Source organism: Nocardia elegans NBRC 108235 (assembly GCF_001612845.1).
GTDB classification, from domain to species: Bacteria; Actinomycetota; Actinomycetes; order Mycobacteriales; family Mycobacteriaceae; genus Nocardia; species Nocardia nova.
On sequence record NZ_BDBF01000015.1, the window covers coordinates 1 to 113,757 of the forward strand.

Annotated in this window: 108 protein-coding genes and 3 pseudogenes (1 of these 111 only partly in view); 61 read left to right on the top strand and 50 right to left on the bottom strand. The window is 67.7% G+C overall.

Annotated features, from left to right (window positions below):
* From narI to NE2_RS35650, 7 genes and pseudogenes are all read right to left on the bottom strand, one after another.
* On the bottom strand, positions 1 to 482 hold a 482-nt coding region (gene narI / locus NE2_RS12385; RefSeq protein ID WP_063909375.1), incomplete at its 3' end, for a respiratory nitrate reductase subunit gamma.
* Positions 479 to 1,198 (bottom strand): nitrate reductase molybdenum cofactor assembly chaperone, encoded by a 720-nt coding sequence (narJ, locus tag NE2_RS12390; RefSeq protein WP_063026067.1) that lies wholly within the window; start codon positions 1,196 to 1,198, stop codon positions 479 to 481. The genes narJ and narI, both read right to left, overlap by 4 nt.
* The gene (gene narH, locus NE2_RS12395; protein ID WP_063026068.1) at positions 1,195 to 2,823 is read right to left on the bottom strand and encodes a nitrate reductase subunit beta; all 1,629 of its coding nucleotides are present in this window, start codon (positions 2,821 to 2,823) and stop codon (positions 1,195 to 1,197) included. Before narH ends, narJ begins: the two co-directional genes overlap by 4 nt.
* Before the next feature lie 38 nt (positions 2,824 to 2,861).
* Positions 2,862 to 6,584, bottom strand: a complete 3,723-nt coding sequence (locus NE2_RS12400; protein ID WP_063026069.1) for a nitrate reductase subunit alpha — start codon at positions 6,582 to 6,584, stop codon at positions 2,862 to 2,864.
* A 195-nt stretch (positions 6,585 to 6,779) separates the two neighbouring features.
* The gene (locus tag NE2_RS12405; protein ID WP_063026070.1) at positions 6,780 to 7,184 is read right to left on the bottom strand and encodes a VOC family protein; all 405 of its coding nucleotides are present in this window, start codon (positions 7,182 to 7,184) and stop codon (positions 6,780 to 6,782) included.
* 69 nt (positions 7,185 to 7,253) lie between these two features.
* Positions 7,254 to 7,460: pseudogene (locus NE2_RS37045) on the bottom strand (cytochrome ubiquinol oxidase subunit I); the annotation flags it as partial.
* Positions 7,412 to 7,573 carry a hypothetical protein gene (locus tag NE2_RS35650; protein ID WP_157110934.1) on the bottom strand — a complete coding sequence of 54 codons (162 nt, stop codon included), beginning with the start codon at positions 7,571 to 7,573 and terminating at the stop codon, positions 7,412 to 7,414. The gene NE2_RS35650 and the pseudogene NE2_RS37045, both read right to left, overlap by 49 nt.
* A 225-nt stretch (positions 7,574 to 7,798) precedes the next feature.
* On the opposite strand from NE2_RS35650, the gene fdxA reads away from it, so the two are divergent.
* The 12 genes and pseudogenes from fdxA (at position 7,799) to NE2_RS12460 (ending at position 19,987) form a co-directional block, all read left to right on the top strand.
* Positions 7,799 to 8,149, top strand: a complete 351-nt coding sequence (gene fdxA / locus NE2_RS12410; protein WP_063026071.1) for a ferredoxin — start codon at positions 7,799 to 7,801, stop codon at positions 8,147 to 8,149.
* Positions 8,146 to 8,883 carry a helix-turn-helix transcriptional regulator gene (locus NE2_RS12415; protein ID WP_084493992.1) on the top strand — a complete coding sequence of 246 codons (738 nt, stop codon included), beginning with the start codon at positions 8,146 to 8,148 and terminating at the stop codon, positions 8,881 to 8,883. Before fdxA ends, NE2_RS12415 begins: the two co-directional genes overlap by 4 nt.
* Before the next feature lie 496 nt (positions 8,884 to 9,379).
* Entirely contained in the window at positions 9,380 to 10,396 is a 1,017-nt protein-coding gene (locus tag NE2_RS12420) for an LLM class flavin-dependent oxidoreductase (RefSeq protein ID WP_063026073.1), read from the top strand.
* A gap of 877 nt (positions 10,397 to 11,273) precedes the next feature.
* A complete protein-coding gene (locus NE2_RS12425; RefSeq protein WP_063026074.1) occupies positions 11,274 to 12,419 on the top strand; it encodes a hypothetical protein in 1,146 nt (381 codons plus the stop codon).
* 574 nt (positions 12,420 to 12,993) lie between these two features.
* Positions 12,994 to 14,037, top strand: coding sequence for a YdcF family protein (locus NE2_RS12430; RefSeq protein ID WP_063026075.1), 1,044 nt, complete (start codon positions 12,994 to 12,996; stop codon positions 14,035 to 14,037).
* Between the two features lie 254 nt (positions 14,038 to 14,291).
* Positions 14,292 to 14,503: pseudogene (locus NE2_RS37050) on the top strand (IS3-like element ISAar24 family transposase); the annotation flags it as partial.
* Between the two features lie 266 nt (positions 14,504 to 14,769).
* Entirely contained in the window at positions 14,770 to 16,098 is a 1,329-nt protein-coding gene (locus NE2_RS12435) for a lipase family protein (RefSeq protein ID WP_063026076.1), read from the top strand.
* Between the two features lie 3 nt (positions 16,099 to 16,101).
* A pseudogene (locus tag NE2_RS37660) lies at positions 16,102 to 16,290 on the top strand (alkane 1-monooxygenase); the annotation flags it as partial.
* A 47-nt stretch (positions 16,291 to 16,337) separates the two neighbouring features.
* The gene (locus tag NE2_RS12440; protein WP_063026077.1) at positions 16,338 to 16,952 is read left to right on the top strand and encodes a hypothetical protein; all 615 of its coding nucleotides are present in this window, start codon (positions 16,338 to 16,340) and stop codon (positions 16,950 to 16,952) included.
* A gap of 259 nt (positions 16,953 to 17,211) precedes the next feature.
* Entirely contained in the window at positions 17,212 to 18,483 is a 1,272-nt protein-coding gene (locus tag NE2_RS12445; protein WP_063026078.1) for a PucR family transcriptional regulator, read from the top strand.
* A gap of 442 nt (positions 18,484 to 18,925) precedes the next feature.
* A complete protein-coding gene (locus NE2_RS12455) occupies positions 18,926 to 19,396 on the top strand; it encodes a hypothetical protein (protein WP_063026080.1) in 471 nt (156 codons plus the stop codon).
* A 300-nt stretch (positions 19,397 to 19,696) separates the two neighbouring features.
* Entirely contained in the window at positions 19,697 to 19,987 is a 291-nt protein-coding gene (locus tag NE2_RS12460) for a DUF427 domain-containing protein (protein WP_063026081.1), read from the top strand.
* 135 nt (positions 19,988 to 20,122) lie between these two features.
* Here the strand turns inward: NE2_RS12460 and NE2_RS12465 are convergent, their stop codons facing one another.
* Both NE2_RS12465 and NE2_RS36240 read right to left on the bottom strand, forming a co-directional pair.
* Entirely contained in the window at positions 20,123 to 20,914 is a 792-nt protein-coding gene (locus NE2_RS12465; RefSeq protein ID WP_167356731.1) for an alpha/beta fold hydrolase, read from the bottom strand.
* A 10-nt stretch (positions 20,915 to 20,924) separates the two neighbouring features.
* A complete protein-coding gene (locus NE2_RS36240; protein WP_167356732.1) occupies positions 20,925 to 21,092 on the bottom strand; it encodes a hypothetical protein in 168 nt (55 codons plus the stop codon).
* A gap of 180 nt (positions 21,093 to 21,272) precedes the next feature.
* On the opposite strand from NE2_RS36240, the gene NE2_RS12470 reads away from it, so the two are divergent.
* The 7 genes from NE2_RS12470 to NE2_RS35660 all read left to right on the top strand — a co-directional run bounded on the left by NE2_RS12470 (position 21,273) and on the right by NE2_RS35660 (position 29,438).
* Positions 21,273 to 22,166, top strand: coding sequence for a family 43 glycosylhydrolase (locus tag NE2_RS12470; RefSeq protein WP_106958408.1), 894 nt, complete (start codon positions 21,273 to 21,275; stop codon positions 22,164 to 22,166).
* A gap of 138 nt (positions 22,167 to 22,304) precedes the next feature.
* The gene (locus NE2_RS12475; protein ID WP_063026083.1) at positions 22,305 to 23,717 is read left to right on the top strand and encodes an L-fucose/L-arabinose isomerase family protein; all 1,413 of its coding nucleotides are present in this window, start codon (positions 22,305 to 22,307) and stop codon (positions 23,715 to 23,717) included.
* A gap of 2 nt (positions 23,718 to 23,719) precedes the next feature.
* A complete protein-coding gene (locus tag NE2_RS12480; RefSeq protein WP_063026084.1) occupies positions 23,720 to 25,198 on the top strand; it encodes an FGGY-family carbohydrate kinase in 1,479 nt (492 codons plus the stop codon).
* Positions 25,191 to 26,198 (top strand): glycoside hydrolase family 172 protein, encoded by a 1,008-nt coding sequence (locus NE2_RS12485; protein WP_063026085.1) that lies wholly within the window; start codon positions 25,191 to 25,193, stop codon positions 26,196 to 26,198. The genes NE2_RS12480 and NE2_RS12485 overlap by 8 nt, the downstream gene beginning before the upstream one ends.
* A complete protein-coding gene (locus tag NE2_RS12490; RefSeq protein ID WP_063026086.1) occupies positions 26,199 to 27,179 on the top strand; it encodes a zinc-dependent alcohol dehydrogenase family protein in 981 nt (326 codons plus the stop codon).
* The gene (gene xylB / locus NE2_RS12495) at positions 27,180 to 28,574 is read left to right on the top strand and encodes a xylulokinase (RefSeq protein ID WP_063026087.1); all 1,395 of its coding nucleotides are present in this window, start codon (positions 27,180 to 27,182) and stop codon (positions 28,572 to 28,574) included.
* 546 nt (positions 28,575 to 29,120) lie between these two features.
* On the top strand, positions 29,121 to 29,438 hold the full coding sequence (locus tag NE2_RS35660) for a hypothetical protein (protein ID WP_146165174.1): 318 nt from the start codon (positions 29,121 to 29,123) through the stop codon (positions 29,436 to 29,438).
* 74 nt (positions 29,439 to 29,512) lie between these two features.
* Here the strand turns inward: NE2_RS35660 and NE2_RS12505 are convergent, their stop codons facing one another.
* The 3 genes from NE2_RS12505 to NE2_RS12515 all read right to left on the bottom strand — a co-directional run bounded on the left by NE2_RS12505 (position 29,513) and on the right by NE2_RS12515 (position 31,795).
* Positions 29,513 to 29,749 (bottom strand): hypothetical protein, encoded by a 237-nt coding sequence (locus NE2_RS12505; protein WP_146165173.1) that lies wholly within the window; start codon positions 29,747 to 29,749, stop codon positions 29,513 to 29,515.
* 119 nt (positions 29,750 to 29,868) lie between these two features.
* Positions 29,869 to 31,386, bottom strand: coding sequence for an MDR family MFS transporter (locus NE2_RS12510; RefSeq protein ID WP_063026090.1), 1,518 nt, complete (start codon positions 31,384 to 31,386; stop codon positions 29,869 to 29,871).
* 22 nt (positions 31,387 to 31,408) lie between these two features.
* Positions 31,409 to 31,795 carry a winged helix-turn-helix transcriptional regulator gene (locus NE2_RS12515; RefSeq protein WP_063026091.1) on the bottom strand — a complete coding sequence of 129 codons (387 nt, stop codon included), beginning with the start codon at positions 31,793 to 31,795 and terminating at the stop codon, positions 31,409 to 31,411.
* 85 nt (positions 31,796 to 31,880) lie between these two features.
* Here NE2_RS12515 and NE2_RS12520 point away from each other — a divergent pair, with 85 nt between their 5' ends.
* Positions 31,881 to 32,861, top strand: coding sequence for a zinc-dependent alcohol dehydrogenase family protein (locus tag NE2_RS12520; RefSeq protein ID WP_063026092.1), 981 nt, complete (start codon positions 31,881 to 31,883; stop codon positions 32,859 to 32,861).
* A gap of 148 nt (positions 32,862 to 33,009) precedes the next feature.
* Here NE2_RS12520 and NE2_RS12525 read toward each other — a convergent pair whose 3' ends face one another.
* Positions 33,010 to 33,897 (bottom strand): alpha/beta fold hydrolase, encoded by an 888-nt coding sequence (locus tag NE2_RS12525; protein ID WP_084493996.1) that lies wholly within the window; start codon positions 33,895 to 33,897, stop codon positions 33,010 to 33,012.
* Positions 33,898 to 34,127: 230 nt separating this feature from the next.
* Between NE2_RS12525 and arfB the strand changes: the two genes are divergently transcribed.
* On the top strand, positions 34,128 to 34,556 hold the full coding sequence (gene arfB / locus NE2_RS12530) for an alternative ribosome rescue aminoacyl-tRNA hydrolase ArfB (RefSeq protein WP_063026094.1): 429 nt from the start codon (positions 34,128 to 34,130) through the stop codon (positions 34,554 to 34,556).
* Between the two features lie 173 nt (positions 34,557 to 34,729).
* Here arfB and dhaL read toward each other — a convergent pair whose 3' ends face one another.
* From dhaL to NE2_RS12555, 5 genes are all read right to left on the bottom strand, one after another.
* Entirely contained in the window at positions 34,730 to 35,401 is a 672-nt protein-coding gene (gene dhaL, locus NE2_RS12535) for a dihydroxyacetone kinase subunit DhaL (RefSeq protein ID WP_063909376.1), read from the bottom strand.
* The gene (locus tag NE2_RS12540; RefSeq protein ID WP_063026095.1) at positions 35,398 to 36,402 is read right to left on the bottom strand and encodes a dihydroxyacetone kinase subunit DhaK; all 1,005 of its coding nucleotides are present in this window, start codon (positions 36,400 to 36,402) and stop codon (positions 35,398 to 35,400) included. Before NE2_RS12540 ends, dhaL begins: the two co-directional genes overlap by 4 nt.
* Positions 36,403 to 36,803: 401 nt before the next feature.
* On the bottom strand, positions 36,804 to 37,907 hold the full coding sequence (locus NE2_RS12545) for a CHAP domain-containing protein (RefSeq protein ID WP_063026096.1): 1,104 nt from the start codon (positions 37,905 to 37,907) through the stop codon (positions 36,804 to 36,806).
* Positions 37,908 to 37,926: 19 nt separating this feature from the next.
* Positions 37,927 to 38,418, bottom strand: a complete 492-nt coding sequence (locus NE2_RS12550) for a hypothetical protein (protein WP_063026097.1) — start codon at positions 38,416 to 38,418, stop codon at positions 37,927 to 37,929.
* 25 nt (positions 38,419 to 38,443) lie between these two features.
* Positions 38,444 to 39,856 (bottom strand): amino acid permease, encoded by a 1,413-nt coding sequence (locus NE2_RS12555; RefSeq protein WP_218018598.1) that lies wholly within the window; start codon positions 39,854 to 39,856, stop codon positions 38,444 to 38,446.
* Positions 39,857 to 40,037: 181 nt separating this feature from the next.
* Between NE2_RS12555 and NE2_RS12560 the strand changes: the two genes are divergently transcribed.
* The 4 genes from NE2_RS12560 to NE2_RS12575 all read left to right on the top strand — a co-directional run bounded on the left by NE2_RS12560 (position 40,038) and on the right by NE2_RS12575 (position 45,252).
* The gene (locus NE2_RS12560; RefSeq protein ID WP_218018599.1) at positions 40,038 to 40,802 is read left to right on the top strand and encodes an enoyl-CoA hydratase/isomerase family protein; all 765 of its coding nucleotides are present in this window, start codon (positions 40,038 to 40,040) and stop codon (positions 40,800 to 40,802) included.
* Between the two features lie 9 nt (positions 40,803 to 40,811).
* Positions 40,812 to 42,989: an acetate--CoA ligase family protein gene (locus NE2_RS12565; RefSeq protein WP_063026100.1), complete on the top strand. Its 2,178-nt coding sequence runs from the start codon at positions 40,812 to 40,814 to the stop codon at positions 42,987 to 42,989.
* The gene (locus NE2_RS12570) at positions 42,986 to 43,786 is read left to right on the top strand and encodes a crotonase/enoyl-CoA hydratase family protein (protein WP_063026101.1); all 801 of its coding nucleotides are present in this window, start codon (positions 42,986 to 42,988) and stop codon (positions 43,784 to 43,786) included. The genes NE2_RS12565 and NE2_RS12570 overlap by 4 nt, the downstream gene beginning before the upstream one ends.
* A gap of 95 nt (positions 43,787 to 43,881) precedes the next feature.
* Positions 43,882 to 45,252 carry an FAD-binding oxidoreductase gene (locus NE2_RS12575; RefSeq protein WP_063026102.1) on the top strand — a complete coding sequence of 457 codons (1,371 nt, stop codon included), beginning with the start codon at positions 43,882 to 43,884 and terminating at the stop codon, positions 45,250 to 45,252.
* A 24-nt stretch (positions 45,253 to 45,276) separates the two neighbouring features.
* Here NE2_RS12575 and NE2_RS12580 read toward each other — a convergent pair whose 3' ends face one another.
* Together NE2_RS12580 and NE2_RS12585 are read right to left on the bottom strand one after the other, a co-directional pair.
* The gene (locus tag NE2_RS12580; protein ID WP_063026103.1) at positions 45,277 to 46,191 is read right to left on the bottom strand and encodes a MurR/RpiR family transcriptional regulator; all 915 of its coding nucleotides are present in this window, start codon (positions 46,189 to 46,191) and stop codon (positions 45,277 to 45,279) included.
* A gap of 302 nt (positions 46,192 to 46,493) precedes the next feature.
* Positions 46,494 to 46,793, bottom strand: a complete 300-nt coding sequence (locus NE2_RS12585; RefSeq protein WP_063026104.1) for a hypothetical protein — start codon at positions 46,791 to 46,793, stop codon at positions 46,494 to 46,496.
* Between the two features lie 307 nt (positions 46,794 to 47,100).
* Between NE2_RS12585 and NE2_RS12590 the strand changes: the two genes are divergently transcribed.
* Positions 47,101 to 47,355, top strand: a complete 255-nt coding sequence (locus NE2_RS12590) for a nickel-binding protein (RefSeq protein ID WP_063026105.1) — start codon at positions 47,101 to 47,103, stop codon at positions 47,353 to 47,355.
* 115 nt (positions 47,356 to 47,470) lie between these two features.
* Here NE2_RS12590 and NE2_RS12595 read toward each other — a convergent pair whose 3' ends face one another.
* Positions 47,471 to 48,124: a hypothetical protein gene (locus NE2_RS12595; RefSeq protein WP_174553933.1), complete on the bottom strand. Its 654-nt coding sequence runs from the start codon at positions 48,122 to 48,124 to the stop codon at positions 47,471 to 47,473.
* A 19-nt stretch (positions 48,125 to 48,143) separates the two neighbouring features.
* Here NE2_RS12595 and NE2_RS36245 point away from each other — a divergent pair, with 19 nt between their 5' ends.
* Complete coding sequence (locus NE2_RS36245; protein WP_167356733.1) at positions 48,144 to 48,317, top strand: hypothetical protein; 174 nt, start codon at positions 48,144 to 48,146, stop codon at positions 48,315 to 48,317.
* Between the two features lie 84 nt (positions 48,318 to 48,401).
* Here the strand turns inward: NE2_RS36245 and NE2_RS12600 are convergent, their stop codons facing one another.
* From NE2_RS12600 to NE2_RS12610, 3 genes are all read right to left on the bottom strand, one after another.
* Positions 48,402 to 49,253: a carbohydrate ABC transporter permease gene (locus NE2_RS12600; protein WP_233429760.1), complete on the bottom strand. Its 852-nt coding sequence runs from the start codon at positions 49,251 to 49,253 to the stop codon at positions 48,402 to 48,404.
* Positions 49,254 to 50,108, bottom strand: a complete 855-nt coding sequence (locus NE2_RS12605) for a carbohydrate ABC transporter permease (protein ID WP_063026106.1) — start codon at positions 50,106 to 50,108, stop codon at positions 49,254 to 49,256.
* 116 nt (positions 50,109 to 50,224) lie between these two features.
* Positions 50,225 to 51,583 (bottom strand): ABC transporter substrate-binding protein, encoded by a 1,359-nt coding sequence (locus NE2_RS12610; RefSeq protein ID WP_063026107.1) that lies wholly within the window; start codon positions 51,581 to 51,583, stop codon positions 50,225 to 50,227.
* A 217-nt stretch (positions 51,584 to 51,800) separates the two neighbouring features.
* On the opposite strand from NE2_RS12610, the gene NE2_RS12615 reads away from it, so the two are divergent.
* Positions 51,801 to 52,184 (top strand): Rv0313 family protein, encoded by a 384-nt coding sequence (locus tag NE2_RS12615; protein WP_063026108.1) that lies wholly within the window; start codon positions 51,801 to 51,803, stop codon positions 52,182 to 52,184.
* Between the two features lie 51 nt (positions 52,185 to 52,235).
* Here the strand turns inward: NE2_RS12615 and NE2_RS12620 are convergent, their stop codons facing one another.
* The gene (locus tag NE2_RS12620; RefSeq protein ID WP_063026109.1) at positions 52,236 to 52,727 is read right to left on the bottom strand and encodes an SRPBCC family protein; all 492 of its coding nucleotides are present in this window, start codon (positions 52,725 to 52,727) and stop codon (positions 52,236 to 52,238) included.
* A gap of 89 nt (positions 52,728 to 52,816) precedes the next feature.
* On the opposite strand from NE2_RS12620, the gene NE2_RS12625 reads away from it, so the two are divergent.
* The 4 genes from NE2_RS12625 (at position 52,817) to NE2_RS12640 (ending at position 55,368) form a co-directional block, all read left to right on the top strand.
* Positions 52,817 to 53,158 carry an ArsR/SmtB family transcription factor gene (locus NE2_RS12625; protein ID WP_063011805.1) on the top strand — a complete coding sequence of 114 codons (342 nt, stop codon included), beginning with the start codon at positions 52,817 to 52,819 and terminating at the stop codon, positions 53,156 to 53,158.
* On the top strand, positions 53,151 to 53,684 hold the full coding sequence (locus NE2_RS12630; RefSeq protein ID WP_063026110.1) for an SRPBCC family protein: 534 nt from the start codon (positions 53,151 to 53,153) through the stop codon (positions 53,682 to 53,684). Before NE2_RS12625 ends, NE2_RS12630 begins: the two co-directional genes overlap by 8 nt.
* A 142-nt stretch (positions 53,685 to 53,826) precedes the next feature.
* Positions 53,827 to 54,423 (top strand): GNAT family N-acetyltransferase, encoded by a 597-nt coding sequence (locus tag NE2_RS12635; RefSeq protein WP_167356734.1) that lies wholly within the window; start codon positions 53,827 to 53,829, stop codon positions 54,421 to 54,423.
* 195 nt (positions 54,424 to 54,618) lie between these two features.
* Positions 54,619 to 55,368 carry a 2-phosphosulfolactate phosphatase gene (locus NE2_RS12640; protein WP_063026112.1) on the top strand — a complete coding sequence of 250 codons (750 nt, stop codon included), beginning with the start codon at positions 54,619 to 54,621 and terminating at the stop codon, positions 55,366 to 55,368.
* 18 nt (positions 55,369 to 55,386) lie between these two features.
* Here the strand turns inward: NE2_RS12640 and NE2_RS12645 are convergent, their stop codons facing one another.
* Entirely contained in the window at positions 55,387 to 55,653 is a 267-nt protein-coding gene (locus NE2_RS12645; RefSeq protein ID WP_106958407.1) for a hypothetical protein, read from the bottom strand.
* Positions 55,654 to 55,716: 63 nt separating this feature from the next.
* Between NE2_RS12645 and NE2_RS35665 the strand changes: the two genes are divergently transcribed.
* Positions 55,717 to 55,857: an Rv1535 domain-containing protein gene (locus NE2_RS35665; RefSeq protein ID WP_156511260.1), complete on the top strand. Its 141-nt coding sequence runs from the start codon at positions 55,717 to 55,719 to the stop codon at positions 55,855 to 55,857.
* 121 nt (positions 55,858 to 55,978) lie between these two features.
* Here NE2_RS35665 and NE2_RS12650 read toward each other — a convergent pair whose 3' ends face one another.
* Positions 55,979 to 56,410, bottom strand: a complete 432-nt coding sequence (locus NE2_RS12650; protein WP_063026114.1) for a hypothetical protein — start codon at positions 56,408 to 56,410, stop codon at positions 55,979 to 55,981.
* 166 nt (positions 56,411 to 56,576) lie between these two features.
* Between NE2_RS12650 and NE2_RS12655 the strand changes: the two genes are divergently transcribed.
* Genes NE2_RS12655 through NE2_RS12665 form a run of 3 tightly spaced genes read left to right on the top strand, consistent with a single transcriptional unit; the run spans position 56,577 to position 59,716 of the window.
* Positions 56,577 to 57,605 (top strand): AraC family transcriptional regulator, encoded by a 1,029-nt coding sequence (locus NE2_RS12655; RefSeq protein ID WP_063026115.1) that lies wholly within the window; start codon positions 56,577 to 56,579, stop codon positions 57,603 to 57,605.
* Between the two features lie 57 nt (positions 57,606 to 57,662).
* Complete coding sequence (locus NE2_RS12660) at positions 57,663 to 58,130, top strand: hypothetical protein (protein ID WP_146165172.1); 468 nt, start codon at positions 57,663 to 57,665, stop codon at positions 58,128 to 58,130.
* The gene (locus NE2_RS12665; RefSeq protein ID WP_063026117.1) at positions 58,130 to 59,716 is read left to right on the top strand and encodes an FAD-dependent oxidoreductase; all 1,587 of its coding nucleotides are present in this window, start codon (positions 58,130 to 58,132) and stop codon (positions 59,714 to 59,716) included. The genes NE2_RS12660 and NE2_RS12665 overlap by 1 nt, the downstream gene beginning before the upstream one ends.
* Positions 59,717 to 59,804: 88 nt before the next feature.
* On the opposite strand, the gene NE2_RS34950 is transcribed toward NE2_RS12665, so the two are convergent.
* Complete coding sequence (locus NE2_RS34950) at positions 59,805 to 60,332, bottom strand: TetR/AcrR family transcriptional regulator (protein WP_167356735.1); 528 nt, start codon at positions 60,330 to 60,332, stop codon at positions 59,805 to 59,807.
* On the opposite strand from NE2_RS34950, the gene NE2_RS36250 reads away from it, so the two are divergent.
* Positions 60,315 to 60,683: an alpha/beta fold hydrolase gene (locus NE2_RS36250; protein ID WP_063026119.1), complete on the top strand. Its 369-nt coding sequence runs from the start codon at positions 60,315 to 60,317 to the stop codon at positions 60,681 to 60,683. The genes NE2_RS34950 and NE2_RS36250 overlap by 18 nt on opposite strands.
* A gap of 6 nt (positions 60,684 to 60,689) precedes the next feature.
* Here NE2_RS36250 and NE2_RS12680 read toward each other — a convergent pair whose 3' ends face one another.
* A complete protein-coding gene (locus NE2_RS12680; RefSeq protein ID WP_063909381.1) occupies positions 60,690 to 61,700 on the bottom strand; it encodes an AraC family transcriptional regulator in 1,011 nt (336 codons plus the stop codon).
* Between the two features lie 122 nt (positions 61,701 to 61,822).
* On the opposite strand from NE2_RS12680, the gene NE2_RS12685 reads away from it, so the two are divergent.
* Entirely contained in the window at positions 61,823 to 62,668 is an 846-nt protein-coding gene (locus NE2_RS12685; RefSeq protein WP_063026121.1) for an SDR family NAD(P)-dependent oxidoreductase, read from the top strand.
* A 51-nt stretch (positions 62,669 to 62,719) separates the two neighbouring features.
* Positions 62,720 to 64,363, top strand: a complete 1,644-nt coding sequence (locus tag NE2_RS12690) for an acyl-CoA synthetase (RefSeq protein ID WP_063026122.1) — start codon at positions 62,720 to 62,722, stop codon at positions 64,361 to 64,363.
* A 6-nt stretch (positions 64,364 to 64,369) separates the two neighbouring features.
* On the opposite strand, the gene NE2_RS12695 is transcribed toward NE2_RS12690, so the two are convergent.
* Both NE2_RS12695 and NE2_RS12700 read right to left on the bottom strand, forming a co-directional pair.
* Positions 64,370 to 65,530, bottom strand: coding sequence for an acyl-CoA dehydrogenase family protein (locus tag NE2_RS12695; RefSeq protein ID WP_063026175.1), 1,161 nt, complete (start codon positions 65,528 to 65,530; stop codon positions 64,370 to 64,372).
* Between the two features lie 136 nt (positions 65,531 to 65,666).
* Positions 65,667 to 66,317: a TetR/AcrR family transcriptional regulator gene (locus NE2_RS12700; RefSeq protein ID WP_063026123.1), complete on the bottom strand. Its 651-nt coding sequence runs from the start codon at positions 66,315 to 66,317 to the stop codon at positions 65,667 to 65,669.
* Positions 66,318 to 66,410: 93 nt separating this feature from the next.
* Here NE2_RS12700 and NE2_RS12705 point away from each other — a divergent pair, with 93 nt between their 5' ends.
* A complete protein-coding gene (locus NE2_RS12705) occupies positions 66,411 to 69,380 on the top strand; it encodes a type II toxin-antitoxin system Rv0910 family toxin (protein ID WP_233429762.1) in 2,970 nt (989 codons plus the stop codon).
* Between the two features lie 122 nt (positions 69,381 to 69,502).
* On the opposite strand, the gene NE2_RS12710 is transcribed toward NE2_RS12705, so the two are convergent.
* From NE2_RS12710 to NE2_RS12730, 4 genes are all read right to left on the bottom strand, one after another.
* Positions 69,503 to 70,939, bottom strand: a complete 1,437-nt coding sequence (locus NE2_RS12710; RefSeq protein ID WP_063909382.1) for an FAD-binding oxidoreductase — start codon at positions 70,937 to 70,939, stop codon at positions 69,503 to 69,505.
* A gap of 62 nt (positions 70,940 to 71,001) precedes the next feature.
* A complete protein-coding gene (locus tag NE2_RS12715) occupies positions 71,002 to 73,887 on the bottom strand; it encodes an AfsR/SARP family transcriptional regulator (RefSeq protein ID WP_233429763.1) in 2,886 nt (961 codons plus the stop codon).
* 475 nt (positions 73,888 to 74,362) lie between these two features.
* Complete coding sequence (locus NE2_RS12725; protein WP_063026178.1) at positions 74,363 to 75,121, bottom strand: Mut7-C RNAse domain-containing protein; 759 nt, start codon at positions 75,119 to 75,121, stop codon at positions 74,363 to 74,365.
* A 96-nt stretch (positions 75,122 to 75,217) separates the two neighbouring features.
* Positions 75,218 to 78,490 (bottom strand): arabinosyltransferase domain-containing protein, encoded by a 3,273-nt coding sequence (locus NE2_RS12730; RefSeq protein ID WP_233429764.1) that lies wholly within the window; start codon positions 78,488 to 78,490, stop codon positions 75,218 to 75,220.
* 401 nt (positions 78,491 to 78,891) lie between these two features.
* Here NE2_RS12730 and NE2_RS12735 point away from each other — a divergent pair, with 401 nt between their 5' ends.
* Together NE2_RS12735 and NE2_RS12740 are read left to right on the top strand one after the other, a co-directional pair.
* A complete protein-coding gene (locus tag NE2_RS12735; RefSeq protein WP_063026180.1) occupies positions 78,892 to 79,848 on the top strand; it encodes a TIGR03564 family F420-dependent LLM class oxidoreductase in 957 nt (318 codons plus the stop codon).
* A complete protein-coding gene (locus NE2_RS12740) occupies positions 79,845 to 80,969 on the top strand; it encodes a CaiB/BaiF CoA transferase family protein (RefSeq protein WP_084494000.1) in 1,125 nt (374 codons plus the stop codon). The genes NE2_RS12735 and NE2_RS12740 overlap by 4 nt, the downstream gene beginning before the upstream one ends.
* Before the next feature lie 66 nt (positions 80,970 to 81,035).
* On the opposite strand, the gene NE2_RS12745 is transcribed toward NE2_RS12740, so the two are convergent.
* The gene (locus NE2_RS12745; protein ID WP_063026125.1) at positions 81,036 to 82,082 is read right to left on the bottom strand and encodes a ferredoxin--NADP reductase; all 1,047 of its coding nucleotides are present in this window, start codon (positions 82,080 to 82,082) and stop codon (positions 81,036 to 81,038) included.
* A 73-nt stretch (positions 82,083 to 82,155) separates the two neighbouring features.
* Between NE2_RS12745 and NE2_RS12750 the strand changes: the two genes are divergently transcribed.
* The 5 genes from NE2_RS12750 to NE2_RS12770 all read left to right on the top strand — a co-directional run bounded on the left by NE2_RS12750 (position 82,156) and on the right by NE2_RS12770 (position 87,200).
* Positions 82,156 to 83,559, top strand: coding sequence for a class I adenylate-forming enzyme family protein (locus tag NE2_RS12750; RefSeq protein WP_063026126.1), 1,404 nt, complete (start codon positions 82,156 to 82,158; stop codon positions 83,557 to 83,559).
* A complete protein-coding gene (locus NE2_RS12755) occupies positions 83,537 to 84,442 on the top strand; it encodes an acyl-CoA dehydrogenase family protein (protein ID WP_063026182.1) in 906 nt (301 codons plus the stop codon). Before NE2_RS12750 ends, NE2_RS12755 begins: the two co-directional genes overlap by 23 nt.
* The gene (locus NE2_RS12760) at positions 84,429 to 85,517 is read left to right on the top strand and encodes an acyl-CoA dehydrogenase family protein (RefSeq protein ID WP_063026127.1); all 1,089 of its coding nucleotides are present in this window, start codon (positions 84,429 to 84,431) and stop codon (positions 85,515 to 85,517) included. Before NE2_RS12755 ends, NE2_RS12760 begins: the two co-directional genes overlap by 14 nt.
* A gap of 1 nt (position 85,518) precedes the next feature.
* Positions 85,519 to 86,298, top strand: coding sequence for an enoyl-CoA hydratase/isomerase family protein (locus NE2_RS12765; RefSeq protein WP_063026128.1), 780 nt, complete (start codon positions 85,519 to 85,521; stop codon positions 86,296 to 86,298).
* A gap of 89 nt (positions 86,299 to 86,387) precedes the next feature.
* On the top strand, positions 86,388 to 87,200 hold the full coding sequence (locus NE2_RS12770) for an LLM class flavin-dependent oxidoreductase (protein ID WP_063026183.1): 813 nt from the start codon (positions 86,388 to 86,390) through the stop codon (positions 87,198 to 87,200).
* 35 nt (positions 87,201 to 87,235) lie between these two features.
* Here NE2_RS12770 and NE2_RS12775 read toward each other — a convergent pair whose 3' ends face one another.
* Positions 87,236 to 87,985 carry an SDR family NAD(P)-dependent oxidoreductase gene (locus NE2_RS12775; RefSeq protein WP_063026129.1) on the bottom strand — a complete coding sequence of 250 codons (750 nt, stop codon included), beginning with the start codon at positions 87,983 to 87,985 and terminating at the stop codon, positions 87,236 to 87,238.
* A complete protein-coding gene (locus NE2_RS12780) occupies positions 87,982 to 88,746 on the bottom strand; it encodes an SDR family NAD(P)-dependent oxidoreductase (protein WP_063026130.1) in 765 nt (254 codons plus the stop codon). The genes NE2_RS12775 and NE2_RS12780 overlap by 4 nt, the downstream gene beginning before the upstream one ends.
* A 53-nt stretch (positions 88,747 to 88,799) precedes the next feature.
* On the opposite strand from NE2_RS12780, the gene NE2_RS12785 reads away from it, so the two are divergent.
* Genes NE2_RS12785 through NE2_RS12795 form a run of 3 tightly spaced genes read left to right on the top strand, consistent with a single transcriptional unit; the run spans position 88,800 to position 92,282 of the window.
* Positions 88,800 to 90,236 (top strand): class I adenylate-forming enzyme family protein, encoded by a 1,437-nt coding sequence (locus NE2_RS12785; protein WP_063026131.1) that lies wholly within the window; start codon positions 88,800 to 88,802, stop codon positions 90,234 to 90,236.
* Entirely contained in the window at positions 90,229 to 91,374 is a 1,146-nt protein-coding gene (locus NE2_RS12790; RefSeq protein ID WP_063026132.1) for a thiolase family protein, read from the top strand. Before NE2_RS12785 ends, NE2_RS12790 begins: the two co-directional genes overlap by 8 nt.
* On the top strand, positions 91,371 to 92,282 hold the full coding sequence (locus NE2_RS12795) for an ArgK/MeaB family GTPase (RefSeq protein WP_063026133.1): 912 nt from the start codon (positions 91,371 to 91,373) through the stop codon (positions 92,280 to 92,282). Before NE2_RS12790 ends, NE2_RS12795 begins: the two co-directional genes overlap by 4 nt.
* Before the next feature lie 19 nt (positions 92,283 to 92,301).
* On the opposite strand, the gene NE2_RS12800 is transcribed toward NE2_RS12795, so the two are convergent.
* Entirely contained in the window at positions 92,302 to 92,976 is a 675-nt protein-coding gene (locus tag NE2_RS12800; protein WP_063026134.1) for a hemerythrin domain-containing protein, read from the bottom strand.
* Between the two features lie 102 nt (positions 92,977 to 93,078).
* On the opposite strand from NE2_RS12800, the gene NE2_RS12805 reads away from it, so the two are divergent.
* A complete protein-coding gene (locus NE2_RS12805) occupies positions 93,079 to 96,354 on the top strand; it encodes an ATP-binding protein (RefSeq protein WP_063026184.1) in 3,276 nt (1,091 codons plus the stop codon).
* 71 nt (positions 96,355 to 96,425) lie between these two features.
* A complete protein-coding gene (locus NE2_RS12810; protein ID WP_307617684.1) occupies positions 96,426 to 96,878 on the top strand; it encodes a nitroreductase/quinone reductase family protein in 453 nt (150 codons plus the stop codon).
* 63 nt (positions 96,879 to 96,941) lie between these two features.
* Here NE2_RS12810 and NE2_RS12815 read toward each other — a convergent pair whose 3' ends face one another.
* A complete protein-coding gene (locus NE2_RS12815) occupies positions 96,942 to 97,754 on the bottom strand; it encodes an acyl-CoA thioesterase (protein ID WP_063026135.1) in 813 nt (270 codons plus the stop codon).
* A 44-nt stretch (positions 97,755 to 97,798) separates the two neighbouring features.
* Positions 97,799 to 98,452 carry a TetR/AcrR family transcriptional regulator gene (locus NE2_RS12820; RefSeq protein WP_063011759.1) on the bottom strand — a complete coding sequence of 218 codons (654 nt, stop codon included), beginning with the start codon at positions 98,450 to 98,452 and terminating at the stop codon, positions 97,799 to 97,801.
* 178 nt (positions 98,453 to 98,630) lie between these two features.
* On the opposite strand from NE2_RS12820, the gene NE2_RS12825 reads away from it, so the two are divergent.
* The 5 genes from NE2_RS12825 to NE2_RS12845 all read left to right on the top strand — a co-directional run bounded on the left by NE2_RS12825 (position 98,631) and on the right by NE2_RS12845 (position 103,026).
* A complete protein-coding gene (locus NE2_RS12825; RefSeq protein ID WP_063026186.1) occupies positions 98,631 to 99,629 on the top strand; it encodes an acyl-CoA dehydrogenase family protein in 999 nt (332 codons plus the stop codon).
* On the top strand, positions 99,613 to 100,791 hold the full coding sequence (locus NE2_RS12830) for an acyl-CoA dehydrogenase family protein (RefSeq protein ID WP_063026136.1): 1,179 nt from the start codon (positions 99,613 to 99,615) through the stop codon (positions 100,789 to 100,791). Before NE2_RS12825 ends, NE2_RS12830 begins: the two co-directional genes overlap by 17 nt.
* Before the next feature lie 9 nt (positions 100,792 to 100,800).
* Entirely contained in the window at positions 100,801 to 101,589 is a 789-nt protein-coding gene (locus NE2_RS12835) for an enoyl-CoA hydratase (RefSeq protein WP_063026137.1), read from the top strand.
* Between the two features lie 11 nt (positions 101,590 to 101,600).
* Positions 101,601 to 102,119, top strand: coding sequence for an MTB12 C-terminal domain-containing protein (locus NE2_RS12840; protein WP_063026138.1), 519 nt, complete (start codon positions 101,601 to 101,603; stop codon positions 102,117 to 102,119).
* Between the two features lie 187 nt (positions 102,120 to 102,306).
* Positions 102,307 to 103,026 carry a 3'(2'),5'-bisphosphate nucleotidase CysQ gene (locus tag NE2_RS12845; protein ID WP_063026139.1) on the top strand — a complete coding sequence of 240 codons (720 nt, stop codon included), beginning with the start codon at positions 102,307 to 102,309 and terminating at the stop codon, positions 103,024 to 103,026.
* A gap of 143 nt (positions 103,027 to 103,169) precedes the next feature.
* Here the strand turns inward: NE2_RS12845 and NE2_RS37450 are convergent, their stop codons facing one another.
* The 9 genes from NE2_RS37450 to NE2_RS12885 form a co-directional block, all read right to left on the bottom strand.
* The gene (locus tag NE2_RS37450) at positions 103,170 to 103,298 is read right to left on the bottom strand and encodes a hypothetical protein (protein WP_267888181.1); all 129 of its coding nucleotides are present in this window, start codon (positions 103,296 to 103,298) and stop codon (positions 103,170 to 103,172) included.
* A 59-nt stretch (positions 103,299 to 103,357) separates the two neighbouring features.
* Positions 103,358 to 104,158 (bottom strand): inositol monophosphatase family protein, encoded by an 801-nt coding sequence (locus tag NE2_RS12850; protein ID WP_063026187.1) that lies wholly within the window; start codon positions 104,156 to 104,158, stop codon positions 103,358 to 103,360.
* A 177-nt stretch (positions 104,159 to 104,335) separates the two neighbouring features.
* The gene (locus tag NE2_RS37060; protein ID WP_373862245.1) at positions 104,336 to 105,256 is read right to left on the bottom strand and encodes an acyl-CoA dehydrogenase family protein; all 921 of its coding nucleotides are present in this window, start codon (positions 105,254 to 105,256) and stop codon (positions 104,336 to 104,338) included.
* Between the two features lie 61 nt (positions 105,257 to 105,317).
* Positions 105,318 to 106,415 carry an acyl-CoA dehydrogenase family protein gene (locus NE2_RS12860; RefSeq protein WP_063026189.1) on the bottom strand — a complete coding sequence of 366 codons (1,098 nt, stop codon included), beginning with the start codon at positions 106,413 to 106,415 and terminating at the stop codon, positions 105,318 to 105,320.
* A 54-nt stretch (positions 106,416 to 106,469) separates the two neighbouring features.
* Positions 106,470 to 106,886, bottom strand: a complete 417-nt coding sequence (locus NE2_RS12865; protein ID WP_063026140.1) for a nuclear transport factor 2 family protein — start codon at positions 106,884 to 106,886, stop codon at positions 106,470 to 106,472.
* Positions 106,873 to 108,084: a metal-dependent hydrolase family protein gene (locus NE2_RS12870; RefSeq protein WP_063026141.1), complete on the bottom strand. Its 1,212-nt coding sequence runs from the start codon at positions 108,082 to 108,084 to the stop codon at positions 106,873 to 106,875. Before NE2_RS12870 ends, NE2_RS12865 begins: the two co-directional genes overlap by 14 nt.
* A 4-nt stretch (positions 108,085 to 108,088) precedes the next feature.
* Positions 108,089 to 108,430, bottom strand: a complete 342-nt coding sequence (locus tag NE2_RS12875) for a hypothetical protein (protein ID WP_063011771.1) — start codon at positions 108,428 to 108,430, stop codon at positions 108,089 to 108,091.
* Positions 108,417 to 109,682, bottom strand: coding sequence for an aromatic ring-hydroxylating oxygenase subunit alpha (locus NE2_RS12880; protein WP_063026142.1), 1,266 nt, complete (start codon positions 109,680 to 109,682; stop codon positions 108,417 to 108,419). The genes NE2_RS12875 and NE2_RS12880 overlap by 14 nt, the downstream gene beginning before the upstream one ends.
* A 4-nt stretch (positions 109,683 to 109,686) precedes the next feature.
* Positions 109,687 to 110,217, bottom strand: coding sequence for a carboxymuconolactone decarboxylase family protein (locus NE2_RS12885; RefSeq protein ID WP_063026143.1), 531 nt, complete (start codon positions 110,215 to 110,217; stop codon positions 109,687 to 109,689).
* Positions 110,218 to 110,511: 294 nt separating this feature from the next.
* Between NE2_RS12885 and NE2_RS12890 the strand changes: the two genes are divergently transcribed.
* The 4 genes in view from NE2_RS12890 to NE2_RS12905 are tightly spaced (at most 31 nt apart) and all read left to right on the top strand, a layout consistent with a single transcriptional unit that may run on beyond the window.
* Positions 110,512 to 110,817, top strand: coding sequence for a hypothetical protein (locus NE2_RS12890; RefSeq protein WP_030516361.1), 306 nt, complete (start codon positions 110,512 to 110,514; stop codon positions 110,815 to 110,817).
* Between the two features lie 31 nt (positions 110,818 to 110,848).
* Positions 110,849 to 112,027, top strand: coding sequence for an acyl-CoA dehydrogenase family protein (locus tag NE2_RS12895; RefSeq protein ID WP_030516362.1), 1,179 nt, complete (start codon positions 110,849 to 110,851; stop codon positions 112,025 to 112,027).
* Positions 112,027 to 112,791: an SDR family NAD(P)-dependent oxidoreductase gene (locus NE2_RS12900; protein WP_063026144.1), complete on the top strand. Its 765-nt coding sequence runs from the start codon at positions 112,027 to 112,029 to the stop codon at positions 112,789 to 112,791. Before NE2_RS12895 ends, NE2_RS12900 begins: the two co-directional genes overlap by 1 nt.
* Positions 112,791 to 113,757, top strand: partial view of a CaiB/BaiF CoA transferase family protein gene (locus NE2_RS12905; RefSeq protein WP_084494001.1) — the 5' portion only. It continues 329 nt past the right edge of the window; only the first 967 of its 1,296 coding nucleotides appear in the window; it begins with the start codon at positions 112,791 to 112,793; its stop codon lies off the right edge, out of view. The genes NE2_RS12900 and NE2_RS12905 overlap by 1 nt, the downstream gene beginning before the upstream one ends.

Genomic DNA, 113,757 nt, shown 5'->3' on the forward strand with positions numbered 1-113,757 from the left:
CGGTAGTCGTATCCCGCGCCGATGAGGTTGACGAAGATCGTCGGAACAACCCCGGTGATCACCACGAGCAGCAGCAGCACCAATGCGACATAGTCGATCGGCGTCGTGGTCGCCCGCACCCGCGGCACCAGCATCCGCCGCCCGGCCAGCACGATGATCCCGCCGATGACCAAAACCGCAGCGACCGTGCCCGCACCAGCGGAGAACCATCGGTAGGCCGGCTCGGGGATGCCGAGCCAGCGGGTGAACGATTCGGGGATCAGGATGCCGATGACGTGACCGGCGATGGCGGCGAACGTGCCGTAGTGGAAGATCGGCGCACCCCATTTGAGCAAGCGCTGCTCCTGCAGCTGGGTCGAGCGGCTGGTCCAGCCGAACTTGTCGTAGCGCCAGCGCCAGATATGCCCGACGACGAAGATTCCGATGGCCAGGTAGGGCAGCCCGACCCACCATATGTAGTCGAATGCGCTGGGATCGTTCACTCGCGGCCCTCCCGAGAGCTGGTCACCGATTCGACGATGGGCAGTGCGGTACGGACTCCGGCTCCGGAATCGCTGCTGCCGCTGAGGTATTCGGGCGGCGCGAACGGCGCGCTGAGTTCGTCGGGCATCGTGGTAGCCAGGCCGACGTCATCTCGTGGCGGGCCGGCCTCCCACGCGCGCCCGACCAGCACGCGTTCGCGGCGACTCAGCGCGGGCAGGCGGGCGGCGACGGCCTCGATGACCTCGACGTAGGGGGTGTCGGTGCTCGCCAGTGCGCGGTGCAGCAATTCCAGGTCGGCGCGATGGCGGCGCAGCAGCGCCTCGCCGCGCGGGTGCAGGTCGGCGAATTCCAGCACCAGCGGCAGATAGTCCGGCAATTCGGTGGTTGCCGGTTCGAATCCCGCTGTGCGGTAAGCGGTTTTGAATTCCAGCAGCGACATACCACGCATGCGGGTGTCGCCATGGCGGTAGTAGGTCAGATACAGCGCGCAGCGACGGCGTAGATCGAATGTGGCGACGTAGTGCTCGGCGACCTCGGTGGGTCGGGTTGAGCGCAACCAGGCCAGGAACCGCTCGAATGGCTCGCGTGAGGCGCGCGGGGTCGCGGCGGCCGCGGCGTCGAGTTCATCCACACCGGCGATCAACGACAAGGTCGGATAGGTCAAAAGGGCCGAAGCCAGCTTGTAGACCCCGACTCGGTCTGCGGGCGGCCTCACGAGGTGCCTCCGTCGGGGAACAGTTGCGGGGCGGGGCCGGTGCCGTTCCAGCCGAGTAGGTTGAAGTGGACTCTGCCGTCGTCGGCGCGGAAGGTTCGTTTGTCGCCGACGTGCTCGGGCGGGTGGAATCCGGCGATGTCGGCCGGCCCGGCGCCGCCCATGCCGGGTCCGCCATCGGTGTCGAGGCTGCAGAACAGCTGCTCGTGCTGGGACTGCAGCCGTCCGGCGTCCTCGGCATGAGCCTGCGGAATCACATAGCGGTCATCGTATTTGGCGATCGCGAGCAGACGGTACAGGTCTTCGAGATCGGCGACCTGAGCGTCGACACTGCCCGCCAGGTTGTCCTCCGGCGGCAGGCCCAACTGAGCGGCCCGCATCAACGCTCGGATCGCGGTGAGTTTGCGCAGCGCCGCCCGCACCGGACCGACAGTGCCCGCGGTGAACAAGTTGGCCAGATATTCGAGCGGGATGCGCAGCGCGTCGATGGTGGCGAACACCCGGTCCGGATCGTGTGCGTCGTATCCCGCGGCGTGGACGACGTCGGCGACCGGGGACAGCGGTGGGATGTACCAAACCATCGGCAGGGTGCGGTATTCCGGATGCAGCGGCAGCGCTACCCGATGCCGCACCGCCAGCGCGTAGACCGGCGAGCGGCGCGCGGCCGCCATCCAGTCGGCCGGAATACCTGCGTCCTCACAGGCGGCGATGACCTCGGGATCGTTCGGGTCCAGGAAAACATCCAGTTGCGCTTCGTACAGATCCTGGGGGTCGGTGGTGGTGGCGGCCGCCAGGACTTTATCGGCGTCGTAGAGGATCAGCCCGAGGTAGCGCAACCGGCCCACGCAGGTTTCCGAACAGATGGTGGGCTGTCCAGCCTCGATGCGCGGGAAACACAGTGTGCATTTCTCGGCCTTGCCGGTGCGATGGTTGAAATACACCTTCTTGTAGGGACAGCCCGACACGCAGAACCGCCAGCCTCGGCAGCGGTCCTGGTCGACGAGCACGATCCCGTCCTCGCTGCGTTTGTACATCGCCCCCGACGGGCACGAGGCCACGCACGATGGGTTCAGGCAGTGTTCGCAGATGCGCGGCAGGTAGAACATGAACACCTGCTCGAACTCCATCTTGACCCGCTCGCCGAGACCGGCCAGGTTGGGGTCGGCGGGAGCGCTCTCCGGTGCTCCGGCCAGATCGTCTTCCCAGTTCGATCCCCACAGCAGGTTCATGTCGCGGCCGGTGAGCGAGGAGATCGAATGTGCGCTGGGGTTCGGTTTGCCGAGTGGGCCGTTGAACGCGGTCCGGTAGTCGTAGGTCCACGGGTCGCCGTAGTCGTCGATGCTGGGCAGGTCCGGGTTGTAGAACATCGTCAGCAGTTTGCGGACTCGTCCACCCGCTGCCAGTCGTAGCCGGCCGCGGCGGTCCAGGCTCCAGCCGCCACGCCACTGCTGCTGGTCCTCATACCGTTTGGGGTAGCCCACACCGGGCTTGGTTTCGACGTTGTTGAAGTACACGTACTCGGTGCCGGGCCGGTTGGTCCAGACTTGTTTGCAGGTCACCGAGCAGGTGTGGCAGCCGATGCATTTGTCCAGGTTCATGACCATCGCCACCTGAGCCATCGGTCGCATCGCGGGCTACCGCCTTTCCTGAAGTCGAAATCTTCGCATCAGTACTGCACCTGTTGGCTGCGGCGCCGGATCACCGCTACCTCGTCGCGCTGATTGCCGGTCGGCCCGTAATAGTTGAACGCGTACGACAATTGGGCGTATCCGCCGATCAGGTGGGTCGGCTTGACCACCAGCCTGGTCAACGAGTTGTCCGAACCGCCCTGCCAGCCCGAGAGCTCCGAGTGCGGTGTCATCACCTGCCGGTCTTTGGCGTGGTACATGAACACCGTGCCCTGCGGCATCCGATGCGTGACGACCGCCCGGCACGTGACGACACCGTTGCGGTTGAACGCCTCGATCCAATCATTGTCGGCCACACCGATTTTCGCGGCGTCGACCGGGCTCATCCAGATCACCGGGCCGCCGCGGAACAACCGCAGCATGTGCAGATTGTCCTGATACTCGGAGTGAATCGACCATTTCGAGTGCGGGGTCAGGTAGCGCACGGTGACCTCGGGGCGGCCCTTCTCGGCCAGGCCCTGCTCGCCGAAATGCCGGGCGTAGTCCAGCGGTGGACGGTAGGTCGGCAGCCCCTCGCCGTATTCGGCGATCCACTCGTGGTCGAGGAAGAAGTGCATACGCCCGGTCAACGTGTGAAAAGGCTTGCGGCGCTCGATATTTACGACGAACGGTGAATACCGCCGCCCGCCGGCCTCGGATCCGGACCATTCCGGGGAGGCGATCACCGCGCGGGGCTGGGTCTGAGTGTCAGCGAAGCTGATGTGGTCTCCCTCGCGTTCCTCGGCGAGGTCGGCCAACCGGAGTCCGGTGCGGGCCTCGAGCGCCCGCCACGCCTGAACCGCCACGGTGCCGTTGGTCGTCCCCGACAAGGCAAGGATCGCCTCGGCCATGTGCACGTCCCGAGCCAGCGACGGCCGCCCGGCACCGACACCGGTACGCACGACACCATTGGCGTGGCGCAGGTACTCCACCGCACGCTCGGGCACCCAGGTGATGCCCTTCACGGTGGTGCCGAGGGTGTCCACCAGCGGACCGAGCGCGCGCATCTTCCCTGCCACGGCGGCGTAGTCGCGCTCGATGGTGATCAGCTTCGGAAAGTTCTTGCCGGGCACCGGCGATGAGCCCGCGGCACGCCAGTCGTTGACGCGGCCGCCGGGCTGAGCGGTCTCATCCGGAGTGTCGTGGGTGAGCGGCGCCGCCAGGACATCGGTGCGCGTGCCGAGATGGGTCGCGGCCAGGCGTGAGAACTCTTCGGCGATGAGGGTGAACGCCTCGAAATCGGTGCGCGTTTGCCAGGGCGGGGCGATCGCCGGGTTGAACGAGTGCACGAACGGGTGCATGTCGGTAGTGGAAATGTCGTACTTCTCGTACCAGGTCGCCGCGGGCAGCACGACATCGGAGAACGTGCATGTACTCGTCATACGAAAGTCGATCGTGGTGAGCAGGTCGAGTTTTCCGCGCGGAGCCTCCTCGCGCCACGCCACGTCGGCCGGGCGGGCGTCCTCGGCGACCTCGGTGGCGCGAACCGCGTCGTCGGACCCGACCAGGTGCCGCTGGAAGTACTCCATCCCCTTGCCCGACGAGCCGAGCAGGTTGGCCCGCCACACCGTGAGCACCCGCGGAAAATTGCGTGGGTCGTCGGGATCCTCGCCGGCGAACCGCAACCGCCCCGCCTCCACCTCGCGAATGACGTAGTCGCGCACCGGCATACCGGCCTCCGCCGCTTCGTCCGCAAGATCGAGAGGGTTGCGATCGAAGGTCGGAAACGAAGGCGTCCACCCAAGCCTGGACGCCTGTGCGATGCAGTCGGCGAAGGTGCGGCCCGCGAAGATGCCGCGGCCGAGCGGACTGGCGAGTTCACCCGCATCGAAGCCCTCGTAACGCCACTGGTCGCTGTGCAGGTAGAAGAACGACGTTCCCGTCATATGCCTGGTCGGGCGCTGCCAGTCCAGCGCGAACGCGACCTGCTGCCACCCGGTCAGCGGCCGTACCTTCTCTTGACCCACGTAGTGGGCCCACCCGCCGCCGTTGACGCCCTGGCAACCACACAACATCGTCAGAGTGAAGAAGCTGCGGTAGGTCTGATCCGAGTGATACCAGTGGTTCGTGCCCGCACCCATCGCGATCATCGACCGGCCCTGCGACAACTCGGCGTTGCGCGCGAATTCCCGAGCCACTCGGATCGCGGCTGCCGCGGGAACCGAGGTGATGTGCTCCTGCCAGGCCGGGGTGTATGGCTCAGCGGCGTCGTCGTATCCGGTCGGCCACCGACCGGGAAGTCCGGTGCGCCGTACTGCATATTGCGCCATCAGCAGATCGAACACGGTCGTCACCACCCGGCCGGCGATACGAGTCACCGGAACCCCGCGGGTGACGACATCTCCGCCCTCGGTGGCGCCGGTATCGAAGCGCGGCAACAGGATCGGCACCGACTCACCGCGCATGTCGTAGAGGGTGAGTGACGGATCGATGTCGCCGAGATCGAGGTTCCACCGGCCTTTTCCGGCCTCCGTGTAGCGAAATCCCAGACTGCCGTTGGGGATACGGGGCTGCCGGGTGGCCGCGTCGAGCACCACCGTTCGATGTGCGGCGCCCTCGGCTTCCGCAGCGTCACCACCCAGGTCGGCCGCAGTGAGGAAACCGTCGGCGACGTAGCCGCCGTCGCCTTCGCGCAGCGTCACGAGAAACGGTAGGTCGGTGTAGGTCTTGACGTAGTCGGTGAAATAGGGAACCTGTCTGTCGCGGAAGAACTCGGACAAGATGACATGCCCCATCGCCATCGCGAGAGCACCGTCCGTTCCGGGCGCTGCGGCCAGCCAGTCGTCGGCGAATTTGGTGTGATCGGAGTAGTCGGGACTGACCACGACGACCTTCTGACCGCGGTATCGCGCCTCGGTCATGAAATGCGCGTCGGGTGTGCGGGTGATGGGCAGGTTGGTGCCCCAGATGATCAGATACGACGAGTTCCACCAGTCACCGGACTCCGGCACATCGGTCTGGTCGCCGAACACCTGCGGCGACGCCGGCGGCAGGTCGGCGTACCAGTCGTAGAACGACAGAATCGTCGCGCCGATCATCGACAGAAACCGAGTACCCGCGGAGTAGGAGACCTGCGACATCGCCGGAATCGGGGAAAAGCCCACGATCCGGTCCGGCCCGTACTCCTTGGTGGTGTGGACGTGCGCGGCGGCGATCAGCTCGCTCACCTCCGACCAGCTCGACCGCACGAAACCACCTTTGCCGCGCATCGACTTGTAGCGCGCGGATTTCGCTGGGTCGCCGATGATTTCGGCCCAGGCGCGCACCGGATCGCCGAGCCGTGCGCGAGCCTCGCGCCACAGTTCCAGCAACGGCGCCCGTACATACGGGTAGCGCACCCGCGCGGGTGAGTAGGTGTACCAGGAAAACGAGGCACCGCGCGGACAGCCCCGCGGCTCGTATTCCGGCGAGTCGGGCCCGACCGACGGATAGTCGGTCTGCTGGGTCTCCCAGGTGATGATGCCGTCTTTGACGTAGATCTTCCACGAGCACGACCCGGTGCAATTCACCCCATGGGTGGAGCGCACCACCTTGTCATGGCGCCAACGCTCCCGATAGAAGTCCTCGGCGGCCCGCCCTCCGGCATGATGCACCTCGCGAAAGTCGTGCGATGGCGTGCCGGCGGTGAAGAACTGCGCGGTGCGCAGCATCGACTCGACCGGTTCACCGGCGGGAAGGAGCGATGCGAGACGCTCGTGATCGTTGGATTCGGGGATTGCCATCCGACCACCACCCTCGGATCTTGCACCTGATCTTGCTGTGCGACGGTCTCGACCCTACAGCTGGTCACCGCGTCAGTGACGTCGAATCTCCGAGATGAAGCGAACGGCGCACTAGTCCACAGGATTTGCCGGCCGCTCCCGGGACAGGTCAACGCGTGAACATCAGGGCCCGTGTGACTTCGGTGATCGCAGGCTTCACCGGAACCGTTCATCGATGACCTCGCGGGGAAGCTGCTTGGGAGTCGGGTGGGTGATCAGCACGCGGATGCCGTCCGGATCGACACTGTCGACAAAGGTGATTCCGTTGCGGGTGTGGGTGTATGTGCTCTTGTAGTGGTCACGCAGCCGGCTCTCGATCCGGTGAAGCTCCGCTTCGCTGTCGGCTGACCAGACGATCTGTTCGACACCGATCCCGCCGATGGGCAGCCCGCCGTGATGGCGGCTCAGACTCAGATACAACTGGAAACCGGAGGGCGTCAGCAGCAGCGCGGCGTCCGGTTCGCGCAGCACTTGCGAGCACTCGAACACCTCGCAGTAGAAGCGTACAGAACGATCCAGGTCCGATACACGCATGACATACGACGTCACGTTTGCTGCCATGTGAACCCACCTCTCATCTCTCCCGCCTCGATGCCCCCGCACCTCGGACGCTCGGCGCAGCGACGGAATTCACGACTCGCCATCGGACTCGCTCCCGGTATCGGATTGCTGGACTGTCCCCGGGGCGCGGCCATCGTGCTCTGCGTGGACTGTGGCCACGGTGACGGGGTGGGAGGTGCGGTTCGCAGACCCCCAGCCGACGTGTGATTCGGCGCGCATACGCTCGATCATGTGTGGGTAATGCAGTTCGAATGCCGGTCGCTCGGATCGTCGGCGGTGACCACCTCGCCGTAGCGCTTCCAGATCGCCGCACCTTTCGGGCCCATTCGCGCCGGGAACGGACGTTCGGCCTCGACAGCGGGCATGGTTCGCGCCGGTGCTGCAGACAACGGTGAATCCCCTCTCGGTTCGACGTCCTCGACGGGTACACATGGCGGGTGGCGAGCCTGGCCGTCACCGCATCGAGATCACCCGGCCCATCGCCGCAGGCGGCGGCGAGTGAGACACCGCGGAGAGACAATCGATCCCCGTGTTGATGGTCGGCACCGAGAGATCCGGTGGGGTGGGTCACCCGTCGCTTAGTTTATACAATATTTCGATGTATAAATAGAGGTATGGCATATGTAATCGGCGAGCCCTGTGTGGACGTGATGGACCGGGCGTGTGTAGAGGAGTGCCCTGTCGATTGCATCTACGAGGGCGGCCGGTCGTTGTATATCCACCCCGACGAGTGTGTCGACTGCGGCGCGTGTGTGCCGGTGTGCCCGGTGGATGCGATCTACTACGAGCAGGACCTTCCCGCCGAACTCGAGCCCTATCTCGACGACAACGCCGCCTTCTTCACCGAAACCCTGCCCGGACGCGACCAGCCGCTCGGATTCCCCGGCGGCGCAGCGAAACTCGGTCCCGTCGGAGTCGATACTCCGCTGGTCGCCGCGCTGCCGACACGGAGTGGTCAGCCATGACACGCCAAAAACCATCCGCCACCACACCGCCCCGCTCCCGTGCCACGCCGGCCCGAGCCGGTGGTGGGCGTCGCGGCGAGGTGCTCGCGGTATTGCGCGGTTCCAGTGATGCGTTGAGCATCGTCGATATCGCCACGCACCTGCGGCTGCACCCGAATACGGTGCGCTTCCATCTCGAGGCGCTGGTCGAGGCCGGGCAAGCCGAGCGGGTCGAACACCCGCGCACCGGGCCGGGCCGTCCGCCACAGATGTTCCGCGCCCATCGTGGGATGGACCCGGCCGGGCCACGTAACTACCGGCTGCTCGCCGATATCCTCACCGCCGAGCTGGCCGCCGACCCCGAGCCGTCGGCCCGCGCCGCCGAGGCCGGGCGCCGCTGGGGCCGCGAGATGGCCCACGACATGGGCGTTGCGACGCCGACCGCCGAGCAGGCGGTGGGGGAGTTGGTGCGGGTGCTCGACGAGGTCGGCTTCGATCCCGAACCCGACACCGCCGATGATCAGCCGCAGATCCGGTTGCGGCACTGCCCGTTCCTGGACCTGGCCGAAACTCGTGCGAGCGTGGTGTGCCCGATCCATCTGGGCCTGATGCAGGGCGTGCTCGAGGGCCGCGCCGCACCGGTCGCCGTTCGGCGGCTCGAGCCGTTCGTCACTCCCGATCTGTGCCTGGCCCATCTCACCACCGACACCACCGGCGCCACACCCGCGCAGGCGCCGTCCGGATCCGCGGCATGACCACCGCCGGGGCCGTTGTCATCGCGCTCGGTTTCTGCTGGCTCGGCATGGTGCTGGCGATCTCGTTCCTCGAGGCGCCGCTGAAATTCCGGGCGCCCGGCGTCACGGACGCGGTTGCGAAATGCTCTGCGCGATGCGGGAATCGACTATCCCGAACCCGACCGCAGCCGGCGCGCGGTCACCGACGGTATCGATGACCACGTGGCCGCGCGCGTCGACATCCGCTCGGTCGTGTCCAGGAAGCGGTCGGCACTGTTTCCCACGCCAGCCAGATCCACACCTGCACGACCGCGAAAGTTCCGGAGGAACTCTGGCCCACCGTCTTCGCCGTGGAAGAGTACATTCGCGCATTCGATGTCACTGGGGCGCCGACACCGGAAGACGATCTCTTCGCAGGGCTCATCTGAGCGCCGAACAAGGAAGCGACACGCTGACCGGGCCGAGGTCAGTCGAGAGTTGTCGAGTTTGCGCGTCGCACGGCGGAAAGGTACTTCTCATGACGAAACGTCGGACCGCGCTTCGGTTTTCGGTCCTGGATACGGCGCCGATCGTGCAAGGCTCGAACGCAAGCCAGGCACTGCGTGAGTGCGTCGAGCTGGCGCAGTTCGTCGACGGTCTCGGCTACCACCGCTTTTGGATACCCGAGCACCACGGAATGCGTGGAGTAGCCAGTGCCGCACCGGCAGTCATCATCGACCGTGTCGCATCGATGACCCACCACATGCGGGTAGGAGCCGGTGGTGTCATGACACCGAACCACTCGCCCATCGTGATCGCAGAACAATTCGGCACGCTGGAAACCTTTCACCCTGCGCGGATAGACCTCGGACTCGGACGGGCCCTGGGTGGGCCGCGCGAGGTCACCGACCGCATCCGCAGCCCCCACGACCGGGCAGCGACGCCCTTCGAAGACCAGATCCGGGAACTGCTGGAGCTGTTCGACGAACAGATCGAGGACCGCGTCACGGCAGTGCCTGCTGAAGGGAACCGGCCCGAAATCTGGCTGCTCGGAAGCAGCGACTACACCGCGCGGGTCGCCGGTGCTCTCGGTCTTCCTTTCGCCGCGGCCCACCACCTTCAACCGCGTAACACGATCGCGGCCACCCACGTCTACCGGCAAGCTTTTCAGCCGTCAACATTGTGCCCGGCGCCGCGGACCATGATCAGCGTGGCAGTGATCGCCGCCGAAAGCGACGAGCGCGCGCAGTGGCTTTCCGGATCACTGAGGATGAAGATCTCACGGCGAAAAGAGGGACAGCCGATACGCTTACCCAGCCCGCAGACCGCCGAACACTACGGGTATGCGACCCGGCGGGCGGCCGCAGACGAACTGGACGGGGTCTTCATCGGGTCGCCGGCGACCGTGTTGACGCGCTTGCAGGACTTGGCAGAGGCCACCGAAGCGGATGAACTTCTGATCAAGACTGACCTCTACGACCCGAGCGACCGACGCGAGTCGTTCAAGCTGCTGGCCGACGACCTTCTCGCGCACAGTCACAGGCAAACCCAGTGACAGGTCCAGCCAGCGGATCGTGTGCGTCCAGTTGACTGCTCCGCGCTCGTTTCCGGTTCCTCGGGTTCGGGCTCTGTGGGATCTTCTTGAAGTCGGCAGGGGAGTAGTAGGCGACCGGTCGGCATTGCAAGTCGAGTCTGGGGCCGAAATACTCGCAGTCGTCTCGTGCGCACGCGGAGACCGTGCTGCGTGGGCGAGGAGATCGCGGAGGGTGACCGCATCGAGTGGTGCCATTTGATGAAACCGCTAGTACGACAGCCGCACTCGCCTCGTCGCCGGGGCGATCTCGTTGGTGGCCACCGGCGGCCGGGCTTTACGGGCCAGCCCGGAACCCCAATAGGCCCGCCTGAGGACCGCTCGTCCGAGCGATTCGCCATTGATGGGAAGGTTCGCCGGACCTGGGCGGCGGTGGTGGGGGATCATCCGTCTTCGGAGCCTGACCTAGATTCCTCGGATGGAAAGAGATCGGACATGGACATTCAAAGCATCATCAGCTTGCTGCTCAGTGCGGGCAGCAGTGTTCTCAGCCTCGGAAGCAGCGTGCTGAGCCTCTGACCACTTTCCGACGCCCGGCGTTTCCGCGTGCCAGGGCCTGGCCGTGGTGTGAAGCGGGCATTACCGGCGCAGTCGCATCACGGTCGCGGTCTCGCTTCTGGTCGTCCTGCTGGCCGTGATGGCCCTGCCCTGAACATCGGGCCGTGCCTCACCCCGGACGGGGTGATCCGATCACGCGGTCTGAGACCTCTGCGATCGAACCACCGCTCGAATCGTCAACCATGAAGTGGCGCAACAAAGCCCAACCTGCGTCGATCCAGATAGGCTTGCCGGTACCGCCGTTCGATCGAAGTCGACGCAGCGGTGGTGATCTACTGGATTCATGATGGCACGGGAGACTCCGGTGACGCTCACCGAGGCACTGCTGGCGGGCCCGCGTGGTCGTCGTCTTCTCCTCGAGTACGCGCGCATCGCCGACGAGCGTGCGCGCCTCGAACACACGCAGGACTCCTTCTGCTCCGGAGTGTTCTACGCCGCTCACCAACTCGATGCGGGAAGCGAGACCACACGCGTCATCTACGGGCCCGGCGCCGACCAACCCCTCCCGAGTGTCCCACCCGAACAAGTGGCGCGACGGCTGGCGGACGTGCCGCTGCCTGATGTGACGAGAGAGGACTTGCGTACCGTCCTCGCGGCGACCACCGACTCGGCCCGGTACTGGCAGGAGCCCGAAGGCGAAGATGTTCTCGCCATGACGGAACCGATGCTTCGAGAACTGCGACGCGTCGCCGAACACATCAGTGCGTCGGAGCACGCTCGGTGGTGGACCACCGGCGTCGTTCGCGACGAGCAGTGGTCATTGCGATGGAGCAAGCAACACAACAGCGTTCGTTCGGTCGGGAAAGTGCTCACCACGTGGCTACACCGGGTTGTTGCGGAGGAGAAACGCGCGGCGCGGGAACGCCCCACCGATCCGAGGGCCGCCTACTCCGGCGTGTGGTGGTCGTCGCCGCTCGGTGTTGCGTCCTCCACGCGGACACTCGATGACGGTTCGCCCGCGTCCCTGTGGTTCGTCGAGGACTCCGCGGGTGAGAATCGTGCCTGGGCTCGGCGACAGGTCATCCCGGGAGACATCGATACGTTCGAAATCGACGCCGCCGCCGCCTGGGCGCATCTGTGTCAGCGGTTCCCGCTCGAGGTCACGGCGCAGAAACGCCACGACTGGTACCGCACCACGGGCCGCGACGGACGGTGGGTTGTGCCCGACTGGCATGCCGTAGCCGAGGAGTACGGGGGAGTGCACCTCACCGTCGCCGGCTATCTCGCGGCTGCGGGCATCGCGATCGATGTCGACGGTGACACGGCGTCGGTGATCGCGGGATGGGCACCCGACGAAGCGTTCTGGCTCACCGGTGACGTCCGCGCCGACGGTGACATCGTCGAATGGGCGCGCGACGACGTCAACGAGACGTGGTCCGTGGCGAGCAACGTCGACTGGAATCGCATGCCCCGTAGCCGGCGGTCGTAGTCCGCGCCTTCCTGCCGGTACATCTGCGAGACATGTCGGTGCGAAAAGGATGAGGGACCGTTCGTCTTCGATCGCCGTCGGCACGTCGTCGGCCCGAATTCGAGTGCGTCGCGTCCAGCCGACAACCATGACGCCTTGGCACGCCCGCCAAGTGCTGTCCCTCGTCCTCGCCCGTCAGGCGTGCGATGCTGGCGATTCACTTGGCCTCGGCTGGTCTGGTCGAATCTCACCCGCCGCAACCATACAGTCGGCTTACGTTCTCGCCGAACGACTCTCGCGACCCGGCGACGGCCGGATCAGGAGGATGCCGGCGTGGGGAACCCGCCTACAGCCTGCTCGAAGGCGTGGGCACCGGTCGTGTTCACGCGGAATCCCGTGGTCTCCGGGCCAACTCGCCCGAATCCCGATGTCGGCGGAGTGGTGGGTAAGTCCGCCCCGCTGATCTGTTTCCGGCGCTCCGAAACGGGAAATCGTCGGTACGTCGACCGGTCGCCGCGGATTTCTCGTCGCGCCGACGACTTCGGAGTGTCTTCGGCGCGGCGGCCCGGCAGGGGCCGGAAGGAGTCTCGGGCGGATGCAGACGGCGACGTACTTGTCGATCGGCGGGCTTCTGGTGGCGAGCGGGGCGGTCCTGGCATTCATCGCGGCGATCCGCGTGGCCTTGGAGCCTCGCCGGCTCTCGACGGGATTCGTCCTGCTGGCGGCGGTCACCCTGCTCGGCGTCGGCGGCGCGACCGCGGTCGTCGGACTCGGTCCCGGCGCGCCTTCGTCGTTCGGGGTGGTCGTAGTACTCACGGCTCCGTTCGCTGTGGCCGGTATCGCGTTGCTGGTCAACGGAATCGAGCTGATGTCACGGGAGGGGTTCGCGGCGACCACCGCGTTGCCGGTCGTGCTCGGGGCCGGCCTGATCGGCGCGGTGGCCGCGGTCGTCACGGTCGCGTCCGGTCCGGCGATGCCGGGCTGGGCCATTCAGTCCATCGTTCTGGTCGCCGCGGTCGCGGTCTATTTCGTGGCGCATCTGATCGCGTTCGGCGGCTACGCACTGATCTACGGCAGCCTGGCGGCTCGTCCCGAAGCCGATGCGGTCGTGATTCTCGGTTGCGGCCTGAATCGCAGATCCGTCACGCCGCTGCTGGCCGCCCGACTGGACCGAGGTATCGACGCCTACCGCACAGCGCTGCGGTCCGGCCGCCGGCCGATCCTGGTCACCTGCGGTGGACAGGGTCCCGACGAGGCGACGACCGAAGCCGACGCGATGGCGCGCTACCTCACCGCCCGCGGCGTCAGCGGACACGCTATCGTCCGAGAACGGCACTCGCGCAATACCGCCGAGAATCTGCGTAATTGCCTGCGCGAGCTGAACCGGCGCGGTATCGATCCGGAGCAGCTGCGGATCACGGTGGTAACCAGTAACTTTCACGTTCTCCGGACGGCCGGGCTGACCCGCCGCCTCGGTATCGATGCCCAGGTCCTGGGGTCTCGGACCGCCGCCTATTTCCTGCCCGCCGCTTTCTTGCGCGAATTCGTCGCGGTATTGGCGACCCATTACCGGCGCAGCCACATCACGGTCGCGGTCTCGCTTCTGGTCGTCCTGCTGGCCGTGATGGCCCTGCCCTGAACATCGGGCCGTGCCTCATGCCCGGCGGGGGATCCGATCACGTGGCCGGGGCAGGGCTCGTGCCGACGCCACCTACTGGGCGATCGCATGAACCCGATGCGACTGATGACCGGCCGGTTCTGTTCGGCGAACCGGTGTGGCCTGTGGGTTTGCTGTTGTTGACTCCTTCGTCGCCGCCCTCGGTTTCGGGTGGCGCAGAGCCGAGGATCAGCCTCGGGAATCGCGGCCGAAGTAGTCGCGCCACCGCGAGTTGGTTCACCTCGTGGGTTTACGGCGAGGAGATCCGCTCTGCGGCATTGTTCGGCACCGTTGGCGACGGTCCGGACAACGCGATGACGGAATCGTTATGGTTTTCGACGCAGATCGAACTGCTCGACCGCCAGAAATGCACGATTCACTTCGATTCGTGAACGCACACCTCGACGACATCGAGATTTTCCACAACCGTCGGCGTCGCCACTCATCAGCGGCCGCCGAGTAGTTCCGTCGCATCGAGTAGTTCCGTCGCACTTCAGTCACTGTTTCCCGCTCAGAGCACTGATATTTGCGCGACCGCGGATTGTGTGTCGATTTCGCAACCCGCTTTCGTGGTCAGGATCGCAGGCGCTTGCTAAAGTCGCTTCGCGCAACCCCCGGCAGGGGAGACTCCCGGCAGTTTCGTCCGAACAAAGGATGTGGCTTGTGAGAGGGTTTCTGGCAGCAGTGGTCACTGTTCTCGTCGCTAGTGCGTGTTTGGGCGAACAGTCGGCTCGGGCGGACGAAGGCCCGCCCATCGGGCCGATCCCGCAGTCGCCCGGAAATCCCCCGCCCTCCCCACTGCAGACCTGGATCGACCAGAACATCAAGCCGCCGCAGTTGACCGCCGGCCCCGAGCAGTCCGCCGGTGATCAGCAGGCGGCGCTGTGGCGGGCGATATTGTCGTCGCCGACCGGGGATCAGACCTTCGATGCCTGGCCTGCGAATCTGGCCGCGCTGGAGCCGGGGCAGATCATCGAGTCGCGTGACGTGACGGCGACGACCGCGCAGCATATGACGGTACCGATCCAGCAGGCGGTGCTGTTGAAGTTTCGCTCCACCTCGGCGACGGGCACGCCCTCCTTCGGCACTGCCACATTGATCGTCCCGGCGGCCTCGTGGAACGGTCCGGGGCCTCGACCGGTAGAGGTGAACGCGATGCCGATCAACGCACTCGGGTTGCACTGCACGCCGGGCTATCAGTTGTCGCACGACATCCTTGATCGGACCAACACGGACCTGGTCTGGTTTCTGCCGGCCATCTGGTCGGCCCTGAACCAAGGTCACGCGGTTCTCCTGCCCGACCATGAGGGCCCGCTGATGGCGTACGGCGAGCCGAATGTGGCCGGGCACATGATGCTCGATTCTATTCGCGCCGTGCGAAATGCCTTGCCGGACTTCGGTAACAGCCGTTATGTGGTCGAGGGCTACTCGGGCGGAGCGATCGCCGCGTATGCCACCGCGATGTTGCAGAGCGAGTACGCGCCGGATCTGTCGGACGTTCTGACGGGTGTGGCCTCGGGTGGGCTGGCCGCCGACCTCCGAAATATCGCCCACCGGTTCAACGGGTGGGTCGCCTCCGGAATTCTGATGTCGGTGTCGACGGCGATCGCGCGCGAACATCCGGAGCTGCTGCAATACATGAATCATCTCGCGCAGTGGGTGACGACGTCGCCGACGCGGGATCTGTGTGGTGACGCCGATGGACCGCTCGGCGTGATCGGGATCCCGATGGACGTGGCGACGAATATCAGCAACTCACTCGACAGTCCGGTCGCCGAACATTTGTATCGCCAACTGGATTTGTCCGACCGGAAGTCGGGCGTGCCACTGTATATCTACCACGGCGCGTGGGATCCCTGGATCCCCCTGGAGGACGCTCAGCGTATGTACGGCGAACAATGCAGCCGCGGCGTTCCGGCCGTTTTCCGCACAGTGCCCGGCGAACACCTGAGCAGTTACGTCACCAGCTATCCGGGACTCAGCGAATGGATCGACGGGCGGTTGCGCGGTGAACCGGCACCGAGTGAATGCCCCGGGAGGTAGCTCCAGACTCTGCGCACCTCCGAAGAGTCCCCGCAGCTGTCGTACGGCTACGCCACCATGATCGAGCCGGCATTGATGCCACCGCCGTGGCGCAAGATGATGGATCGCCGTGTGCTCGCCCATTACGGCGGCGATATGACGCTGGTCAAGTATCTTTGCGTGAGTCCTCTGGGGCGACGTCGTAGATCGCTCTCGGAGCCGGTGGGGGAACGATCGGACAAGCGTGGGAGATGGTTGGCATGTTCGATGACGATCTCGTGCGAGGCTTGGTGGTGTCGGCCGATGCATTCCAACGCGCGCTGGTCGCTACCCTGTGCCTGAATCGGGCGGCCGTTCTCGCCGCCACCGATCAGGCCGACCGCGAGGTCGCCGGACTCTGCCGGCTCATCGACGACTCACTCGAATACTGTCGCGCTCGCGCGGTCGGCGCCCCACCGCGGATCGGCCCGGAGCTCCTGGCCACGCGATTCCGCGACATTCTCGGCGCTGACGATCTGCCTTTCGAGGAGCCCGACGGTGTCGCGGCCTGGTACATCGATGTGGTCTCGATAGCGGATTACGTCGTGAGGACGTGGAACGAGCCGGATGCCGGCGATTCGCGATGCTTCGACGTCCTGGTCGCCTGCTACTCCCTGGCAGGAATGCTGCAAGACGATTCTCGGACCCCCAGCTCCTGGGAGCTCGCCGAGCTCGAGACCGCGAGACAGATCAGCGACCTGCGAGCTGTGGACGGCATTACCGAGCCGATCGCCCCCGACCGCCTCGGCGCCCTGCTGGCGGAGTCGCAGCTGCTTCGCGAAGCGTATGCGAGGCGATTCCAGGATGTCCTGTCCGACCATGAATTCGGGCTGTGATGCCTCTGCTGTGGGAGTTGTGCGGAGATCCGGTCGGATTTCGAGAGTTGCGGCGCAGTCTTCCGGGACGATCGAGTCGCCGGGCCTGGCGTTCGGCGGCAAGGTTGCAGTCCAGCCGACCTGTTTGTGGTTTACCACTATCGCCTGCTGGCTGATGATCCCAAACATCACGTGACGTCGAGTAATCCTTCCTCCCGAATCTTGTGCTGGCTACGCTGGCGCAATAGCACAAGTCGACGGGGAGGGAAGGAGTTCGACCATGTCAGCCACCTCTCCATACCAGCAAGGCCTCACCATATCCGGGCGCCCCATGTCGTTGCCGTTGAAAGACGTGCGGGCCCTGTCACGGCAGATGGTCAGGCACTTCGTCCAAACCGTCGCCCCCTGCGGCACCTTGCCGGGTGACGCGATCCACGGCGACATCACCACCATCACCCGCGTGTGCTTGGAGCTGGCAGTCAGCATGCTGGACGGCAGCAACATCCCGGAGAAGACCGGCCGGCTCGAGAACGCCGCGGGTCAATGGGCTCGCGAGGGCGTGCCCATTGGGACGATTCACCACGCCATCCACGAAGGCTTCAAGATCGGCTTCGACCTGGTGGTGTCCACCGCCTTGGCCAAACAGCGTGCCTCCGGCACGGCCGACATCGATCCGATGCGCGCTCTCAGCACTGCCGACTACGAGAGCATCCTCGATGCCGCCAAACTCGTCGTCGAGATGCTCGACACCATGACCACGGCGGTCTCGGTAGCCTATGTACGCGAACTGCGCGCGGTCGTGTCGGAGCACCACACCGCGGTGCACACGCTCACCTCGGCACTGCTCGGCGGGCACCCCACATCCACGATGGCCCGCGAGTGTGGCATCGACATCGCCGACCGCTATCGCGTATTGGCACTCGCCATTCCTTCCCACCCGGACGAATCCAACCCGATGCTGGACGCGAAGGTCGTCGCGCGCCGCAAACTCCGGCGCCTGCAGGCAGAGTTGGCCCTCCGCTGCGACGACACCGTGCTGTCGTTGCTGTCGATCGACGGCGGCACCCTGCTCATCCCCGCCGATCACATCACCGAGGGCGCCGTAAAGGAACTCGTCGGGCATCTGTCGCGGGCGGCGCGCGTACCCATCACCGCCACCATGGTCACCGCCTCTACCGACACCCTGCCCACGGCGGCGGATCAAGCCCACGAACTGCTCGACGTCGTCTCCCGGCTGGGATCGATGCCGGGCCTGTATCACTTCGAGGACCTGGCTCTGGAATATCAGCTCACCCGCCCCGGCCCCGGCCGCGAACATCTCGGGTCGCTGCTCGATCCACTGGACGAGCATCCCGAACTGCTGGAGACATTGCAGGTCCACATCACGCACAACATGAACCGCCAACGCACCGCGCGGCTACTGAACGTACACATCAACACCGTGGACTACCGGCTCAAGCGGATCGGGCAGCTCACGGGGTTCGATACCACCCAGGCGAGCGGGCTGTGGCACCTGCGTTCGGCATTGGTTGCCCACACTTATCGCACCTGAGCACCGTGGGAACAACAATGGATGACACCCGAAGAACCGAAGCCGACGGATTGCGGGCGACATGGTCGCTGTTCCAGAGCCACCTGATCTCGATCGTGGCCGTGCACGAGGCATCCGGCGCCACGCCGATCGTGTCCTTCGGCCCCGAGGAATTTCCGGATCTCGCGCAAGCGCGAGAACTATTTCCGGAAATGAACACGCTATGGGACGCGGTTCGCCACGATTTCTGGACCAAACTCATTCCGCCACACCCACGGTGCCGACAACGGCGATGGACGTGATCCTGAGAGCCCGCGCCCACGACAGACGGAACATGCCTGCATATCGCCCCGGTCCCCCTCGAATGCCCGTTTCAGGTGTGGTCGATACTCCGCCGTCGGAGGGCCGAAAACTGAATGCATCGATTATGCATCGAAATGAAGTGTGTGGGTACAGCCACTGCATGACCAACGACACACAAGAGGTCGCGGACAGCGACCTGGCCACCGAGGAGCAGCCCGCGGCCCGGCATCGTCGTCCCGGTGATGCCGGCGACGACGCGGTCCGGGCGGCCGGGACCTTGTCCGAAGCGCTGGAGACGATCGAACAGGCGCGTGGGAATTTGTACGCATTTCACCGCCTGACCGGTCGTGCCGATCTGCTGTTGGACAGCGCTGTCGATCAGCTCGTCGCCGCGGGCCGCCCGGACTTGGCGGAGCGGGTGCGAAGCGAGTTGATCGGTCGCAACGTGCTGCCGGGGCGATGGACGTTTCAGATCGTGGAGGAATACGACGACGGGTACTACGCGGCATTCGCCGACATGGAACGCACGGTGCGCGATCAGCTTGTCGAAGGCCGGCGCCACGTCTTCGAAGCGGAGATGAAGGAACAGCGTCGCACCCGCGGACGACCGGACCACACCGCACGACCGTGACCGGCACGGCCCCGGGCAGCTACTCGACCGCGTCGAATCACGATCGCGACATGAGGCGCGACAGGCCGAGCTGCGGTGCCAGTGCGCCGTCCTGGCCGAGGGACGGAAATCGGCCTCCACGGCGTCGACATCGAGGCGGCCCGCGCGCACCGCGCGGTAGCGCAGAAACGACCAGACGAACACGTCGAGGTGGTCGAAGCGGGTGCCGCCCTCGAGGACCTCCTCCTCGTGGAACCACAGTGCCACTTGACCAGCTGTTCGCCGCTGGGACCCGCTCGCCGACCGGGGCAGAATAGAAGCATGGCAAAGGCAACGGTCAACGGTGTCACCATCGCGGAGTCCGACCACTACGAAACAGTGGAGGGCAATATCTACTTTCCGCCGGAATCGATCAAGAAGGAGTACTTCACACCCACCGAGACGCACACCAGCTGCCCGTGGAAGGGTCGTGCGAGCTATTACACCGTGGATGTCGGTGACGGAAATCCCCTCGTCGACGCCGCGTGGTACTACCCCGAGGCGAAACGGGCGGCGGCCAACATAGAAGGTCACGTCGCCTTCTACAAGAACAAGGTCTCCATCCACGAGTGATCCACCTCGTCCGCCGGCACTGATGTTGCGGGGACGCGCAGAGAGTCGCTTCCGGGGCCGGTAGGCGAGGCAGGTCAGCGATCGGCAACGCAACCGGTCGCGCCGGCTGCTGCGCGGGTCCACGGAGGCTCGGGATCACCCGGGTAGCGACTTCGACAGGAATTCCAGCAGGTGCGGTTCCACGGCGTTCGCATCGGTGAGCGAGAGGAAGTGCGCGCCGCCGTCGACGATCACCGGCGGTCCGGCGTTGGGTAATGCCGCGGCCAACTCGACGGCCCGGTCCACCGGATAGGCGGCGTCGGCCGACCCGTGCAGGACCAGGGCGGGGCAGTCGATCTCGGAAGCTCGGTCGAGGATGCTGTCCCGCTCGACCAGTGGGGTCAGGACGCGGTCGATGTGATCTCCGGAAAGCTTGCGCCACTTGGCCTGCCACTCGGTTGCGTCGCGGCGGCCCAGGCAGATGGCGGCGTTCATGTCGAGCAGGTCCTGCGTCGGACCGAGTTCCCGCCATGCGGCAGCGGCCTGCCGGTAGGCGTCGGCGACCTGCGGGTCCTCGGCGGCGCCCGACGTTCCGAGCAACACCAGCGCGGCCACCCGGTCCGGTGCCAGGAGTGCCATTCGCACACCGATGAATCCGCCCTGACTCGTACCCAGCACCGCGCACCGGGCGATTCCGAGGTGGTCGAGCAATCCGAGTGCGTCGCGGGCCACGTCCCAATAGGTGAAGGGGCCGTCGGCGGGCGTTTCGCCGTGGCCGCGCTCATCCATGGCGATCAGCCGGTAGGACTGGCCGAGCGAACGTACCTGCGGGGCGAACATGTCCGCGTCCATCAGGTAGCTGTGCAACAGCAGTACGGCGGGGCCGGAACCGCCGTGGTCGACATAACTCACGACTTGGCCGCTGTCGAGCGTCATCGCTGTCCGCATGCGGCGCAGTCTATTCGGAAGCGGCGATACCGAGATTGTCCCCACCGATGGGGATGGTGTCGCCGATTCCGCCACCCGCACGGATTCGCGACTGACGCCGGGCGATCGGGGTGAGGGCGACTGCGAGTGGGTGGTGAATCTTGTCGGCGCAGTGCAGCGCGATGTGGCCGCTCTCCATCGCGGTGTCATCTACCGTGTCATGGGATGCCGAGACGGTCGTTCACCGGCCTGCGAGGTGAGTGGCCTGCCCGGCTGAATCTCGTGTCGGCCGGAGCTGCGGGCAGAGCCGATCCGCAGTAGGCGTCCCTAGCAGCTTCACACCTGGTACGGCGAACGCGACTGAGGAGAACGGTGGCAGATGACCGAGATCGAGCCTGCTCGTCCTGGGCGATCGGCACGCCAGATGGTGAGCGTTCGAGCCGGGCGTTTCCACACCATCTACGACCCGAGCGCCGGCGAGTCGCAGCGGTGGTACATCAACGACCACACCATCGTTCGCGACGAATCGGGCCGCTGGCACCTGTTCGGCATCACCCATCCCGAACCGGCGGATCCGTTCGACGAGATCGAATTCGCCCACGCCGGTGCCGACGATCTGCAGGGCCCGTGGACCAAACACCCGTCGGCTCTGGTGGTGGACCGCGACTACGGCGAGACGCATCTGTGGGCGCCGTACGTGATCCGCGCCGACGGCCGCTACCACATGTTCTACGCGGGCGGTGGTGACGACCGCACCGCGGCGGCGATCTGTGTGGCCACCTCCGACGACCTGTTCGAGTGGACCCGCGAACCGACCGGGCCGGTGTTTCGCGACGGGTACGACGCCCGCGATCCCATGGTCGTGTGGATCGACGGCCGCTGGGTGATGTACTACGCCGCGACGAGTTCGCCGACGGGCGGCAACTACGTGGTCGCATACCGCACGAGTACCGATCTGCGCACCTGGAGCGAGCGGCGCATCGCGTTCACCGACCCCACGTCGGGCACCGAGGCCGGCAATACCGAATCACCGTTCGTGTTGTCCCACAACGGATCCTGGTATCTGTTCATCGGCCCGCGACCCGATTACGTCGGCACCGACGTGTTCCGCGGCGACAGTCCCTACCACTTCCGGATCGACGACCGTGTCGGCCACATCGCCGCGCATGCCGCCGAGGTGATCGACGACGGCGATCTGTGGATCACCAGTTGCGGCTGGGGTCAGGGCGGAGTGTCGCTGGCTTACCTCGAGATCGGCAGAACCGCACCGTAGATCGTGCCCCGAGTGATATCTCTAGTGGTGCGAGCGCGGCCCGGCGGCGGCAGCCTGCGTTACCACCGAGGACCGTGCGGACCACCATCGGGCACAGCAGCGAGTAGTCCGACCGTTCGTCTCTGGAAGGGATCCGGCGTGGCACGTATCGGTGTGATCAGCATTTCCGACGGACGCGACTATGTGCACGACGGCATAGCCGAGTTCATCCGTACCAACGAGGACCGGCTCGTCGCCGAACTGACCTCCGCCGGACACGAGGTGGTGCGCGGCTCCGCGCCGGTCAGTACCAACACTCTCGCCGTCTCGGTGGCTCGCGAAGTGGCCTCGGCCGGAGTCGATCTGACGGTTCTGCACTACGCGGTGTGGGCCTTCCCGCACTTCACGATGCTCGTCCAGGGAGCCACGCCGGGAGCGTTGCTGCTGCTGTCCAATATCGACCCGGTGCAGCCCGGAATGGTCGGGATGCTGGCGGCCGGGGGAGCGCTGGATCAGATCGGCCGCACCCACACCCGGCTGTGGGGCGACCCGGCCGACCCGGATCTGATCGAGAAGATCGGTGTGCAGGCGGTGGCGGCGTCGGCGGTGTCGAGCTTGCGTGGCTCGACGTTCGGACGGTTCGGCGGCCGGCCGATGGGGATGAACACCGCTGTCGCGAATACCGATCAGTGGCAACGCGTCTTCGGTGTCGACGTCGAGGAGATCGACCAGTGGGAGATCGTGCGCCGCGCGGAAAAGGCTGACACGGCTGAAGTATCGAAGGCCCGGACCTGGCTGGAGGAGACCACCGCGGGCGTGCACTACGACGGTGACAAACTCACGCCGGAGTTGCTGGAGCGCCAGATCCGCTCCTACCTCGCGGTGCGCGAGTTGATCGACGAATGGAACATCGACTTCTCCGGCATCAAGGGGCAGCCCGAACTCACTCAGTACTTCGCCACGATGGACGTCACGGAGGCGTTCCTCAACGACCCGTACGACTGGAACGGTCCGAAACCGACGCACGTGTGCGCCACCGAAGCCGACATGGACGGCGCGCTGACCATGCAACTGCTGAAACAGATCTCGGGGACGCCGGTGTTGTTCGCCGACGTCCGCCACTACCACGCGGACCGCGACATCTGGGATCTGTGCAACTCCGGCCAGCACGCCACCTGGTTCGCGGCGCGCAGCGACGATCCGGCCGAGAACCTGTCCCGCGTGCATCTGTTCCCCGAGGTGTTCTTCTTCCCCGCCGGCGGGGCGTCCGTCCATCATCTCGCGGCCCCGGGGCTGATGACCCTGGCCCGGCTCACGCGCAACGACGGCAACTATCGAATGCAGTTGATGCTCGGTGACTTCGAGACCTACGACGAGGCCACCAACGACGAATTGATGCGCCGGTCGACCCGCGAATGGCCGCACGCGTTCGCGCGGCTGGACGCTCGTGCCGAGGATTTTCTGTCCCGGTTCGGCGCCAACCACATCCACGCCGTGCCCGGTGACCATCGCGGGACCGTGCGGGCCGCGTGTGATCTGCTGGGTGTCACTGTGGACGAATTCACTCGGTGACCATGTTCCTCGGAATCGACATCGGCACATCCGGTTCCAAGGGCGTGCTGACCGACGCCGACGGCAAGGTCCTCGTGCGGGCCGAGCGCCCGCACGAGGTGTCGATGCCGCGACCGGGCTGGGTCGAGCACGACGCGGAAACCGTGTGGTGGGCGGATTTCGTCTCCATCGCTCGCGAATTGGTCGATGCCGCCGCCGGTGCTCGGCTGGAGGGGCTCGGGATCAGCGGTATCGGCCCGTGTCTGCTGCCCGCCGACGCGCAAGGCAATCCGCTGCGGCCGGCCATCCTGTACGGCGTCGACACCCGGGCGACCGTCGAAATCGCCGAGCTGGCAGACGAATTGGGCGAGGCAGCCGTGCTCGAACGGGCCGGGTCGCCACTGACCAGTCAGGCCGTCGGGCCGAAGCTGCGGTGGCTGGCGCGGCACGAGCCGGACGTCTACGCGCGCACCCGCATGCTGCTGATGGCGAGTTCCTTTCTCGTATACCGATTGACCGGGCGCTACGTACTCGACCATCAGTCGGCGAGCCAGTGCGTGCCCATGTACGACCTGCGCAAGCGGGAATGGGCGGATTGGGCCGAGCGCTGCGCACCGGGCCTGGCGCTGCCTGAACTAGCGTGGCCCACAAAGGTAGTAGGTCGGGTGAACGCGGAAGCCGGTGCCGCAACTGGTCTTCCGGAAGGGCTACCGGTCACCACCGGCACCGTCGACGCGTGGGCCGAAGCCGCCAGCGTCGGCGTGCGCGCTCCAGGCGATGCGATGGTCATGTACGGCACCACGATGTTCCTGGTCCAGATCCTTACCCAGCCCCGCCCGCATCCTGGCCTGTGGGGCACCTGCGGCGCATGGCCCGAAACCTATTCGCTGGCAGCGGGAATGGCCACCTCGGGTGCGGTCACCGATTGGCTGCGCCGCCTGGTCGGCGGGGAATTCGGCGACCTGATCGCGGAGGCGGGGGAGGTTCCCGCAGGCAGCCGGGGCCTGTTGATGCTGCCGTATTTCGCCGGTGAACGAACACCCTTGTTCGATCCCGACGCTCGCGGCATCGTCGCCGGTCTCACCACCAGCCATGGCCGCGGTGAGCTGTATCGCGCCGCGCTGGAAGCAACCGGATACGGAGTGCGGCACAACCTGGAGGCGATGTCCGACGCCGGTGGTCGCGCCCGACGCCTGGTTGCGGTCGGCGGTGGCACCAAAGGCGGCCTGTGGACCCAGATCGTGTCCGATGTGACCGGTCTGTCGCAGGAACTGCCGGCGGAGACCGTCGGCGCCTGCCTCGGCGACGCCCTACTCGCCGCCGAAGCCGCGGGCGTCGAGACCTCCGGCTGGAACCCCGTGACCTCGATCATCGAGCCGGACGCCGAACGGCAGGCGATCTACGACCAGTACTACCCGCGCTACCGCGAACTCTACGAATCGACCGCGGGGATCGCGCATTTCCTTGCAGCGGAACAACATCGGGCGGCGAACCATGGCTGAACTCTGGCGTCTCGACGACGCACGCACCCGTTCGATCAGCCCGGAAAACCCGACGGGCGCGCCGGGCGCGGGCGGACGGGCGGAGACCGGCACCGGCGCGGGCGCGGCTCGTGATCTCGGTGTGGGCTGGAAGGTGTCCCCGTCGATCGACCTGGCCCCCGGATCCACCGCGGCACTGGCCGACGTGTCCGGACCGGGAGTGATCCGGCACTTCTGGCTGACCACAGACCGCACGGCGCTGCGCCGGCTGACACTGAACTTCACCTGGGACGACGACTCGCGGCCGTCTATCGACGTGCCGCTGGGCGACTTCTTCTGCAACGGCTGGGACGAACTGGCGCTGGTGAGTTCGGAAATGGTGGTGGTCGCACCCGCCGGCGGCCTGAACAGCTACTGGCCCATGCCTTTTCGAGAACGCGCCCGCGTCACCCTGCACAACCCGACCGAACAATCGGTGCCGGTCTACTACCAGCTCACCTACGACGAGACCGAGGTAGGGGAGGACGCCGGCTACCTGCATTGTCAACGGCGACAGAGCAATCCGCTGGGCACACCGGCCGTGCACACCATCATCGATGATGTCCGGGGTCGCGGCCGCTACGTCGGCACTTATCTGGCGATCGCACCGAATGCGCCCGGTTGGTGGGGTGAGGGCGAGGTCAAGTTCCATCTCGACGGTGACGACGAGTACCCGACTATCTGCGGCACCGGCACCGAGGACTATTTCGGCGGCGCCTGGAACTTCGACCTCGACGGCGCCTACCGCGACTATTCCAGCCCCTATCTCGGCCTGCACCAAGTACTTCCGCACGACGAGATCTACACGCCACAACAACGATTCGGCATGTACCGCTGGCACGTGCGCGACCCCATCCGCTTCCACCGGGAGCTGCGTGTGACGCTGCAGGCGCTGGGCTGGCAGGACGGCGGACGGTATCTGCCGTTGGCCGACGCCGATATCGCCACCACCGCATGGTGGTACCAGGAAAGGGGAAGGTAGATGCGCGCGTTGGTGATCGAGAAACCCGGCGAATACTCGGTGCAGACGATTCCCGACCCGACGCCCGGCCCCGGCGAGGTGGTCGTCGAGGTAGCCGCGGTGGGCATCTGCGGCACCGACATCCACATCGTCGAAGGCGAGTTCCCGCCCACGCCGTATCCGATCGTGCCCGGCCACGAATTCTGCGGCCGGATCGTCGACGGCCCGAGGTCCGGTGAGAAGGTGGCCGTAGACCCGTCGCTGTTCTGCGGCGCCTGCCACTACTGCCGCATCGGCCGCGGCAACCTCTGCGAACGCTGGGGCGCGATCGGCGACACGGTGAACGGCGCCATGGCCGAATACGTAGCGGTCCCGGAGGCGAACTGCTTCTCGATATCCGACGATCTGCCCGCCTCGCACGGCGCACTGGTGGAACCACTATCGTGCGCCGTGCACGGATTCGACGGCCTGCCAAGAACATTGGGCTCGCACTACCTGATCTACGGAGCCGGAACAATGGGCCTGATGATGCTGCAACTCGCGGTCGCCGCGGGCGCGGCCTCGGTCTCGGTGGTCGACCTCAACACCGACCGGTTGCGGGTAGCCCGCACACTCGGCGCGGACGCGGTCGCCACCAACGCCGACGAGTTCGACCGCCCACACGGATGGGAAGTCGTGATCGACTGCACCGGCGCGATCCCGGCGATCGAAGACGGCCTCACTCGCGTCCGCCGCGGCGGCACCTACCAGCAATTCGGCGTCGCACCCGGCGACGCGACGGCCGCCATCTCACCCTTCCGCATCTACAACGACGAGATCACCATCGTGGGATCGATGGCGGTGGTGCACAGCTTCGGTCGCGCCGTCGACCTGGTACGCAAGGGCGCGATCGACGCGGACACCATGGTGACCCACACCTTCGGACTCGACCAGTTCTCCGAAGCGCTGCAAGCGTTCCGCGACGGCATCGGCCGCAAGATCCAGATCGCGCCGCGCGGATAGATGGCCACCGTCGCCGGAGTCGACAGCTCCACCCAATCCTGCAAGGTCGTGGTGTGCGACGCCGACACCGGTGAGGTCCTGGCAAGGGGGCAAGCCCCGCACCCCGACGGCACCGAGGTCGCGCCCGAGGCCTGGTGGACCGCGCTGCAGCAGGCGGGGGAGGGGCTGCTCGACGACGTCGACGCAGTGTCGATCGCCGGCCAGCAACATGGTTTGGTGGCACTCGACCGCTCGCACCGCCCCGTCCGAGATGCCCTGCTGTGGAACGACGTCCGCTCCGCCGAGGCGGCCGACGACCTTGTCGCCGAGCTAGGCGGCCCGCAGGTGTGGCTGGATGCGGTCGGCAGCGTCCCGGTCGCCGCGTTCACCGTGGCGAAGCTGCGCTGGATGGCCGACCACGAGCCTGAACTCGCTGACCGGGTCGCCCGAGTGATGCTTCCGCACGACTACCTCACGTGGCGGGCGCGCGGTGGCGGCGATGCCGTACCCACCACCGATCGCAGCGACGCCTCGGGCACCGGATATTGGTCTGCGGTGGAGGGCAGGTATCGAGAAGATTTGCTGGCCAATGCCTTCCGAGGCCGGACCCCGGAGCTTCCGACGGTGCTGGAACCGTCGGAGATCGCCGGACACACCCCATCGGGCGCGATCGTCGCCGCGGGTGCGGGGGACAACGCCGCGGCGGCACTCGCGCTCGGAATCGGCGACGGCGACGTGGTGATCTCGCTGGGCACCAGCGGCACAGCGTTCGCACGGACATCGCGCCTGACAACCGATCCGTCCGTCAACGGATTCGCCGACGCGACAGGCCGATTTCTGCCGTTGGTGTGCACCCTCAACGCCGCCCGAGTGCTCGAGGCGATGGCCACGGCCCTGGGAATCGGCATTGATGAACTCGACGCACTGGCCCGCCAGGCCCCACCAGGCGCCGACGGGCTCGTTCTGCTGCCGTACCTGTCCGGCGAACGCACCCCGAACCTGCCGCACGCGACAGGCAGCCTGCACGGATTGCGGGCGGAGACGATGCAACCCGCACACCTGGCGCGCGCGGCAGTCGAGGGGATGCTGTGCAATATGGCCGACGCGATCGACCGCCTCCGTGCGGCCGGCGCGACACCTCGGCGAGTTCTGCTGATCGGCGGCGCTTCGCGTTCGGCGTTTGTCGCCGAGACCGCCGCGCAGATCTTCGGTGCGGCGGTGACCGTGCCGGAGCCCGAGGAGTACGTTGCGCTCGGTGCCGCACGGCAGGCCGCGTGGGCGCTGCGTGGCGTTCCCGAACCGCCGCAGTGGCCCCCAGCCGCGACCGCCGAGATTCCGGTGCTCGAGAACGGTGCGGTGGGGTCGAGGATCCGCAGTGCTTATGCGCAAGTGCGGGAATCGTTGTACGGCATCTGAGTCCATATTACCAAGCATCGATCTCGGGAACCGCGATGCCGGGTGCGAACGGTTTCGATCCGAACGTTTCGATCACCAGAATCGGCAGTTTCAGGATCTACGAACGGCCAGTTGGCCTGGTGCCGTCCCTTTAGACCACGTCTTACGTGGTTGTGATTCGGTTCTGCTGTGTCGGATCCGGTTGTGCTGCAAGATGTTCAGCTTGTGGTCGATGAGTTGTTCGAACGCCCTGTCCCAGAAGAACTATGGGCTCTGGCCGAGCCGCTGCGTCCGGAGTTGACCCTCGCCCGCAAGGCGGCGGCACAGCGGTGGGAACCGTCTCGGTTGTCACCGCGTCATAGCTAGCGAACAACGCAGACGCTTGGGGGGATTGCATTGTGGAGCAATCGGTTTCACGACACCGTGTCAGTGGGGAGGTAACATGGTCATCAGGAGAGCTGTCGCCGCAGTAGTTCTCATGTTGGTGGGTTTGGCCGCTGCGGTGGCGTCGTCGGCATCGGCACAGCCGGTTCCCGCATCTCATCAGTTCACACCCAATGACCCGTCGTGGGTCAGGAGAACAATGTCGCGCGGTTCACTGGTCAGGTGGACTATTCGAGCATGACGTTTGCCTGGTCGCTCCGGTTGAGTCCTTCAGTTCAGGCGATCGTTTTGGGGCCGATGACGTGTTGGACCACGATCAGCGGAGTTTCGGGAAATTCCGACAATCATGCGGATATTCCGGCGGATTACCTGCTGCATTCGAGTGTGGCGATCCGGCGAGGGGCGAATTACAGTCTTCGCAGCCGGTGTGACTTCAAGGTCATGACGGATACCGGTCCAACACCCTCGAATGTTGTGACGGCGATCGATTTCAGCGCCTGATTGCCGACGGCTACGGAATTGGAGGGTCTGCTCGCACCATAGTTCGAGCAGACCCTCTGCTTATCCGTTGAGATTCAGGGCCAAGTAACTTTGATGGCCCGTAGGTCATGTGAATCTTGTTGAGCGGCCTCGTATTCCACCTCAACCGAGTCGTCGAGGGCAACGTCACCGAAATCTTTGTGCTCACCCAGCGAGTCGAGGCCGAACCAGACATGCGAACCGTCTTCGGTCTCGATTATTCCAGTGGCGCGCTTGTCGTTCCAGCGCCAGACCCTTCCCCTGGCATGCTGCACTTCTCGCTCAATCTCCACGTACTCGATTATGCCTACGACGGTGTCGGCAAAGTGCTCTTGCGGCGAGCGCTCGGCGAATCGGGGTTCGAAGTGCCGAGCCGGTGCGGGCAGCGGCGAGTTCCGCGATCGCATTTCGGTCAGATGCCCGGCGCAACCGGTGTCTCGTCACGCTCCCGAGCCGCGTGCCGCGGCAGGAACATGGCCGGGACGATGATCACCGCGGTGAGCCCGAATGCCACCCAGAACGCGAAGCCGAAGGAGTCGGCGAGCAGGGGTCCGATCACCGGCATCAGTTGGGGCGGGACGGAGCTGATCTGGCCGGAACCACCACTGCCGGAGGGCAATCCGTGCTCGGTCAGCTGCTCGGAGAGGTGCTGCGTCAGCGCCGTCACGAGCAAGGCGCTGCCGAGCGACGCACCGATCTGCTGGATGGCGGAGAGTGTGGGTGCTGCGCGTGTTACGGCGTCCTTGCCCAGTTCCGTGTAAGCAGCCGAAATGGTCGGCATCATCACCGCGCCGAGGCCCGTACCGCGCACGAACAGGGCCACACAGAGCCAGGCGTACGAGGTGTCGGTGCCCACGTGCGTGAACGGGAGGGTGCCGATCAGGCCGAGCACGACGCCGACCGGAACCACGTAGCCGGCGCCGATACGGTCGGTGAGCCGGCCACCGATCACCACCGCCACTATCGCACCCAAACCCTGGGGTGCGAGCAGCAGGCCGGCGTCGAGCGGGCCCTGTCCGCGCACGGTTTGGTAGTACAGCGGGAGTAGCAGCATGCCGCCGAACAGTCCGATGGCGACGAGGAATACCGCGATGGTTCCACTGGCGAACAGGCGGTTGGTGAGCAGGCGGACGTCGACGATCGAGTCGGGCCCCTTGTGCAGACTGTGCCAGGTGTAGAGGGCCAGGCCCGTGCCGCCGCCGATGAGCCAGCCGAGCACGCCCCACCCGGTGAACCCGCCGTGCGAGCTGGCCTGCGACAGCCCGTAGAGGAGGCTGACGAGGCTGCCGGAGAGCAGGATCAGTCCCCGCAGGTCGAGTCGGCCGTGCTCGGGCACGGTGTCACCGTGTGGGAGCTTCCAGACCGCGAGCGTGACAGCGAGGGCGCCGACGGGCACGTTGACGAGGAAGATCCAATGCCAGCTCGTGTACTGGACCAATAGGCCGCCGATCACCGGGCCGAATACCGGTCCCAGCAGCATGGGGACACCGAGGATGGCCATGGCCCTTCCGAGGCGTTGCGGGCCCGCGGCTCGGGTGATGATCGCCTGCCCGGCGGGCAGCAACATGCCGCCGCCGAGTCCCTGCAGGATGCGGAAGGCGATCAGGCTGTCGATGGACCAGGCGGTCGCGCACAGAGCAGAGCCCGCCACGAACAGACTCACCGCGGTGACCCAGACCGGTTTGGGCCCGAACCGATCCATCGCCCATCCGGTGACCGGGATGACCAGGGCCACCGCCAGCAGGTAACCGGTTACCACCCACTGTGTCGTGGACAGGGTCGCGCCGAGTTCGGTGCTCAACGAATCCAGGGCGACGTTCACGATCGTGGTGTCGAGGACCACCATGATCATTCCGGACACGATGACGAGCCCGGTGACGATCACACTGCGGTCGAGCTTGCCCGACTGCTGCGCGGTGGACGATTCCATATCAGCTCCCTCGTTGAAGGGCTCAACTCGCCGGCCGGTCGCGGGCAGAGGCGGCGTCGGCGGCCGCCTCCTGGAAGTCGACGATGTCCCCGCCGTGGTCCCTCGCCCAGTTCGTCAGGACATCGATGGGTTCGACGAGGGTGCGGCCGAGTTCGGTGAGGCTGTACCGGACCTGCCGTGGGGCTTCGGCACGGCGTTCGACCAGACCGTACTGCTGGAGTCGGCGCAGCGTCTGGGTGAGGACCTTGCGTGAGATACCGCCACCGATGAGGGCGACGAGCTCGCCGTGCCTGCGCGGCTCATGGCTGAGCCCGAAAAGTACGAGCACGGCCCACTTGTCGGAGATGATCTCGACCGCCAGCCGTGTGGGGCAGTCGGCGAGGAAGGCCGGTCCGGCGGTGTTCTGCATGGAATTCGAAGGTACCAGGAGGTAACCGAGGTGTCCGTAGCGTTTTCCGCAGCAACGAATTCAGCCGGAAGCGGAGGAAACATTCATGTCACGAGTCGTCGTATTCGACCAGTTCGGCGGTCCTGATGTCATGCATCTCATCGAGGAGCCGGTCGTCGAGCCCGCGGCCGGCGAAGTGCGGGTCAGGATCGAAGCGTTCGCCGTCAACCCGCTCGACCGGATGATGCGTTCCGGTGTCTCGCCCGCGCCCGTCGCGCTGCCGCACGCTCGCCTCGGCGTCGAGGGAACCGGCGTCATCGACGCGGTCGGCCCGGAGGTCGCCGGTCTGCAGACCGGCGATCCGGTTGTTCTCACGGCCGTTCCGGACGCGAACATCCGGGGTAGTTACGCCGAATACACCACGGTCCCGGCGAGCCGGGTCGTCGCGCGGCCGGCCGGGCTCGCAGTCGTTGAGGCGGCGGCGGTCTGGGTCGCGTACTCCACGGCCTACGGCGCGCTCGTCGAGAAGGCCGGGATGCGTCCCGGTGACCACGTGCTCGTCACGGCCGCGTCCGGCGGGGTGGGCCGGGCGGCGATGCAGATCGCGAATCAGATCGGCGCCGTGCCCCTCGCTGTCACCCGGGATGCCGCGAAGAAGGACGAGTTGATCGCCGCCGGTGCCGCCGCGGTCATCGCCACCGACCAGGTGAACATCGCCGAGGCCGTCCGTCACCACACCGGCGGATCCGGCGCCGACATCGTCCTCGACCTCGTCAGGGGGCCGGGGCAGCGCGAGCTCGTGGCGGCGGTCCGTCCCGGTGCAACGTTGGTCGCCGCGGGCTTCCTGGATCCGCGGCCGACCCCTTTCCCCGATGGCGTGCCGCTCACGCTGCACACCTACCAAAGTTTCGAGCACACCCTCGACGCCGTGGTGGTCAAGCGTATGGCGGCCTTCTTGACCGCCGGCGTACGCCTCGGCGCGGTGCGGCCCGCCATCGACAAGGTATTCGCGATCGACGATGTGGTCGAGGCACACCGTCACCTCGAGAAAGGAGTCCACGCCGGGAAGATCGTCGTCACGGTGTAGATCGTCGTCCCGGTATGCGCATCCCGATCGGCGGGCACTTCTCTCGGGGATGGACACCGAGTTTTTCACTTTCGCTGCGCTGCAGAGCAATTCGGACATACTTCGGTGTTCTGGAGCGGCATCCAGTCGATGTCATGTTCACCCTGTCTCAGGACGTCTCTCCGTCGGGCGGGTACGGGGCGAGCATGGCGGCAGCGACCTGGTCGGCCGCAGCGTGGCGCAGGGCGGTGCCCATGCCATCGAGAACGAGCAGTCGCGCACCGGGGATTTCGGCGGCGAGAGCCTCGCCGTTGCCGACCGGGAAGAACGGGTCGGCGCGACCGTGCACGACGAGCGTGGGCATGTCGAGTTCACCGAGTCGGTCCCGCCAGCGCGGCGCGCAATCGATCCGTGAGAACACCATCCCGAGCTGATTCGCCTGGTGCACCGCGAGATCGTTCGACGGCGTCCGGTCCCAGATCCGGGCTGCCGTCGCGCGCACTTCCTCCCGATCGTTGCCCATCGGCTCGGCCCCCGCGGCGGCGAAGGCCGCGACGGAGTCCTGGTCGGTCCAGTCCGGCTGCGGGCGGGAGAACAGTGGGCCCATGACCGCGAAGTCGTGGTCGGGCAGGTCCTCGTCGACCGGGCCCGGCGCCACCGGCCGGGTGCCGACGAGGGTCAGTGCGGAGAACCGGTCCGGGTGGTCCAGGGCGGCGACCTGAGCAACCATCCCGCCGACGCCGACTCCACCGAGGTGGGCGGTGCCGGCGCCGAGCGCCTCGACCAAGGCAGCCGCGTCGGCGGCGAGATCCCGCAGGTCGTAGGCCGGATTCTCGGGGTCGAGGGTCGTCGACGCGCCGGAGTCGCGCAGGTCGTAGCGGACCACCCACCGTCCTCCGGCCGCGAGCCGATCGCACAGCGCGTCAGGCCAGGACAACATCGTGGTGCCGCCGACCAGCAGGACCAGCGGATCGTCCGCGCGGCCGAAGCTCTCGATACCGAGTTCCACGCCGTTCGCCCGTACCGAGGTCGTGCCCATGGGAAACGGTCTCGTCATGCCTGAACTCCTGTCCATCGGTATACCCGGAGGTATCGACGACACAGTCACCAGAAAGTCATCGGTGCACTCCCCGCAACCGTCCGAATGCGGCATTACCCTGCGGTTCAGCCAGATGTGCTTGTTTACGCGTCGACGAGGTCGTCGCTATCGTGAACGACAAGTTCGCAGTTCAGTCGCAACCTGACCGACGTGGCTTGATCGTTTCGAGGATCGGAAGGCGCGGTCTGATGGCAGAGGACCTGACCGTGACTCGGGGACTGGTGATACCGGGGTCCGAGTTGCGCGAGCGATTCTCGCGGTCGTCCGGTCCGGGCGGGCAGCACGTCAACACCACCGACAGCCGGGTGGAGCTGTCGTTCGACCTCGCCAACTCGCCCTCGGTGCCGGAGTGGCTGCGCACCCGGATGCTCGACCGCCTGACCACCCGCCTGGTCAACGGGGTGCTGACGATCGCGGCATCGGAGCAACGCGCGCAGCTGCAGAACCGCGCTGTCGCCCGCGAACGCCTGGCCTCGCTACTGCGTGACGCCGCTGCCGCCCCGCCACCTGTTCGCCGCGCCACCAAACCGTCGCGCGGAGCCAAGGAACGCCGCATCGCCGCGAAGAAGCGGCGCGGCGTCACCAAACGGAATCGCAGAATCTCCCCCGACGACTAGCGCCGCGTCCGGAACGGTTGATGCTGTAACTCGGGGCGAGTTGATCACCGCCGGAGGCCGTACCGGGAGGTGCTCGTCCGGTCCGGCCCACGGTGAACCAATCGTGCGAACCTCGGCATTCTTGCTCCCGCTTGCCGCCCGAATAGCCTCCGCGACTCGAAAACGCTTGCGCCTCAATCATTGCCCGATGTCGAGCCGGATACCACATCGAGCAGACGCACGCGCTCCTCGTTCGAAATCTCCGTTCCGGATACCGGCTCCGCGAGTACACACAGCAGTAGCGCCACGCCTACCGCCCCCGGGTCGGGGTGGCCGACGGCGCGCTCGCCGACGTAACTCGCGCGACCGCGACGTGCCCGCAGGTCCGCGGTCGACAGTGCGCCGTCCACTGCGGCGCTCACCATCGCGGCGACATCGTCGTCACCGCCACTCAGCGCCTCGACGGCGGGAACGAGCGCGTCGACCATGGTGCGGTCGCCGACTTCCGCCTCGCCGACGCGTTGGATGGCGGCGAGACCATCGCTGATACCGGACCTGAGGGCGTCGATGTAGGAATCCGACCGCGCGGCCCGGGTGCCGAGTGATTGGAACAGGAGTCCGAACAGCGGGCCGCTCGTGCCTCCGACCTCGTCGAGGAAGACCGCTCGCACCGTATCCCACGGGGCGGGGGAGTCCGGTGCGGCGAGGCGGTCGGCGACCTCGGAGAAACCCTCGCGCAGATTGACGCCGAAATCTCCGTCGCCGGTGATCTCGTCCAGCGTTGTCAGTGCGGGCTCGGCGGCGATGAACACCTCGTGCAGTCGGGCGACGGTGGTGTCGAGCGTCGTCATTGCCTCGCTGGTCATCGTGCGGTGCCCTTCCAGGCGGGTGCGCCGGTCGGGGCGTGCCAGAGATCGAGCCAGCCGTCGGCGAGTTGGGTGAGGGTGATCGAGAAGCCGCTCATGTCCAGTGCTGCGACGAATGTGCCGACCTGGACCGCCGAGATTTCGCGTCCTCGGGCGGTGAGGGTGCGCGCCGCGAGCTCGAGAACTGTGCAGAGTTCGAGTTCTGTCGTCGCACCGAGCCCATTGATCAACAGTAACAACGGTTTTCGAGGATCACCGGGCAGTGAGGTGAGGATATCGGTGAGCATCCGGTCGACAAGTTCCGCGAGTGGTGGCCTGGTGATCGAGGTCGAGGCGCGTTCGCCGTGAATTCCCACCCCGTATTCGAGCTGATCCGGTTCGAGTTCGAAGGCGCGCGCCCCGGTATTCGGTGACGTGAGCGCCTGGGTGGCCACCGCGATACTGCGGCTGTGCGCGGCCACCTCGCGGCCGAGCGCGGTCAGCGAGGTGAGCGTGTCACCGCGGTCCGCGGCGGCGCCGAGGATCTTTTCGACAACGATGGTCGCGGCGGTACCGCGTCGTCCCGTCGCCGTCTCGTCCGATTCGGTGGCGACGTCGTCGTCGACGAGTACCCGGCCGACCTCGATACCGTCGGCGGCGAGCCGTTCTGCGGCGATACCGAAATTGATCTTGTCTCCGGTGTAGTTCTTGACGATGTGCAGCACCCCACCGTCACGAGCGACGGCCTTGCTCGCCTCGTAGACCTGGCGGTTGTGCGGCGAGGCGAAGATCTTTCCCGGTACGGCCGCGTCGAGCATTCCCATTCCCACGAATCCGACGTGCATCGGCTCGTGGCCGGAACCGCCGCCGGAGACGAGGGCGACCCGCCGTGTCGGCGCACCGCGATCGTGGTGCACGAACAGTGGGTCGGTGGTTATCCGGACCCACGGGTTTCGGCGCACGAACCCTTGCAGCGAAACCTCGGGGCCCTGGCCTGGTTCGTGCAGGAACAGTGCGGGCACAGATATCCTCCTCGTCGATCGACGGCGCGATGTCCAGTATCACGGAGCGGGGGTGCTGCCCCGGCCCGGATTCCCGATCTTCATGAGCCGCAGGCGGAATGAACGTCCTCTCACCCCATCGCCGTGGGGCGGACATGCCGGATATCGGTTCGGTAGTCACGGAACAGTGCCGGACGGGCTTCGTCGACGGTCGAATGCGATGGGGAGACCACTGAGAAGGTCATATCCGCCACCGGCACCGGCGATCAGGATCCGCTCGCAGTCGCGCAGTCGGTGCAGTATCGGGGTGTCGAACAGCGTGGGCGCAGACATTTGTCGCAGTATTCAGCACCCTCGTCTCCATGGCGGTGCGCGACTTCCCTGGGCTGACGAAGCCGCGAGGTCGGAAATCGATTGCAGTACTACGCCTCGACACCATTGTTCTGCGCCGGTGGATGAATCACCCCGTTCACGTAGCTGCTGCCTGGCGAGTACGTGTGCTCACGCACCGCATCACCCGAATTGCCTTCGATCGTGTGAATAGTGCCGTTGGCATCGACCTTCTCGACCAGGCCGATGTGGCCGACTCCGTTCAGGACAATGAGGTCGCCCACCTGGGCGCGGGAGGCTTTGTCGGCGAGCCCGTGGCGTTGCACCTCTGCCCAGATCGTGGGCACGCTGACGGCCAGCCCGTGACTGTCGGTGGCGGTCCAATTCAACGGGATGTGCGCCTGCTTCCAGGCCCAGGTGGCGAAAGCCGCGCACCACGGCCCGTCGATGTTGTAGGGCTTGCCCGGCAGGTGGTTGACGCCTGTTTCGTGGACGTTGAGCTGGCTCATGGCGGCCTGGATGGCGCCAGGGGCACCGGGCGCCAACGGAAGCGGGACAATGCTTCCCGGCCCTGCCGGCGTGCCGGGCGTCGTACCGACGCTTGGCCTGCCGCCGGACGGATATGCCGCGGTGGGGCGGTAGGTGGGGACCGAATTCTCGATGGTTCGCTTCTGGTTCTGGATCTGCCTCGCGGCAGACCCGACCTTGCCGTGCACATAGCTGACAGCGTCGAGGGCAGCGGCGATCAGGCGCAGTTCGTCGCCTGGTGCCAACGGTTGATGGCTCTCGTTCATCTTCGACGCGTCTTCGAGCGTGCCTTGGAGGCGGTGCACCTGGGCCATGCAGTCGGTGAAGGTCCCGTTCGAGGTGTCGAAGGTGGAGTAGTAGGCCTTACGGACGTCGTCGTTGTGGCCGCTGATCGCCACCTTGGCGGCGCGTATCTTCGCCAGCGTCGCGGCGTGGCTGTCGACCAGGGCGGCGTAGTCGTGTTTGTCGTCGAGTCCGTCGTGGAGCAGTCCTTGCTTGCCCAATTGGTACAGCAGGTCGGGCTGTTCGGCCGGCTTTCCCGAGGCCAGCAAGCCGATCGATCGGCGCAGCGCCGTCTGCACCGCGTCGAGAACGGCAATGAGGCCGTTGTGTGCTCCGGCCGGCGGAGTCAGGGTGATGTCGCTGAGGTGAAATGTGCTCGGGCTCATCGTGTTACCTGCGGGAGAGTCACGATCGGGGACGGCGGTCGGGGTCGGGGTGAGCGGCGCGCCACCTGAGCAACCCGGCGATCAGCGCGTCGACTTGGCTGCCCGACAGGATAACTGTGCCGCATCGCGCGGGTTCGGTGATCGAGAATCTGAGCTCGTCCTCCGATATCGCCGGTTTCTCGCAGCCGAGCAGCGGTGCCTCGGCCGCGATATACCCGTCGAGCATGGTCCCGATGTAGTAGGTCGGGTTGTCGTCCGGGCCGAAGGTGAGCCGACTGCCCAGCATGCGATCGACGATCGCGTAGATCTCGGGCATGAACTGTTCCGGCGGCCGGCCCGAATCGCGTGCGTGTTCCTCGATCATCGCAGCGAGCGGGCCGGTCGGATCGCCACTGGCAGAAACGATTTCATCGACGCTGTGGCAGCTCCAGTCGATGTCGCCGTGCTCCATCCGGTCGGTGATTACCGACATCAAGCGGACGGCCAGGTCCTTGTCGGTGTGTCGGGGCATGCGGTCGGCCTTTCGGATACGAGTCTTACCCGCCGACGGTGTGGCTGGGCGTGGCGGAAGGGACAGAAGTGGTTCGGCGATGTCGTTGATGGACCAACCCCGCGCATATCGCCGCTGCGCTCACGGCTGTGGTCAGCGCCAGGGAGTTTCGCGTCGCGGAGGTGAAGGCCATGGCCGCCACGATGGTGACCAGCGCCGCGGCCACCAGATACGACAGGTAGGGGTGCCACCACATCCGGACTCCGCGTTCGTAATCGACGTCGGCTCGCTCGTCGCGACGGGAGACGATTTGCGTGGCGCAAATGCAGAGATAGACCACGACGGCCACCGATCCCGACGAGTTCAACAAGAAGGTGAACACCGCGCCTGTCGGCAGGAAGTAGTTCGCGCCGACCGCGACGAATCCCGCACTGGCGGCGGCGAGCACCGCCGCGACGGGCACGGCGGATGCTCCTGGGCGGCCGAGGAGCGCCGGCGCCTCCCCGCGCTGGGCCAGCGAGAACAACATCCGCGAAGACGAGTAGATGCCCGAATTGAGGCACGAAAGTACGGAAGTGAGCACGATGAGATTCATCACCGTCCGAGCTCCGGGGAGCCCCAGTGTGGAAAGAACTGCGGTATAGGGGCTCTCGGTGACCACGGCGGCATTCCAAGGCAGCAACGTGACCACGACGAGCACGGAACCCACGTAGAAGATCACGATGCGCCAAGCGACACTGCGCATGCTGCGCCTGACCGCGCGGCCGGGATCGGCGGCCTCACCGGCGGCGATGGTGACCAGTTCGGTGCCGAAATAGGAGAAGAACACCGTCAGCACGGCCACCAGTACGGGGCCCCCGCCGCGAGGGAACAATCCGCCGTGTCCGAGCAGGTTCGTGGTGCCCGGTGAGCTGTGATGGGGCAGCAGCCCCAGGATCGCGGCACCGCCGATACCGATGAACAAGACGATCGCGGTGACCTTGATCAGCGCGAACCAGAACTCGAACCGCGCGAACGAGGTCACCGCGGTCAAGTTCACCGCGGTGAGGGCGGTCATGAAGCCCAGAGCGGCGAGCCAGGTGGGCACCGCGGGTGCGAGCTGGTGCGCGATCGCGGCGCCGGCGATCGCCTCGAAAGCCACTGTGACACACCAGTGATAGGCGTAGAGCCATCCGACAGCGAGGCCCGCCCACGAACCCAGCTCCCGTGAGGCGTAGGCGGAGAACGAACCCGTGGCCGGGTGGGCGGTGGCGAGTTCGGCGAGCATCCGCATGACGAGCACGACCAGCAGTCCGGTGCACAGATATACGAGCACGATCCCCGGCCCGACGGCCGAAATCGTTGCACCACTGCCGACGAACAGTCCGGCGCCGATGACGCCGCCGATACCGATCATCGTCATCTGGCGGGTGCTGATGGCGCGTTGCAGGTTTTCCGACGTGGACAGCGAGGTGGGCACGGTGGCGCCTTCTTCCTGAACCTCTGGGCTGTGACCCAGGTAATCGCTTGCCTCCCTTATGAAACACGCCATTCCCACGGGATGCAAGAGAAGTTGCACAGAAACTATTTTGTGCAACTATTGGTTGCAGCCGGCGCAGCCGTGCCCGAGCCGACGAAGGGACATACCGACCGTGACGACAGTGTTGACGACTCGATCCGACGATCTGATGACGCTGACCTTGAACCGCCCGGATCGACTGAACGCGGTCAGCGAGATGATGTACGAAACACTGATCGAGCAACTGACTCTTGCCGATTCGGCACCCGAGGTCCGCGCCGTCGTCATCACCGGCGCGGGACGCGCCTTCTGTGTCGGCGCCGACATGAAAGCTCACAGCTCCGGTACCCGCGACCGCTCCGACCGCGAGCGCTACCTGCTGCTGGCGCAGACGGTGTGTGAGCGGATACAGACGATGAACACCCCGGTGGTCGCCGCTGTCAACGGGTACGCGCTCGGCGCCGGCGCTGAAATCGCTGTCAGCGCAGACTTTCTCGTCGTCGCATCGGATGCTCGGATCGGCTTCCCGGAGGTCGGCCTCGGCACCTTCGTGGGCGGCGGAGTCACCCACCGGCTACCGCGGCTCGTGGGCCTGCGCCGCGCCACCGAACTGCTCTTGCTCGGTGAACGATTCAGCGGAGCGGACGCGCACGCGTGGGGTTTGGCCTATCTGGCGGTGGACAGTGGCAGCGTCGTCACAGCGGCTCAGGCGCTCGCCGCCACGTTGGCCACGAAAGCTCCGCTGTCTGTCGGCCGAATGAAACAGGCGCTGCGATGCAACGACTCTCTCGACGCGGCGCTCGAGTCCGAACCGCACCAGATTCTCGCGTTGATGGAGACGCGGGATTGGGCCGAGGGTGTCGCTGCCTTCACCGAGCGGCGTGCCCCCCGCTTCGAAGGAAAGTAGGAAAGCGCTGTGGTCCACGCACATTCCGCATCGTCCGCTGTACAGACCGTTCCCACGCGGTCGGCCCTCGCCCGCTTGTTCGATCCGCATTCGGTCGCGGTCATCGGCGCCTCGGCCGATCCCGGCAAACGCGGCTACCAGGCCGTTCGCGGACTCCAGGAGGCCGGTTACGCCTATCCGGTGTATCCGGTGAATCCTCGCGGCGGCCGCCTCCTCGGTCTCGAGGTCGCTTCATCGATCGCACAGCTTCCCTATGGCGTCGACGTAGCCCTCATCGCCCTGCCCGCCGCTGCCGTTCCCGACGCGCTGCGGCATTGCGCGGCGGTGGGGATTCCCGCGGCGGTGGTGTTGGCCAACGGATTCGAGGAGACCGGTGCGGCGGGCGCGCAGGCGCAGACCGCATTGGCTCGAGCGATCGCCGCGACCGGCATCCGCGTCGTCGGACCCAACACGTCAGGCCTTCTCAACCTCGCCACGGGCGCGAATCTCGTTGGTGTACAGAACGTTCCGCCTGGCGCCATCAGCGTGATCACACAGAGCGGGAATATGCTGCTGTCGCTGGTCAACGACCTTCGGGCACTGCGGGGCACCGGAATCCACGCCTATGTCGGACTCGGCAACCAGGTCGATGTGAGCTACGACGAATGCCTCGCCGAACTCGCGCGTCATCCCGAAACGGGGGTGATCGCCATCCATATCGAAGGATTCACCGACGGGCGTGTGTTCCTCCGGTCCGCGGCGCGGGCGATCCGCGACACTCCGGTGGTAGTCCTGCGCGGCGGACGGTCGCAGGCCGGTCGGGCCACCGCGCGTTCACACACCGCGTCCGTGGCCGGATCCGACGCTGTCGCCGCCGCCGTGCTGCGCCAAGCGGGCGTGGAATCGGCCGACCGATCCGACGAACTCGCTGTGCTCGCCAATGCCCTGGCCTCCACCCGTCCGATGACCAACGGACGCGGCGTCGTGGTGCTGTCGGACGGCGGTGGACACGCCGCGCTGGCCGCCGACGCGCTGGCCGCCGCCGGTGTCGAACTCGCTGCCCTCGCCGACGACACCCGCGACGCACTGCGGCAACTCCTCGGCCCCGCAGCGGCGGTGTTCAATCCCGTCGATGTCGCGGGTGCCACGGATACCGATCCCGGTATTTTCGCCGACGCGGTCGAGATCCTGACCGGTGATCCAGCGGTGGGGCTGGTGCTGATCGTCGGGATGTACGGGGGCTACCACCTGCGCTTCGATGCCGCACTGGCCGAGCAGGAGGCCGCCGCCACTGCGCGACTGCTGGAATGTACTGCCGCACAGAAGGTTCCGCTGGTCGTGCACAGCTGCTACGCCGGTGAGCGGAATGTTCACCACGACCTGATGCGCGCCCGAGGGGTATCGGTGACCAGTTCCCTCGACCACGCGGCCCGTATCGTCGCAGCCCTGCAACGACGCGGCAGAATCCTGGCCACCGCGGCCCAGCGGTCGTCGTTCGCCCTGCCTCATCCTGCACCGCGGCTGGTCTCGGATCGGCCGGTGCTCGACGAACCCGCCGCCAGAACCTTTCTCAGCCAGCAGGGCATCGATGTCGGCGAATGGACCGTGGCACCGACGATCGCCGACGTCGTCGTCGCCGTCCGGGAATACCGGCGGCCGTGCGCGTTGCGGATCGTATCGCCGGATGTGGTGCACAAATCCGATGTCGGTGGTGTGCGGTTGCATGTGGCGGCCGCGGACGCCGAGGCGACCGCAACGGCCATGATCAGGTCGGTGACCTCCGGCGTGCCCGGTGCGCGGATCGACGGGATCATCGTCACTCCGATGGCCGAGCCGGGCGTCGAGTTGCTCGTCGGCGCGATGCGTGATCCGGTCTTCGGACCTGTCGTCGCCTTCGGCAGCGGCGGGGTACTGGTCGAAGCACGGGACGACGTCACCTTCCGCGCCGCGCCGCTCACCGACGTCGAAGCCCGAGAGATGATCGAGGAAACCAGGGCGTCACGTCTACTCGATGGCCACCGCCACCTGGAAGCGATCGATCGGAAACAGCTGACGCGCTTGCTGGTTCGCGTCGGCGCGATCGTCGCGGCGCACCCGGAGATCGCCGAACTCGACCTCAACCCTGTGATCGCCTCCGGCACTGCGATCCTTCCGGTCGATGTTCGCATCATTCTGTCCGACAACGACACAGAGGAGGCCGGACGGTGAGTGGACCGGTGCGGATCGACCGCCGCGGTGACGTGGTGGTGTGGACTCTCGACAACCCGGCCACACGCAACGCGATCTCCGACCCCGAAACCATCACGGCACTGGAGGACGCCATCGCCGAGGCCGACCATGACCTCGGCGTGCGCGTCGCCATTCTCACCGCGGCCGGCCCAGCGTTCTCTTCGGGAGGCAACATCAAGGACATGCGCGACCGGACGGGAATGTTCGGCGGCAGTCCGGCGGAGCTGTATCGCAATTACCGGCACGGCATTCAGCGCATTCCGAAAGCACTGTATTACTGCGAAGTTCCGACAATCGCGGCGGTGAACGGGCCTGCCGTGGGCGCGGGCTGCGACGTGGCGATGATGTGCGACATTCGGATCGCATCCACCACCGCGACCTTCGCGGAAAGCTTCGTGCGAGTCGGCATCGTCCCCGGTGACGGCGGGGCATGGCTGCTTTCCCGCGCGATCGGCCCGGCCCGCGCCGCGGAGATGGCTTACACCGGCGAGCCGGTCGACGCGGCCACCGCGCTCGAGTGGGGCCTGATCTCCGCGGTTGTCGAGCCAGAGCTGCTTCTCGAATCGGCACACACCCTCGCGACGCGAATCGCGAGGCAACCGCCGCATGCGCTGCGGATGACCAAACGCCTGTTGCGTTCGGCTGAAAACCACAGTCTGGACGGTATTTTGGATCTCTCCGCAGCGATGCAGGCCGCAGCCCACCACACCGCCGACCACGCCGAGGCCGTCGCGGCGATGCTGTCCCGCCGAGAACCGCGGTTCACCGGGACGTAGTCGGCGATCCGTGAAATGTGTTGTTGCCGTTGCCTTCGGTGAACGCCTCAGCAGAGGTAAATGGCTCAGCGGACGCGAGTAGGAGAATCGACGGGGTGCGAACCCTGGAACTGGTGGACGAGTTGGCGGCGATCGTCGGTCGAGCCCATGTGCTCACCGATCCGGACGTCGTTGCCGGACACGTAGTCGACTGGACCGGCCATTGGGTAGGGAGCACCTGCGCCGTGGTCCGCCCCGCCGACACCGCGGAGACCTCCGCGGTCCTGGCGGCCTGCCACCGAGCCGGGGTCGCCGTCGTTCCGCAGGGCGGAAACACCGGCTTGGTCGGCGGGTCCGTTCCGATGCGGGGCGAGTTGGTGCTCAGCACCGCTCGTCTCGACGAGATCGAGCGCGTGGACCCGATCGGCCGCACCATCGCCGCAGGTGCCGGCGTGACCGTCGCCCGAGCCCAGCAGGCCGCGCGCGCCCACGCTCTCGACCTGGGAGTCGATCTGGCCTCTCGGGATTCGGCGACGCTCGGCGGGATCGTCGCCACGAATGCCGGCGGCATCCGCATGGTCAAGAACGGCAACACCCGTCATCAGGTGCTCGGACTCGAAGCGGTGCTGGCCGACGGCCGAACAGTCAGTCGCTGGAAGGAATTGACCAAGGACAACGTCGGATACGACCTGCCCGGGCTGCTCGCCGGCTCGGAGGGCACGCTGGCGGTGATCACCCGCGTACTCATGCGGCTGGTCGTTCCGCCGCGGGAAACGCACGTTGCACTCATCGGCGTCGGCACCGTCGGCGGCGCATTGCGCCTGATAGCCGAAATACAGCGTGCCGGAATCACATTGGAGGCCGCGGAACTGATGACGCGGGCCGGTATCCATGTGGTCCGCACGCACTGCGCGCTTCGACCACCGCTCGCTGCCGACCCCGCGTTCTACCTGCTGGTCGAGGTGTCGGGCGGGCCGGAAATCCAGGCAGCGCTGTTCGACGTGCTGGAAGCCGCCGGACCGAATGTGCTCGACGCGGCCGTGGAGCAGGGGCCCGCGCATCGGCTCTGGCAGTACCGGGAAGGCCACACCGAAGCGGTGAGCGCCGAATCATCCACTCCGCCAGTGAAACTCGATCTATCCACCCCGGTGCGGGAAATCGAGCCGTTCCTCTCAGCGCTCGGCGAGGATCTCGCCGAATCGGCTCCCGCTGTGCGCGCGATCTGTTTCGGCCACCTGGGCGACGGCAACATCCACGTGAATCTTCTCGATGTCGCCGGCGACGACCGCGATGCGGTGACCGACACGGTGCTGCGGCGGGTGGCCCTCCACGACGGCAGCATCAGTGCCGAGCACGGAATCGGGCGGGCGAAAGCTCGATGGATCGGGCTCGGTCGCAGCGACGTCGATCTCGACATCATGCGGTCCATCCGAGCTGCCCTGGATCCGGCACGACTGCTCAACCCGCACATTCTTCCCGCGAAATGATCTTCATTCCTGCCGAGAAGTTGCTCAGTGGCGAGCAGACGTGGTCCCACTGCTGTAGATACCGAAACTGCTCAGCAGGTTCTCTTCCTCCAGCAGGGTCGATCGGACGCTGTGACCGAGGGTTTGGGCGACACCGGCGGCCAACGCCTGTGCCAAGGCGGTGAACGCGGTCATCGACCGGAGAACCGAGGCACTGGACGCATCGACCAGAAAACAATCGTGGGCGGTCGTCGCCAGCGGAGACCCGCCGTTGTCGGTCAGCGCCACCACGTGCGCACCGCGGTCGCGTGCCCACTGCGCGGCGCGCACGGTATCGGTGCTGTAGCGATGAATGGATACCGCGACGAAACAGTCGCCCGCACGCACTCGGCGCAGTTCGTCGGTGAGCGAGCCGGCCGCACCGTTGATGGTGTGCACATCCTCGCGCAGCATGCCGAGCAGATATCCGAGCAAGTAGGCCGGGGCATGAGATTTCCGCAGACCCAGCACGTGGACGTGGGCATCGCGTGCCAGGTGGTCGACCACGCGGTGCCAGGTCGGCTCCTCGATACGAGCGAAGGTGCGCGCGATGTTCGCCTGGTCCAGCGCTGCGGCCTGTTCGAGTACTCCGCTGCCGACGTTTCCGAGCTGCTCCATGCTGTCGAAGCGGCGCAGCAGTTGCGCCTGCTCCTGCAGATGTTCACGACACAGACGGATCAGCCCCGGGTAGCCCTGCAAGCCCAGGCCATTGGCGAACCGAACGACGGTCGCCTGGTTCACCCCGACCGCGGAGGCGAGCTCCGAGACGGTCATGAACGCGACGGTCTCGGGATCCGACATCACGCGCTCGGCGAGCTTGCGATGCGAGGGCGACATCGAATCGAGACGGCGGCGCAGTTCGGCCAGAAGTTCGTCGAAGCTCGCAGGGCCCGACGTCGACTGCTCACTTGTGGCGGCCATGGTCGCTCCATTCTCCGAACTGTCCGGAGGGTCGGCGGATCCGGACACCTGAACTCTAATGGGCCGCGGTGCCCGACGAGCTACGCGGCGAATCAGATTCGGACGCCCACTCGGCGACCTGCTCGGCCGACAGTGAACCCAGTGTTCGAAGTTCCCCTGCTACGGCAACCCGGTACGGAGATCGAAGCGATCGAAAGTGGCGAATCTGCAGCTATCGATCGCCATTCGAGGCCGACTGCGGTCGCACCACCAAGGCGGGCTCCGCCGGCCGGCTGGAGCGAAAGAGGTTCTGCCGACGGGGATCAGGAGGCCGGCTTGGACTGGGAGAGGTCCTTGATACCGGTGATCGCCGTGATGATGTTGTCGATGGTGGAGGTGCCGCCCTCGAGGGCCGAGCTGCCGGAGTCGAGCATGGCCGAGCCCGACGACAATCCTGCGGAACCGGAGGATGAACCGCTGTCCGCCGAGCCCGTGCTCAGCTGCGCGGGGGCGGTAGTTCCCGAGTCGGCCGAGGGTGCGGCCGCAGCGGCCATGGCGACCGGGCCGAGGAACAGCGCGGCGGCGGAGAGGGTGGCGGCAGCAAAGATCTTGCGAGAGACCATGTACGGGGAGTTCCTTCCACAGATGGATAACGATGCCATCACGGCGCGTAACCCAAATATATGAAGGTGAAATGTGTAAATCCACTTTCGTTACTGTGTGAATGGTCACGGTTAACAGCTGGCGAACTGCGCATTTCGTGCAGGTCTCAGAATTGATCTTGCATTCTTTCCGATGATTACATGATCAATTTTCCGGACTTCCGGTCGATGCCTCGAATCGCGGTCCGCGGGCTGTCGGAGGGATCACGTGCGGCGTAATCTACGTCACATCGCCACTCGGCGTCGCCCACTCGACCAAGGAGTCCTGATGGTCCTCTTCATCGACGTGCACGAACATCTGCCCGAAGGCACGACGGTGCGGGACGTCGCCGCCGCTCATGCCGCCGACGTGGCGATCCAGGGAGATTACGGCGTGACGTACGAGCGCTACTGGGTCGACGAAGCGAGCCACACGGCGTTCTGCCTGGTCGATGCCCCGGATGCGGACACCGCGATCACCGTGCACCGCGAGGCGCACGGGCTCGTGCCCGACCGGATCTATCCGGTGGTCGAGGGCGACTGATCGTTTCCGCCGGAACGTCCACGCCCCGGCTCGATCGGCCCGCGGCGTCCGAACGAGTGCGGCTGGGATCGCCCGCGTCCTTCTGCCGACGCCCGGTACTCCGGATATCGGTGCGTCAGCGCCCGAAAACGTTCACTTCGATCTCACCGCCGAGGCGATAACCCTCGGACAGATGCAGATTGTCGCCGCTCCAAAATCTGCCCGGGTCGTACCAATTCGGACGCTTCTCCGGCAGCAATCCCATCGCTTGGTAGGTCAGGGCGACGATTTCCGCGCAGTAGGCGTTTTCCAGGCCTGCCTCGGTTTCGCGGTGCTTCGAACGCTTCGGTCGCGGTATCCGGCCCCGGAACCACCGGCCGGCCAGCGCACTGGTCGAGGGGAACGGCATGCCGTCCAACCGTGCGACCGTCCGCAGGGCCGCATCCTCCATCTCGGGTGTCACAGGGCGATCCAGCTGGCGCAGCCAGGCTTGCTGCCCGTAATCATTGGTCCAGCGCAGGACCGCGGCCTGCAGGTCGTGCAGCTGGGCGCCGCGATGGTGGTTGCCGGACCAGACATCCGGCAGCGCCCGGCCGAGTTCGGCATGCCAGATCAGGGCGGGCAGGTCGTCGACGACCACCGCCATGCCGACATGGTTGACCGGGCTGTTGGTCAGGCCCCGGATCGCGCGATCGGCGCCGGAATGTCCACGGAACAACCACAAGTCGCCCGTCCGCGTGAGTTCGACCGCTTCATCCAAACCGATACTCGAGGGCGCTTCGCGTGGCACAGCGACTAGCCTAGGCCGTATGCGGTGGTGGAAAGTACTCGGCTTGGCAGGAGCCGCGGGTGTCGCGGCGACCGGAGTGGTCATCGTGCGCTCCGAGCGCAAGCGCCGGGCCTACACCCCGGACCAGGTCCGGGAGCGCCTGCACGCTCGCCTCGGCGACCAAGCCGAGCCCATCGGCGACGGCGAGGACTGATCCCGGACGGGAAGCGTTCACCCGCAACAGTTTCCATTCCGTGGGCGCGCAGTGGTGAGCGAAATGTTCTTGTCGGCGACCAGGTCACCGCCCACCCAGTCCCGACATCGCAATCCCTCGCACGAACGACTTCTGCGCGAACGCGTAGATCACCAGCATCGGCGCCACCATCAGGATGGAGGTCGCCATGAGGATCGGCCAGTTGGTTTCGTACTGGCCCTGCAGGCGCACCAATCCCAGTGTGAGCGTGGAGATCTCGTCGCGCTGGATCATCACCAGCGGCCACAGGAAGTCGTTCCACACCGTCACCCAGGTGAGGACCGCGAGCACCATCACCGCCGGGCGGGCGTGGGGGAGCAGAACGCGCCAGTAGGTCTGCCAGACCGAGCAACCGTCGAGGATGGCGGCTTCCTCCAGTTCGACCGGCAGGGTGATGAAGAACTGGCGCATGAGGTAGGTGCCGAAGGCGCTGCCGAACAGGCCCGGCACGATCATGGCCAGGGGGCTGTCCACCCAGCCGAAGGTGCGCATGAGGATGAACTGGGGGATGACGGTGACGGTCGCCGGGACCATCAGGGTGGCGAGGTAGGCGACGAACAGGACGTCGCGGCCCTTGAACGGCAAGCGGGCGAAGGCATATCCGGCCAGCGAGCAGAAGAACACCTGGCCCGCGGTGACACACCCGGCGTAGAGCACGGTGTTGAAGAAGATCCGCCCGAACGGCATCAGGTCGAAGATGTCGCGGTAGTTCGACCACGCCGGGTGGGCCGGGAGGATGCTGGTGTCCGAGATGTTGCCCTGCTTTTTCAGCGAACTCGACAACGCCCACAGCAGCGGGAACAGCGCGCACCATGCCATCGCGACGAGCGCCAGGTACAGCAGTATCCCGCGCCCGGTACGGCGGACAGCGGCACGATTCGCGGTCGCGGTCGCCACCTAGGCCTCGCTTTCGTAGGCATTGCCGCGGGTGAAGCGCAATTGGAGCAGTGTCGATGCCAGCAGGATCGCGAAGATCACCCAGGCGAGGGCACAGGCGTAGCCGATGTCGTCGAAGGAGAAAGCGTTCTGATACAGCATGATTCCGAGCACGTACGTGCCGGTTTCGGGACCGCCCTTGCCGCCGGTGAGGACGTAGGCCTGATCGAACACCTGGAACGAGTTGATGACCGTGATGACGAACGCGAACGCCAGCGCTGGCCGGATCAGCGGCACGGTGATCGAGCCGAACCGGCGCACCGCGCCAGCGCCGTCGATACGGGCGGCCTCGTAGATGTCGGCCGGTATGCCCTGCATGGCGGCGAGCAGGACGACGGTGACGAAGGGGACGCTCTTCCACACACTGACCAGGCACAGCGAGACCATCGACCACCCGGGGTCGGTGAGCCACGGGACCGGACCGATGCCGATCCAGCCGAGCGCGGTGTTGAGCACGCCGTAGTCGGTGCTGAAGGTGAGCCGCCACACCACGGCCATCGCCACGGTCGAGGCGACCAGCGGCATGAACATGATGCTGCGAAAGATGCCGATACCCCTCAGTTTTCGATTCAGAGCCGCCGCGACGGCGAGACCGATGGCGATGGTCGGGATCAGCGTCCCGACGGTGAAGATCACCGTGTTGCGCAAGGCCACCCAGAACAGCGGGTCGTGTGCGAAGAGCCGGCGGAAGTTGCCGATACCGATGAACTTCGGCGAACCGAACAGATCCCAGCTGTGCAGGCTCAGATACAGCGTGAACACCAAGGGGAAGGCCATGAACACCGCGACCGCGATCAGGTTGGGGGCGATGAACATTCGGCCCGCGGCGGCCCTGCGCCGGCTCAGCGCTGAGCGATGGTCACTCGCTGTGCCCGGTGAGGTGCGGGACACCTGCACCCGGTCGGCACAGCGAACCGCTGTGCGATTGTCGCTCACTGCGCCTCCAGGAGGTCGTTGATCTGTCCGGCGAGGCCGTGCTTGAACCACTCCGCGGAGGCGGCGCCGCGGAACACGTGGTCGTATCCCTGCTGGATCACCGCGTCGACGCGTGGCCATGCGGGTGTGACCGGCAGGTTGTTGGCGTAGTCGCCGCCGCGGAACACCTCGAGGTTGTGCACCTTCGTATGTGCCTGCGCGAACCCGTCGGAGCCGAGCGCCGATTTCAACGCCGGAACGAACAGTCCCGATTTCGCGATGACCGCCTGACCGACCGGCCCGGTGGCGAATTTGACGAATTCCCAGGCCTGCTCCTTGCGTGGGCTGTCTGCGGCGATGGACAGGCCGGTGGTGCCGATATCGGACCGCGCGGCGGTACCGCGCGGGCCGACCGGTAGCACCGTGACGTCGAAATCGAGGTCTTCCTGGCCGGCGTAGGTGCTGTACATCCAGTGCCCGGACAACGCCATCGCGGCTTTGCCCTGGGCGAACATGTCCGACGACGACAGCGATTGCTGGAATTCGATTGTCGGCATCACCCGGTGCCGGGTGGACAGATCGGTGTAGAACTGGACGCCCTCGATGAAGGCGTCGTTGTCGATGTTGGTGTGGGTCGGGTCGACGGACGGGGTGAACCATTCGATGCCGTTGTTCATCCCGAAGCAACTGGCGGAGTAGTAGACGGTCCAGGGATCCACGAACCCCCATTGGATGACGTCGCCGGAGTTGTCGCGTGTGGTCAGCGCCTGGGCGGCGCCGAGGAATTCGTCGAAGCTCCAGGCATCCTCCCAGCGTGCGGGCGGAGGTGCGAGTTTGGCGTCGGCGAAGAGTTTGCGGTTGTAGTACAGGAAGATTCCGGCCCACTGCTCGGGCAGCGCACGCTGCGCGTTCTTGTAGCGGAACGTGTTGTACAGGGGCATCGAGCTGTCCTTCTTCAGCTCGGCCGCGTACGCCGGGTCCTTGTCCAGAATCGTGTCGAGGTTTTCGAAGATGCCGCGTTCGGCGAGGAAGGAATAGGACAGATCCCACGACATCAGCACGTCCGGGCATTTGCCGCCCGCGCAGTAGGTCAGGATCTGAGTCTGTGGATCAGGGCCGGACATCTGAGTCCGGATCTTGATGTCCGGGTGCAGCTTGCGAAACTCGTCGATGATCTCGAGCCGGACCTTCGCCTCGTCGGGTTTGGCCTGGAAGAAGAAGGTGAGCGCATCGTCGTCGTTGTCACCGCAACCGGCTATCGAGGACGCGGCCGCCGCCGCCCCGGCCGCCGCCGTACCCCGCAAGAGCGTGCGCCGGTCGAACCTTCGAGTCGATGCCACCCGCGCCCCCGTTCGGCTGCAACAAGCGAACTTCATTGCAGAAGAACGTAATACCGCAGGGGCTGATTCGTCTGGAAAATACGCACGAGACCGGCCGGACGTACGCTCCTGCTCGTGACCGGGCCGGGGCAGCCCGCGGACATGCGGGCAGATTCTCGGCAATCCCGGCTGGGCAAACTCTGATCAACCCCCTCGATGCCCACGCGCGGCATACTGGAGTCATAGCGCCGACGTCGTCCTCGGGAGGATCGAGATGGCAAACAACGGGCCTTTCGGGATCGATCCGGAAGAATTCGAGCGCGCTCTGCGCGAGGCGGAAGTCGAGTTTCGCGACCTGCTCGGTAAGGCCGCCGGATACCTCGACCGCAGCACCGTCAATTCGCTGACGTCGCTGTTCGGCCAGTTCGTTCAGCCGGATCGCGCGCGAACGCCGGAACCGGACGACGCGACGACCGGGGAGACCGGCAGCGGGGTGTGGGCCGTCTACAGCGTCGACGACGCCGGTGAGGCCCGGGTCGAGCAGGTCTTTCCGACCGAACTCGAGGCCTTACGCGCACATCGCGACAACACCGACGAACGCCGTAAGGTGCGATTCCTGCCCTACGGCGTCCCTGCCGGCGTGCTCGACCAGACCTGAGGGCGCAACGGCCGGCCGCGACCTTCCCGGTTGGCCGTCTCAGCGGTCTCCTCAGTGCGGCGTCGCCGCCGCATTCTCGACCGCCAGGGCGAGAGCCTGCGGGTCCTCGTCGGGTTGACCGGTGCCGGTGGTGATCAGGTCGTGCAGGCTCCGGTCGATGTAGAACGACCAGCCCTTTCGGCAGGCGTCGAAGCATTCGAACGCCGGGGTGAGGCCGACGTGGGTGAAGCGGAGTTCGGTGGTGTCGGCGCGGCGGGTGATCTCGAAACGGATTTCGGTGTCGTTCCATTCGGTCTGGTCGTCGACCAGGGTGAGCCGGGCGTCCAGGACCCGCCAGACGACGCGGTCGTGCGGGACGACCTCGGTGACTTCGATGGTGGCGCGATGTACGCCTGGAACCTCGTAAGTGAAGACGTCTCCGGGCTTTTCGCTGTGTCCGGTGAGAGATTTCGACCACCAGCCGCGCACGTCGAGCACGGCGTCGAAGGCGGTTTCGGGGGTCCGGTCGACGGCGAAGGTCGTCGTCAAGTTCTGCTCGGTCATGGGTTGCTCCCTGAAGGGGTGGGTGAATCGGCCGCGATATTCAACCGATGGGTTGACAGTAGGTGCGGGAAGACGGAATAGTCAACCATGTGGTTGAGAATTCTTCGGAGCGGCTCGACGTGGTGTTCCACGCGCTGTCGGACTCCACGCGCCGCTCGATGCTGCGCACTCTGGCGCGGCGCCAATGCAGCGTCGGGGAGCTGGCTGCCCCGTTCGATATCTCGCTCGCGGCCGCGTCCAAGCACATCAAGGTGCTCGAGCGCGCCGGGCTGGTGCGACGCAGCGTGCACGGGCGCACACATCTGTGCCGGCTCGATCCGCACCCGTTGCGAGAGTGCGCCGAATGGGTGAACTTCTACGAGCGGTTCTGGAATCAGAGCCTAGATGCTTTGGAAGCCGCACTGCTACAGGAGGATTCGCGAGATGAGTGACTACGGGGAGGTCGTCGAACCGGGCACGGTCCGCATCGAACGACTACTGCCCGGGCCGATCGAACGGGTCTGGGCGTATCTGACCGATATCGACAAGCGTGCGACCTGGCTGGCCGGCGGGCTGCTCGAACAGGTCACCGGCGGCCGGGTCGAACACATCTTCCGGATTCACGAGCTCACCGGCGAAGGCGATCCCGCCGCGGTGGCCGACCGCAGGCACGGCGAGGTGCTCGAATGGGATCCTCCGCATCTGCTGCGCCACACCTGGAGCAGTGGCGGCGGCCTCGCCGACTCGGAGGTGACCTTCGCGCTCGAGCGGGTCGCCGACAAGGTCCGTTTGACGGTCACCCACCGCCGGCTCCCGACCCGCGGCGAGACCCTCGATATCGCCGCCGGCTGGCACACCCATCTGGACATCCTGCACGCCAGGCTCGCGGCGTCTCCACCGGATCCGTTCTGGCCGAAGTTCGATTCCCTTCGCGCGCAATACGAATCGCTGCTTCCGGATTCGTCGAATGACCGCTGATCTGGGCAACCGCAGGTGCCGCGAGGCCGTAACCACCTTTGTCGCAACGCATCTGGTGCGAGCGAACCGGTCGAGCGATGGCACGCCGTCGAGCTGGTTCCACACCGGTGCGCCCAGCGAGGAACTGAACGGAGTCCTCAGAGTGGGCGCTGCGATCCCGCACGAGATCGAGCAGTTGCGCACACTGTTCGACGGCGTACCGGCATGCTGGCATTTCTGGCCGGACGTCGATTCGCCGGAGATTCCGGAGCTCCTGCGGCAGCGGGGACTCGAGTTGTTCGAAACCGAGCCGCTGATGATGCTCGCCGATCCCGACCGAGCCGCCTACCGGGAACGCGGACGACCGGAGCCGATCGAGGACGTGACCGGCGACGCCGGCCTCGCGGAGTGGGCACGACTCTGGTCGGGCGCGACCGATGTCGACGATCTCGTGACCGGCCTGCGTCAGGGGATGGATCGGAGGTCCACTCGCTACCTGCTCTGGCGTGACGGCGGCGAGGTGCTCGGCTGTGCCGCCGTCGTCACCTGCGCCGCGGGCGCATCGCTCGAGCACATCGTGACCCGAGCCGATCATCGCGGAGAAGGCATCGGGACCGCGCTCACGCGGTATGCGCTGGCACTGGCACTGGCCCTGGAAGCGGGTGCGTGCCGGGTCGTGCTCACCGCATCACCGGACGGCGAAGGAATCTATCGACGCCTGGGCTTCGTCACCGTCGGGCATGTCGAGCGCTATGCATGATCGGCCGCCGCCGTGAGGCGACTATCGCTCTCTCGGTGTCGAACTGCGGGCCCGCGGCGAGGCATATCTGGTCGCGGCATTCCCCGCCGTGTTCACCGCGGAGTCGGCGCAAACCGTATGTGCTCGAGCACGACTCGACGCTGCTCACCCGCCAGGTGGCTCGCGGACGCGCCGAGTCGAGTGCACTATCGGTGAGTGAACGCGGGCATCTTCCGGCAGCAGGGCTATCGCATTCGTCTCGAGTGGGGCCGCGACGGTGTCGAGCAGCTCGGTCCGGAGTGCGGGGCGTTGATCATCGTCGATGTCCTCTCCTTCTCGACAGCGGTCGATATCGCGGTATCGCGGGGCGGGCGGGTGTTGCCGTTACCGCTGTGGCACGCCGATCCCCGGGCTGCCGTCGAGGCCGAGCGGGCCGGCGCCGTGCTCGCTGCTGCCAAACACGAGAGTGGGTGGTCGCTGAGTCCCTCGTCCCTGCTCGACCTTCCGGCGGGCACGTTGCTGGCGCTGCCGTCGCCGAACGGCGCCACGCTGTCGGCCCGCGCCGCGGGATTCGATCTCACCGTCTTTGCCGGATCGATCCGCAATGCCGATGCGGTGGCGAAGGCCGCGATCGCCGCTGCCGGTGATCGACCTGTCGGGATCGTTGCGGCGGGCGAGCGGTGGGGCGTCGTGGACGGGCCGCTGCGTCCGAGTCTCGAGGATCACCTGGGGGCGGGCGCGATCGCCACCGCACTCCTCGCACACGATGCCCACGGCTCGCCGGAGGCCCGGCTCGCGGCCGTAGGTTTCCGCGCCGTGGCAGGTGAATTGCCCGGGCTCCTGGCCGAGGCGATCTCCGGCCGGGAACTGACCGGCATCGGGCTGGTGCACGACGTACGGCTCGCGGCGCAGTGGAACAGCAGTACGGCCGCGCCCGTGCTCGTCGGCGGAATCTACGGCGGGTAGGCGCGTTTGAGGTGGGAATCAGGCGTCTTCGAGGGCCTCGCCGATTTCGTGGGCCACGCGGTTGTGCTGGTTTTCCGCGAGCCAGTGCCCGCCGGCCAGCACCAGGGCGACGGGCCATTCGATGATTTCCGCGGCGGCCAGGGCGCCTAGTGCGCCGTAGTAGGCCAGTTGTTCGGGGCGGGGGATCGGTACTCGGCCGAGCAGGGGGAGTTCCACCGCGAAACTGTGCGCGGCCATGACCTTGTCGACGGCGTTCCGGTGGCTGGTGTGCGATTTGTCGGCCATACGTTGCCTTCCGGTCATGCGATATTCGGGGTCTCGACGCTTGGGTTCGTCACAGTGGCCGTCGTGAGGACAGCTGATGTAGGTGGCGGCCAGGATCCGTTGACGGGCGCGCTGACGCAGGTGCTGACCGTTCCCCTGCGTGAGTTGTACGCGGCGTTGTGGCGCCTGGGAGTCATCGACGTCGTCGGCGAATCATCGCGCTGACCGTCCCCACGCTACGCCGCGAGACGAGGCCGACGACGGCACGTACGACGGCCGCCGACGCGCAACGAGAAGCGCGCGCCCACGGTCACGCGGAAGGCTGCTCGAGGTCCACCGGCGCCGGTTACGCCTTGCTGGGTGCGCGCCGCGATCGGGTCGCGGTCTTGCGGGCGGTCGTCTTTTTGCCACCGTCGCTGCGGCGGGCCGGTCGGTCACTGCGTGCCGGCTGCTTGCGCTGCACGGCGGGAGCCCTGGTGGCCGACGACGGTTGCTGGTCCGGGTGCGAGGTGAGCCTCCGGAGTACGAGTGCGGTGCCGCCGACGCCCAGGAGCACAGGCCAGTCCACGACTCCCGTGGCTCCGATCGCCGCCAACGTGAGCGCGGCGGCCGGTGTCGAATGACTCCCGCTGCTCAGTCCGCTCCGCACCCCGGACACGACGCCCTGCATCCCGCCGAGAACTCCGTTCACCGCGGCGCCGCCCACCGCCCCGGCCGCGGATGTGGTCGCATCGGCCGTCCACGAAATCGCTTTTACCCCACCCTCGAGAAGGTCCATCGTCACTCCCTTTGAGTTCACCTTTTGGACATCTGCGAGCAAGCTGCAGTCTACTCGTGGCGCGCGGCCGCTCCGGGCGTAGCGACCGAGATGAAACATGCGCCCGGCACTCCTCGTGACGAGCGCGGTCGGTCATTACTCGGATCGTGATTTATCCTGGCGCGACATGAGCGATGTGATCCGAGCTGCCGCCCTGCGGGGTTTCGGGAGTGTGATCGAAGAGTGCGGAGGTGACCCTGCCGCGCTGCTCGCACATGTCGGAATCGAACCCGCGCTGCTGGACTCCGAGGACGCGCTCATCTCGCATCGCAGTCTGGCGCGGCTGCTGGAACACGCCTCCGCCGAATTGGATGTCCCCGACCTGGGACTGAGAGTGGCCGAACGCCAAGACATTTCGATCCTCGGCCCGCTCGCGGTGGTCATGCTCCACTCGGCGACCCTGCGCGAAGCGGTCGAGAGTGCATCCCGGTTCATGTTCGTGCACAGCCCGGCGGTGTCGTTCACCCTGACCGATGATCCGGACGGGAATGCGGACGTGGCCGGTGTGCGCTACTCGCTGAGTGCGCCCCCGCCCACGCGACAGGTCGTCGAAATGGCGCTGCTGGTGGCATATCGGGTGGGTCGACTCGAACTCGGCGCGGCGACGCCGCCGATCGGCGTGGACTTCCCGCATTCCCGGATCGCCCCGCCCGAGCGGTACGTGGAGTGTTTCGGGGCGCCGGCCCGATTCGGCCGCCGCACGGCCACCCTGAGATTGCCGGCCGAGGGGCTGGACTCCTCGCTGGCGGCGGCGAATCCGCTGCTCAGAAAGCTCGCCCTGGACTACCTCACCTCGCGCTACCCCGACCCGCAGCAGGTGTACGTCCCGCGGGTTCGTGGCTATCTCGACCAGGCTCTGGGCAGTGGGGCGATCGAGTTATCAGCTGTCGCAGCCACTTTCGGCATTCACGCGCGAACCCTGCAGCGCAGGCTGGTGGCGGAGGGCACGTCCTACGCCGAGATTCTCGACGCGGTCCGCCGCGATGCCGCGCTACGCCACTTGATCGAGTCCGACCTCGCCCTGTCCCGCGTGACCGCTGCGGTCGGACTGGCGGAGCAGTCGGCACTGACGCGCTGCTGCCTGCGGTGGTTCGGCGCCACCCCGAGCGCCATCCGCCGCGCGGGCGGCGTCGCCGAACCTGTCGCCCAGAGGTAAATCTCTGTCGTCGGTGGGCAATACCCCGCAGGTCGGCGGAACGCACACTTCCCTGTCATGGACAACACCCTCGCCCGGCGCAGCAGCGAAGAGTTACGCGCACTTTTTCGGACTGCGGCGTGCCCGGACCTCGCGGAGGTGACGGGACGTCTCGAGGCCGAGCTCGCCGGACCGGCGCTCGTGCGTGCGCTGGCCCCGATAGCGTTCCGGCTCACCGGCCTGGCGGACTGGTGGGGTAAGGACCTGCGACCAGCTCCCGCGGGGGACGGGCTGACGGGGTACAACCTCGCCGGCTCGCGCGGCGAATCGGCCACCCTGCCGCTGCGCGCGACCATCGGTCCCTCCCGGCTCGACGGCGCGCCGGCCGTGGTTGTCAGCTATTCATCCGATGCTCCCTTCCCCTGGCGGCGGGTCGTCGACGATCTGCGCATCCTTGCGGACGGGACCGTGCTGGGCCTCACGTTCGGCCTGCCCTTCACGCCCCGCGGCGGCTCGCCTTTCCTGCTGCGACGGGAGCTCCGGTGATGCGCGATTGGATCGTGATCGGATCCGGTTTCGGCGGCAGCGTCGCCGCGTTGCGACTGGCCGAGAAGGGATACTCCGTCACCGTTGTGGAGAAAGGCCGCCGCTACCGGGACGAGGACTTCGCCACCAGCGCATGGCAGGCCCCGCGCATGCTGTGGGCTCCGCGCATCGGCCTCAGAGGGATCCTCCAACTGCGGCCGATGAAGCACGTATCGGTGATCTGCGGGGTCGGCGTCGGCGGCGGGTCCCTGGTGTACGCGAGCACGCTGTACGTTCCGCACTCCGACGACTTCTACCGGCACGAGCAGTGGGCCGAGCTCGCGGATTGGCGATCGGTGCTCGCTCCGCACTACGCCACCGCCGAACGCATGCTGGGGGTGGTGGACTGTCACAGCGACGGTCGAAGTGAGCAGATGATGCGCGCCGTCGCGGCCGACCTCGGTGTGCCGGATGCCGTGCACCAGACCAGAGTGGGGGTGTATCTCGGCACTCCGGGCAAGACGGTGCCGGATCCCTTCTTCGGCGGTGCCGGACCTGAACGCACCGGGTGCCTACGCTGCGGCGAATGTCTGCTCGGTTGCCGCCACGGCGCCAAGAACAGCCTGGTCAAGAATTATCTCCACCTGGCCGAAGGGCTCGGGGTCGAGATCCGGCCCGAACGCACGGTCGTCGGGATTCGTCCGCTCGGCACCTCCGACGGCAGCGACGGTTACGCCGTCACCACCGAACGCTCCGGCGCGTGGATACGGCGTGACCGCCAGGTCGTGCACGCACACGGAGTCGTACTCGCGGGCGGAGCGATGGGAACGAGCGAACTGCTCACCCGAGCCCGCGCCACCGGTTCGCTACCGAGACTGTCGGACCGTGTGGGGCACTTCGTACGCACCAACAGCGAAGCCATCACCGCGGTCACCGCGCACGACCGCTCGGCCGATCTCGGCACCGACCTGACCATCACGATGAGCGTGCATCCCGACGAGCACACCCACGTCACCAACAACACCTACGCGGCGGCCGGCGACGCGTTGGCCTTGACCTTCGGCCCGTTCACCGGCGGCCGGCGGCGAACCCTGCAATTCGTGCGAGAGATCGCCCGGCATCCGTTCCGCTGGCTGAATCCCATGCGCATCCGTGGCTGGTCCCGCCGCACCGTCGTCTTCACCGTCATGCAAAGCCTCGACAGCTCACTCCGGTTGCGTCCCAAGAGATTCGGTTCGGGGATGGCCACCGTCGTCGACGATGCCGGCACAGCCCCGGCAAGCTACCTGCCGATCGCGAACCGGTTCACCGAACTGGCGGCGCGACACGTCGGCGGCTATCCCGAAAGCTCCGTCGCCGAATCGCTGATCAGCTCGCCCACCACGGCTCATATCCTCGGCGGCGCCGTGATCGGGGCCGACGCGAGCCGAGGAGTGGTCGACCGGTACCACCGGGTCTTCGGCTACCGCAATCTGCTGGTGACCGACGGGTCCGCGGTACCGGCGAATGTGGGCGTCAACCCGAGCCTCACCATCACCGCCATGGCCGAGGAGGCGCTGAGCCACATTCCGGCCAAATCCACGCCGCGAGAAGCGGATTCGAACTAGCGGCCGGTGCTCATTCCCGGGTGGAACGGGTCGTCCTTGTGGGGGATATGCGCCGGGCGGGTTTCGAGGGAAGGCCGTCGACGGCAGGTCAGCGCATCGGAGTCGTGACGAGCGGAGCGATGACGCGGCGGGTGAGGTCGCGCGCGACGGTCTCGTCGTCGAGGTGGTAGCCGGCGGGTGGAAAGAGGAGATAGCCCAGCGTGAGCCGGATGACCGCGCCGGCTTGCAGGTCCGGGTCGCCGGGCGGCAGTGTGCCCTCGGCCTGTCCGGCGCGTATCCGGGCGGCGACGAAACGGTGGCCGATGTCCATCGGGGACGGATCGCCGGAGGTGAGCGCCGTGAGCAGTTCGGCGTTGTACGGCGCTCCGGTGTTGTTCGCGAGCAGTTGCCGGCGCAGGCGCAGGCAGGCGGCGAAAGCTTCGGCGATCCGCTCGGTGGGGTCGGTGACGGTGAGGTATGTCGAGGTGATCTCGGTGAGGAAGTCGTGCAGCGTATGCGCGACGGCCGCCTCGAACAGAGCGTCGCGGCCACCGAAGCGCCGGAAGAGGGTGGCGCGACTCATCCCGGAGCGGGCGGCGACGTCGTCCATCGTCGCGGCGTGCGGTTGCTGTCCCATCTCGCTCTCGGACCCGTCTCGGCGCGGCGGGTCGGCCGTGAACTCGATCGGATGATCGGCGCCACGTCCGCACGTGGCCGAGGCGGGTACGGGGCGATGCTGGTGAATCTCGTGACAGCGCTCGATCCGAGCTCTCTCACGGGCCCCACGATGGTGATCGCGGGCAGCAGGGACAAGATCGCTCCTCCCGCGCGATCGCGGCTGATCGCCTCGGCGCTGCCCCGGTTGATCGAACTCCGCGAAGTCGACAGCGGGCATTGCGGGCCGCTCGAGTGCGCCGACGAGATCACCGCGGCTTTGCGTGAACTGGCCTGCGCCCCAGGCGAATCCGCTGCTATCGGAAGTACGTGAACGGGGTTACCGCGCGGAGCGGGCGAAGCGGCCCGGAGTCGTGCCGGTCCAGCGGGTGAAGGCGTGTGTGAAGGCGGAAGCGTCGGCGTAGCCGAGTCGGCGAGCGACCTCGTCGACGGTGGTGCCGAGGGTGAGGAGTTCTTCGGCGAGGAGGTGGCGGGTCTCGGCGACCAGGCCACGGTAGGAGGTGCCTTCGGCGTCGAGGCGCCGGCGTAGGGTGCGCACACTCATGCGGAGGTCGGCGGCGATATCTTCCTGGGCGGCAGTGACGCCGCGGGTCAGGAGGCCGGCGCGGACGCGGGCCGCGGTGCCGTCGCGCCGGCGCCGGCGTTGCATGATCTCGGCCGCTTGCTGGTGGGCGAGCGCGGCGACATGTGGATTCGCCTGGGGCATGGGAAGTTCCAAGATTTCCCGCGTGAGAATGAGCCGGGTGACCGGTGCGTCGAAGGTAGGGCAGACTCCGAGCAGTTCGGTGAACCGTTCGGCGTAGGCAGGTGCGGGACAGGCGAGTTCGACGGTCGTGGGCGGTACCGCCGCGCCGAGCAGTTCGCGATCCAGCGTGATGAGTTCGGCCAGGTCGCGTTCGAGCAGGAACTGCCGCAGTGCGGACGGCGCCGCCGAGTAGTCCAACGTCACCGTGGCGCCGGTGGGGGTTTCCTGAATGCGCCAGCGAGCGAAGGAATAGGCGATGTCCATATGCTCGATCCCGATGCGCAGCGCTTCGCGTACGGTCCGGCTCGTCATCACCGCGAATGCCCAGATGCCGTGTGCTGCAAGGTGATAGCGCTGCCCCGCGGCCAGGCCGAGGCCGGGAATATGCCCCAGCCGCGTGACCAGGTTCTGGACCACCCGCAATTCCTGTGCGGCGCGGACCTCGCCGTTCGCATCGTTCAGGATCGACAGGGTGATATCCGAGCCGTCGAGGCATTGCGCGAGGGTCAGCCCGTGGGTGAGGCCGAGCTGAACCAGGATCGCGGCACTGGTGCTCGACCGCGGCATATTCGGGTGGACAGCCATGGGCACATCCTGGGTCAGAATGGCCGAAAAGTACAAGTCTTGGCCGGTTAGATCATGGATCGGCAGGGTGTCTGCTTCCTAACCTCGTGATACGCGAGACAACCGAGGAGTGGAGAGTGGGTATGGGTCCGGCAGGCATGCGGGTGGCGGTCACCGGCGGTGCGAGAGGTATCGGGCGAGCCACCGCGGCGGCCTTGGCCGCGTCGGGAGCGCGGGTGGTGATCGGCGACATCGATGCCGACACGCTGGCGGCGACGGCCGCGGAACTGACCGCCGCGACGGGTGCCGACGTGATCGCCCTCCCGCTGGACGTGCGTGATCACGAGTCGTTCGAGAACTTCTTGGATCGGGCCGAAGCGGAGCTCGGCGGGCTGGACGGCCTGGTCAACAATGCGGGGATCATGCCGACCGGCTCGTTCCTCGAGGAGCCGATGGATCTGGCCGACCGGCAACTGGACATCAACCTGCGCGGGGTGATCATCGGATCGAAGCTCGCCGGTCGGCGGTTCGCCGATCGCCGCCGCGGCCATATCGTGAACGTGGCCTCCGTCCTCGGCTTGGTCGGAACGCCGGATGTCGCAACGTATTCGGCGACCAAATTCGGTGTCGTCGGCCTCGGTTCGGCGTTGCATCAGGAGTTGGCGGCATTCGACGTGCACGTGAGCACCCTGTGCCCGGCCTTCGTCAACACCGAGCTGATCGCCGGGCTGTCTCCGAACCGGATCACCCGGGTGATCGGCTTCGTCGAACCCGAGGATGTCGCACGCGCGGTGGTCGACGTATTGGCTCGCCGCCGCGGCGGGCTGCGAGTCGTCCCCCGCATCGGCGGGATCGCCATCGCGCTGCTCACCGCGATGCCGGAGGGGCTGCGCAATCGGTTCGGCCGCCTCCTGGGCAGCCACGACACCGTGTCCGGCGCCGATATGTCGCAGCGAGCGCGCTATCTCGAACGTGCGGGCCGGAGCTGAGAGCAGGCGGCTTTCCGGCAAAACATCTTGTCCCGAGGAGGAATTCACTTCATGGCACGGAATCTCGAGAGCCTGGTGACCGGGCTCGGTGACGCGGCCGAGACACTGCGCGCCGTCGTCCGCCTGCATCAGCGCGGCGTGATCGACTTGACACGCCCGGATCGGGTCGCGCGCATGGCCTGGGAGAACCGGATCTACGGTCCGCCGGCGGCGTTGATCATGGCGGGGGCCCGCCACCACCCGCACCGGCCCGCGATCGCCGACGAGCGCGGCGTGCTGACCTACGGTGAACTCGACGCGCAGTCCAACGCACTGGCCAATGCGCTACTGGCGCAGGGGCTTACGGCCGGTTCGGTGGTCGGTGTCCTGGCGCGCGACCATCGCGGGCTGGTGCTGGCGATCAGCGCGGCCGGTCGCGCCGGGCTGCGGCTGGCCATGATGAACACCGGATTCGCCAAGCCGCAGTTCGCCGAGGTCGCCGCGCGGGAGAACGTGCGAGCCATGTTGCACGACAGCGAGTTCGGCGACCTGCTCGACGCGCTACCGCCGACGCTGCCGCGCATCCTCACCTGGGTGGACGAGGGGCACGCGATACCGGCGGGCGCGCGCACCGTGGATGAGCTGATCGACACGGGCGACCACCGGATACCACCGGCGCCGGCCCAGCCGGGTGGCTTCATCATCCTCACCAGCGGTACCACGGGCCTGCCCAAGGGGGCGCCGCGCACCAAGGTGACACCGCTGGCGAGTGCGATGATCGCGGACCGTATTCCGTTCCCACGCGGAGGCTCTGTGGTCATCGTGTCGCCGATCTTCCATTCGACCGGGTTCGGGACGTGGACCGTGGCCACCGCCCTGGGCAACAAGACCGTGCTCTTGCGCCGGTTCGACGCCGAGGCCACGTTGCGCGCGGTGAGCGAGCACCGCGCCGAGATGCTCGTCGCGGTGCCGACCATGCTGCATCGCCTGGTGGCGTTGGGCCCGGACGTCATCGGCCGCTACGACCTGTCGACGCTGACAACCATTGCCGTGGCGGGCTCGGCGTTGTCCCCGGAGCTGGCGACCCGGGTGCAGGACACCTTCGGCGACGTGCTCTACAACCTCTACGGTTCGACCGAGGTCGCGGTGGCGACGGTGGCGCAGCCGCACGAATTGCGCCGTGCTCCGGGCACGGTCGGCCGCCCGCCGGTGACGAGCAGAATCGCGTTGTTCGACGCCGACGGGCGCCGGGTGAGTGCCCGGAACGTCTCCGGTCGGGTGTTCGTGCGCAGTGGCGCGCCGTTCGAGGGGTACACCGACGGCCGCCACAAGCAGTTCATCGACGGGTACATGTCCACCGGCGATATGGGCCGGATCGACGAGCACGGGCTGCTGCACATCGACGGCCGCGACGACGACATGATCGTCTCCGGCGGTGAGAACGTCTACCCGCTGGAGATCGAGAACCTGCTCGCGGCACGGCCCGATATCGACGAGGTGTCGGTCGTCGGCGTGCCCGACGACGAGTTCGGAAAACGCTTGCGCGCCTACATCGTTCCAGCGCCCGGCGCCACCGTGAACGCCCCGGACGTCAAGGCGTACGTGAAGCAGAACCTGGCCCGCTACAAGGTTCCCCGCGATGTGGTGATCCTGGACGAACTACCGCGCAATGCCACCGGCAAGGTCTTGCGCCGGGTGCTGGAGGAGATGGACTGACGTTTCTCAGCTGTCGTAGCCGAAGAGCTTGGCCGCCAGATCGGTCATCACTTCGCTGGCGCCCCCGCCGATGCCGAGGATGCGCGCGTCACGGTAATGGCGCTCCACCTCCGATTCCCGCATGTACCCCATGCCGCCGTGCAACTGGACGGCCTCGTCGACGACGTGTTTGACGGCCGCGACGGCGGAATTCTTCGCCAGGCAGGCTTCGCCGACGACGAATTCGCCGGCCGTGGCGCGCACGGCGACCTGGCGGGTGAAGGTGCGGGCCAGCTCGATCCGGCGGCGCATCTCGACCAGCTTGTGCCGCACCACCTGCCGGGCGATCAGCGGCTTGCCGAAGCTCTCCCGCCGCCGGACGTGGTCGAGGGTCAGATCCAGGCAGCGCTGCGCGATCGCGTACGCGTGCACCGCGATATTGACCCGCTCGGTGACGAAAGCCGCACCGAGCAGCGCGAATCCACCGTTCTCGGCGCCGATCAGATTGGCGGCGGGTACCCGGCAATCAGTGAAGGTCAGCTCGGCGGTGTCCGAGCACAACCAGCCCATCTTCTCCAGCTTCCGCGACACGCTGAAACCCGGAGTGCCGGCGTCGATCACGAGCAAGCTGAGGCCGCTCGCGCCCGGTCCGCCGGTGCGCACCGCGGTGGTGACGAAATCCGCGCGTGTGCCGGAGGTGATGAACAGCTTCGCGCCGTTGACGACGTAGTGGTCGCCGTCGCGGACCGCGGTGGTGCGCACGGATCCGACGTCGGAGCCCGCCTCCGGCTCGGTCACCCCGAGCGAACCGATCAGGTCCCCGGAGAGGGTAGGGCGCACGTACCGGTCGATCAGGGTGGTGTCGCCGCTGGAGACGATGTGCGGCAGCGCGATCCCGTGGGTGAACAGGGCCGAGTGGCAGCCCGACGAGCCGCCGGCCTCGATGAACGCCTCGGTGGCGACGGTCATGTCGACAAGGTCCCCGCCGTCGCCGCCGTACTCCTCGGGCGTGCCGATGCCGTACAGCCCGGATTTCGCCGCGGCCCGGTGCAATTCGCGGGGCAGAGCACCCTCGCGTTCCCACCGGTCGAGATGCGGCGCGACCTCGCGGCGAACGAAATCGCCCACCGCCTCGCGTAGCGCGAGACGTTCCGGCGTGCGGTAGGGGTCGGTGTAGGCGACAGTCATGATCACTCCTGAGATGTGCGGGATCGGATGCGCGCGTGAGGCTTTCGGGCGCTGGGCAGCGACCGGCGCCACCGCGGACAGGCGGTGGGACGGTGTATTCGGATGTCGTCGCGGGACGTCCCCGGACGGGTGTGGATCAGTCGATGGTTCCGGTGAGGATCGGCGCGACGGCGGCGCGGGCGACGCGTTCGGCCGCCGCGGGATCGGTCAGATCGATGGCATGGCTCGGTGTGGCCAGATAGCCGATGATCAGGTGCACCAGGGCGTCGGCCTGGGCATCGGGGTCACGGACCGGGATCTTGCCGTCCGCTTGGGCTTTGCCGATATTCGCGCGAATGGCGTTGTAGGCCAAAGTGATCGGTGAGGGATCGCCCTGGCCGAGAGCCTGGATGAGTTCGGCTCGGCGCAGTGGGTCGGCATCGCGGAACAGGATGTGGTCGCCCAGTCCGAGCCCGGTGAGGAAGCCGAGCACCACCTGTTCGGTGGGATCGGTGACTTCGGTGAAGCGGTCGGCGAGGTCGGCCAGGATGCGGCCGATATCGCGAGCCAGCGCCCGTTCGAACAGCTGGTCCTTGCCGGTGTAGCGGCGGAACAGCGTCGTGCGGCCGACCCCGGCCTCGGCCGCGATGTCGTCCATGGTCGCCTCGCGGGTGCCGCGGCGCGCCAGGACTCGCAACGCGGCGTCGAGGACCCGCGCGTCCGTCGCGTCGTCGCTGGGCGCCGACTGCGGAAGCAGGGTCATCGCGCGGCTGAGCAGGCTGGACAGCGGCGCACCGGGTCTGGTCACGAGGCCATCTTGACACGTGGAACCACTATCCGTCTAATAGTTCCACGGAACTATTTCGCAAATAATAGTTCCGCCGATGGAAAGGGCTAGGTAGTGGCTGACGTGGGTGGACTTCCCCAGGTGATGCGCCAGGCGCGCGCTCGAGTACGCGCGGTACGCGCACTCGCCGACGCCGTGACGAGCGATCCGGCGATTCTGCGCGACATCGTCGGGGGAGTGCTGGGCAGGCCCGCCACGCCTCCCGCCGGCCCGGCCGTCTCCGAGGCGTACACCCCGCCGGACGGGCTCGCGGATTTCGACAAACGAGCCCACGCGAGCAAGCATCTCGACCGCCCGATGGCCGAGGTCGCGGCCTATCTGACCGATCCGGGCCGCTTCGCCGAATGGCTGACCATGCACGCGGCCTTCCGCGGCGAGGCACCCAGCGGTGTGTACCCCGGATCGGAGTTCGCTCAGCAGGTGAAGTTCATGGGCATCCCGGCCGAAGTCGCCTGGACCGTGGACGCGGTGGACGAGACCGCGCTGGTGCTGCGCGGCGCCGGGCCGATGGGGTTGACCCTCGGCTTCTGGCTGACCGTGCGTGCCGAGGGGAACGGGGCGACCGCCTACTTCGACGCCGGGCTGTCGGGACAACCCGTCGACGGCCCGCTGGGTGCCTCGCTGGTGCGAAGCCTGTCGGAGGCCCTGCGGGAGTCGCTGGACCGTGTGCCGGACCGTATCGCCGCGGCGGGGCCCTTCACCGGCGCGAAATCGGTGCGAAAACCCGTGCTGCACAAGGCGTCCGGTCGCACGATCGCGCCGAATACGCCGGTTCTGGTCGGTGCCGGACAGCTGGTGCAGCATCAGCCGAACACCGCCGAGGACCCGGCGGCGCTGACGGTGCGAGCACTGCGGCTGGCGGCGCGGGATGCCGGGGTGGGGCAGTCGCTGCTCTCGGCCGCCGACGCGGTGTTCGCGGTCGCCAGCGCCTCCTGGAAGTATCGAGACCTCGGCGCCCTGGTGGCGCGTTCGGTCGGCGCCGACGGAGCCGATACCGTGCAGTCCTCGACCTACGGTGGCGACGGTGGCCAGCTGCTGGTCAATGAAGCGGCACAGGCGATCGCCGACGGCACCTACGAGATCGTGCTGGTGACCGGCGCGGAAGCGGGCGCCACCATGGCCGCCGCGCAGCGCGCGGGCACCGAGGTGACGTGGCCGGAACAGGGCCCCGACGTGGAGCCGACCCGTATCGCCGGGATCGACAAGGAGGCCAACAACGCCGCCGAAATCGCCGTCGGGCTGGGTGCGCCCATCTACATGTACGCGCTCATGGAATCGGCCAATCGGCACCGGCTCGGCCGCGATCCGAAGCAGCATCTCGAGGCGATCGGCGAGTTGTGGTCGCGGTTGTCGGCGGTGGGCGCGGACAATCCGAATGCCTGGCTGCCGCAACGGTTCAGCGCGCCGGAATTGACCACACCGACCGCGGACAACCGGACGGTATCGGCCCCGTACACCAAACTGCTGTGCGCCAATTTGCAGGTGGATATGGCCGCCGGACTGGTGCTGTGCAGCGCCGCCGCTGCCGAGGCGGCCGGTATCCCGCAGGACAAATGGGTGTTCGTCCATGCCGGCGCCAGCGCGCACGACGAATGGTTCGTCTCCGAACGCGCGGAACTGGCTGCCTCCCCGGCGATCCGGGCCGTCGGCGCGGCTGCGCTCGAGCATGCCGGCCTGACCATCGACCGGATCGGTCCCGTGGACCTGTACTCCTGCTTCCCGGTCGCGGTGCAGATCGCGGCGCGTGAACTCGGGCTCGCCGCAGACGATCCCGAACGCTCGCTCTCGGTGACCGGCGGACTGACCTTCGGCGGCGGGCCGGGCAACAATTACGGCACCCACGCGATCGCCACCATGGTCGCGCAGTTGCGCGCCGACCCTGATGCCTTCGGGTTGAGCACCTCACTCGGCTGGTACGTCACCAAGCACGCGCTGGGCATCTATTCCGCCACACCGCCGCAGCGGCCCTACGCCCACCTGCGGCCGGTCGTCGACAATCCACCCGCCCGTCCGGTCCGGACCGAGTACGAGGGACCGGCGGTGGTCGAGGCCTACACGCTGCCCTACGGACGTGACGGCGAGCCGGAGGCGGCGATCATCAGCCTGATCGCGCCCGACGGCACGCGAGTGCTGGTGCGCAGCAACAGATCCGATCTCGTCGCCGAACTGCGCGACGGTGATGCGCTGGGCCGGTCCGTCACGGTCGGTGATGGCGATATCACCTTCGAGGGCACACAACGCCACGAGTTGCCCGCGCCCCCACCGCCGCCCGTGCTGGTGGAGCGCCGCGGCCCCGTCATGATCATCACGATGAACCGCCCCGAGGTCCGCAACGCGGTCGATCACGCCATGGCCCTCGGACTCGAAAAGGCCTGTGACGCTTTCGAAGCCGATCCGAACGTGCGCGTCGCCGTCCTCACCGGCGCGGGCGGCTGTTTCAGCTCCGGTATGGATCTGAAAGCGATGGCCCGGGGAGAAGCCCCGCTGACCGAGAATCGCGGTGCTCTGGGTCTGGCCGGTAAGCCGCCGCGCAAACCGTTGATCGCCGCCGTCGAAGGCCCGGCCCTCGCGGGCGGCTGTGAATTGGCTTTGGCCGCGGATCTGATTGTCGCCGCGATCGATTCGCAATTCGGCATACCGGAGCCCAAACGCGGCCTGATCGCCGCCGCCGGCGGCGTCATGCGTTTGCGGGAGCGTCTGCCGCGCAATATCGCCATGCAGCTGGCGCTCACCGGCGACCCCATGCAGGCGACCCGGCTGGCCGAACTCGGCCTGATCAATATCCTCGCCGAACCGGGCCGAGCACTCACAGCGGCTCTGGAATTGGCCGAACGGATCGCCGCCAACGCACCGCTCAGCCTGGAGGGCAGCAAACGCATCGTCGACGAGACATCCGATTGGACCACGGCCGACGCCTTCGACAAGCAATACGACATCGCGTCCACCGCATTGTTTTCCGAAGACGCCGCCGAAGGTGTGCGCGCCTTCACCGAGAAGCGCGCCCCGGTCTGGAACGGCCGCTGAGTCCCGCACTACCGACGAGCAAGAGCCTCCCATGCGATAGGAAACCCGGATCGACCTGCCGCACCCCTCGGGGTCTTTCGACCAGTGGCAGGTCTTTCCGGATGCCGCGTCCCCGCCGGCGGTCAGCGGGCGGGCATGGTCCAGCGGGCGGCCGGGCCGAACATTCCGGCCGGGTCGTAGCGGCGGCGCGCCTCGACCAGGCGTTCGCGCTGACCGGCGGTCCAGGCCGCCATGGTTTCGGCGGCGCTCCGTCCGTGCGGATCGCGGGTGAAATTCGGTGTGGCCGCGCCGAGACTCCATGTGGAGAAGGCATCGATCACGGTGTCCAGTGCCGCGGGGACCGCCGCCGCGATCGGCGGCGCCAGCACGCCGACCGCGAGGACGTTGAAGGCGGCCTGCCTGCCCGCAACCGTGGTGGGCGACAGCGACTCTCGCGCGAGTGCGCCACCGAGAGCGCGGATCTCGGTCATGGTGATCGGCAGTCCGCGCGCGGGACCGGCGGCCTCCAGCAGCGCGTCGATGGCCGCGTCGGGCAGTTCGCGCAGCAGGGTGGACCGATCGGCAGCGGGCATGGGGTCGACCGGGTCGTTGTGGATGGACGCGAGGGCCGCATACGGCATCTCGGCGATCGTGTCCAGCATCGGTGATGCCACCGACCGCAGCGGCTGCAGCAGCGCGGCACCCTCGGCAGCGTCGCCGACATGGGCGTAGCGCAGGTGCAGCACCGTCGCACCGCGCAGCGGCTCCGGAATCTCCGGCAGCGGAGGAAGATTCAGGACAGCCACCGAACTGGTCACGGTCTCCGGCACGGTCGCCACCCAATTCCGCCAGGCTCGCAGCACCGTCGCCGCATCGTCCATCCGATAGGTGAGACCGCCGGCGTACAGGCTGCGAATCGGAAACAGCCGGAAGGTCATCTGCGTGACGATTCCGAAGGCCGCGCCGCCGCCGAGCAGCGCCCGGAACAGATCGGGCTCGGTCTCGGGCGTGACCCGGCGCAGCGTCGCATCGGCAGTCACCACCTCCATGACGGTCACATGATCGGCGGCGAACCCGTAGGTGCGCGCGATCGGGCCCAGACCGCCGCCGAGGGTGTAGCCGACCACACCCACACTGGTCGAGGACCCCGCCAGCGCGGCCAGTCCGAACGGGGCGGCCGCATCCAACACCTCCTGCCAGCGCACGCCCGCGCCGACCGTCGCGGTGCGTCCGTCCGGATCGATCGCTATCGCGTCCAGGAGCGCGGTGTCGATCAGGATGCTGTGCGGCGGCGTGGGGCTCGCCCCGTGCCCGGTGGCCTGCACCGTGACCGTGTAGCCGGCAGCGTTCGCGACGCTCACGGCGGCCGCGACATCGGCGGCGCCGGCGGCGACCACGACGGCCGCCGCCCGGTGCTCGGTCGCGACGTTGAACCCTGCTGCCGACAGGCGATATCCGTCCTCGCCGGGGGTGTGGACCTGACCGGCCACCGCCGCGCGCAGGCGCTCGGCGAGGGCGACACCGGTCAGTGGTTGCCGCCCGGTTCCGGTCGGCGCGGGCGGATCGAAGACGCTGGACATGTGACTCCTGAAGTCGCTGATGGTGAACGTCTTCAGCACACCGCGCCCCGCTTAGCGCGAACTTAGCCCCCGCTCAGCGTCCTCGTCGGCTCGGCGCCCACCGCGCTCACCAGTGCGTTCACCTCGGCGCGTGTCATGACCGCGCCGGCCGCCAGACCCGCGTCGAATTCCCGCTCGGACAGCGCCGTCCGGACCGCGGCGGCCTCGCGGGGCGCATCCGTCGGATCCATCGCCTCCGGAAGGAATCCGATCCGACCGCCGAGTGCGCGCACGGCCCCGAGCAGGCGGGCACCGTCGTCGGCGCGGCCGCTGCGCGCGGCGATCGCGGCGGCCAGATGCACCATCACCAGCCACGAGGTGACGTCGCCGTCCGATTCCAGCGCGGTCTGCATGGTGCGCAACGCCGTGCGAGCATCGGTCGGATCGCCGGTGTCCATCGCGCAACGAGCCAGCGTCCACGACGCGGAGGCGACCGGCCAGCGGTGGCCGCATCGCTCCGCGACCGATACCGCCTCCCGCAGCGCGTCCCGTGCCGCGTCGAGGCGGTTCACGAATCGCAGGATCATGCCCTCGATCATGAGCGCCTCGGCCAGCTGCCACGGATGGCCGGCCGCACTCACCTCGGCGACGGCGGCACGGGCGGCGGACGCCGTCGCGGGCGACGCCGTGACCACGGCGTGCATGTAGGTGGTCCACGTCCGCATCCATGCGGCGGTGGCGTGATCGCCCGCGTCCGTCGCGACCCGGGCGGCTCGCTCGGTCGATTCCGCGCCCCGGACCGGATCGCCGGACAGGTAGTACAGGCCGCCGAGACCTGCCAGGGCGGACGCCAGTGTCGCCCCGTCGACCTCGTGTCCGCAACGCTCACACGCGGCGAGGGCGCTCGTGATCGCCTCGATGCCCTCCTCGATGAAGCCGCGCCGGTACCAGAACCAGTAGAGCGCTGCCGCCAGCCGCAAGACGTAGCCCGGGTCGCCGTCCGCGAATGCGGAGGCGATCGCGCTGCGGTGCTCGGCGACATCGGTCCCGAGCGCATCGAGCATCTGTGCCGACCGAGCGTCGCGCAGGTGGGTGGCCGCCAGCTGCGATCGCTCCAGGACGCAGCGTCGATGCGCCGCCCGCACCCGAACCAGTTCGTCGGCTTCGCAACGGGCCATAGCGAATTCGCGGATGGACTGCAACATTCGGTACCGGCGCGGCGAGGACGCCGGCTGCACTCGCAGCAGCGATCGACGGACCAGACCCGTCAGCGTTTCGAGAACCGCCAGCGGCGAGGGCGCGCCGTGCACGGCGGCTGCGGCGTCGATATCGAAACTGCCGGCGAAGACGGCGATCTCACGCAGCAGCCGGGCTTCTGCCGGGCCGAGCATGCGATAGCTCCAGTCGATGGTGTCGACCAGCCGGCGCTGGCGGGCCGGCGCGGTGCGCGCGCCGCCCGCCAGCAGGGTGAACCGGTCGGCCAGTCCGTCGGCGATCTGCTGTTCGGACAGGATCCGCAGTTGCGCGGCGGCCAGTTCCACCGCGAGCGGAATGCCGTCGAGGTCGGCGCAGATCTGTCGCACCGGTTCGCGCACCCGCTCGTCGAGCGTCCAGCCGTCGACCACACCCGCCGCGCGCGTGGCGAACAGTTCGACGGCGTCGGCCTCGTCCAGCGGCAGGACCTCGACGACGCGTTCGCCGTCGACGGCCAGCGCCTCCCGGCTGGTGGCGAGGATTCGGATGCGCGGGCATCGGCTCAACAGGACGCTCGCGACGGCGGCGACCCCGTCGAGCAGATGTTCGCAATTGTCCAGCAACAGCGTGCATTCCCGGTCGGGGAGGACGTTCGCGAGCCGATCCAGCGTTGCCGCACCGCGAACCTGGATGGCCGCGGCCACGGTGGCGGCGACCAGTTGGTCGGATTCGACCGGTGCCAGATCGACCCACCACGGCCCGTCGCCCGCCGGCAGTCGCCGGCAGGTTTCGAGGGCCAGCCGGGTCTTGCCGACGCCGCCGGTGCCGACGAGCGTCACCAGCCGGTGGGTGCGCACGGCTCGTCCGATGTCGTCGAGTGCGCCGCTGCGGCCGATCAATTGGGTGCGCGGAACCGGCATCTGTGGAGCCGACGCGACCGAGCCTTGGGCGGCCGTCGTGCGCCTCGCGGAGCCGGAGAGCAGATCCTCGTCGTGACGCAGGATCGCAGTCTCCAGTTCCCGCAGCCGGACACCGGGCTCGATGCCGAGCTCGCTGTCGAGCAGGCGGCGGATATCCCGCAGGGCGGCAAGGGCCTCGGGCTGCCGCCCGGCCCGGTAACGGGCCAGCGCCAGCAGCTCCCATACCCGCTCGTCGAGGGGGTGCGCCGACACCAGGTCCTCGGCGTCGGCCAGCGCGGCATCGGCGCGACCGGCGTCGAGTCGCAACTGCACGAGTGCCTTGCGGGCGCGCAGTTCCAGCGTGGTCAGTCTGACGATCTCGGGGCGCACGAATTCCGCATCGGCCACATCCGCGTAGGGCGCACCCCGCCAATCCGCCAGCGCCGCCTCGTATGACCTGAGACTGGCATCGAGATCACCTGTGGCACAAGCGGATTCGGCGTCGATGACGTGTTGTGCGAATCGATGCGCGTCGATCCGGTCCGCGGGCAGATCCAGCAGGTAGCGGGTGCCGCAGCGGGCGATCACGCTTCCGCCGCCGCGGCGGCGGTCGGGCTCGAGCCGGTTACGCAGCGTCGAGATCCCGAAATGCAGCGAGTTCACCGAGGGGTCCCTGGCGTCGTGCCACACCTGCTCGAGCAGTCGGTCGGCGGACACCTCGTGCGGGAACGCGGCGATCAACGCCGCCAGCAGTGTCCGCTGCCGCAAGCCCCCGAGATCGACCGGCCGGCCGCCGACGGTGGCCGCCAGCCCACCCAGTACCCGCAGCCGCAGCTGCGCACCGCTCGAATCATCCGTATCCGGGGGATCACCCACGAGTCACCTCACTACAGCTCTCGCCCGGCAATCTAACCCGGCCCCGCCCGATGACGGCGCGGCAGGGAGCGTTCCTCGGCATGCCGAGCAACGACGGTCACTTGTGATCGATGCGGCGCCGGGCGGAGAATAGGTGGTGGTAGTCCCGACTCCTGCGAAAGAACTGCGATGTCTCGAAGGATTGGTCTTGCCGTCGCGACGGCTGTCACTACGTTGACCCTGGGGGTCGCCGCCCCCGCGATCGCTTCGGCCGCGGCCCCGGCGGCCGGTACGCCGGGGACCAGCGACACAGCCCAGGCGACGCAGATTCAGTGGCTCTCCGTTTGCCTCAACCTTCCGGTCGGATCGGCGAGCGTCAGCTTCTGCATCTAGCGTGAGAGTGTGCCCGGCACCGGCGGCGCCGGTGCTGTAGAAGCCTGTTTCCGTCCCGGTGGAGGAATTGCGTCGCGTGCACGCCGGGGCGGTGTGGTTGCCTCTATCGATCCGGTCCGACCGCGGCTCGAATTCTGGTGACGAGGTCGTCGAGCCGCCGCTGGTGCGAACCCTCCCAATAGATCCGGCGGCATTCCCGGCATTGTCTGAAGGTGTCGTAGTACTTGCGGGTGAGTGGCTCGAGCCGGTCGGCGACATCCTGTTCGGCCACGTCGGTCAGCAGGCCCCCGCAGGGCAGGCAGCGGCTGAACGGCCTCAGCCGATCGGTCAGATCGAGCCGGCGGATCACCTCGACGAGCTGATCGACGGGCCGATTCGAACGCACGAATACTCCGTGGGTCACGTTGCGTCGCTTCAGGAGTCCGCGGTCGCGGGTGAGGATGATTCGGTGTTGTTCCGCGGCGGCCGTTGCCAGGGCGGCATCGTCGGTGTCCGACGGGCTCCGGGCGTCGAGGCCCATCAACCGCATGAGCCGGGCGAGCCCACCGAGATTGACGTCCACGATGAAACGCGGATCGCGCAGCGGGCGGGGACGAACCCGTGTCGCCGGCCCGATGTCGAGGGTCTCGAAGACCGGGTAGGCGGCGAGCCGATCGCCCGGCCGCGGGTGATGACCGAAGTCGACGGATTCGCCGTTCACCAGCATGAGGTCGACTTCGGTATGCGGGATGCCGGCGGCCTCGACGATATCTTTCACGGTCTGATGCGGACGGATCGGCCGCCGCTGCGCGGCGTACCGTGCGGCCGGGGGCACGAAGTCGTTCAGTTCGGCGTACACCCGCAGTTCGACACTCGCGGTCATGGAGACCATTGTCGTCCTGCTCCGGGACACGACCCGCTGTGCGGCGGCGGTGCGAGAAGCGTGAAGCCCGATCACGGCCGGGCTCCGCGGAGGCGGTCACCAGGTGTAGATATGCCCGGGTGACCACATACCGCCGTGGGTCTCCTGGGTGACCGCCGGGGTCGCCGGGACGGCCGAGGGGTCGATCGGCGTGAGGCGTTGCAGTTCGCCCCAATCCTGGTCCCAGTCGTAGGCGAGGTAGGTGGCCAGGGTTTGCGAGCGCAGCAATTGCTGACTCCAGCCCAGCGGTCCGCCGCCGGCGTGGCTTTCCCACATCGTGGTGTCGGCGGCGCCCAGGCGGTTGGGCAGGATGCGCCAGTCCGGTACCTGGGCGATGCCGTCCTTGTGGTCGAAGGGGCGCTGGCAGGGGAACTGCAGGCCCACGGCCCAGTCCAGCAGAACCGGCTGCTTCGAGCCGACCAGATCGTTCAGCGTGTGCGTCTTCGGGATGCGCGGGGGAGTCAGCGCCACCCAGCGCTGCGGATCGAGGTTGTGATCCTTGGCCACGATGCGGATCACGTTGGCCGCGGCGGGAATTCGATCCAGGGGAACGCGCAGGTTCCGCCACGACGGCGCCGGGCCGATGTCGATCGGGGTCACCCGTCCGAGTGCGTGTGCGTTCGTCGCGGAGTCGGTGGTTCCGTATTCGATCTCCACCGGTTCACCGCCGACGTATCCGTTGTTCGGGCCCACCGCCTGGATGCGCCCCGCCGCCGCGATCGAGACTATATCGCTGCGATCGTGCTGCGCGGGCAGGCGGTACCAGCCGGTGACGAGATCGGCGGGCTGCTCCTCGCCGTAGGTGCCGAGTTCCGGTGTGGTCGCCGCGTCGAGACCGTAAGGCAGTGGAGCACCGCCGGTCTGAGTGGCCGACTCGCCGGTGCCGGGTTTGTCGCCGAAGGATTTGGCGATGCTGCTGGTCTCCTCCTGCTCGTCGGGTGACATCACGTCACCGACGCCGTTCGGCACGAATCCGCGAGCGCCGTTGGAGAAGGTGGAGAACTGGTCGCCGACGAGCGGCTGCATCAGCGAGGCGTTGGGGTCGGTTTCGACCAGGACCTTGTTCGCCAGCCCGCACGGATTGCCCACTACCGCATGGATATTCGAGGAAGCCAGCGAGAATCCCGGGTATTGCGTCACCGCGCCCGCGGTGAACGAGAACACCTCGAACACCACCAGGATCGCCGCGGCCGCCATCAACGGCGGGAACTTCGCCAGGCGCCAGGCGCGCGGGGAAACCCGATGCGGCGTGCCGGGTTTCGGCGCCCGCACATGCCACCAGATCGCCAGCAGCAGGCACAGCGCGGCGATGATCAGGAATATCCGGCTGAACCCGACGCCGAGCACCGAAGGTGGCTCGTTCCACCAGGGGACACCGAAACTCGAGACCCACCACCACTGGTTGACACTGGTGAAGATCTGCGCCATCGCCAGCGCCATCACCGCCGCGAACAGGGCGCGATTGCGCGGCGAGCGCATCACGCGGGGCCCCACCGCGACCGCGGTCAGTACCGCGACTGCTCCGGCCAGACCGGCGTACACACCGTTGTGGTGGGTGAATTTCGTCGGGCAGGTCGCCATCAGCACCATGGCCCCGAATGTCACGCCGAGCAGCCGCCGCGCCGGCCCCGGGGCGGTGAACGGAATGCGCCCGCCCTTGCGCAGCAGGACGAAGACGCAGACCAGCAGGCTCAGCCACATCGCGACCATGCCGAAGCGACGGGCGATGGAGCCGTCGGCCGACGGCATGAACAGCCACTGGTAGTTCAGGTAGTCGTTGTACCAGGGGTCCGAGGGGCCGACGATGTTGTGCACGCGCTGCATCTCGAACATCGCCGAGAGCGGTTCGACGGCGAAGGCGAAGGCCAGCACCAGCATTCCGGCCGCGGCCAGCGGTGCCAGCAGCGCCCCGTACGCCCGGATCCACGCGCCGGTCGGCACCGGATTTCCGTCCTGCGCACCGGCGAGTTCGCGTGCTCTCGGGACACCGAATCCCACGGCCGAACGCAGGCCCGCGAGCAGCGGCGCCAGGCAGATGATGCCCGAGGGCGCGGCGGTGAAACTGAACGCGGCGACCAGGATCGCGAGGGCATACGGCAGCAGCCGGTGGGTCGCGATGGCGCGCTCCACGAGGCACCAGGTGAGCAGCACGCAGACGGCGACCACCGGCTCGGGCCGCAGCCCGTTGTTGTAGGGCAGCCACACGGCCAGGAAGGCCAGCGCGCCCGTCCACACCGCCACCTTGTCGTGGCGCACCGCCACACCGAGCCGCGGGATCACCTCCCGGCTCAGCGCCAGCCAGGTGACCACGGCGGCCAGCAGCGTCGGCAGTCGCATCCACGGGCTCGCGACGCTGATCTCCGACATGTGCGCGATGATGTCGTACGGCGGCGTGCCGACCGGGTTCTCCGGGACGCCGAAGAATCGGAAGTAGTTGGCCATATAACCGGACACCAGCGAGGTGCGTGCCATCCCGAACTGGTAGCCGTCGTCGGAGGTGGTGGCCCCGATGAAATGCCACAGCAGCAGCGTGGCGAAGACGACGACGTCCACGCCGGTGAACGTCCACCACCGCTGCGGCAACAGCCGCCGCAAACGCCGGCTGTCGGTGCGCTCCAGCCGGTACAGCGCGAGCAGCGCTACCAGTGTGAAGACGACAGCCAGTACTTCGGCCGCGCGCTTGAGGAAGGTCGGCGTCACCGAGAACCGGCTGTCGACCTGCGCGACGACCTTGGCGCCGTCCGCCTTGGGGAGATCGCTGAAGATGCCGACCACCTGTGGCCGCCAGTCACCCGGCGGCAAGGTGGCGCCTTCGATATCGGTTCCGGTGATACCGACCTTGGTCGACGACATATCGGCGTGCACGGTCAAGGTGCCGTCGGCGACCGCATCGATCGGCACACTCAGCAGCGATTGATTGCGCAACACGACCTCGAGTTGCGCGGGCTTTCCGTCCTGCACCGGTCGCACCCGCGCGACGAACCCGTACTTCTCCAGTTGCGGCGCACCGGCGGGCAGCGTCGACGCCAGCACGCCGCCGTGTGCGCTCAGTTGCGCCATCGACCGGCCGGGGATCGTGGCATCGAAGGTCAGCGGTGCGTAGGTGACCAATGGGGCGTCGACACTGCGGGCCGAATCGGCCTGCGGCCACGACAGGGTGGTGTGGTCCACCTTCACCGGCAGCAACGGCACCGCGAGGGCGCACAGCGCGCCCAGCAGCCCGGCGAGCAAGGCGATCGGTCCGGCCCAGTCGCCGAGCTGTCTACCCGAGGTCCTGGGTGTCGCGCCCGCAGTAGGCGCACCGTCCGCCCTCACCATCGTGTCGACCACGGTCGCCGATGCTAGCGTGACGCTTCTGTTATCCGCGATTTCGTCTCTTGTTCTCAGTCTGCACTCAGGATCGGCTGCCGGGTCGAGGTCGCGTCCCGGGGTCGCCGATGCCACCGGCCGGTGGGTTGCCGGCAGGTAGGTCACCGTTCGCGAATCGGACGTTCGATCCCCGTTCGTGGCAACGGCTTTCAGCGCAGGCCGAGTCGGATGGCCGCCCCCGGTCGAGCGCGCGGGGTGCGGGAGGGTTTGCGCAGCGATTGCGAAGGCGCCGCTCGACGGTGCGCCACCGGTTCGATAACGCATGGCCGCGCTAATGGTATTGGCATTCTCTTTTTTCGCAAGTACCGTATTCGTCAGTGGGTGACGCGGTCGCCCGGCGTAGCGGCGGGTTGGAGGTCTTCGTGCGTGTCGGAGTGATGATCGGACCGGAGAAGGGGGATTCCGCGCGCAAGCTGAGCCGGATGCTCGACGACATCGCCTGGGCCGAGGAGGCCGGGCTCGACACCGCGTGGATTCCGCAGATTCCCAGCGATTTCGACGCGCTGATCACGGTCGCGGCGATGGGATTGCGGACTCGCCGCATCGAATTGGGGACCGCCGTGGTGCCGTTGCAGGCGCAGCATCCGATCGCCTTGGCACGCCAGGCGCTCTCGGCGCAGGCCGCCGCGAGTGGGCGATTGGCGCTGGGGGTGGGCCCCTCGCATCACTGGATCGTGCGCGACATGCTCGGCTTGCCGTACGAGCGCCCGGCGGCCTATACCCGTGACTACCTGGACGTGCTGGCGGCGGGACTGACCGGCCCGGGGACCGTCGACGTCGAGAACGACACGTTCTCCGTGCACAATCCGCTCGATCTGGGCCCGGTCGCCCCGGTGCCGGTGCTGGTGGCCGCGCTCGGACCGGTGATGTTGCGCATCGCGGGGGAGCGGGCCGACGGGACCATTCTGTGGATGGCCGACGAGCGCGCGATCGCCGATCATGTGACGCCCAAGATCACCAAGGCGGCCGCCGACGCGGGCCGGACACCGCCGCGCATCGTCGCGGGACTTCCGGTCTGCCTGTGCCGGGATTCGGAGGTGGAGGAGGCGAAGGCGCGAGCCAATCGCATTCTCGGCGAGGCGGAAATCTCGCCCAATTATCAGCGCCTGCTCGAACAGGGCGATGCTCGCGACGTCGGCGACATCTGCGTGGCCGGCGGCGAGTCCGCCATCGCGGCCGGGTTGCGCCGTTTCGCCGAGGCGGGTGCGACCGATGTCTCGATCCGGCTGCTGCCGATCGGCGACACTCGCGACGAACTGATCGCCTCCAAGCGCCGCACCCGCGAGATGATCGCCGGCGTCGCGCGGGAATTGCGATGAGCACCGATGCATCTGCGGCGTCCGGCACGGGCCCGGACCGGCGAACCGGAGCGTTGGCGGAGCGCGCCAGTGCCGGTCCGCTGGCGGGGATTCGCATTCTCGAGGTCGGCACCATGCTCGCCGGTCCGTACGCGACGATGATGCTGGCGGATCTGGGGGCCGAGGTCACCAAGCTGGAACCGGCCGGCGGCGACATCTCCCGGCAGGTCGGCGACAGCTATTTCGCGAGCCTGAACCGCGGCAAGCGCAGCATCCGCCTCGACCCAGGCAGTGCGGCCGGCCGGGCACGCCTGGGTGAGCTCGTCGCGCATTCGCATGCGCTGCTGGTGAATTTGAAACCCTCGGCGATTCACCGGCTCGGCCTGACGTACGCCTCGCTGCGGGAATTCAACCCGGCGATCGTCTGCGTCGCGATCACCGGATTCGGCCTCTACGGCGGCGACGATCCGGCCTTCGACTACATCGTGCAGGCCGCCACGGGGGTCGCCGCCCTCACCGGCGATCCGTCCGGACCGCCGACCCTGCCGGGCTATTCCTCCGCCGACAACTCCACCGGCCTGACCGCGGCGCTGGGTCTGCTCGCGCAGATCGTGTCCGGCCGCGGTGGTCAGGTGGACGTCTCGCTGCGCGACGTGATGTTGTCGCAGTTGAACTATCACGCGGCGGCATATCTCAACGAGGGCAAACATCCGCAGCGGCGCCCGTTCGGCGCGCACTCGTATTACGTTCCGGCGCAGCTGTTTCCGACCGCGAACGGTTACCTGGCGTTGTTCGTCACGCACGACCGCTTCTGGAAGACCTTCGCCGCCGAGGCCGGGGTGACGGGCTTCGACACCATGGCCGAACGCGTGGGCCGGCGAGCCGAGGTACTCGCCGCGGTGACCGCCGCACTGGCCCGCGACGACGCCCGGGGCTGGGAGGCGCGGCTGCGCCCCCTGGGCATTCCCGCCGCCGCGGTCCGCACATTGCCCGAAGCGCTCGACGCCACACCCGAAGCCGTGGCCGAGGCGGGGACGTTCCGCTTGGTGACCTCGCCTATTCGAATCGACGGTTACACGCCGGAATACGGCCCGCCGCCCCGGCTGGGTGAACACGACAGCCAGGAGCCGGTGCCGAGTTGAGTCGGGTGCCGACCGGGTCGGCCTCGGCACGGAGGCGGCCGACCGGGGACGACCGCCGCCGGCAGCTCATTCGTAGTGGACGGTCACCGACTCGGTGTCCGGCACCGCTTGGCAGGTGAGGACGTAGCCGTCCTCGACCTCGTCGTCGGCGAGGGCGTCGTTCACCCGCATCGTGGCGCTGCCCTCGCTGAGCCGCGCCATACAGGTGGCGCAGTTGCCGGATTCGCAGGAGAACGGCGGAGTCAGGCCCGCGCGGCGGGCGCTTTCCAGCAGCGTCTCGCCGGCGCGGCGCGGCACCGTGGCCTTCTTGCGGTTGAGGAAGATCGTGATCGTGCCACCGGCAGCGCCGGATTCGGTTGCGGGCGTGGGGGTATCGGAGGTGGTTGCGGGTGCCGGCTCGGTCGCCGAATCGGCGAGTTCGGGGAACGGTGCGCCGAACCGTTCGCTGAAGATCACCCCCGGGCCGGGCAGGGCCGCCTCCACCATCTCCATGAATTTCTCCGGCCCGCACACATAGCTGTCACCGTGACCGTCCGCGCCGACGAAGTCGCGCACCGCCCTCGGGTCGAGCAGCCCGGCGGCACTGTCCAGATGCCGGATCACCTGGAGCCGGCCCGGAAAGCGCTCCGCCAACTCGAGCAGTGCCGCACCGAAGATCACCGATTCCGCGTCGCGGTCCGCGCACAACAGCCGCACGCGGCGCTCGGTGGTCGCCAGGGCACTCTTTGCCAGCGAGAGCACCGGCGTGATCCCGCTGCCGCCGCTGAAGCCCAGGAGCGGAACCTCGGTGGCGCGCAGGCAGAATCGGCCGGCGGGCCGGCCCATATCGATCACGTCGCCCTCGGACACGTTGTCCAGCAACCAGTTCGAGACCTTGCCTCCGGGCACCCGCTTGACCGTGGTCATCAGTTCGGAGTCGGTTTCCGGTGCGCTGGACATCGAATAGGACCGATACAGATCGGTGCCGTCGACCCGGACCCGGAAGGTGCAGAACTGTCCGGCGCGATAGGTGAGCGGGCCGTCGTGCGGGGCCAGCACGAAAGTCCGCGCATCGGCGCACTCCTTCACGATCCGGGTCACGGTCGCGGGCCGGAACATCGGGGGACTCGCCATGGAACGCCTCTCCTGGTATTAAGATTCTTATACAAAGAGAATAGCGTTCTCTTGAACGAGATGGGATTTTCTCATGACCGAGCCGACGGCGATCGTGTTCGACGATCGGCACTACAGCCTGTCGCAGCTCGACGAGCTGGCCGGCGGACTGGCCGAGACCCTGCACGCGCGCGGCGTTCGCGCGCGCAGCCGGATCGCCGTGATGTCGTCGAATCGCCCGGAATTCGTGCTCGCGGTGCTGGCGGCGTGGAAGCTCGGCGCCGCGGTGGTCCTGCTGAGCCCGGCGTGGCGGCGAGCCGAGGCCGAGCACGCGCTCGCGATCACCACACCCGGATTCGCGGTCGGCGACCATCCGGTGCTGGCGGAACTGATGCCCATGCTCGATCTCGACGACCCGATCACGCCCAGCCGCGCGGAATTCGACCCGCCGGACCCGGAATCGGATGCGGTGCTGGTGTTCAGCTCCGGCACCACCGGTCTGCCCAAGGCGGTGCGCCACACGCACGCCTCGTTCGCGGCCGCGGTGCGGGACTGGCAGCAGGTGCTGGAGCTGGGCGGCGACGACCGGATCCAGATCCTGACCCCGCCGTCCCATATCCTCGGCCTGCTCAACATCGTCACCGCGCTGCGGGTGGGCGCCTGGATGCGGCTGCATCGCCGCTTCGACCTGGAGTCGATGCTGCGCAGCATCGAACGCGACGGGATCACCGTGGAGATGGCGGTGGCGCCGATCGCGCTGGCCATCGCCTCGCATCCGCAACTGGAATCGTTCGACCTGTCCTCGCTGCGCTACATCATGTGGGGCGCGACGCCGGTGACGGTGAGCGTCGCCGAAACCGTGACTCGCCGTACGGGCGTGCGCTGGCTGCCCGCCTACGGCGCCACCGAACTGCCGGTGCTGGCCTGCAATCCGATCGAGGGCGCCCGGCTGGACACGGTGGGACGGGCCGCGCCCGGAGTGTGCCTGCGAACGGCGTCGCTCGACGACGGAAAACCGTTGCCGCCCGGGGAGATCGGGGAGATCCAGGCGCGGTCGCCGTCGCTGATGGCGGGCTATCTGCCCGACGGCGCGGACGCGGGGGTCGTCGTGGACGGCTGGTACCGCACCGGCGATGTCGGCTGGATCGACGCCGACGGCTGGGTCCGCATCACCGATCGGGTGAAGGAGATGATCAAGGTCCGCGGCTTCCAGGTCGCGCCCGCCGAGATCGAGTCCGTCCTGCACGGGCATCCCGCCGTCGCCGATTGCGCGGTCTTCGGTGTGACCGACGGCGCCGACGGCGAGGCGATTGTCGCCGCGGTGTCGGCCGCCGCGCCGGTGACCGCGGAGGAGTTGTCCGCTCTGGTCGCCGATCGCCTGGCCGGATACAAGCGGCTGCGCCGGGTGGTCTTCGTCCCCGACATTCCGCGCCTGCCGTCCGGCAAGGTGCTGCGCCGAGTCCTCGAGGAGCGCTATGGACGTCCGTCTGACCAGTGAACAGCGCCAATTGCGTGATGCCGCAGCCAAGTTGGCCGACGATCTGGGGCCCGCCTCGGTAGCGGAACTGGCCGACCGGGAGCGGATCACGCGGCTGGACAAGACCGTCGAGCTGACCGGATGGCGAGCCCTGCGCTCCGACGGCGCGTCGGGCGTGGAAGTGGCGCTGGTGGCCGAGGAATTCGCGCGCGGACTGGTCGACGTGGCATTTCTGGGTCCGGTGCTGGCCGACGATCTGCGCGGCCATCCCGCCGGGGACGAGGGGCGCTGGACGCTGGGGGTGCGTGGACGGGCCGTCGACGCGGCCGGATGTGATCGGGCGGTGGTGCTCGCCGACGGTCAGGTGCTGGCCGGCAGGCTGGGTCCCGCCGCGCAGTCGGCGGATCCGACCAGGGCGGCGGCCGACCTCGACGGGCGGCTCGAGCATATCGGGGAACTGTCGCCGGATCAGGCGTCGCAATGGCTCGCCCTCGCCCTGGTCGGCACCACCGCGGACCTCCTGGGCGCCGCCCGGGGCGCGCAGCGGCTGGCCGTCGACTACGCGAAAGTCCGTGCCCAGTACGGCAAGACGATCGGCTCCTACCAAGCCGTGGCGCATCTGCTCGCCGAATCGCAGGCCTTGATCGAGGGATCGGTCAGCGTGCTGCGCTACGCCGCCTGGGGAGTGGACGAACTGTCGCCCGACGAGGCGGTGCGCGCCGCCCGCATCGCCAAGCTCTACTGTGCCCGCGCCGCGCGCACCGTCTGCGAAACCGCCATCCAGGTGCACGGCGGCATCGGCAACACCTGGGAATGCCTGGCGCACATCTACCTTCGCCGCGCCCTGGTCTCGACCGAACTGTTTCCCGTCCGTCTGGAGGAGATCGCCCGTGGACTTTCGTGACTCACCGGCCGAGGCCGAATTCCGGGATCGGTTGCGGCGCTGGCTGTCCGAGGTCGCCGGCGACTTCCCGACCTCGGGTGACGAATACTGGGCCCGTCAGGGCGAGTGGCATCGCGCCCTGTACCGGGCCGGTTTCTTCGGATCGTCGTGGCCGAAGGAGTTCGGCGGACACGATCTGCCGCCGGTCTACGACGTGATCGTCGACGAGGAACTGGCCCGCGCGGGCGCCCCGCCGCGGCCGAGTCTGGGCTATCTGATTCAGGGCCTGGGCCGCCACGGCAGCAGGGAACTGCAACAGCGATTCCTGCCCGGCATGATCGACGGCACCGAACGCTGGTGCCAGGGCTTCAGCGAACCGGGAGCCGGTTCGGATCTCGCCGCTCTGACCACCACCGCCACCCTCGAAGGCGACCACTACGTGATCCACGGCCACAAGATCTGGACCAGCTACTCCGATGTCGCGGACTGGTGCCTGCTGCTGGCTCGCACCGATCCGCAAGCGCCTCGGCACAAGGGGATCTCGGCGTTCATCGTGTCGATGAAGCAGCCGGGTGTGCAGCAGCGGCCGCTGCGCATGATCAGCGGTATCACCACCGAATTCGGGCAGGTGAGTTTCGACGGTGCCACCGTGCCGGCCGATCGGATGGTGGGCGCGCCCGGTGAGGGCTGGAAGCTGGCGATGACCGTAGTCGGTCACGAGCGGGAGCCGTCGACTCTCGGCTACTCGGCCCGCTACGCCAAAACAGTGCGCGCGCTGGCCGACCGCGTCGACGGGCCGCTGCCCGACGAATTGACCTGGGCGGCAGTGCAATCGGAGATGTTGCGGCTGCACGTGCGGCGGCGGTTGTCCGAACAACTGGACGGCGTCTCGCACGGCCCCGACGGCTCACTCGACAAACTGCTCATGACGTGGGTAGACCAGGCCGTCGGCCATGCCGCGCTGACCGTCGCCGGCACCGACGACGCCGATATGTTCGGCACCTACCTCTACAGCCGCGCGCAGAGCGTCATGGGCGGCACCTCGCAGATTCAGAAGAACATCATCGCCGCCCGCATACTCGGATTGGGAGCCTGACATGTACGACCTGCCCGCCGAAGTCGACGTCCGGGCCGAGGGCCCGATTCGCATCATCACCTTGAACCGCCCCGACGCGCTCAACGCCGTCGACGACGCGCTGCACACCGGGCTGGCCCGGCTGTGGCCGCGACTCGGCGAGGACCGGGAGGCCCGCGTCGCGGTACTCACCGGCGCCGGGCGCGCCTTCTCCGCCGGCGGCGACTTCGCCTACCTCGGCGAATTGAGCCGCGATGCCGAGTTGCGCGCGAAAACCATTGCGCACGGCCGCGATATCGTGCTCGGCATGGCGCGGTGCCGGGTGCCGATCGTGGCCGCCGTGAACGGGCCCGCGGTCGGCTTGGGCTGCAGCCTGGTCGCCCTCAGCGATATCGTCTACATCGCCGAACAGGCCTATCTGGCCGATCCGCACGTGCAGGTGGGACTGGTGGCCGCCGACGGCGGTCCGCTGACCTGGCCGCTGCACACCAGCCTGCTGCTGGCCAAGGAGTACGCGCTGACCGGTGACCGGATCCCGGCCGAGCGGGCGCGGGAGATGGGTTTGGTCAATCACGTGGTCGCCGATCCGGTCGCCGCGGCACGCGCCTGCGCCGAGCGGATCCTCCGGTTGCCCAGGCAGGCAGTCGAATCCACCAAGCGGATCCTGAACCTGCAGCTCGAGCGCGCGGTGCTGGCCACTCTCGACTTCGCGCTCACCGCCGAGGATCTGACCTTCCAATCGGAGGATCTGCGCGCCAATCTGGCCCGGTTGTCGGCGCCGAGGAACGGCGCGAAGAAGTAGCCGTGGCAGCGATCGGTGGGGTGGAGGCAGGCCGTGCGGTGGCAGGCGGGGCGCAGTGGTATCTGTTCCTGCCGCAGATCCGGTTGGATATGGCCGAGATCGTGGCGCGGGCCCGGGCGGCGGAGGCCGGCGGATTCGACGGCATCGCCTTCATCGATCATCTGCGGGCGCCCGGCGCCGAACAGCAGCCGCTGTGGGAGGCGATGACGGTCGCCGCCTGGGTGGCCGCGCGCACCGAACGGTTGCGCATCGGTCACCTGGTGCTCTGCGACGCGCTGCGCCATCCCGCGATGCTGGCGAAACAAGCGGTGGCGTTGCAGGAGGCCAGCGGTGGCCGGTTCGAGCTGGGGCTCGGGTCGGGGTCGGTGCCGAAGGAACTGGCCGACTTCGACATCGGCCACGAGAACGGCCCGGCCCGCCGGGCCCGGTTGGAACGCACGCTGGCACTGCTGCCGCGGTATTGGTCGGGTGAGGGGGACCTCGGCCTGGCGCCCGCACCGACGTCGCGGATTCCGATCGTGATCGGCGGGTCCGGTCCCGCGACGATGGCGCTGGTGCGTCGCTACGCGGACTGGTGGAACCTGCCGGCCAACCAGCTCGACCGGCTGCGACGGTTGCGGTCGAGCGCCGGGCGGGCGCGCGTGTCGACCCAGCAGCTGGTGGGTTTCGTGGGACGCCGCGCCGATGCCGACCGGGTGCGTGAGGTGAGCCGGCGCCGATTCGGTTATCTGGCAAGCGGTTTGGTGTGTGGAAATGCCGAGGAGCTGATCGCGCACTTCGCCGCTGCCGCGGAGCAGGGTGTCGAACGGTTCTACATCTGGTTCACCGATTTCGCGCACCTGGAGACTCTCGCCGAATTCGGCGACGCGGTCATCGGTGGCATGCGCCGCGCCCGGTCGTAACGCCCGCTCGAGCTACTGTGCTCTGCCGACGACGACTATCGTTGCGCCAGCAGCACTTCCGACTGTTGGACCGATCCCGTGATGCCGCTCGCGTCCTGCCGCGCGAGCAGTACCGCGGCCTCCGCCATGGTTTCCGGCGGTTCGACCATCTCCGCCGGAATCCGCTGTCCGCCGCCACCGGCCCGCCAGCCCTCGGTGAGAACCACCCGCGACGGGCACAGACAGTTGACGGCGATATTGTCCGCGCGCAGATCGGCCGCCAGTCCCAGATACATGCGCTCCACGGCGGCCTTGGTAATCCAATAGGCGTTGGCACCGCGGTCGAGCATACCGACGCCGGTGGTCGTGCTGGCGATCATCGAACCGCCGCCGCGAGCACGCAGCAGCGGAATCGCCGCCCGGGTGACGTGGAAGACGCCGGTGAGGTTGACGTCCAGACAGCGCTGCCAGCGTGCGTCCGGGGTCGATTCGATCGGGTTCAGTGCCAGTACCCCGGCATTCGCCACCACGATGTCGACCCCGCCGAATTCGGAAACCGTTGCCGCCAAGGACGTCTCGACGGATTCCGCGCTGGTGACATCGCAGGCCACCGGCAGGGCCCGGCCGCCGGATTCGATGATCCGCTGCGCCACCGAGTGGATGGTTCCGGGCAACCGCCCCGGTTCCCGCGAGCGGGCGGCGACGGCCACCTCGGCCCCCGCCGCCGCCAGACCGTGCGCGATCGCGGCGCCGATGCCGCGGCTGGCACCCGCTACGAAAGCGACTTTTCCTGTCAGGGAGGTCATTTGGGCGGGAAGCGCAGGGCTCCGTCGAGGCGGATCACCTCACCGTTGAGGTAGTCGTTCTCCACGATGGACTGCACCAGTTGCGCGTATTCCGGGGAGCGGCCCATCCGCTTGGGATGCGGAACCTGTTTGCTCCAATAGGCTTCCAGCTGATCGGCGGCCTTACCGTAGGCGGGGGTGTTGAACGTGCCGGGTGCGATGGTGACCACGCGGATGCCCAGCGGTGACAGGTCACGCGCGGCGACCAGCGTCATGCCGACCACCCCGCCCTTGGCCGCCGAGTACGGCAACTGCCCGATCTGGCCCTCGTAGGCGGCGATCGACGCCGTGTTCACGATGACACCGCGCCGGCCCTCCTCGCCCGGTTCGGACTGGGCGATCGCCGCGGCCGAGAGTCGCAGCACATTGAACACGGCGGTGAGATAGAACTCGATCGTGGTGCGGAACCCGTCGAGCGCGAGCGGGCTGCCGTCCTTGCCGACCAAGCGGCCACCGCTGGCCGGCCCGCCGTGCGCGTCCACCGAGATGCGCAGCGGGCCCAGCGATTGCGCCTCGGCGATCGCCGCCTGCACCGACTCCTCGCTGGTGGCGTCGGTGTGCACATAGTGGATGCCGAGCTCGGCGGCCAGCTCCTTGCCCTTGTCGTCGGCGACATCGGCCACCACCACCTTGGCTCCCGCGGCGTGCAGTCGCCGCACCGTCGCCTCGCCCAGCCCCCCGGTGCCGCCCACCACGATCGCGGCGCTACCGCTGATCTCCATGACGCTGCCCTCTCTTGAAATCAACACTCTCTTACTGAGAGAATAATGTTCTCATGAACATTAGCATGATCCTCGAGATGGCGGCCTCGGCCGGAAACCGGCTGGTGATCACCGTCGACGGCCGTTCGCTCACGGCGTCGCAATTGCTGCGACTGGCGCGCCGCGCGGCCGCGGAGTTCGCCGACAGTTCGGCCGTGCTGTATCTGGGCACGAACCACCTGGCCTATCCGGTGGCGCTGTTCGGCGCCGTGCTGGCCGCGGTGCCGTTCGTGCCGCTGAACTATCGGCTCGGCGAGCAGCAGCTCTCGGCACTGCTGGCGCGGCATCCGGATGCGCGGGTGCTGCGCCCCGGGGATCTCGATGCCCTGGTGGAAACCGATGCGGCACAGCCCGATCCGGAACCGCACTCGGCCCCGTGGGACGGCGAGGCGGTGGCCGCGATCATCTACACCAGCGGCACCACCTCCGAACCCAAGGCGGCGCTGCTGCGGCACCGGCATCTGATGGCCTACCTGTTGAACACGATGGAGTTCGGCACGGCCGCGGAATCCGACGCATCGCTGGTGTCGGTCCCGCCGTACCACATCGCGGGACTCACCAATCTGCTCTCCAATCTCTACACCGGCCGCCGTGTGGTGTACCTGCCGGCGTTCGAACCGCAGCGATGGCTGGAAACCGTTCGGGCCGAGCGGATCACGCACGCCATGCTGGTGCCGACCATGCTGGCCCGCATCGTCACGGCGGTCGACGGCGCCGACGCGGCCACGCCGACGCTCGCGAGCCTGGCCTACGGCGGTTCACGGATGCCGCGGCCGGTGCTGGAACGGGCGCTGGCGATGTTCCCCGAGACCGGGTTCGTCAATGCCTACGGCCTCACCGAAACCGCCTCCTCGGTGGCGGTGCTCGGACCGGAGGATCATCGCGCCGCACAGGCCGCGACCGATCCCGCGATCCGCGAGCGGCTGAGCTCCGTCGGCCGGGCGCTGCCGGGCGTCGAATTCGACATCCGCAGTGCCGCGGGGGAATCGCTGCCGGCCGGGCAGACCGGACTCGTGTACGTGCGGGGCGAGCAGATCTCGGGAGAGTACGGTGCGCGCACCGCGCTGGATGCCGACGGCTGGTTCGGCACCCGTGACCTGGGCAGGCTGGACGAGGACGGCTATCTGTTCATCGAGGGCCGCGCCGACGACACCATCATCCGCGGCGGGGAGAACATCGCACCGGCCGAAATCGAGGACGTGCTGCTCACCCATCCCGGGATCAGCGAGGCCGCGGTGATCGGGGTGCCCGATCCGGAATGGGGGCAGCGCCTGGTCGCGGTCGTGGTAGGCGCCGGTGATCCCGAAGAGATCAAGCGGTGGGTGCGGGAGCGGATGCGGTCCTCGAAAACCCCCGACGCGATCGTGTTCCGCGCCGAACTGCCCAAGACCGAAACCGGAAAACTGTTGCGCCGCAACCTCGTCGCCGAATTGGAGAGCTCCCATGCCTGAAGCCGTCATCGTCTCCGCCGTGCGGACCCCCATCGGAACCGCGCGCAAGGGCACGCTGCGCGACACCAACGCCTTCGACCTCGCCCACCATGTGGTCGCGGCGGTCGCCCGTGATATCGACCCGAGCTGGGTGGACGACGTCATCCTCGGCGAGGGCCGCTACGGCGGCGGGGTGCTGGCCCGCCACGCGGCGGTGACGGCCGGGCTCACCACGGTACCGGGACTGGCCGCCAACCGGCACTGCGCGGCGGGAATGGCCGCGGTGCAGAGCGCGGCGGCCGGAATCCGTTCGGGGATGGACGAACTCGTCCTCGCCGGTGGCGTGAATTCCGATTCCACCGGGCCCCAGGTGCGGTTCCGGGTCGGTGCGGACGAATGGATCGACCCGTGGGTCTCGCCGTCGCATCCGGACCGCCCCGACGCGCCCAATCTGGACATGTCTATCACCGTCGGCTGGAATACCGCGGTCAAGGCGGGAATCTCGCGCGAGGAGATGGACGCCTGGGCCCTGCGTTCGCATCGCAACGCGATCGCCGCCATCGACGAAGGGCGGTTCAAGGAGGAGATCGTCGCGATCGAGACGCCGCACGGCGAATTCTCCGTCGACGAACATCCGCGCCGCGACACCAGCCTGGAGCGGCTCGCGGGCTTGAAGGTGCTGCATCCGGAGATCGAGGGGTTCTCGATCACCGCGGGTAACGCCTCGGGATCCAACGACGGCGCCGCCGCGCTGGCCATCGCCTCGGACCGGCTGGGCCTGCCCGCGCTGGGTGTCATCCGTTCGTGGGCCTCGGTGGGCGTGGACCCCGCCGACACCGGCCTGGCGCCGATCGAGGCGATCACCAAAGCGGTTGCGCGGGCGGGTATCTCACTGTCCGAGGTGAAGCTGATCGAGATCAACGAGGCGTTCGCCTCGGTCCCGCTGGCCGCGGTCAAGGCGCTGGATCTGGATCCCGAGCGGGTGAACTACAGCGGCAGCGGCTGCTCGCTGGGACATCCCGTGGCAGCCACCGGCGCCCGCATGATCGTCACCCTGGTCCACGAATTGCGCCGTCGCGGCGGCGGATTCGGTATCGCGGCGCTGTGTGCCGGGGGTGGTATGGGATCGGCGACCGTGATCGAGGTGCCCGCTCCGTGACCACCGCCGGGCGTGAGGCCAAACGGCTGCTCGCCGCCGCCCGGGAGGGTTCCCTGCGAGCCACCGGGCGGCTGCTGAGCATGGTCGAAAACGGCAGCCGGGACGAGGTTCTCGCGCTGCTCGGCTCGGTCGCCACGCCTCGGGTGCTGGGCGTCACCGGCCCGCCGGGCGCCGGAAAATCGACCACGGTCGCGGCGCTGGTCGGCACGTATCGAGCACAGGGCGCGAGGGTCGCCGTCCTCGCGGTCGATCCGTCCTCGCCCTACAGCGGCGGCGCCCTGCTCGGAGACCGCATCCGCATGTCGGCCCATGTCGGCGACCCCGGTGTGCTGATCCGCTCGGTGGCCACCCGCGGGCATATCGGCGGCCTGGCCGCGGTGGTGCCGGCCGCGATCCGGCTGCTCGCCGATCTCGGCTACGACCGGATCGTGGTCGAGACGGTCGGGGTCGGGCAATCGGAGATCGAGGTCGCGGCGGTCGCCGATCCGACCGTGGTCATCCTGAATCCCGGTGCGGGAGACGCGATTCAAGCCGCCAAGGCGGGGCTGCTGGAGGTCGCCGACATCCTCGTGGTGAACAAGGCCGACCGGCCCGGCGCCGACCGGACGGTGCGGGAACTGCGCGGCGAATCGTCGGCCCCCATCCTGACCCTTGTCGCGGAGAACGGCACCGGGGTGCCCGAACTGGCCGAGGCCATCGACGCGCACCAGCGCAGCGACAACCCCGAACGCCGCGCCGCCCGCGCCCGGGTGCAGATCCTGTCGCTGGTGCACACCCGCGTGCGAGCCCATCCCGACCTGGCACGGCTGGCCGAGGAAGTCGCCCGCGGGAGCCTGGATGCCTACACCGCCGCGGAGCGGCTGGTGCCACGTTCGCCCGCGGTCCCGGCACCGGCCATCCGGTGGTGAGGGCGGCAGAGTTCGGCGCTCACCAGTCGGGATCGCTGCCGTAGATCGCGCGATACTCCCGGGCGAAGCTGCGCCGCCCGAGCAACCGCCAGGCCAGGCGCGCCGCCGGCGGCATCTCCGCGAGAAGTTTGCGGCGCTGGGGTTCGGACGCGGTCTGCATCAGGAATCCGAGGAAGACCAGTTGGCGGTTCCGCGGCATGTGCGCGCGGCCGCGTTCGCCGAGAGCCCGCCACTCCTCGGCGGTCATAACCTCCTCGACCACCGGCAGGGCCTCGTGCTCCTCCTCGGCCAGGTGCTCGTCCAGCGCGGCGGTGAGTGCTCGTAACGTGTCGGCGAGCCGGTCGCGCGCCGAAGCCGCGGCAGCCGTGCCGAATTCGTCCGCCTCACCGCGTGCGCGCCGGACCAGCTCGGCGATGCGCTCGTGCTGTTCTTCCATGCGCAGTATCGAGCCGGCATGTATCGGGGCCCGTTCGAGCAGCAGCGGCCACATCAGCTCGTCCTCGCCGGTGTGTTGGTCGTGCAGTCCGGTGCACAGCTCGTCGAGGAATGCCGCGAGCTGCCGGGCGCGCCCGGCGTCACCCGCATCGACCCCGGCGACAAGGTCGGGCAGTGCGCGGAAGTGCGTGCGAAAGGCGTTGTGCACGACGAGCATGTCGAAGGTGTCGGGCCGGGCGGGCGCGATGGCGGTGCGCATGGGTTCTCCTGTCGGTGTCGAGGACTGCGACGAGAGTGGCGCCGGCCGCTTGCAGCCGACTCGAGACGCACTTGGTGGGTGCCGTCCTAGACTTTGCGGATCATGGTTCGGATTCGGGTCCTCGGAGCGTTGACCGCGTCGGGCGAGCACGGTGAACTCGACCTCGGCGGTCCGCGGCAACGCGGCGTGCTGGCCCGGCTGCTGGTCGCCCGGGGCGAGGTCGTGCCGGTCGACCGTCTGATCGACGATCTGTGGCGGGGTGAGCCGCCGCCGCGGGCGCTGGGCTCGCTGCAGGCGTACGTCTCCAATCTGCGGCGGCTGCTGGAGCCGGAACGGGCGCCGCGCGCACCGGCGACCGTCTTGATCAGCCGCGCCCCCGGATATGCGCTGCGGCTCGACACCGAGGCAGTCGACGCGTGGCTGTTCGGTGCCGAGCTGGATTCAGCGGCACAGCAGACCGATCCACAGCGACGCCGCCGCGCACTCGAACAGGCGCTGGCCCGCTGGCAGGGTCCCGCGTACGGGGCCTATGCGCAGGAGGCCTGGGCGGCCGCGGAGGCGGCGCGGCTCGAGGAACTGCGGCTCAGTGCTCGCGAACAGCTGGCGGCGACGCTGCTCGAGCAGGACGAACCGGCGCTGGCCGCGGCCGAAGCCGACGTGCTGGCCCGGGAACATCCGTTGCGCGAGGAGGCGTGGCGGCTCACCGCGCTGGCGCGATATCGGGCCGGACGCCAAGCCGACGCGCTCGCCGCACTGCGGCAGGCGCGCGAGGTCCTCGCCGACGAACTCGGCATCGATCCGGGACCGGCGCTGACGCGGCTGGAAACCGATATCCTCGCGCAGCGAATCCCGGTGCAGGAGAGAGTAATCGCGGAATCGCGCCCATCGCCCGACCCGGTCCCGGCGTCCGCGGCGACGGTATTGTTCGGGCGCGATGCCGAACTCGCCGCGCTGCATGCGGCTGCCCGGGGCGAGGGACCACGCACGGCGACCGTCACAGGCGAGGCGGGCAGCGGGAAATCGGCTCTGCTGCAACGTCTTCGCGACGACTTGCGTGACGCGGGATATCGCGTGGTGATCGGTCGCTGCCCGGAGGACGAGGCCGCCCCGTCGGCGTGGCCGTGGGTCGAGATTCTGCGTGCCTTGGCCGCCCAGCACGATCCCGGCGAGCTGGCGCCGGTACTCGCCCCGCTGCTCACCGACGGCGCGGGCCCGTATCGGGCCGACGGCGAGCACGGTCGTTTCCTGTTGCATCGGGCGGTGGGTGACTATCTCACCGCGGTCGCGACGGCGCGACCCCTGGCGATTCTGCTCGACGACGCCCACCGCGGCGACGCCGAGACCGCGGCGATGCTCGCCGCCGTGACCACCCGGGCGTCCGCATTCGTGGTGATCGGCTATCGGCCCGACGAGGTGCCGCCCGTGCTGGCCGATGCGCTGGCGAGCTCGGCGACCACCGTCCGGGCACGAATCCGGCTGCGCGGCCTCGGAGTAGCCGACAGCGCCCGGCTGGTCGGCACTCTCACCGGAAGTGCACCCGCGGACCCGCTGATGGCGACGCTGCACGATCGCACCGGCGGCAATCCGTTCTATCTCATCGAGATCGCGCGCCTGGTGCAGAGTGAAGGCGAGCTGGTCGCCGCAGCCGAGGTCCCCGAGGGCGTGCGAGATGTGCTGCGCCGCAGACTGTCCCGGCTTCCCGGGACGGCCGTGTCCGTCCTGCGCCTGGCAGCGGTGATCGGCCGCGAGTTCGACCTCGCGGTCCTGGTGCGGGCGGCGGAGGTGGGTGAGGACGAGGTGCTGGACGCGGTCGAGGCCGGAGTAGTGGCCGGACTCCTGGACGAGCCCGCCAGCGGGCGGGCGCGTTTCGCCCACGTGCTGGTGCGGGACACGCTGCTGGGGGATCTGTCGCGGATCCGCCGCGACCGCTGGCATCGCCGCATCGGCGCCGCGATCGAGGAGATCGATCCGGACGATGTCACCGCCATTGCCCACCACTACGGGGAATCGGTGACACCGCAGACCGCCCGCCGGGCCGCCGACTACGCGGTGGCCGCGGCGCAGCGGGCCGAGCGGCGCTTTGCCCACGACGTCGCGGCCGCGGGATACGAACGCGCGGCCCTCGCACTGGAACGTCATCCCGGTGGCGACACCGTCGACGAGCGGATGGAACTGCTGTGCCGAGCCGCCCGCAGCCACCTCGTGTGCGGCGCCGGCCTCGCCGCGCGCGCAGCCCGCGACCGCGCCGCGACGCTGGCCGAGCACGCCGACCGGCCCGACCTGCTGGTGCGGGCATTCACCGCCTGGGACGCCCCGACACCCTGGATGAACCGGCGCTACGGAGTCGTCGACCACGCTGTGGTCGCCCGCATCGAGACCGCGCTGCGGTGGGACGGCCTCTCAGCTGCCGACCGGTGCCGGCTGTCGGTCGCCCTGGTCGACGAGATCGGTGGCGCGGAACTCGACCGGGCGCGCCGGGTTGCCGCCGACGCCGAGGCAATCGCCCGCGACCTGGGCGACGACACGTTGCTCGCACCGGCGCTGCAGGCGCGGGCCTCGCTCTACGACAGTCCGGATCGCAGCGCGCTCGGCGCCGAACTGATCGAGATCGGGCGCCGCAACGATCACCACGCCTATCTGTTGCTCGGCCATACCGTAGCGCTGCAGGCGGCCGCCTTCGCCGGCGATCCCGAGGCGGCTCGGGCACACCTGGAGGCGGCCACCGTGCCGGCCGACCGGTATCAGTGGCGGCAAGCGCAGGCGGCGAACGCGATGGCGCGCGGACTGCTGGCGCTGGTGGGCGGCGACGCCGAGGACGCCGAGCGGCGCTATCTGGAGGCCGCTGAATTACTCGCTCGCACAGGCATTTTCAATGCCGGCACGCTCCCGCTCATGGCGCTGTTCACCGTCCGCCTGTACGAGGGCCGGGCCGGGGAGCTGGCCGAGACGATCGCGGCCTTCGCCCGGGATGCCGACGCGGATACCGCGGACGCCACTGTCGACTTCCACGCACTCGTCCTGCTCGCCGCCGGGGATCGGGATGCGGCGGCGCGGGTCCGGCGCCGCGCACGACCGATCCCGGAAGACCTGTTCCGTTCGCTGTTCCTCACCCTGCGCGGCATGGTGATCGCGGTACTGGGAACGCCGGAGGAGGCGGCCGCGCTCTACCGGGACCTGCTGCGTTATCGCGATCGTCTCGGTGGCGCCGACACCGGATCGTTCACCGTCGGCCCGGTCGATCTCGTACTGGCAGACCTGGCCGCGCTGTGTGGCGATCCGGAGCTCGCCGCCGAACACTGCCGCGCCGCCCTGCGCATCGCCGAGCGCTGCGCGAACCGGGGATGGATCGACGCCGCCCGCGCGCGTCTGGACCACTGATCGGTTACTGGTCGCTCACAAGCCGGATGCGGACCGTTGTACTCGACCGTCCTTCCGACCGAGGAGCTTCCGTGCCCGACACTCGCCGCATCGCCACCGACCTGCGCCTGAAGACCGTGACCAGCCTGCACCGCACACTGCTCGACGTCACCGGCGGCCGGTTCGGTACCCGCTTCAAGAACATGCCCACGCTGACCCTCACCACCGTCGGCCGGCGCAGCGGCCGGGCACACACCGTGGTACTCACCGTCCCGATCGTGGACGGCGAGCGCTACCTGATCGTGGCGTCCCGGGGCGGAGACACGATCTCGCCCGCCTGGTATCACAATCTGTGCGCCGAACCGCGGGTCGAGGTGTCGTTCCAGCACGGGGCGTCGCGCCCCATGACCGCGCGCGTACTCACCCCCGCCGAACGCGAGACGCGGTGGCCGCAGGTGGTTGGGGCCTATCCGGGTTACGCGGACTATCAGAAACGCACGGCCCGACTGATTCCGCTGATCGAGTTGTCCCCGCGCGGCGTGTGAGCACCCCGTGTGCCGCGATTCGGTGTCGAACCGGATGTGCTGTGCGGCATGATGCTCCGCGATTTACCGGAACCGCACCATGGCTTCCTGGGCGAAAGACGCGACCAGCGAACCCTTCTCGGTGAAGACGTCCCCGCGGCCGAAGCAGCGGCCCTGCGCCATCACCGGGCTGTCCTGGCGCAGCAACAGCCAGTCGTCGGTGCGGAACGGCCGGTGGAACCAGAGGGTGTGGCTGGTGACCGCGGAGCGGAACGCTGTGCCGTTGCCGCGCTGGCACACCCCCTCGATCGGGCGCAGTGCGGTGCTGATCAGGGTGAGGTCGGTGGCGTAGCCGGTCAAGGCCGGTGCGAGCGCGGCGTCCGCGGCCGGTGTTCGCATCCAGAACTCGAATTCCGGTGCGGCCGAACCGGTGTCGTCGAGGTCGACGTTCGTGCGGGTCTCCCACGGGATGATGTCGAATCCGGCTTTGTGCTCGGCCGACAGCAGCGGGCCGATCGGTGCGGTCGCCTGCTGTTCGGGCCCGTCGTCGGCGGCGTGCAGGGAAATGGCCGCGGTGGCAACGATTCCCGATGCCTGCTCGGCCAGTATCGTCGCCGAGGCGAAGGTCCGCCCCTGATGCTGGACCTGCACCCGGTACCGCAGCGCCTCGTCCGGTTTACCCTCGCGGGGAAACAGCGCATGCAGCGATTTGACGGACTTGTCCGGACAGGCCAGTTGAGCGGCGCGCACGAATTGCGCCAGCAGCTGGCCGCCGAAGATCCGGTAGTACCCCAGGCTCTGGTTGGGGCCGGCGAACACCGCGGTATCGCGGTCGTCCTCGGCCGGAACCGAACGCAGGTCGAGACAAGCGAGAAGGTCGCTCCACAGATCGGGCATGAATCCGAGTGTAAGCGACCTTCTCGATTACGAGAATGAAATTCTCAGTCTTGCGCAAAGCCGTGGGCGCAAAAGTTCCACACCTCTTCGGCGGTGATGGGGTGGGTGGTCTCCTCGTCGGTGCCGCCGGTGGACTGCGCGGTGAACATCACCGTCTGCATGACCATCGCCGCGGTCCGGCGCGCGTTGAGATCCTTGCGCAACCGGCCCTGTGCCTGGGCCTTCTCCATCAACTCCGTGATCAGGCTGAGCAGCGGCGCGTGCGCCACCTTCACCTGCGCGGGATGCGAAACCAGCAGCTGCGGCGCGAAATCGGTGAACAGCGGCCGCTGCGCGGTCGGATCCGGTCGGCTCAGTTCGAACAGCAGCTCGATGGTCACCCGGAGCTGGTCGATCGGATCGTCCTGCCCGTCGGCGGCCGCGCGCAGCTGGTCCGCGGTGCGGCTGAGCGCATCCTCGAACAGGGCCAGCAGCAGTTCGTGTTTACCGTCGAACTGCAGGTAGAAGCTGCGCAGCGATTGTTTGGAGCGGTCCACCACTTCCTGCACGGTGAAGTCGGTGGTGCCCTTCTCGGTGATGATGGCCTGCGCCGCGTCGAGGAAGCGCTGTACTCGCTGTTCGGCACGCAATTTCGCGGTCCGGATCGAGCGCTCGACGGCGCGTTGCTTCCAGGCGGGCTCTTCGCTGGGGCTGCTCACGGTCGGCTCGGTCCTTGGTTATGTGTGCAGAACATGAATGCACTGTACCGGAGAATGTCATGTTCCCGGGCACCGAGGGCGCGTGTTCGGGAACGGCACGAGAGACTGTTACTTTCTGTTGTGGAGAATGATATTCTCGCGTCGGTAGGCAGTCTAGTGGCCAGAGAGGCGGTCCGGGATGCTTTTGGAGTTCGACTCCGAACAAAGACTCTGGCGCGACACCGTGCGCGAGGTGGTCGGCAAACAATGCCCGGCGACGCTGATCCGGGAGATCGCCGACAAGGACGGCGACCCGATGCCTCTGTGGCGCAGCTACATCGGGCTGGGCTGGACCGAATTGACCGGGGACGCGGCCGCTGTCGAGCTGGCGATCGTTCTCGAGGAACTGGGCCGGGCCACCGATCCGACGCCGTATCTGGCCACGATGACCCAATTCGCGCCGCTGGCACCGGAATTCGCTGATTCCGCGCTGTCGGGCACGGCCGTGTACGACGGTGTGAACGCGGTCCTCGACGCCGACGGGTGGGTGCTCGGCGGCACCGCGCACCACGTCCTGGACGGTGACCGCGCCGAACAGTTCGCGGTGGTGACCAGGGCCGGTGTGTTCGTGGTGCCGGCCGCCGAGGTGCAGGTGCGCCGCAGTGCGGTCTTCGATCCCGTGCTGCATATCGCCGAGGTGCGCTTCGACGGCGTGCGCGCCGGACACGATCGGCGCAGCACCGTGGATGTGGCGCGGGCGCGTCAGTTCGCAGCCACCGGAATGGCTCTGACCGTTGTCGGCGCCTGTCAGCGGATCCTGGACCTGGTGCTCGACCATGTGCGCACCCGCCACCAGTTCGGCGTGCCGATCGGCTCGCTGCAGGCGGTCAAACACAAGGCCGCCGATATGCACGTGGCGATCGAGCGGGCCCGGGCGCTGGCCTATTTCGCCGCGCTGACCATCGCCGAGGACGATCCGCGCCGGGCGCTGGCGGCCTCGATGGCGAAGGCCGCCGCGGGGGAGTGTCAGAACGTGGTGTTCCGCAACGGATTACAGCTGTTCGGAGCCATGGGCTTCACCTGGGAGAACGACCTGCAATTCGCGCTCAAACGTGCCCAGGCCGGCGAGCTGATGCTCGGCGGTGCGGCCGAACACCGGGCGCTGATCGCCGAGGAGTGCCGTGCGACTGAGATTTGACGACGACGTCGAGGAGTTCCGGGCCGAATTCGTGGCCTTCCTCGACGCGCATCTGCCCGATGCGGCCACCGCGCGCCGGCGGCGGTCGCATTCCAGCGCCGACGTGCCCGAATGGGCGCGGGACTGGCAGCGGCTGCAGTTCGATCACGGCTGGCTGCTGCCCGGCAATCCGCCCGAATTCGGCGGGCGCAATGCCACCATCCTGCAGCAGTACGTGCATCTGCGGGAGCTGTCGGATCGGCGTATCTATCACAGCTTCAATCCGCAGGGCGTCGGAATCGTCGCCGCCTCGCTGCTGTCGTTCGGCACCGAGGAACAGAAAAACCGATGGGCGAGAAGGATTTTGCGCGCGGAGATCACCGCCGCACTCGGCATGAGCGAACCGGGCGCGGGTTCGGATCTGGCCGGTCTGCGAACCCGGGCGGTGCGCGACGGCGACGAATTCGTCGTCGACGGGCAGAAGGTGTGGACCTCCGGCGCCCACGACGCCGACGTGCTGCTGACCTTCGTGCGTACCGACCCGGACGCGCCGAAACACAAGGGCATCAGCGTGCTGCTGATCCCTACCGATACCCCCGGCGTGACGCGCCGGCCGTTCGCCTCGGTCTGCGGTCCGCACGATCTGGATTTCAACGAGGTGTTCTTCGAAGGCGTGCGGGTGCCGGTGGAGAATCTGGTCGGCCCGCTGCACGGCGGATGGGGTGTCGCCAACGGTTCACTCGGACACGAACGCACACTGCTGTGGTTGTCCTACGCGGACCGGCTCGAGGAACTCGCTGCCGATTTCGCTCCGCAGACGGTGCTCGATCGCGATCACTACGCCAGTTTGATCATGGACAGCTACGCCCTGCGGTTGCTGGGTTCGGCGGCGCTGGCCCGGGCCGCGCGCGGCGAACAGGATGTGGCGGCGCTGTCGGTGCTGAAGGTCTTCGGTTCCGAGGCGGTGCAGACCGCCTCCGGACACGCGCTGCGCGCGCAGGGAGCCGATGGCCTGATCCACCCGGCGCGGACCTCGGCGTTCAACCCGTTGAATCTGGATGCCTTCGGCGCCAGCTGGTTCGAACGCTATACCCGCAGTTTCGCCGGCACGATCGCCGGCGGCACATCCGAAATCCAGCGCAATATCATCGCCGAGCGCGTGCTCGGCCTGCCCCGAGGCTGAGGAGTCGCCATGTCGTACATCGAATACGAGGTCGCCGACAAGATCGCGACCATCACGCTCAACCGCCCGGAGGCAGCCAATGCCCAGAACGGCGAACTACTGGAAGAACTGGATGCGGCCTGGCAGAAGGCCGGCGCCGACGACGATGTCGCGGTGATCGTATTGCGCGCCAACGGGAAACACTTCTCCGCCGGACACGATCTCAAGGACCGGTCGTGGCCGGACCCGTCGACGATCACCCTCGAACGCATCTACGCCATCGAATCGAGGAAGTACCTCGAATTCTCGCTGCGCTGGCGCAACATCCCGAAGCCGTCCATCGCCGCGGTGCAGGGCCGCTGCATCGCGGGTGGTCTGTTGCTGTGCTGGCCGTGCGATCTGATCGTCGCCGCCGAAGACGCACAATTCTCCGATCCGGTGGTGATGATGGGGATCGGCGGCGTCGAATACCACGGGCACACGTGGGAACTGGGTCCGCGCAAGGCCAAGGAGATCCTGTTCACCGGGCGGGCGGTCACCGCGCGGGAGGCCGAACAGATCGGCATGGTCAACAGTGTCGTGCCGCGTGCCGACCTCGACGCCCGCACCCGGGCACTGGCCGAACGCATCGCCGCGATGCCGCCGTTCGGTCTGCGCCAGGCCAAGCGCGCGGTCAACCAGACCCTCGATGTGCAGGGCTTCTACGCGGCCATCCAGTCGGTGTTCGACGTGCACCAGACCGGGCACGGTAATGCGCTGAGCGTCAACGGTTATCCGATTCTGGTCAACCTGGACGAGATGAAACAGAAGATCGAGTGAAGGGCAAATCCATGCGCAACAGAATGATTCGCGGCGCGGCGAGTCTGTGCGGCATCGCGGTGATCGCAGCGGCGACCGTCACCGGCTGTAGTGACGACAAGTCCGACAGCAGCGCCTCGACCACGACGGCCGCGGCGGCGACCACCTCGGCGGCGGCGCCCGCCGCCGGATCGTCGGCGGCCGACCCGGCGACCACCAAGGCCGTCACCGACGCCTACGTGCTGTTCTTCGACGCCAAACAGCCCGCCGACAAACGCGCGGCCGCGGTGGAGAAGGGCGACGTGTTCGCACCGGTGCTGGCCGCCCAGGCGAACAATCCGCAGGCGCAGGGCACCTCCGCCACCGTCTCGAAGGTCGCCACGGTCGACGCCGGCCACGCCGATGTCACCTACACGCTGCTCATGGGCGGCAATCCGGTGCTGCCGGATCAGTCCGGGCAGGCCGTGCAGGAGAACGGGCAGTGGAAGGTCGCCGCCTCCACCTTCTGCGCTCTGCTGAAGTTGCAGGGCGGCACCGCACCCGCCTGCTGAGCGGCTGCTCCGGCCCCCTGATCGACCCGCAGCGACAGGGGGCACGCCACCGCGGCCGCACCGGCTGGCACACTGCAAGGGTCCCGCCGATCACCGCGGGGCGATGCGAGCGCCGGCCGAACGCCGGCGCGCCAGGTGCGCCCGGTCGGCGTCGGTTCGCCGTCCGGCGGGAGAGTGAGAACCGAATATGGACGACCACGCGGTGGCCGCCGAGCTCGCCCGGGAAGCCGGCGAGCTCCTGCTCGAGATTCGTGACCAGGGCGGTGCGGTCGGCGACCGGCGTTCCGACGAACTGCTGCTGAAGCGGCTCGCGGAGCTGCGCCCCGACGACGCGGTCCTGTCGGAGGAGAGCACCGACGATCCGATTCGCCTGTCCCGCAGCCGGGTGTGGATCGTCGACCCGCTCGACGGCACCCGCGAATACGGGCAGCCCCCGCGAGCGGATTGGGCCGTGCACGTGGCGCTGGCGGTGGACGGCCGCGCCGAGATCGGCGCCGTCGCGCTTCCGGTGCCCGGGCTGGTGCTGGAAACCGGTGCGCCGCCGGTACTCCCGCCCGCCCACGACGGCCCGCCGCGCATCGTCGTCTCCCGCAGCCGCCCACCCGCCTGCGTGCACCATCTCACCGCCGCGCTCGGCGCCGAGACCATTCCGATGGGTTCGGCCGGCGCCAAAGCCATGGCGGTCGTGCGCGGCGAAGCCGACATCTACGCCCACTCCGGTGGGCAGTACGAATGGGACTCCTGCGCCCCCGTCGCGGTGGCCGCCGCCGCGGGCCTGCACACCTCGCGCCTGGACGGATCGCCGTTGATCTACAACCAGCCCGACCCCTACCTGCCGGATCTGCTCATCTGCCGACCCGAGTTGGCGGACGAAGTCCTGAACGCGTTGGCCGACTTCGGTATCTGAGCGTTGGCGGCCAGGCTCGGCGTCCCGGCCGAGGAGATGCGGGACCGGCGATCGGAGCCGACCGTGGTGGCGCCGAATCGCGGCCGGACATCGTGCCCGTCAGCGGAGGCGGTCCGGCCGCCCGTCTCCGGAGTCGGTAACGCTCACCCTGTCCGGTTCGCGAAGGGCCGGACGCCGTACATGTCGACGAAACTCGCGATGAGCTTCTTCTCCACTGTCCGTAACTCATCGGTGTGCTGCCACGCCACCAGCAGTTCATCGCTGTCGGCCAACTGCAAGATCGTTCGTCCGCCCCAGTGTCCGGCAGGTTGTCCGGCGTGCTGAATGCCATTCAGTTGTCGCTCAGATACTCCAAAAAGTTCCTGTGCAGCAACCCGTTCGAGGCCGCCGCATTCCCGCTGAGCGGGTTCGGGTTGCCGTCGAAGCCGGTGAAGGTGCCGCCGGCCTCGGTGACGATGATCGCGTTGGCGGCCATATCGCCCGGCGACAGGCGGGGATCGGCGCAGATGTCGATCGCGCCCTCGGCGAGCATCATGTAGGACCAGAATTCGCCGTAGGCGCGGGTGCGCCACACGTCGCGGGACAGAGTGAGAAGGCTGTTCAGGCGGCCGTCGTCCGCCCAGGCGGTGACGGTGGAGTAGGCGAACGAGGCGTCGGTCAGGGTCGAAACGCCGGAAACTCGCAGGCGCGACGCCGAGGTCAGGCTGCGGCCGGTGAAGGCGCCGTGGTCCTTCGCGGCCCACCAGCGGCGGGCGAGTGCGGGCGCGGAGACAACGCCGACGATGGGGCGATATCCGCCCTCGGAGACCTCCAGCAGGGAGATCTGCGTGGCCCACACCGGCACACCGCGCACATAGTTCTCGAGTCCGGTGATGGCATCGACCACCCAGCAGCGCGGACCGCCGCCCTCCAGTCCGTCACCCGCGCCCAGGACCGCATCGCGCGGGCGGGATCGGCGCAGCTGGCCGCGGACGAGTTTCTCCACGGCGTTCTCGGCGTCGCTCACCGTGGCCATATCCGGTCTTGCCCGGACCGCGAGGTCGAGGCCCTTGAACCGGTCCATATTCACCGCGTCGGCGGAATCGGCGAGGACATGGGCGAAACGGAGATCGTCGTCGAGGTGGTCGTGCACCACTGCAAGCTATCCGCAGCCGATGAACACTGCCACCGCCTCGGATCGGCTCATGCCGAACCAGGCGTGCAAACCTCGGGGCATTGCGCGGTTTTCCGCATTATTCGTCGAGGTTGCGCGATCTATTCGGCCCCGGGCACCGCAAGCGCCGGGCGAACAGCGCCGGCCGAAGACATCTCACAGCTGCGCGAGCCGCGGGGCGGTGCCGCGCGTGCGTACCCAGGCGCCCGCTTCGCGTGTCAGTTCCGCTGCGCTGCCGAGCAATCCGTCGAGGACCAGAGCCCGGCGAGCGTGCCGGTGAAAGTCGTGTTCGGCGGTGAACCCGATACCGCCCAGGACCTGCTGGCAGTGGCGGGCGGCGATCCGGGCGGCATGGCCGGCGGCGGCCTTGGCCAGCAGCGCGCCGAGATCGGTGTCGGCGGTGGCGAGGGTGGCCTCGGCGCCCTCGATGGCTACCAGCGTTTCGGCCAGGCGGTGCCGGACGGCCTGGTGGGCGGCCAGCGGGCGAGCGAACTGGACCCGGTCGAGGGCGTGGCGGCGGGCGAGGTTCAGCATCGCGCGGCTCGTTCCCGCCAGCCACCAGGAGAGCGCGCGGCGGCCCTCGGCCAAGGGGAGCGTCTCGCCCGCGGAAACTCGGCGCAGCGGTAGCTCGGGGTCGAGCGCCGGGAGTGCGGAAAAGTGTTGTGCAGCAACCGAATCGGGACGACCGCGCACGGCGGCGAAGTCGCGGTCGGCACCAGTGGCCGACCGACCTGTCGGGTCCATCGCATCGGGCCGGGAACCGCCCGGCGTGCCGACGATTGAATCAGCTTCGGGATCGACAGCGGTCCGGATGGGGACAGCGGGAGCGGATGGAGCTACGCCGGTTCGCTCCCACATGATCCAGCGGCCACCGGTAAAGGGAAGCGCGACGCCGGCAGGCAGGTCGCGGCCGGCGGCGTGCGCGATGACGTCGTTCAGCACGGGAGCATGGGCGCCGGTTTCACCGAGCAGCCGGAATACCAGAGGGATTGCTACGTCGGGGGATTCGGTCAGCAGGTCGAGCCATCCGAAGTCGAGGAGTGCGTGATCCAGTGCGTCACCCGTGCTGCCGGTCATGGTGGCGCGCAGGCTGTCGGTCAGCAGAGCGATCTCGTCGGCATCCATGGTCATCCGCGCCTCATTCCCGGCCCAAATCGAGCAGGCGGCGCGCGATGATATTGCGCTGGATCTCGGCCGTCCCGCCGTAGATCGTGGCCGCTCGTGAATACAGATATTCGGTACGCCATTCCTCGTCGTCGAATTCGACTGCGCCCGGGAGCATGTCGCGCGCGGTGTCGAACAGCTGCTGTTCGGCGGTGGCCAGCAGCACCTTGTCGATCGATGTCTCCGGACCGAGCCGCTGTCCGTCCGCCAGCCGCCGCTGCGTGGCGTGCGAGCGGCACCGCACGGTGTGCAGCGCGAGAAAGGCAGCGCCCAGTGCGGCGTCGTCGCGCAGGTCCGTGTCCGCGATCAAGGCGTCCAATCGGGTGAACAGGTAGGCGATCCGGTGCCAGAAGCAGGTGGACCGCTCGTGCGGCAGCAGATCCATCGCCACCCGCCAGCCGTCCCCGGGCTTGCCCAGCATGCGATCGCCGGGCACGACGACGTCGTCGAAATACACTTCGGCGAATTCGTCGACGCCGTGCATGGTCCGCAGTGGGCGCACGGTGATCCCGGGGGAGTCCATATCGACGAAGAACGCGGTGATGCCCTCGTGGCCCGGCGCGGTGCGGGTCAGCAGGACACAGCGGGCGGAGTACTGTGCCAAGCTGGTCCAGACCTTCTGTCCGCTGATGATCCACTTGTCGCCGTCGGCAACGGCTTTGGTGCTCAGGGACGCCAGATCGCTACCGGAACCCGGCTCGGAGAACCCCTGGCACCACTGTTCGCGCCCCGACAGCAGCGCCGGCACCATCGCGGCGGCCAGTTCCGGCCGGGCGTAGGAGATCATCGTGGGCGCCAGCACTTCCACCATCGAGTAGATGCCGGGTTCGGCCAGGCCGCGGGTGGCGACTTCCTCACCGAGTACCGCTCGCAGCACCGCGGGCCCGCCGAGCCCGCCGACCTGTTCGGGCCAGCCGTGGCGCATCCAGCCGGCGTCGAAGAGGGCGCGCCGCACCCGGGCCAGCTGGGCCACCTGGCCGTCGAGACTGCGATCCGGGCCCGGTGTGAGGTCGTGGTCCGCCAGCCATCGCCGCAGACCGTCCCGAAACGTCGCGATATCCGTGGTACCCATCTCTGCGATTCCCTCGATCACTGTGTGCGAACGTCACTTTCGGGCCGGGGCCGCTCACACGGCAGGGCGGTCGAATGCGTGCGGGATACCGGAATCGTGGTCGCCGCTGCGCCGGATGAAGGTCATTCTGCGGGTCTTGATCCGCCAGCCGTCGTCGGTGCGGACATAGGTATCGCTGTAGTAACCGATCCGCATGTCGTGGGTGGAGTGCTCGACGAAGCACAACGTCTGCGTGCCGGAGGCGTTGTCGCCGTCGAGTTCGAGCACCGGTGATCCGGTCAGGAACAGGCCCTTGGGCGCGGCCGCGACGAGCTCGGGGAACACGTCGAGGTTATAGGTGTCGCCGAAGGCACTGTAGGTGCCGTCGGGGGCGAAAACGCTCAACAGCCCCTCGATATCGCCCTTCGTGATGGTGACCGCGTAGCGCGCCAGCAGCTGCTGGATATCGAGCAGATCGTCATTTCTGGACATACACTTTTCCGCCTTTCATCACGAATCGCACGTCCTGGGTCACGGTGATGTCGTCGACGGGATTGCCCGGCACACCGATGATGTCGGCCAGCAGGCCGGGCGCGATCCGGCCGCGGTCGTCGGCGTCGATGAGTTCGGCGGCGTTGATGGTGCCGGCGCGCAACACGTCGATCGGTGCCAGTCCGCGTTCGACCAGTGCCACGAGCTCGTCGGCGTTGCGGCCGTGCGGGATGGCGGGCGCGTCGGTGCCGACCGCGATGCGCACCCCGGCGTCGTAGGCGGCCTTGACCGAGAGGCGCGCCTTCGGGAACATCTCCGCGGCCTTGGCCTGCAGCGCCGGATCGGCCTTGGAGACGTCCATGGCGTCGGCCAGGCGGGTGGTCGGCACCAGCCAGGTGCGGGCGGCGACCATCTGCGCGATGGTTTCGTCGTCGATCAGGAAACCGTGTTCGATGCAGTCGATGCCGGCGGCGATGGCGTGCCGGACCGCCTCCGCACCGTGCGTGTGCGCGGCCACCTTGAGGCCACGCCGATGCGCCTCGTCGACGATCGCGCGCAGTTCCTCGTCCGAATAGTGTTGTGCGCCAGGGGGTCCGGTGAGCGACATGACGCCACCGGAAACGCAGATCTTGATCAGCTGTGCGCCGTACTTGATCTGGTAGCGCACGGCCCTGCGCACCTCGTCCACGCCGTTGGCGATGCCCTCCTCGATGGTGAGGTGCAGGACGTCGGGCATGAAGGCGGAGAACATGGTCGGATCCAGATGGCCGCCGGTGGGGGTGATGGCGTGCCCGGCCGGCACGATCCGCGGACCGTCCACCCATCCCTTGTCGATCGCCCTGCCCAGCGCCACATCCAGCAGATAGCCACCGGTTTTGACGAACAGGCCCAGGTTGCGCACGGTGGTGAACCCCGCGCGAAGGGTGCGGCGGGCGTTACCCACCGCCCGCAGCACCCGGGTGGCCGGATCGTCGGTGACGCTGGAGGCCAGCCCGGATTCCCCGCGCCCGCCCATGAGCAGGTTGACTTCCATATCCATCAGACCGGGCAGGAGCACCAGATCGCCGAGATCGACGACCTCGCCCTCGGGTGCGCCGCCCACGCCGACAATGCGGTCGTCTGCCACCCGGACCACGCCGGGGCGCATGATCTCACCGGAATCGATGTCGAGGACACCGGCGGCCTTCAGCGTCAGCATCGGCCTACACCACCGTCTCGCGCACGAGATTCAGATAGGCCGCCCCCGAATCGGGCACCCGCGGCTGCTTCCACACCTCGACCGGGAACGACACCATGATCAGCGACTGCATCAGATGCGTCAGATACCTCGCGTCGTCGGGCATCTCGTCGAGCGGAAACTGGTCCAGATAGTCGAGCGCCTCCTCGAGCCGGGGGAACGCGGCGTCGTAGAACGCTTGCATCTGCGCCATATCGGAGGCGAGCCGTTTGCGATAGCGTTCGGGCTCGGTGTCGATGATCCAGTCGGAGAACTTCTCCAGTTCGGCGAATTCCCCGGGCAGTTTCTTCGTCTCAGACGTTGGCATCGCGGTACTCCTGAACTTTGCGCTGCGCGACATGATGCAGATGCCGCAGCAGGACTTCCTGGTCGTTGAGCGGGAATTCCTTGACGACACTGGTTTCCAGCATCGTCTGGGTGGCCTCCAAGGTGTTGGCGTCCTGCAACGCGTATTCCTTGAACGTGACGCCGGTCAATTCCTGGCGCAGCCGTTCGCGGGCGTTCTTGGGGGGTGTGAAATACAGGTTGGCCTCGAAGATGTGCGTGCGCACCGAGGTCGGCCACCAGTTGTAGGTGAGGAACCAGCCCGGCGCCCACACCAGGATCGCGAAATTGGGGAACACATCGAATTCGTCCACGCCCCAGGCGCGATGGCCGGACGGATTGATCCCGGGGGGCAGGGGATCCAGCCCCTCGATATCGGGCCGGTCCCAGGGTCCGAACAGGCCCGAGCGGAGCACCCGCTCGATCGGCTTGACCATGTTGAGGTCCTTCGGCGGGGCCATGCCGCCCCACGAGGACACCATGGAATGGGGGGTGTCGATCTGGTAGTGCAGCGCCTCGAAGCCGACGTCGGCCAATTTGTCGGCCTCGTCCTTCACCGCCTGCTTCATATGCAGGATCGGCGCGTGATAGAACTCGGCGAACGCGTCGATGAACAGTTTCCAGTTGCTGCCCACCTCGGCCTTGTAGCTGTAGACCTCGGTGAATTCGTGGAAGGGAAATCCCTCCAGCCCCTTCACCATCGGGCCGAGGTAATCCTGCAGCGGCGGGGCGTCGGGGTCGACATTGACGAAGATGAACCCCTCCCACACCTCGCAGCGCACGTCGGCGAGGCCGTAGTCCGCCTTGTCCATGCCGAAGAATTCCTTCTCCTGCTGAACGAAGGTGCACGTGCCGTCGAGGTTGTAGCGCCAGGCGTGGTACTTGCAGGTGAACTGCCGGCAGGTGCCGGAGGTCTCCTCGTTCGGGAAGTCGTCCCAGACGAGTTTGTTGCCGCGGTGGCGGCAGATGTTGTGGAAGGCCCGGATCACGTCGTCGGTGCCGCGGACGATGATCAGCGAGGTGCCGATGCAGGCCAGTTCTTTGGTGAAGTAGCTGCCCTTGCGCGGCAGCAGCACATCGCGGCCGACGCACAGCCAGCTCTTGCGGAAGATGGCGTTGCGCTCGTCCTCGTAGAACTGCGGGTCGATCGAATCGGTGTAGTCGACGGTGCCGGTCCCCAGTTCGGGATAGTTCTCGGTCCAGCTTCCGGCGGCTGGTTTGCTGAAGTGCGGCAAGGGATTACCTCTCGTGATCGGGCAGGATGCCGAAGGTGTTGAAGGCCATCGCGACCATGGCGTAGCCGCCGACGGTGAAGACCAGATCCATCCGCTGGCGTTCGTCGAGGTAGTCGCTCAACGCGGCCCAGGTGGTGTCCGACAGCTGCGACTTCTCGTCGAGTTCGTCGACCGCCGCGAGCAACAGCCGATCGAACTCGCCGGTGAGCCGTCCGTCGCGGATCCCGTCGACATCGGCGTCGGACAGGCCGGTGGAATCGGCCATCGCGACATGGTGGGCCCATTCGTAGGCGCACTGACGGCGGTGCGCGATGCGCAGGATCGCGATCTCGCGCACGCGCGGCGGCAAGGTGGATCGGAACAGCAGGTAGACGCCGAAGCCGAGATACGCCTCGGCCAGGTCCGGATGTCTGGCCAGGGCCGACATCGCGGGACCGGCGCCGTCGGGATTGCGCCGAGCACGTGGCAGCAGAGCGGCCAGGGCACCGCGGGTCCGATCGTCCCATTGGTCGGCCGGCAGGGGCGGCAGGCGCATCCTCTCCTCCTCTCATTCAGGAGAATGACATTCTCCTCAACGGACCAATAGATTTTCACGTGAGGGGCCGACTCGTCAACGTTCGGCACGAAGTGCGGGAAACTCCCTGCTCAGAAGTGGTCCGCGCGAGGTGGACGGAGCGTCGGACGGCCGCTGCTGCCGGCGGCGCCGCCTGTTCGGTAGAGCGGCGGGCAGCGAGCGGGAGCCGATCCCGGCGCAGAAGTAGAAGGTTGATTCTCCAAATATGAGAAGATAGTTTTCTAGTCGCACAGTCCAGGAAAAGGAGTCGAGAGCATGGCAGCCCTGCGTCCCGGTGAACAGCTCGCCAGCACCGTCTGCGGCACCAAGGTGGTGGTGGTGCGCGCGCCCGCCGATGCCAGTCCCGTATTGACCTGCGGCGGAAGCCCTCTGGTTCCGGCCGCGAGCGCGCCACCGGCCGCGCCCGCCGCGGGAGAACCGGTGACACTGATCGGCAAGCGCTACGTCGACGCAGCCGATTCCGTCGAATTGCTGTGTACCAGTTCGGGTTCCGGTGAACTGCGCTGCGACGGAACTCCGATGACGATCAAGGCGGCCAAGGCGCTGCCGGCCTCGGACTGAGGGGTGGGGTGACCGGAGAGCAGGAGTGCGCATGTCCGCCGGAATGACATTCGAACCGACCGAGGATCAGCAGCTGATCCGCTCGGCGGTAGCCGAACTGTGCCGAAAATTCGACGACCGCTACTGGATGCGCAAGGACCAGGACCACGAATTCCCCACGGAGTTCTACCAGGCGATCGCCGCCGGCGGCTGGCTCGGCATCACCATCCCCGAGGAGTACGGCGGCCACGGCCTGGGACTGACCGAGGCGACCATCCTCGCCGAGGAGGTCGCCCGCTCGGGCGGCGGAATGAACGCCGCCACCGCGATTCATCTCTCGATCTTCGGCATGCAGCCGGTGGTCCGCCACGGCTCCGAGGAGCTCAAGCGGCGGACGCTGCCTCGGGTGGCGGCCGGAGACCTGCACGTCTGCTTCGGGGTCACCGAGCCGGGGGCGGGCCTGGACACCAGCCGGATCACGACGTTCGCCCGCCGCGACGGCGACCATTACATCGTCAACGGACGCAAGGTGTGGATCTCCAAGGCGCTGGAATCGGAGAAGATCCTGCTGCTGACCCGAACCACCGGCTACGACGAGGTGAGGCGCAAAACCGACGGGATGACCCTGTTCCTCACCGATATCGACCGCGCCCACATCGATATTCGCCCGATCGCCAAGATGGGTCGCAACGCCGTCTCCTCCAACGAGGTGTTCATCGACGATCTGCGGATTCCGGTCGAGGACCGCGTAGGCGAGGAGGGCGAGGGTTTTCGGTATCTGCTCGACGGGCTGAATCCGGAGCGAATGCTCATCGCCGCCGAGGCGCTCGGCATCGGCCGCGTCGCGCTGGACCGGGCGGTCAAATACGCCGGCGAGCGCGTGGTCTTCGACCGGCCGATCGGCATGAATCAGGGCATCCAGTTCCCGCTCGCCGATTCGCTGGCCCATCTGGATGCCGCGGAACTGGTGCTGCGCAAGGCGACCTGGCTCTACGACAACGGTAAACCCTGTGGCCGCGAGGCGAATACGGCCAAATATCTGTGTGCCGACGCCGGCTTCACCGCCGCCGATCGTGCCATGCAGACCCACGGCGGGATGGGATATGCCGAGGAGTACCACGTGGCCCGCTACTTCCGCGAGGCGCGCGTCATGCGCATCGCCCCCGTCAGCCAGGAAATGATCTTGAACTACCTGGGTTCGCACACATTGGGATTGCCGAGGAGCTACTGATGCCGGCACGAGGACTTTTCGATCTGACCGGCCGCGCGGCCATGGTCACCGGCGCCGCGGGCGGCATCGGATCGGCGGTGGCGCAGGCGCTGGCCACCGCCGGCGCCGCGGTACTGGTCACCGATATCGACGCCGCCGCCGCGGCGGCGGTCGCCGACAAGATCGTCGGCGCCGGAGGGCGGGCGGCGAGTTGCGCGCTGGACGTATCCGACCGCGGCGCCGCCGATTCCGCGGCCGAGCAGGGCGCGGCGCTGGCCGGCGGCGCACTGCACATCGTGGTCAACAACGCCGGTGTCACGGCGCCCGCGATGTTCGGCGCCACCACCGTGGATTCGATGCGCCGCCTCTACGACATCCACGCGCTGGGCACCTTCAACTGCGCGCAGGCGGCGCTGCCGTATCTGCCCACCGACGGCACCGGGCGCATCATCAATGTCACCTCCTCGGCCGGGTTGACCGGAACCCTGGGGCAGGTGAACTATTCGGCCGCCAAGGCCGCGATCGTGGGCATCACCAAATCGCTGGCCCGCGAGCTGGCCCGCAAGAACATCCTGGTGAACGCGCTGGCCCCGCTGGCGGCCACACCGATGACGACCACCATCCGCACCGACGAGAAATTCGCCGCGCAGATGCTGAACCGAATTCCGTTGCGGCGCTGGGCCGAACCGGACGAGGTGGCCGGAGCGTTCGTCTTCCTGGCCTCCGACGCCGCCTCCTTCGTCACCGGGCAGGTGCTGCCGGTGGACGGCGGCATGGTGATGTGATGATCATCGATCCGCACGCGGCGGGCCCGCTCGCCGGGGTCACGGTGGTGGCGCTGGAACAGGCGGTGTCCGCGCCGATGTGCACGCGCACCCTCGCCGATTTCGGGGCCCGGGTGATCAAGGTGGAGAACCCGGACGGCGGTGACTTCGCCCGCTACTACGACGACGTGGTCGAGGGCCAGGCCGCGCATTTCGTGTGGGTCAACCGCGGGAAGGAATCGGTGACCCTCGACCTGAAATCGCCCGCGGGCGTGGAACTCCTGCATCGCCTGCTGGAGCGCGCCGACGTGCTGGTCGCCAATCTGGCCCCCGGAGCCCTGGGCCGGCTGGGATTGTCCCCGGCGGAGGTGGAGAGCCGGCACCCGGATCTGATCTCGCTGACCATCGACGGATTCGGCGCGGGCGGGCCGCTGTCGCACAAACGCGCCTACGACCTGCTGGTCCAGGCCGAGGCCGGGGTGTGCGCGGTGACCGGCACGGCCGGGGCGCCCGCCAAACCCGGCCCGCCGGTGGCGGATGTGACCACGGGCCTGTACGCGGCCCTGTCGATCGTGGCCTCGCTGTGCGGGCGGCTGCGGCGCGGGCCGGGCCCGGGCACCGCGATATCGGTGAGCCTGTTCGACACCATGGCCGAGATGATGGGCTATCACCTCACCTACGCACGGCACAGCGGAATCGACCAGCAGCCCCTCGGCATGAGCTCACCGGCGGTGGCGCCGTACGGCGCCTACGCGACGGCCGACGGGCAGACCGTGGTGCTGGGCACGACGAACGACCGGGAATGGCAGCGGCTGGCCCGCGACATCCTCGAACGCCCGGGTCTCGCCGCCGACGACCGCTTCCGCACCAATCCCGGCCGGGTCGCCCATCGCGCCGAGCTCGACGAGGCGATCGGAAGCTGGTGTGCGCGACACGATCTGGCCGACATCCAAGCGTCCGCCGACGCCGCCGGAATCGGCAACGCGC

What these genes read in the sequence shown, in the direction of transcription:
- narH (WP_063026068.1), bottom strand. Translation starts at nt 2,823, where the DNA reads ATGCGACCGATGGCTCAGGTGGCGATGGTCATGAACCTGGACAAATGC.
- NE2_RS12400 (WP_063026069.1), bottom strand. Translation starts at nt 6,584, where the DNA reads ATGGCAATCCCCGAATCCAACGATCACGAGCGTCTCGCATCGCTCCTT.
- NE2_RS12405 (WP_063026070.1), bottom strand. Translation starts at nt 7,184, where the DNA reads ATGGCAGCAAACGTGACGTCGTATGTCATGCGTGTATCGGACCTGGAT.
- fdxA (WP_063026071.1), top strand. Translation starts at nt 7,799, where the DNA reads ATGGCATATGTAATCGGCGAGCCCTGTGTGGACGTGATGGACCGGGCG.
- NE2_RS12415 (WP_084493992.1), top strand. Translation starts at nt 8,146, where the DNA reads ATGACACGCCAAAAACCATCCGCCACCACACCGCCCCGCTCCCGTGCC.
- NE2_RS12420 (WP_063026073.1), top strand. Translation starts at nt 9,380, where the DNA reads ATGACGAAACGTCGGACCGCGCTTCGGTTTTCGGTCCTGGATACGGCG.
- NE2_RS12425 (WP_063026074.1), top strand. Translation starts at nt 11,274, where the DNA reads ATGATGGCACGGGAGACTCCGGTGACGCTCACCGAGGCACTGCTGGCG.
- NE2_RS12430 (WP_063026075.1), top strand. Translation starts at nt 12,994, where the DNA reads ATGCAGACGGCGACGTACTTGTCGATCGGCGGGCTTCTGGTGGCGAGC.
- NE2_RS12440 (WP_063026077.1), top strand. Translation starts at nt 16,338, where the DNA reads ATGTTCGATGACGATCTCGTGCGAGGCTTGGTGGTGTCGGCCGATGCA.
- NE2_RS12445 (WP_063026078.1), top strand. Translation starts at nt 17,212, where the DNA reads ATGTCAGCCACCTCTCCATACCAGCAAGGCCTCACCATATCCGGGCGC.
- NE2_RS12455 (WP_063026080.1), top strand. Translation starts at nt 18,926, where the DNA reads ATGACCAACGACACACAAGAGGTCGCGGACAGCGACCTGGCCACCGAG.
- NE2_RS12460 (WP_063026081.1), top strand. Translation starts at nt 19,697, where the DNA reads ATGGCAAAGGCAACGGTCAACGGTGTCACCATCGCGGAGTCCGACCAC.
- NE2_RS12465 (WP_167356731.1), bottom strand. Translation starts at nt 20,914, where the DNA reads ATGCGGACAGCGATGACGCTCGACAGCGGCCAAGTCGTGAGTTATGTC.
- NE2_RS36240 (WP_167356732.1), bottom strand. Translation starts at nt 21,092, where the DNA reads ATGGAGAGCGGCCACATCGCGCTGCACTGCGCCGACAAGATTCACCAC.
- NE2_RS12470 (WP_106958408.1), top strand. Translation starts at nt 21,273, where the DNA reads ATGACCGAGATCGAGCCTGCTCGTCCTGGGCGATCGGCACGCCAGATG.
- NE2_RS12480 (WP_063026084.1), top strand. Translation starts at nt 23,720, where the DNA reads ATGTTCCTCGGAATCGACATCGGCACATCCGGTTCCAAGGGCGTGCTG.
- NE2_RS12485 (WP_063026085.1), top strand. Translation starts at nt 25,191, where the DNA reads ATGGCTGAACTCTGGCGTCTCGACGACGCACGCACCCGTTCGATCAGC.
- NE2_RS12490 (WP_063026086.1), top strand. Translation starts at nt 26,199, where the DNA reads ATGCGCGCGTTGGTGATCGAGAAACCCGGCGAATACTCGGTGCAGACG.
- xylB (WP_063026087.1), top strand. Translation starts at nt 27,180, where the DNA reads ATGGCCACCGTCGCCGGAGTCGACAGCTCCACCCAATCCTGCAAGGTC.
- NE2_RS12510 (WP_063026090.1), bottom strand. Translation starts at nt 31,386, where the DNA reads ATGGAATCGTCCACCGCGCAGCAGTCGGGCAAGCTCGACCGCAGTGTG.
- NE2_RS12515 (WP_063026091.1), bottom strand. Translation starts at nt 31,795, where the DNA reads ATGCAGAACACCGCCGGACCGGCCTTCCTCGCCGACTGCCCCACACGG.
- NE2_RS12520 (WP_063026092.1), top strand. Translation starts at nt 31,881, where the DNA reads ATGTCACGAGTCGTCGTATTCGACCAGTTCGGCGGTCCTGATGTCATG.
- NE2_RS12525 (WP_084493996.1), bottom strand. Translation starts at nt 33,897, where the DNA reads ATGACGAGACCGTTTCCCATGGGCACGACCTCGGTACGGGCGAACGGC.
- arfB (WP_063026094.1), top strand. Translation starts at nt 34,128, where the DNA reads ATGGCAGAGGACCTGACCGTGACTCGGGGACTGGTGATACCGGGGTCC.
- dhaL (WP_063909376.1), bottom strand. Translation starts at nt 35,401, where the DNA reads ATGACCAGCGAGGCAATGACGACGCTCGACACCACCGTCGCCCGACTG.
- NE2_RS12545 (WP_063026096.1), bottom strand. Translation starts at nt 37,907, where the DNA reads ATGAGCCCGAGCACATTTCACCTCAGCGACATCACCCTGACTCCGCCG.
- NE2_RS12550 (WP_063026097.1), bottom strand. Translation starts at nt 38,418, where the DNA reads ATGCCCCGACACACCGACAAGGACCTGGCCGTCCGCTTGATGTCGGTA.
- NE2_RS12580 (WP_063026103.1), bottom strand. Translation starts at nt 46,191, where the DNA reads ATGGCCGCCACAAGTGAGCAGTCGACGTCGGGCCCTGCGAGCTTCGAC.
- NE2_RS12585 (WP_063026104.1), bottom strand. Translation starts at nt 46,793, where the DNA reads ATGGTCTCTCGCAAGATCTTTGCTGCCGCCACCCTCTCCGCCGCCGCG.
- NE2_RS12590 (WP_063026105.1), top strand. Translation starts at nt 47,101, where the DNA reads ATGGTCCTCTTCATCGACGTGCACGAACATCTGCCCGAAGGCACGACG.
- NE2_RS36245 (WP_167356733.1), top strand. Translation starts at nt 48,144, where the DNA reads ATGCGGTGGTGGAAAGTACTCGGCTTGGCAGGAGCCGCGGGTGTCGCG.
- NE2_RS12605 (WP_063026106.1), bottom strand. Translation starts at nt 50,108, where the DNA reads ATGTTCATCGCCCCCAACCTGATCGCGGTCGCGGTGTTCATGGCCTTC.
- NE2_RS12610 (WP_063026107.1), bottom strand. Translation starts at nt 51,583, where the DNA reads ATGAAGTTCGCTTGTTGCAGCCGAACGGGGGCGCGGGTGGCATCGACT.
- NE2_RS12615 (WP_063026108.1), top strand. Translation starts at nt 51,801, where the DNA reads ATGGCAAACAACGGGCCTTTCGGGATCGATCCGGAAGAATTCGAGCGC.
- NE2_RS12620 (WP_063026109.1), bottom strand. Translation starts at nt 52,727, where the DNA reads ATGACCGAGCAGAACTTGACGACGACCTTCGCCGTCGACCGGACCCCC.
- NE2_RS12630 (WP_063026110.1), top strand. Translation starts at nt 53,151, where the DNA reads ATGAGTGACTACGGGGAGGTCGTCGAACCGGGCACGGTCCGCATCGAA.
- NE2_RS12645 (WP_106958407.1), bottom strand. Translation starts at nt 55,653, where the DNA reads ATGGCCGACAAATCGCACACCAGCCACCGGAACGCCGTCGACAAGGTC.
- NE2_RS12650 (WP_063026114.1), bottom strand. Translation starts at nt 56,410, where the DNA reads ATGGACCTTCTCGAGGGTGGGGTAAAAGCGATTTCGTGGACGGCCGAT.
- NE2_RS12655 (WP_063026115.1), top strand. Translation starts at nt 56,577, where the DNA reads ATGAGCGATGTGATCCGAGCTGCCGCCCTGCGGGGTTTCGGGAGTGTG.
- NE2_RS12660 (WP_146165172.1), top strand. Translation starts at nt 57,663, where the DNA reads ATGGACAACACCCTCGCCCGGCGCAGCAGCGAAGAGTTACGCGCACTT.
- NE2_RS12665 (WP_063026117.1), top strand. Translation starts at nt 58,130, where the DNA reads ATGCGCGATTGGATCGTGATCGGATCCGGTTTCGGCGGCAGCGTCGCC.
- NE2_RS34950 (WP_167356735.1), bottom strand. Translation starts at nt 60,332, where the DNA reads ATGGGACAGCAACCGCACGCCGCGACGATGGACGACGTCGCCGCCCGC.
- NE2_RS12680 (WP_063909381.1), bottom strand. Translation starts at nt 61,700, where the DNA reads ATGGCTGTCCACCCGAATATGCCGCGGTCGAGCACCAGTGCCGCGATC.
- NE2_RS12685 (WP_063026121.1), top strand. Translation starts at nt 61,823, where the DNA reads ATGGGTCCGGCAGGCATGCGGGTGGCGGTCACCGGCGGTGCGAGAGGT.
- NE2_RS12690 (WP_063026122.1), top strand. Translation starts at nt 62,720, where the DNA reads ATGGCACGGAATCTCGAGAGCCTGGTGACCGGGCTCGGTGACGCGGCC.
- NE2_RS12695 (WP_063026175.1), bottom strand. Translation starts at nt 65,530, where the DNA reads ATGACTGTCGCCTACACCGACCCCTACCGCACGCCGGAACGTCTCGCG.
- NE2_RS12710 (WP_063909382.1), bottom strand. Translation starts at nt 70,939, where the DNA reads ATGTCCAGCGTCTTCGATCCGCCCGCGCCGACCGGAACCGGGCGGCAA.
- NE2_RS12725 (WP_063026178.1), bottom strand. Translation starts at nt 75,121, where the DNA reads ATGACCGCGAGTGTCGAACTGCGGGTGTACGCCGAACTGAACGACTTC.
- NE2_RS12740 (WP_084494000.1), top strand. Translation starts at nt 79,845, where the DNA reads ATGAGCACCGATGCATCTGCGGCGTCCGGCACGGGCCCGGACCGGCGA.
- NE2_RS12745 (WP_063026125.1), bottom strand. Translation starts at nt 82,082, where the DNA reads ATGGCGAGTCCCCCGATGTTCCGGCCCGCGACCGTGACCCGGATCGTG.
- NE2_RS12750 (WP_063026126.1), top strand. Translation starts at nt 82,156, where the DNA reads ATGACCGAGCCGACGGCGATCGTGTTCGACGATCGGCACTACAGCCTG.
- NE2_RS12755 (WP_063026182.1), top strand. Translation starts at nt 83,537, where the DNA reads ATGGACGTCCGTCTGACCAGTGAACAGCGCCAATTGCGTGATGCCGCA.
- NE2_RS12765 (WP_063026128.1), top strand. Translation starts at nt 85,519, where the DNA reads ATGTACGACCTGCCCGCCGAAGTCGACGTCCGGGCCGAGGGCCCGATT.
- NE2_RS12770 (WP_063026183.1), top strand. Translation starts at nt 86,388, where the DNA reads ATGGCCGAGATCGTGGCGCGGGCCCGGGCGGCGGAGGCCGGCGGATTC.
- NE2_RS12775 (WP_063026129.1), bottom strand. Translation starts at nt 87,985, where the DNA reads ATGACCTCCCTGACAGGAAAAGTCGCTTTCGTAGCGGGTGCCAGCCGC.
- NE2_RS12780 (WP_063026130.1), bottom strand. Translation starts at nt 88,746, where the DNA reads ATGGAGATCAGCGGTAGCGCCGCGATCGTGGTGGGCGGCACCGGGGGG.
- NE2_RS12785 (WP_063026131.1), top strand. Translation starts at nt 88,800, where the DNA reads ATGAACATTAGCATGATCCTCGAGATGGCGGCCTCGGCCGGAAACCGG.
- NE2_RS12790 (WP_063026132.1), top strand. Translation starts at nt 90,229, where the DNA reads ATGCCTGAAGCCGTCATCGTCTCCGCCGTGCGGACCCCCATCGGAACC.
- NE2_RS12800 (WP_063026134.1), bottom strand. Translation starts at nt 92,976, where the DNA reads ATGCGCACCGCCATCGCGCCCGCCCGGCCCGACACCTTCGACATGCTC.
- NE2_RS12805 (WP_063026184.1), top strand. Translation starts at nt 93,079, where the DNA reads ATGGTTCGGATTCGGGTCCTCGGAGCGTTGACCGCGTCGGGCGAGCAC.
- NE2_RS12815 (WP_063026135.1), bottom strand. Translation starts at nt 97,754, where the DNA reads ATGCCCGATCTGTGGAGCGACCTTCTCGCTTGTCTCGACCTGCGTTCG.
- NE2_RS12825 (WP_063026186.1), top strand. Translation starts at nt 98,631, where the DNA reads ATGCTTTTGGAGTTCGACTCCGAACAAAGACTCTGGCGCGACACCGTG.
- NE2_RS12835 (WP_063026137.1), top strand. Translation starts at nt 100,801, where the DNA reads ATGTCGTACATCGAATACGAGGTCGCCGACAAGATCGCGACCATCACG.
- NE2_RS12840 (WP_063026138.1), top strand. Translation starts at nt 101,601, where the DNA reads ATGCGCAACAGAATGATTCGCGGCGCGGCGAGTCTGTGCGGCATCGCG.
- NE2_RS12845 (WP_063026139.1), top strand. Translation starts at nt 102,307, where the DNA reads ATGGACGACCACGCGGTGGCCGCCGAGCTCGCCCGGGAAGCCGGCGAG.
- NE2_RS37060 (WP_373862245.1), bottom strand. Translation starts at nt 105,256, where the DNA reads ATGACCGGCAGCACGGGTGACGCACTGGATCACGCACTCCTCGACTTC.
- NE2_RS12860 (WP_063026189.1), bottom strand. Translation starts at nt 106,415, where the DNA reads ATGGGTACCACGGATATCGCGACGTTTCGGGACGGTCTGCGGCGATGG.
- NE2_RS12865 (WP_063026140.1), bottom strand. Translation starts at nt 106,886, where the DNA reads ATGTCCAGAAATGACGATCTGCTCGATATCCAGCAGCTGCTGGCGCGC.
- NE2_RS12870 (WP_063026141.1), bottom strand. Translation starts at nt 108,084, where the DNA reads ATGCTGACGCTGAAGGCCGCCGGTGTCCTCGACATCGATTCCGGTGAG.
- NE2_RS12875 (WP_063011771.1), bottom strand. Translation starts at nt 108,430, where the DNA reads ATGCCAACGTCTGAGACGAAGAAACTGCCCGGGGAATTCGCCGAACTG.
- NE2_RS12885 (WP_063026143.1), bottom strand. Translation starts at nt 110,217, where the DNA reads ATGCGCCTGCCGCCCCTGCCGGCCGACCAATGGGACGATCGGACCCGC.
- NE2_RS12890 (WP_030516361.1), top strand. Translation starts at nt 110,512, where the DNA reads ATGGCAGCCCTGCGTCCCGGTGAACAGCTCGCCAGCACCGTCTGCGGC.
- NE2_RS12895 (WP_030516362.1), top strand. Translation starts at nt 110,849, where the DNA reads ATGTCCGCCGGAATGACATTCGAACCGACCGAGGATCAGCAGCTGATC.
- NE2_RS12900 (WP_063026144.1), top strand. Translation starts at nt 112,027, where the DNA reads ATGCCGGCACGAGGACTTTTCGATCTGACCGGCCGCGCGGCCATGGTC.